103 protein-coding genes and 7 pseudogenes (1 of these 110 only partly in view) are annotated in these 112,927 nt (G+C 70.7%); 63 read left to right on the top strand and 47 right to left on the bottom strand.

From position 1 onward, the window contains the following. A protein-coding gene (locus tag ACIGA3_RS12365) for an amino acid adenylation domain-containing protein (RefSeq protein WP_399713639.1) crosses the window boundary here: on the top strand, nt 1-5,638 show its 3' portion. Its footprint begins 1,868 nt before the window's first position; only the last 5,638 of its 7,506 coding nucleotides appear in the window; its start codon lies off the left edge, out of view; its stop codon occupies nt 5,636-5,638. On the opposite strand, the gene ACIGA3_RS12360 is transcribed toward ACIGA3_RS12365, so the two are convergent. Together ACIGA3_RS12360 and ACIGA3_RS12355 are read right to left on the bottom strand one after the other, a co-directional pair. After that, on the bottom strand, nt 5,635-6,048 hold the full coding sequence (locus ACIGA3_RS12360; protein WP_399713637.1) for an SRPBCC family protein: 414 nt from the start codon (nt 6,046-6,048) through the stop codon (nt 5,635-5,637). The two genes, ACIGA3_RS12365 and ACIGA3_RS12360, sit on opposite strands and share 4 nt — an antisense overlap. 98 nt (nt 6,049-6,146) lie before the next feature. Further along, entirely contained in the window at nt 6,147-6,821 is a 675-nt protein-coding gene (locus tag ACIGA3_RS12355) for a GntR family transcriptional regulator (RefSeq protein ID WP_399713635.1), read from the bottom strand. A 143-nt stretch (nt 6,822-6,964) separates the two neighbouring features. On the opposite strand from ACIGA3_RS12355, the gene ACIGA3_RS12350 reads away from it, so the two are divergent. From ACIGA3_RS12350 to ACIGA3_RS12335, 4 genes are all read left to right on the top strand, one after another. Beyond that, nucleotides 6,965-8,413, top strand: coding sequence for an NCS1 family nucleobase:cation symporter-1 (locus tag ACIGA3_RS12350; protein WP_399714020.1), 1,449 nt, complete (start codon nt 6,965-6,967; stop codon nt 8,411-8,413). Between the two features lie 5 nt (nt 8,414-8,418). Beyond that, nucleotides 8,419-9,141 carry an aspartate/glutamate racemase family protein gene (locus ACIGA3_RS12345; RefSeq protein ID WP_399713632.1) on the top strand — a complete coding sequence of 241 codons (723 nt, stop codon included), beginning with the start codon at nt 8,419-8,421 and terminating at the stop codon, nt 9,139-9,141. A 32-nt stretch (nt 9,142-9,173) separates the two neighbouring features. Next, complete coding sequence (locus ACIGA3_RS12340) at nt 9,174-9,725, top strand: DUF4334 domain-containing protein (RefSeq protein WP_399713629.1); 552 nt, start codon at nt 9,174-9,176, stop codon at nt 9,723-9,725. Nucleotides 9,726-9,799: 74 nt separating this feature from the next. Beyond that, nucleotides 9,800-10,789: an NAD-dependent epimerase/dehydratase family protein gene (locus ACIGA3_RS12335; RefSeq protein WP_399713626.1), complete on the top strand. Its 990-nt coding sequence runs from the start codon at nt 9,800-9,802 to the stop codon at nt 10,787-10,789. A gap of 1 nt (nt 10,790) precedes the next feature. Here the strand turns inward: ACIGA3_RS12335 and ACIGA3_RS12330 are convergent, their stop codons facing one another. Both ACIGA3_RS12330 and ACIGA3_RS12325 read right to left on the bottom strand, forming a co-directional pair. Beyond that, nucleotides 10,791-11,903 carry a sensor histidine kinase gene (locus ACIGA3_RS12330; protein WP_399713623.1) on the bottom strand — a complete coding sequence of 371 codons (1,113 nt, stop codon included), beginning with the start codon at nt 11,901-11,903 and terminating at the stop codon, nt 10,791-10,793. Beyond that, on the bottom strand, nt 11,896-12,651 hold the full coding sequence (locus ACIGA3_RS12325) for a response regulator transcription factor (RefSeq protein WP_399713620.1): 756 nt from the start codon (nt 12,649-12,651) through the stop codon (nt 11,896-11,898). The genes ACIGA3_RS12330 and ACIGA3_RS12325 overlap by 8 nt, the downstream gene beginning before the upstream one ends. 105 nt (nt 12,652-12,756) lie before the next feature. Between ACIGA3_RS12325 and ACIGA3_RS12320 the strand changes: the two genes are divergently transcribed. From ACIGA3_RS12320 to ACIGA3_RS12310, 3 genes and pseudogenes are all read left to right on the top strand, one after another. Beyond that, on the top strand, nt 12,757-13,488 hold the full coding sequence (locus ACIGA3_RS12320) for a glycosyltransferase family 2 protein (protein ID WP_399713618.1): 732 nt from the start codon (nt 12,757-12,759) through the stop codon (nt 13,486-13,488). Between the two features lie 82 nt (nt 13,489-13,570). Then, nucleotides 13,571-14,188 (top strand): DUF2064 domain-containing protein, encoded by a 618-nt coding sequence (locus tag ACIGA3_RS12315; RefSeq protein ID WP_399713615.1) that lies wholly within the window; start codon nt 13,571-13,573, stop codon nt 14,186-14,188. Then, nucleotides 14,185-14,604: pseudogene (locus ACIGA3_RS12310) on the top strand (methyltransferase domain-containing protein); the annotation flags it as partial. The gene ACIGA3_RS12315 and the pseudogene ACIGA3_RS12310, both read left to right, overlap by 4 nt. Before the next feature lie 197 nt (nt 14,605-14,801). Here the strand turns inward: ACIGA3_RS12310 and ACIGA3_RS12305 are convergent. Beyond that, entirely contained in the window at nt 14,802-15,272 is a 471-nt protein-coding gene (locus tag ACIGA3_RS12305; RefSeq protein ID WP_399713612.1) for a hypothetical protein, read from the bottom strand. Further along, a complete protein-coding gene (locus tag ACIGA3_RS12300) occupies nt 15,272-16,504 on the bottom strand; it encodes a molybdopterin-dependent oxidoreductase (protein ID WP_399713609.1) in 1,233 nt (410 codons plus the stop codon). The genes ACIGA3_RS12305 and ACIGA3_RS12300 overlap by 1 nt, the downstream gene beginning before the upstream one ends. Before the next feature lie 113 nt (nt 16,505-16,617). Between ACIGA3_RS12300 and ACIGA3_RS12295 the strand changes: the two genes are divergently transcribed. After that, nucleotides 16,618-17,955, top strand: coding sequence for a hypothetical protein (locus ACIGA3_RS12295; protein ID WP_399713607.1), 1,338 nt, complete (start codon nt 16,618-16,620; stop codon nt 17,953-17,955). A gap of 11 nt (nt 17,956-17,966) precedes the next feature. On the opposite strand, the gene ACIGA3_RS12290 is transcribed toward ACIGA3_RS12295, so the two are convergent. After that, nucleotides 17,967-18,506 (bottom strand): GNAT family N-acetyltransferase, encoded by a 540-nt coding sequence (locus ACIGA3_RS12290; RefSeq protein ID WP_399713605.1) that lies wholly within the window; start codon nt 18,504-18,506, stop codon nt 17,967-17,969. Next, nucleotides 18,493-19,320 (bottom strand): alpha/beta fold hydrolase, encoded by an 828-nt coding sequence (locus ACIGA3_RS12285; protein WP_399713602.1) that lies wholly within the window; start codon nt 19,318-19,320, stop codon nt 18,493-18,495. The genes ACIGA3_RS12290 and ACIGA3_RS12285 overlap by 14 nt, the downstream gene beginning before the upstream one ends. A 206-nt stretch (nt 19,321-19,526) precedes the next feature. Here ACIGA3_RS12285 and ACIGA3_RS12280 point away from each other — a divergent pair, with 206 nt between their 5' ends. The 3 genes from ACIGA3_RS12280 (at nt 19,527) to ACIGA3_RS12270 (ending at nt 22,748) form a co-directional block, all read left to right on the top strand. After that, on the top strand, nt 19,527-19,946 hold the full coding sequence (locus ACIGA3_RS12280; RefSeq protein ID WP_399713599.1) for a molybdopterin-binding protein: 420 nt from the start codon (nt 19,527-19,529) through the stop codon (nt 19,944-19,946). A gap of 332 nt (nt 19,947-20,278) precedes the next feature. Then, nucleotides 20,279-21,634, top strand: coding sequence for an MFS transporter (locus tag ACIGA3_RS12275; protein WP_399713596.1), 1,356 nt, complete (start codon nt 20,279-20,281; stop codon nt 21,632-21,634). Beyond that, nucleotides 21,588-22,748: an anhydro-N-acetylmuramic acid kinase gene (locus ACIGA3_RS12270; RefSeq protein WP_399713594.1), complete on the top strand. Its 1,161-nt coding sequence runs from the start codon at nt 21,588-21,590 to the stop codon at nt 22,746-22,748. The genes ACIGA3_RS12275 and ACIGA3_RS12270 overlap by 47 nt, the downstream gene beginning before the upstream one ends. Nucleotides 22,749-22,769: 21 nt before the next feature. Here the strand turns inward: ACIGA3_RS12270 and ACIGA3_RS12265 are convergent, their stop codons facing one another. Both ACIGA3_RS12265 and ACIGA3_RS12260 read right to left on the bottom strand, forming a co-directional pair. Further along, complete coding sequence (locus tag ACIGA3_RS12265; RefSeq protein WP_399714018.1) at nt 22,770-23,873, bottom strand: spore photoproduct lyase family protein; 1,104 nt, start codon at nt 23,871-23,873, stop codon at nt 22,770-22,772. 158 nt (nt 23,874-24,031) lie between these two features. Then, nucleotides 24,032-24,514 (bottom strand): MarR family winged helix-turn-helix transcriptional regulator, encoded by a 483-nt coding sequence (locus tag ACIGA3_RS12260; RefSeq protein ID WP_399713591.1) that lies wholly within the window; start codon nt 24,512-24,514, stop codon nt 24,032-24,034. A 150-nt stretch (nt 24,515-24,664) separates the two neighbouring features. Between ACIGA3_RS12260 and ACIGA3_RS12255 the strand changes: the two genes are divergently transcribed. Further along, nucleotides 24,665-25,408: an SDR family NAD(P)-dependent oxidoreductase gene (locus tag ACIGA3_RS12255; protein WP_399713588.1), complete on the top strand. Its 744-nt coding sequence runs from the start codon at nt 24,665-24,667 to the stop codon at nt 25,406-25,408. A 4-nt stretch (nt 25,409-25,412) separates the two neighbouring features. Here the strand turns inward: ACIGA3_RS12255 and ACIGA3_RS12250 are convergent, their stop codons facing one another. Further along, nucleotides 25,413-26,246, bottom strand: a complete 834-nt coding sequence (locus tag ACIGA3_RS12250; protein WP_399713585.1) for a LysR family transcriptional regulator — start codon at nt 26,244-26,246, stop codon at nt 25,413-25,415. Nucleotides 26,247-26,343: 97 nt separating this feature from the next. On the opposite strand from ACIGA3_RS12250, the gene ACIGA3_RS12245 reads away from it, so the two are divergent. After that, a complete protein-coding gene (locus ACIGA3_RS12245; protein ID WP_399713583.1) occupies nt 26,344-27,270 on the top strand; it encodes a DMT family transporter in 927 nt (308 codons plus the stop codon). Between the two features lie 237 nt (nt 27,271-27,507). On the opposite strand, the gene ACIGA3_RS12240 is transcribed toward ACIGA3_RS12245, so the two are convergent. The 5 genes from ACIGA3_RS12240 to ACIGA3_RS12220 are packed head-to-tail and all read right to left on the bottom strand — an operon-like array spanning nt 27,508 to nt 35,093. Next, a complete protein-coding gene (locus ACIGA3_RS12240) occupies nt 27,508-28,842 on the bottom strand; it encodes an MFS transporter (protein ID WP_399713580.1) in 1,335 nt (444 codons plus the stop codon). After that, nucleotides 28,833-29,207 (bottom strand): nitrite reductase (NAD(P)H) small subunit family protein, encoded by a 375-nt coding sequence (locus tag ACIGA3_RS12235; protein WP_399713578.1) that lies wholly within the window; start codon nt 29,205-29,207, stop codon nt 28,833-28,835. Before ACIGA3_RS12235 ends, ACIGA3_RS12240 begins: the two co-directional genes overlap by 10 nt. Then, nucleotides 29,204-31,780 carry a nitrite reductase large subunit NirB gene (gene nirB / locus ACIGA3_RS12230; protein WP_399713576.1) on the bottom strand — a complete coding sequence of 859 codons (2,577 nt, stop codon included), beginning with the start codon at nt 31,778-31,780 and terminating at the stop codon, nt 29,204-29,206. The genes ACIGA3_RS12235 and nirB overlap by 4 nt, the downstream gene beginning before the upstream one ends. Next, nucleotides 31,777-32,985 (bottom strand): NAD(P)/FAD-dependent oxidoreductase, encoded by a 1,209-nt coding sequence (locus tag ACIGA3_RS12225; RefSeq protein WP_399713573.1) that lies wholly within the window; start codon nt 32,983-32,985, stop codon nt 31,777-31,779. The genes nirB and ACIGA3_RS12225 overlap by 4 nt, the downstream gene beginning before the upstream one ends. Next, complete coding sequence (locus ACIGA3_RS12220; protein ID WP_399713570.1) at nt 32,982-35,093, bottom strand: molybdopterin oxidoreductase family protein; 2,112 nt, start codon at nt 35,091-35,093, stop codon at nt 32,982-32,984. Before ACIGA3_RS12220 ends, ACIGA3_RS12225 begins: the two co-directional genes overlap by 4 nt. 191 nt (nt 35,094-35,284) lie before the next feature. Here ACIGA3_RS12220 and ACIGA3_RS12215 point away from each other — a divergent pair, with 191 nt between their 5' ends. Together ACIGA3_RS12215 and ACIGA3_RS12210 are read left to right on the top strand one after the other, a co-directional pair. After that, nucleotides 35,285-36,442, top strand: coding sequence for a uroporphyrinogen-III synthase (locus ACIGA3_RS12215; protein WP_399713567.1), 1,158 nt, complete (start codon nt 35,285-35,287; stop codon nt 36,440-36,442). Further along, nucleotides 36,439-37,152, top strand: a complete 714-nt coding sequence (locus tag ACIGA3_RS12210) for a sirohydrochlorin chelatase (protein ID WP_399713565.1) — start codon at nt 36,439-36,441, stop codon at nt 37,150-37,152. The genes ACIGA3_RS12215 and ACIGA3_RS12210 overlap by 4 nt, the downstream gene beginning before the upstream one ends. A 156-nt stretch (nt 37,153-37,308) precedes the next feature. Here ACIGA3_RS12210 and ACIGA3_RS12205 read toward each other — a convergent pair whose 3' ends face one another. Continuing rightward, on the bottom strand, nt 37,309-38,427 hold the full coding sequence (locus ACIGA3_RS12205) for a saccharopine dehydrogenase family protein (protein ID WP_399713563.1): 1,119 nt from the start codon (nt 38,425-38,427) through the stop codon (nt 37,309-37,311). A gap of 3 nt (nt 38,428-38,430) precedes the next feature. Further along, nucleotides 38,431-39,135, bottom strand: coding sequence for a type 1 glutamine amidotransferase domain-containing protein (locus ACIGA3_RS12200; protein WP_399713561.1), 705 nt, complete (start codon nt 39,133-39,135; stop codon nt 38,431-38,433). Between the two features lie 98 nt (nt 39,136-39,233). Here ACIGA3_RS12200 and ACIGA3_RS12195 point away from each other — a divergent pair, with 98 nt between their 5' ends. The 4 genes from ACIGA3_RS12195 (at nt 39,234) to ACIGA3_RS12180 (ending at nt 43,627) form a co-directional block, all read left to right on the top strand. Then, complete coding sequence (locus ACIGA3_RS12195) at nt 39,234-39,836, top strand: TetR family transcriptional regulator (protein ID WP_399713560.1); 603 nt, start codon at nt 39,234-39,236, stop codon at nt 39,834-39,836. A gap of 189 nt (nt 39,837-40,025) precedes the next feature. Continuing rightward, nucleotides 40,026-41,003, top strand: coding sequence for an alpha/beta hydrolase (locus ACIGA3_RS12190; RefSeq protein ID WP_399713557.1), 978 nt, complete (start codon nt 40,026-40,028; stop codon nt 41,001-41,003). 89 nt (nt 41,004-41,092) lie between these two features. Continuing rightward, entirely contained in the window at nt 41,093-42,019 is a 927-nt protein-coding gene (locus ACIGA3_RS12185; protein ID WP_399713554.1) for an acetoacetate decarboxylase family protein, read from the top strand. Between the two features lie 15 nt (nt 42,020-42,034). Continuing rightward, nucleotides 42,035-43,627 (top strand): succinic semialdehyde dehydrogenase, encoded by a 1,593-nt coding sequence (locus ACIGA3_RS12180; protein WP_399713551.1) that lies wholly within the window; start codon nt 42,035-42,037, stop codon nt 43,625-43,627. 120 nt (nt 43,628-43,747) lie between these two features. Here the strand turns inward: ACIGA3_RS12180 and ACIGA3_RS12175 are convergent, their stop codons facing one another. Beyond that, nucleotides 43,748-44,992 carry an NADH:flavin oxidoreductase/NADH oxidase family protein gene (locus ACIGA3_RS12175; RefSeq protein ID WP_399713550.1) on the bottom strand — a complete coding sequence of 415 codons (1,245 nt, stop codon included), beginning with the start codon at nt 44,990-44,992 and terminating at the stop codon, nt 43,748-43,750. Nucleotides 44,993-45,088: 96 nt separating this feature from the next. Between ACIGA3_RS12175 and ACIGA3_RS12170 the strand changes: the two genes are divergently transcribed. The 5 genes from ACIGA3_RS12170 to ACIGA3_RS12150 all read left to right on the top strand — a co-directional run bounded on the left by ACIGA3_RS12170 (nt 45,089) and on the right by ACIGA3_RS12150 (nt 48,258). After that, nucleotides 45,089-45,673: a TetR/AcrR family transcriptional regulator gene (locus tag ACIGA3_RS12170; protein ID WP_399713547.1), complete on the top strand. Its 585-nt coding sequence runs from the start codon at nt 45,089-45,091 to the stop codon at nt 45,671-45,673. Between the two features lie 106 nt (nt 45,674-45,779). Continuing rightward, on the top strand, nt 45,780-46,739 hold the full coding sequence (locus tag ACIGA3_RS12165; RefSeq protein ID WP_399713545.1) for an NAD(P)H-quinone oxidoreductase: 960 nt from the start codon (nt 45,780-45,782) through the stop codon (nt 46,737-46,739). Nucleotides 46,740-46,755: 16 nt separating this feature from the next. Then, entirely contained in the window at nt 46,756-46,917 is a 162-nt protein-coding gene (locus ACIGA3_RS12160) for a hypothetical protein (RefSeq protein ID WP_399713543.1), read from the top strand. A gap of 227 nt (nt 46,918-47,144) precedes the next feature. After that, the gene (locus ACIGA3_RS12155) at nt 47,145-47,960 is read left to right on the top strand and encodes a maleylpyruvate isomerase family mycothiol-dependent enzyme (RefSeq protein WP_399713540.1); all 816 of its coding nucleotides are present in this window, start codon (nt 47,145-47,147) and stop codon (nt 47,958-47,960) included. Nucleotides 47,961-48,027: 67 nt separating this feature from the next. Further along, the gene (locus ACIGA3_RS12150) at nt 48,028-48,258 is read left to right on the top strand and encodes an antitoxin (RefSeq protein WP_399713539.1); all 231 of its coding nucleotides are present in this window, start codon (nt 48,028-48,030) and stop codon (nt 48,256-48,258) included. An 81-nt stretch (nt 48,259-48,339) separates the two neighbouring features. Here the strand turns inward: ACIGA3_RS12150 and ACIGA3_RS12145 are convergent, their stop codons facing one another. After that, nucleotides 48,340-49,065, bottom strand: coding sequence for a precorrin-8X methylmutase (locus ACIGA3_RS12145; RefSeq protein WP_399713536.1), 726 nt, complete (start codon nt 49,063-49,065; stop codon nt 48,340-48,342). Nucleotides 49,066-49,172: 107 nt separating this feature from the next. On the opposite strand from ACIGA3_RS12145, the gene ACIGA3_RS12140 reads away from it, so the two are divergent. From ACIGA3_RS12140 to ACIGA3_RS12120, 5 genes are all read left to right on the top strand, one after another. Then, nucleotides 49,173-49,817: a superoxide dismutase gene (locus ACIGA3_RS12140; protein ID WP_399713534.1), complete on the top strand. Its 645-nt coding sequence runs from the start codon at nt 49,173-49,175 to the stop codon at nt 49,815-49,817. A gap of 103 nt (nt 49,818-49,920) precedes the next feature. After that, nucleotides 49,921-50,097, top strand: coding sequence for a hypothetical protein (locus ACIGA3_RS12135; protein ID WP_399713531.1), 177 nt, complete (start codon nt 49,921-49,923; stop codon nt 50,095-50,097). A gap of 133 nt (nt 50,098-50,230) precedes the next feature. Then, the gene (locus ACIGA3_RS12130) at nt 50,231-51,817 is read left to right on the top strand and encodes an FMN-binding glutamate synthase family protein (protein WP_399713528.1); all 1,587 of its coding nucleotides are present in this window, start codon (nt 50,231-50,233) and stop codon (nt 51,815-51,817) included. 88 nt (nt 51,818-51,905) lie between these two features. Continuing rightward, complete coding sequence (locus ACIGA3_RS12125; RefSeq protein ID WP_399713526.1) at nt 51,906-53,633, top strand: thiamine pyrophosphate-dependent enzyme; 1,728 nt, start codon at nt 51,906-51,908, stop codon at nt 53,631-53,633. Between the two features lie 182 nt (nt 53,634-53,815). Then, nucleotides 53,816-56,779: an ABC transporter substrate-binding protein gene (locus ACIGA3_RS12120; RefSeq protein WP_399713524.1), complete on the top strand. Its 2,964-nt coding sequence runs from the start codon at nt 53,816-53,818 to the stop codon at nt 56,777-56,779. Between the two features lie 30 nt (nt 56,780-56,809). Here ACIGA3_RS12120 and ACIGA3_RS12115 read toward each other — a convergent pair whose 3' ends face one another. Beyond that, nucleotides 56,810-57,769 carry a MerR family transcriptional regulator gene (locus ACIGA3_RS12115; RefSeq protein WP_399713523.1) on the bottom strand — a complete coding sequence of 320 codons (960 nt, stop codon included), beginning with the start codon at nt 57,767-57,769 and terminating at the stop codon, nt 56,810-56,812. Between the two features lie 89 nt (nt 57,770-57,858). Between ACIGA3_RS12115 and ACIGA3_RS12110 the strand changes: the two genes are divergently transcribed. Both ACIGA3_RS12110 and ACIGA3_RS12105 read left to right on the top strand, forming a co-directional pair. Next, on the top strand, nt 57,859-59,373 hold the full coding sequence (locus ACIGA3_RS12110; protein ID WP_399713520.1) for a dienelactone hydrolase family protein: 1,515 nt from the start codon (nt 57,859-57,861) through the stop codon (nt 59,371-59,373). Between the two features lie 68 nt (nt 59,374-59,441). Next, nucleotides 59,442-59,543: pseudogene (locus tag ACIGA3_RS12105) on the top strand (glycoside hydrolase); the annotation flags it as partial. 70 nt (nt 59,544-59,613) lie between these two features. Here ACIGA3_RS12105 and ACIGA3_RS12100 read toward each other — a convergent pair. Genes ACIGA3_RS12100 through ACIGA3_RS12090 form a run of 3 tightly spaced genes read right to left on the bottom strand, consistent with a single transcriptional unit; the run spans nt 59,614 to nt 62,898 of the window. Beyond that, nucleotides 59,614-61,101 carry a CoA transferase gene (locus ACIGA3_RS12100; RefSeq protein WP_399713518.1) on the bottom strand — a complete coding sequence of 496 codons (1,488 nt, stop codon included), beginning with the start codon at nt 61,099-61,101 and terminating at the stop codon, nt 59,614-59,616. Between the two features lie 33 nt (nt 61,102-61,134). Continuing rightward, nucleotides 61,135-62,112, bottom strand: coding sequence for a 3-hydroxyacyl-CoA dehydrogenase NAD-binding domain-containing protein (locus ACIGA3_RS12095; protein WP_399713515.1), 978 nt, complete (start codon nt 62,110-62,112; stop codon nt 61,135-61,137). A gap of 48 nt (nt 62,113-62,160) precedes the next feature. Then, nucleotides 62,161-62,898 carry an acetoacetate decarboxylase gene (locus ACIGA3_RS12090; RefSeq protein ID WP_399713512.1) on the bottom strand — a complete coding sequence of 246 codons (738 nt, stop codon included), beginning with the start codon at nt 62,896-62,898 and terminating at the stop codon, nt 62,161-62,163. Nucleotides 62,899-63,013: 115 nt separating this feature from the next. Here ACIGA3_RS12090 and ACIGA3_RS12085 point away from each other — a divergent pair, with 115 nt between their 5' ends. Together ACIGA3_RS12085 and ACIGA3_RS12080 are read left to right on the top strand one after the other, a co-directional pair. Then, nucleotides 63,014-63,931: a LysR family transcriptional regulator gene (locus ACIGA3_RS12085; protein WP_399713510.1), complete on the top strand. Its 918-nt coding sequence runs from the start codon at nt 63,014-63,016 to the stop codon at nt 63,929-63,931. A gap of 71 nt (nt 63,932-64,002) precedes the next feature. Beyond that, on the top strand, nt 64,003-64,815 hold the full coding sequence (locus tag ACIGA3_RS12080) for an ATP-grasp domain-containing protein (protein WP_399714015.1): 813 nt from the start codon (nt 64,003-64,005) through the stop codon (nt 64,813-64,815). A gap of 22 nt (nt 64,816-64,837) precedes the next feature. Here ACIGA3_RS12080 and ACIGA3_RS12075 read toward each other — a convergent pair whose 3' ends face one another. Further along, entirely contained in the window at nt 64,838-65,398 is a 561-nt protein-coding gene (locus ACIGA3_RS12075; RefSeq protein ID WP_399713508.1) for a cysteine hydrolase family protein, read from the bottom strand. A 189-nt stretch (nt 65,399-65,587) separates the two neighbouring features. Continuing rightward, nucleotides 65,588-66,463, bottom strand: a complete 876-nt coding sequence (locus ACIGA3_RS12070; RefSeq protein WP_399713507.1) for a helix-turn-helix domain-containing protein — start codon at nt 66,461-66,463, stop codon at nt 65,588-65,590. A gap of 211 nt (nt 66,464-66,674) precedes the next feature. Between ACIGA3_RS12070 and ACIGA3_RS12065 the strand changes: the two genes are divergently transcribed. The 3 genes from ACIGA3_RS12065 to ACIGA3_RS12055 all read left to right on the top strand — a co-directional run bounded on the left by ACIGA3_RS12065 (nt 66,675) and on the right by ACIGA3_RS12055 (nt 69,780). Beyond that, nucleotides 66,675-67,589 (top strand): alpha/beta hydrolase, encoded by a 915-nt coding sequence (locus ACIGA3_RS12065; protein WP_399713504.1) that lies wholly within the window; start codon nt 66,675-66,677, stop codon nt 67,587-67,589. A 248-nt stretch (nt 67,590-67,837) separates the two neighbouring features. Beyond that, a complete protein-coding gene (locus ACIGA3_RS12060) occupies nt 67,838-68,704 on the top strand; it encodes a low temperature requirement protein A (RefSeq protein ID WP_399713501.1) in 867 nt (288 codons plus the stop codon). A 602-nt stretch (nt 68,705-69,306) separates the two neighbouring features. Next, complete coding sequence (locus ACIGA3_RS12055) at nt 69,307-69,780, top strand: GNAT family N-acetyltransferase (protein WP_399713498.1); 474 nt, start codon at nt 69,307-69,309, stop codon at nt 69,778-69,780. Nucleotides 69,781-69,982: 202 nt separating this feature from the next. On the opposite strand, the gene ACIGA3_RS12050 is transcribed toward ACIGA3_RS12055, so the two are convergent. Together ACIGA3_RS12050 and ACIGA3_RS12045 are read right to left on the bottom strand one after the other, a co-directional pair. Further along, nucleotides 69,983-70,525 (bottom strand): GNAT family N-acetyltransferase, encoded by a 543-nt coding sequence (locus ACIGA3_RS12050; protein ID WP_399713495.1) that lies wholly within the window; start codon nt 70,523-70,525, stop codon nt 69,983-69,985. A 325-nt stretch (nt 70,526-70,850) separates the two neighbouring features. Next, entirely contained in the window at nt 70,851-71,786 is a 936-nt protein-coding gene (locus tag ACIGA3_RS12045; protein ID WP_399713492.1) for an alpha/beta fold hydrolase, read from the bottom strand. Nucleotides 71,787-71,847: 61 nt separating this feature from the next. Between ACIGA3_RS12045 and ACIGA3_RS12040 the strand changes: the two genes are divergently transcribed. Beyond that, the gene (locus tag ACIGA3_RS12040) at nt 71,848-72,300 is read left to right on the top strand and encodes a MarR family winged helix-turn-helix transcriptional regulator (RefSeq protein ID WP_399713489.1); all 453 of its coding nucleotides are present in this window, start codon (nt 71,848-71,850) and stop codon (nt 72,298-72,300) included. 128 nt (nt 72,301-72,428) lie between these two features. On the opposite strand, the pseudogene ACIGA3_RS12035 reads toward ACIGA3_RS12040, so the two are convergent. Continuing rightward, nucleotides 72,429-73,114 (bottom strand): annotated as a pseudogene (locus tag ACIGA3_RS12035) (hypothetical protein). Between the two features lie 147 nt (nt 73,115-73,261). Between ACIGA3_RS12035 and uvrA the strand changes: the two are divergent. The 3 genes from uvrA (at nt 73,262) to ACIGA3_RS12020 (ending at nt 78,159) form a co-directional block, all read left to right on the top strand. Further along, complete coding sequence (gene uvrA, locus ACIGA3_RS12030) at nt 73,262-75,748, top strand: excinuclease ABC subunit UvrA (RefSeq protein WP_399713486.1); 2,487 nt, start codon at nt 73,262-73,264, stop codon at nt 75,746-75,748. Nucleotides 75,749-76,105: 357 nt separating this feature from the next. Beyond that, nucleotides 76,106-76,369 (top strand): UBP-type zinc finger domain-containing protein, encoded by a 264-nt coding sequence (locus ACIGA3_RS12025; RefSeq protein WP_399713484.1) that lies wholly within the window; start codon nt 76,106-76,108, stop codon nt 76,367-76,369. Then, on the top strand, nt 76,369-78,159 hold the full coding sequence (locus ACIGA3_RS12020) for an FAD-dependent oxidoreductase (RefSeq protein ID WP_399713483.1): 1,791 nt from the start codon (nt 76,369-76,371) through the stop codon (nt 78,157-78,159). Before ACIGA3_RS12025 ends, ACIGA3_RS12020 begins: the two co-directional genes overlap by 1 nt. Nucleotides 78,160-78,855: 696 nt before the next feature. Here ACIGA3_RS12020 and ACIGA3_RS12015 read toward each other — a convergent pair. Next, nucleotides 78,856-79,377, bottom strand: coding sequence for a hypothetical protein (locus ACIGA3_RS12015; RefSeq protein ID WP_399713481.1), 522 nt, complete (start codon nt 79,375-79,377; stop codon nt 78,856-78,858). A gap of 207 nt (nt 79,378-79,584) precedes the next feature. Between ACIGA3_RS12015 and ACIGA3_RS12010 the strand changes: the two genes are divergently transcribed. Further along, a complete protein-coding gene (locus tag ACIGA3_RS12010) occupies nt 79,585-82,029 on the top strand; it encodes a hypothetical protein (RefSeq protein WP_399713478.1) in 2,445 nt (814 codons plus the stop codon). A 128-nt stretch (nt 82,030-82,157) separates the two neighbouring features. Here the strand turns inward: ACIGA3_RS12010 and ACIGA3_RS12005 are convergent, their stop codons facing one another. From ACIGA3_RS12005 to ACIGA3_RS11985, 5 genes are all read right to left on the bottom strand, one after another. Further along, nucleotides 82,158-82,298, bottom strand: a complete 141-nt coding sequence (locus ACIGA3_RS12005) for a hypothetical protein (protein ID WP_399713476.1) — start codon at nt 82,296-82,298, stop codon at nt 82,158-82,160. Between the two features lie 106 nt (nt 82,299-82,404). After that, a complete protein-coding gene (locus tag ACIGA3_RS12000; RefSeq protein WP_399713474.1) occupies nt 82,405-82,557 on the bottom strand; it encodes a hypothetical protein in 153 nt (50 codons plus the stop codon). After that, nucleotides 82,557-82,982, bottom strand: coding sequence for a nuclear transport factor 2 family protein (locus ACIGA3_RS11995; protein WP_399713472.1), 426 nt, complete (start codon nt 82,980-82,982; stop codon nt 82,557-82,559). Before ACIGA3_RS11995 ends, ACIGA3_RS12000 begins: the two co-directional genes overlap by 1 nt. A 49-nt stretch (nt 82,983-83,031) precedes the next feature. After that, the gene (locus tag ACIGA3_RS11990; protein ID WP_399713470.1) at nt 83,032-83,967 is read right to left on the bottom strand and encodes an SDR family oxidoreductase; all 936 of its coding nucleotides are present in this window, start codon (nt 83,965-83,967) and stop codon (nt 83,032-83,034) included. 94 nt (nt 83,968-84,061) lie between these two features. Next, nucleotides 84,062-84,694 (bottom strand): NADPH-dependent F420 reductase, encoded by a 633-nt coding sequence (locus tag ACIGA3_RS11985; RefSeq protein WP_399713469.1) that lies wholly within the window; start codon nt 84,692-84,694, stop codon nt 84,062-84,064. Nucleotides 84,695-84,888: 194 nt separating this feature from the next. Here ACIGA3_RS11985 and ACIGA3_RS11980 point away from each other — a divergent pair, with 194 nt between their 5' ends. Continuing rightward, nucleotides 84,889-85,797: a LysR family transcriptional regulator gene (locus ACIGA3_RS11980; protein WP_399713467.1), complete on the top strand. Its 909-nt coding sequence runs from the start codon at nt 84,889-84,891 to the stop codon at nt 85,795-85,797. Between the two features lie 212 nt (nt 85,798-86,009). On the opposite strand, the gene ACIGA3_RS11975 is transcribed toward ACIGA3_RS11980, so the two are convergent. Continuing rightward, the gene (locus tag ACIGA3_RS11975) at nt 86,010-86,606 is read right to left on the bottom strand and encodes a TetR/AcrR family transcriptional regulator (RefSeq protein WP_399713464.1); all 597 of its coding nucleotides are present in this window, start codon (nt 86,604-86,606) and stop codon (nt 86,010-86,012) included. 134 nt (nt 86,607-86,740) lie between these two features. Here ACIGA3_RS11975 and ACIGA3_RS11970 point away from each other — a divergent pair, with 134 nt between their 5' ends. From ACIGA3_RS11970 to ACIGA3_RS11940, 7 genes and pseudogenes are all read left to right on the top strand, one after another. After that, entirely contained in the window at nt 86,741-87,475 is a 735-nt protein-coding gene (locus ACIGA3_RS11970; RefSeq protein WP_399713460.1) for an SDR family NAD(P)-dependent oxidoreductase, read from the top strand. A gap of 105 nt (nt 87,476-87,580) precedes the next feature. Continuing rightward, nucleotides 87,581-88,006 carry a nuclear transport factor 2 family protein gene (locus ACIGA3_RS11965; RefSeq protein WP_399713458.1) on the top strand — a complete coding sequence of 142 codons (426 nt, stop codon included), beginning with the start codon at nt 87,581-87,583 and terminating at the stop codon, nt 88,004-88,006. Nucleotides 88,007-88,142: 136 nt separating this feature from the next. Beyond that, nucleotides 88,143-88,766 carry an NADPH-dependent F420 reductase gene (locus ACIGA3_RS11960; protein WP_399713455.1) on the top strand — a complete coding sequence of 208 codons (624 nt, stop codon included), beginning with the start codon at nt 88,143-88,145 and terminating at the stop codon, nt 88,764-88,766. Between the two features lie 200 nt (nt 88,767-88,966). After that, the gene (locus ACIGA3_RS11955) at nt 88,967-89,179 is read left to right on the top strand and encodes a hypothetical protein (RefSeq protein WP_399713452.1); all 213 of its coding nucleotides are present in this window, start codon (nt 88,967-88,969) and stop codon (nt 89,177-89,179) included. Between the two features lie 43 nt (nt 89,180-89,222). After that, nucleotides 89,223-89,672, top strand: a pseudogene (locus ACIGA3_RS11950) (transposase family protein); the annotation flags it as partial. 506 nt (nt 89,673-90,178) lie between these two features. After that, a pseudogene (locus tag ACIGA3_RS11945) lies at nt 90,179-90,418 on the top strand (transposase); the annotation flags it as partial. 217 nt (nt 90,419-90,635) lie between these two features. Continuing rightward, a complete protein-coding gene (locus ACIGA3_RS11940; protein WP_399713449.1) occupies nt 90,636-92,027 on the top strand; it encodes an MFS transporter in 1,392 nt (463 codons plus the stop codon). Nucleotides 92,028-93,474: 1,447 nt separating this feature from the next. Here the strand turns inward: ACIGA3_RS11940 and ACIGA3_RS11935 are convergent. Next, nucleotides 93,475-94,464 carry a hypothetical protein gene (locus ACIGA3_RS11935; protein WP_399713446.1) on the bottom strand — a complete coding sequence of 330 codons (990 nt, stop codon included), beginning with the start codon at nt 94,462-94,464 and terminating at the stop codon, nt 93,475-93,477. Between the two features lie 145 nt (nt 94,465-94,609). Here ACIGA3_RS11935 and ACIGA3_RS11930 point away from each other — a divergent pair. Then, nucleotides 94,610-95,234: pseudogene (locus tag ACIGA3_RS11930) on the top strand (IS5 family transposase); the annotation flags it as partial. 137 nt (nt 95,235-95,371) lie between these two features. Here ACIGA3_RS11930 and ACIGA3_RS11925 read toward each other — a convergent pair. After that, on the bottom strand, nt 95,372-95,749 hold the full coding sequence (locus tag ACIGA3_RS11925; RefSeq protein WP_399713444.1) for a hypothetical protein: 378 nt from the start codon (nt 95,747-95,749) through the stop codon (nt 95,372-95,374). Next, nucleotides 95,746-96,636 carry a hypothetical protein gene (locus tag ACIGA3_RS11920; protein WP_399713441.1) on the bottom strand — a complete coding sequence of 297 codons (891 nt, stop codon included), beginning with the start codon at nt 96,634-96,636 and terminating at the stop codon, nt 95,746-95,748. Before ACIGA3_RS11920 ends, ACIGA3_RS11925 begins: the two co-directional genes overlap by 4 nt. A gap of 165 nt (nt 96,637-96,801) precedes the next feature. On the opposite strand from ACIGA3_RS11920, the gene ACIGA3_RS11915 reads away from it, so the two are divergent. The 4 genes from ACIGA3_RS11915 (at nt 96,802) to dnaB (ending at nt 99,975) form a co-directional block, all read left to right on the top strand. Further along, nucleotides 96,802-97,245, top strand: a complete 444-nt coding sequence (locus ACIGA3_RS11915) for a hypothetical protein (RefSeq protein ID WP_399713438.1) — start codon at nt 96,802-96,804, stop codon at nt 97,243-97,245. A 54-nt stretch (nt 97,246-97,299) separates the two neighbouring features. Beyond that, a complete protein-coding gene (locus ACIGA3_RS11910) occupies nt 97,300-97,875 on the top strand; it encodes a hypothetical protein (RefSeq protein WP_399713436.1) in 576 nt (191 codons plus the stop codon). A gap of 122 nt (nt 97,876-97,997) precedes the next feature. After that, nucleotides 97,998-98,585, top strand: a complete 588-nt coding sequence (locus ACIGA3_RS11905) for a DciA family protein (protein ID WP_399713434.1) — start codon at nt 97,998-98,000, stop codon at nt 98,583-98,585. 43 nt (nt 98,586-98,628) lie between these two features. After that, complete coding sequence (dnaB, locus tag ACIGA3_RS11900) at nt 98,629-99,975, top strand: replicative DNA helicase (RefSeq protein WP_399713432.1); 1,347 nt, start codon at nt 98,629-98,631, stop codon at nt 99,973-99,975. Nucleotides 99,976-100,166: 191 nt separating this feature from the next. Here dnaB and ACIGA3_RS11895 read toward each other — a convergent pair whose 3' ends face one another. Then, a complete protein-coding gene (locus ACIGA3_RS11895; protein WP_399713430.1) occupies nt 100,167-101,408 on the bottom strand; it encodes a hypothetical protein in 1,242 nt (413 codons plus the stop codon). Nucleotides 101,409-102,084: 676 nt separating this feature from the next. Between ACIGA3_RS11895 and ACIGA3_RS11890 the strand changes: the two genes are divergently transcribed. Then, entirely contained in the window at nt 102,085-102,471 is a 387-nt protein-coding gene (locus ACIGA3_RS11890) for a hypothetical protein (protein ID WP_399713428.1), read from the top strand. Nucleotides 102,472-102,487: 16 nt separating this feature from the next. On the opposite strand, the pseudogene ACIGA3_RS11885 reads toward ACIGA3_RS11890, so the two are convergent. Next, a pseudogene (locus ACIGA3_RS11885) lies at nt 102,488-103,608 on the bottom strand (IS630 family transposase). A 184-nt stretch (nt 103,609-103,792) separates the two neighbouring features. Here ACIGA3_RS11885 and ACIGA3_RS11880 point away from each other — a divergent pair. From ACIGA3_RS11880 to ACIGA3_RS11865, 4 genes are all read left to right on the top strand, one after another. Then, nucleotides 103,793-104,017, top strand: coding sequence for a hypothetical protein (locus tag ACIGA3_RS11880; protein WP_399713426.1), 225 nt, complete (start codon nt 103,793-103,795; stop codon nt 104,015-104,017). Nucleotides 104,018-104,604: 587 nt separating this feature from the next. Then, on the top strand, nt 104,605-104,811 hold the full coding sequence (locus ACIGA3_RS11875) for a hypothetical protein (RefSeq protein WP_399713423.1): 207 nt from the start codon (nt 104,605-104,607) through the stop codon (nt 104,809-104,811). Then, on the top strand, nt 104,808-104,930 hold the full coding sequence (locus ACIGA3_RS11870; RefSeq protein WP_399713420.1) for a hypothetical protein: 123 nt from the start codon (nt 104,808-104,810) through the stop codon (nt 104,928-104,930). Before ACIGA3_RS11875 ends, ACIGA3_RS11870 begins: the two co-directional genes overlap by 4 nt. 315 nt (nt 104,931-105,245) lie before the next feature. After that, a complete protein-coding gene (locus ACIGA3_RS11865) occupies nt 105,246-105,782 on the top strand; it encodes a hypothetical protein (RefSeq protein ID WP_399713417.1) in 537 nt (178 codons plus the stop codon). A 128-nt stretch (nt 105,783-105,910) separates the two neighbouring features. On the opposite strand, the gene ACIGA3_RS11860 is transcribed toward ACIGA3_RS11865, so the two are convergent. Together ACIGA3_RS11860 and ACIGA3_RS11855 are read right to left on the bottom strand one after the other, a co-directional pair. Continuing rightward, nucleotides 105,911-106,816 (bottom strand): DUF4231 domain-containing protein, encoded by a 906-nt coding sequence (locus ACIGA3_RS11860; protein WP_399713415.1) that lies wholly within the window; start codon nt 106,814-106,816, stop codon nt 105,911-105,913. A 145-nt stretch (nt 106,817-106,961) separates the two neighbouring features. After that, nucleotides 106,962-107,381: a hypothetical protein gene (locus ACIGA3_RS11855; protein WP_399713412.1), complete on the bottom strand. Its 420-nt coding sequence runs from the start codon at nt 107,379-107,381 to the stop codon at nt 106,962-106,964. Between the two features lie 373 nt (nt 107,382-107,754). Here ACIGA3_RS11855 and ACIGA3_RS11850 point away from each other — a divergent pair, with 373 nt between their 5' ends. Genes ACIGA3_RS11850 through ACIGA3_RS11840 form a run of 3 tightly spaced genes read left to right on the top strand, consistent with a single transcriptional unit; the run spans nt 107,755 to nt 109,342 of the window. Next, nucleotides 107,755-108,345 (top strand): hypothetical protein, encoded by a 591-nt coding sequence (locus ACIGA3_RS11850; RefSeq protein WP_399713410.1) that lies wholly within the window; start codon nt 107,755-107,757, stop codon nt 108,343-108,345. Then, nucleotides 108,285-109,148 (top strand): hypothetical protein, encoded by an 864-nt coding sequence (locus ACIGA3_RS11845; protein ID WP_399713408.1) that lies wholly within the window; start codon nt 108,285-108,287, stop codon nt 109,146-109,148. The genes ACIGA3_RS11850 and ACIGA3_RS11845 overlap by 61 nt, the downstream gene beginning before the upstream one ends. Next, the gene (locus ACIGA3_RS11840; protein WP_399713406.1) at nt 109,145-109,342 is read left to right on the top strand and encodes a hypothetical protein; all 198 of its coding nucleotides are present in this window, start codon (nt 109,145-109,147) and stop codon (nt 109,340-109,342) included. The genes ACIGA3_RS11845 and ACIGA3_RS11840 overlap by 4 nt, the downstream gene beginning before the upstream one ends. A 121-nt stretch (nt 109,343-109,463) precedes the next feature. On the opposite strand, the gene ACIGA3_RS11835 is transcribed toward ACIGA3_RS11840, so the two are convergent. The 4 genes from ACIGA3_RS11835 to ACIGA3_RS11820 form a co-directional block, all read right to left on the bottom strand. Further along, a complete protein-coding gene (locus ACIGA3_RS11835) occupies nt 109,464-109,685 on the bottom strand; it encodes a hypothetical protein (protein WP_399713403.1) in 222 nt (73 codons plus the stop codon). Then, on the bottom strand, nt 109,652-110,401 hold the full coding sequence (locus ACIGA3_RS11830) for a hypothetical protein (RefSeq protein ID WP_399713401.1): 750 nt from the start codon (nt 110,399-110,401) through the stop codon (nt 109,652-109,654). The genes ACIGA3_RS11835 and ACIGA3_RS11830 overlap by 34 nt, the downstream gene beginning before the upstream one ends. Nucleotides 110,402-110,437: 36 nt before the next feature. Next, nucleotides 110,438-110,692, bottom strand: coding sequence for a hypothetical protein (locus tag ACIGA3_RS11825; protein ID WP_399713399.1), 255 nt, complete (start codon nt 110,690-110,692; stop codon nt 110,438-110,440). Between the two features lie 200 nt (nt 110,693-110,892). Next, the gene (locus ACIGA3_RS11820; RefSeq protein ID WP_399713396.1) at nt 110,893-112,497 is read right to left on the bottom strand and encodes a hypothetical protein; all 1,605 of its coding nucleotides are present in this window, start codon (nt 112,495-112,497) and stop codon (nt 110,893-110,895) included. Nucleotides 112,498-112,927 lie beyond the last annotated feature (430 nt).

The following is a 112,927-nucleotide window of genomic DNA, read 5'->3' as shown; positions in this document are numbered from 1 at the left end:
CGGCCTGCCCAAGGCCGTCGGCGTCACCCACGCCGACATCGCCGCCCTCGCCGCCGACCGCACCTGGGCCGACGGGGTGGCGGAGGCGGTGCTGATGCACTCGGCGTACGTCTTCGACGCGGCCACCTTCGAGATCTGGGCGCCCCTGCTGAGCGGCGGCCGGGTCGTCGTGGCCCCCGAGGGCACGCTCCAGCCCGCCACGCTCCGGGACCTCGTCGCCCGGCACGGGGTGACCGCGGCCTTCCTGACGACCGCCCTGTTCAACGTCATCGCCGAGACCGACCCCGGCGCCCTCGGCCTGCTCCGGCTGGCCGCCGCCGGCGGCGAGGCCGCCACGCCCGGCGTGCTCCAGCAGCTGGCCACGGCCCACCCCGGCACGACGGTCCTGAACGCCTACGGCCCCACCGAGACCACGACCTTCGCCACCCTCCACCACGTCCCGGCCGACACCCCGCCCGGCATGCCACCGATCGGCCGCCCGCTGGACGGCATGCGGGCCTACGTCCTGGACGCGGCCCTGCGCCCGGTACCGCCCGGCGCCGAGGGCGAGCTGTACATCGCGGGCCCCGGCGTCGCGCGCGGCTACCTCGGGCGGCCCGGCCTGACCGCCACCCGGTTCGTCGCCGACCCGTTCGAGGGCGGCGGCGCGCGGATGTACCGCACGGGCGACGTGGTGCGCTGGGACAACGAGGGCCTGATCCATTACGTCAGCCGCGCCGACCAGCAGGTCAAGCTGCGCGGCCATCGCATCGAGCCCGCCGAGATCGAGGCCGTGCTCCGCACCGACCCGTCCGTGCGCGCCGCCTGCGTCCTGGTCCGCGAGGACCTCCCCGGCGACCGCACCCTCACCGCGTACGTCGTCCCCGCCCCCGGCCACACCGCGGACCCCGGCCGGCTGGCCGCGCACATCGGCCGCCACCTGCCCTCCTACATGGTGCCGTCCGCCATCCAGTCACTGGACGCCCTGCCGCTGACCGTCAACGGCAAGCTCGACCGGGCCGCCTTGCCTGCGCCTGTGAGTTCGGGACCGGGAGCCGCGGGGAGGGCGCCGCGCGGGGCGCACGAGGAGATCGTCGCCGGACTGTTCGCCGACGTGCTGGGCGTGGCCCAAGTCGGCGTCGACGACGACTTCTTCGCCCTGGGCGGCCATTCCCTGCTCGCCACCCGGCTCGTCGGCCGCGTCCGTACCGCGCTGGGCACCGAGACCGAGATCCGCACCCTCTTCGAGCACCCGACCGTCGCGTCCTTCGCGGCCGTCCTCGCCGACGGGGACCGTCCGGCCCGCCCCGCCCTCGTCCCGCAGCCGCGCCCCGCCGTACTGCCGCTGTCCTACGCACAGCGCCGCCTGTGGTTCCTGCACCGGCTCGACGGCCCCTCCGCCACCTACAACATCCCCTTCGCCGTACGCCTCGACGGCCCGCTCGACCAGGAAGCCCTGCGCGCCGCGCTCGACGACGTGGTGGCCCGGCACTCCGCGCTGCGCACCGTCTTCCCCGCCGACGGGGACGGGCCGCGCCAGCACATCACCGAACCCGGCGCGGCGACCGTGCCGTTCGTCGTCCGGAGCGCCGACGAGGGCCGGCTCGACGCGGCCGTAGCCGGGATCGCCGCCGAGGCCATCGACATCGAGCGCGAACTCCCGCTCCGGGCGACCCTGTTGCGGCTCTCCGACGACTCCCACGTGCTGGTGCTCGTCGTCCACCACATCGCCGCCGACGGCTCCTCGCTCGCACCCCTCACCCGAGACCTCGGCACCGCCTACCGGGCCCGCGTCGGCGGGCAGGCCCCGGCGTGGACCGCACCGCCGGTCGACCACGTGGACCACGCCCTCTGGCAGCGGGCCCTCCTCGGTGACGAGGACGACCCGTCGAGCGTGCTGTCCGGGCAACTGGACCACTGGAAGCAGGCGTTGGGCGGGCTGCCCGAGCTGATCGACCTGCCGTGGGACCGGCCCCGCCCCGCCGTCCCCCAACACAGCGGCGCCACACACGACTTCACCCTGGACGCCACCACCGCCCGACGGATCGCGGACCTCGCCCGCACCAGCGGATGCAGTGTCTTCATGGTGCTCCAGGCCGCCCTGTCCCTGCTGCTCTCCCGGCACGGCGCGGGCGAGGACATCCCGCTCGGCACGGCAGTCGCCGGACGCACCGACGAGGCCGCCGCCGATCTGGTCGGCTTCTTCGTCAACACCCTCGTCCTGCGCACCGACCTCTCCGGTGACCCCACCTTCCGCGAACTCCTGGACCGGGTGAAGGAGTTCGACCTCTCCGCCTACACCCACCAGGACCTCCCCTTCGAGCGCCTGGTCGAACTCCTCAACCCCGCCCGCTCGCAGAGCCACCACCCGCTCTTCCAGACCATGCTGGTCCTCCAGAACCACAGCCCGGCCGCCCCCGTCGAGCTGCCGGACCTCACCGTGAGCCCGGTGCCGGTCGAGCTGGACGTGGCCAAGTTCGACCTGTCCTTCACCTTCGCCGAGACCCACGACGACCAGGGCGCGCCGGGCGCCATGCGGGCCGCCGTGGACTACGCGACGGAACTCTTCGACGCGGCCACCGTCCACGCCCTCGGCGAACGCCTCGTCCGGCTGCTCACCGCCGTCACCGCCGACCCCGACCGCCCGCTGCGCGCCTACGACGTGCTCACCGACGCCGACCGCGCCCGCGTCACCGCCTGGGGCACCGGCCCCGAGGCCGGCCGGCCCGAGAGCGTCCCCGCCCTCTTCCGGCGCTGGGTACGGAGCACCCCGGACGCCCCGGCGGTCCGCGACGCCACCACCACGCTCACCTACCGCGAGCTGGACGCCCGCGCCGACTCCGTCGCCGCCGGCCTCGCCGCACGCGGTATCGGCCCCGAGGACCGGGTCGCCGTCGCGCTGCCCCGTACCCGCGAGCTGCTCGTCACCCTGCTCGGCGTCCTCAAGGCCGGGGCCGCGTACGTACCGCTCGACCCGGACTATCCGGCCCGCCGCCTCACCCACATGGTCGAGGACTCCCGGCCGCGCCTGCTGCTGACCACCCCCGAGGTGCGCGAGCGGCTGCCCGAGCTGCCGGTGCCGTACGTCCACGTCGGGGACCTCACGCAGAGCGCGGCGCCCGCTTCGGGTGACCCCGACCCGGCGCACCCGGCGTACGTCATCTACACTTCCGGCTCCACCGGCCTGCCCAAGGGTGTGGTGGTCACCCACCAGGGTGTCGGCGCGCTGGCCCGGACCCATGCCGAGCGGCTGCGGGTCGGCCCCGGCGACCGGGTGCTGCACCTGGCGTCCGTCAGCTTCGACGCGGCGTTCTGGGAGATGTGCATGGGCCTGCTCACCGGGGCCTGCCTGGAGATCGACGAACGCGACGCCCTGCTGCCCGGCCCCGCCCTCGCCGGCACCGTCCGGGAACGCGGCGTCACCCACCTCACCCTGCCCCCTGCCGCGCTCGCCGTGATGCCGCCCGGCTCGCTGCCCGAGGGCACCACCATCGCCCTCGCCGGTGAGGCGTGCCCGCCCCACCTCGTGCACACCTGGGCGCGCGACCGGCACCTCGTCAACGCCTACGGCCCCACCGAGACCACCGTCTGCGCGACCATGAGCGCCTTCCAGCACGCCGACGGCCCCCTCGCCCCCGACCGCACCGTGCCCATCGGCGTCCCCGTCGACGGCACCCGCGTCCACGTCCTGGACGACCGGCTGGCCCCCGTACCGCCCGGCGTGGTCGGTGAGTTGTACGTCTCCGGCGCCAGCCTGGCCCGCGGCTACCACGAGCGGGCCGCCCTGACCGCGACCCGATTCGTGGCCGACCCGTTCGACCGCGCGGGCGGCCGGATGTACCGCACCGGCGACCTGGCGCGCTGGACCACCGACGGTGAACTCGTCTACGTCTCCCGCGTGGACGACCAGGTCAAACTGCGCGGCTTCCGCATCGAGTTGGGCGAGATCGAGGCCGCGCTCACCGCGCTGCCCGGCATCGCCTCGGCCTGCGCCACGGTCCGCGAGGACCGGCCCGGCGACCGTCGCCTGGTGGCGTACACCGTTCCCGAGGAGGGACAACAGGTGCCGGACGCGACCGAGTTGCGCGCCCGCCTCGCCGAGACCCTGCCCGACCACATGGTCCCGGCCGCCTACGTCACGCTCGACGCCCTGCCCCTCACCCCCAACGGCAAGACCGACCGGCAGGCCCTCCCCGCGCCCGAGCAGACGGCACCCGGCGAGGGCACGGCCCCGCGCACCGACCTCGAACGCGAGCTGTGCACGGCGTTCGCCGAGACCCTCGGTGTGCCCCAAGTCGGCGTCCAGGACGACTTCTTCGCCCTCGGCGGCCACTCCCTGCTCGCCGTCACCCTCGCCCAGCGGATCGAGGAACGCTGCGGCCGGCGCCTGTCCCTGCGGGACCTGTTCGCCGCGCCGACGGTGGAGGGCATCGCCCGCCTGCTGGACCGCATACCGGGAGAGCAGGGGTACGGCAGCGGGCCCGACCTCGCCGCCGAGGTCCGCCTCGCACCGGACATCACCGCTACCGCCCGCAGGAGCGCCCGCCCCACGGCCCGTCCACTGCTCACCGGTGCCTCCGGGTTCCTGGGCGCGTTCCTCCTGCGGGACCTCATCGACAGCACCGACGGCCCCGTCGACTGCCTCGTCCGCGCCGAGGACCCCCGCCGGGCAGCCGAGCGGCTGCGCGCAAACCTGGAGCACTACGGCCTCTGGCAGCCCCGCTACGAGACCCTGATCAACGCGGTGCCGGGCGACCTCGCCGCCCCCGGCCTGGGCCTGACCCCGCAGGACCGCAGCGCACTGGTCCGCCGTCTCGGGCCCGTCCTGCACAACGGCGCCCGCGTCAACTTCGCCGCCGGGTACGGGGATCTGCGCGCCCCCAATGTCGCGGGCACCGAGGAACTGCTGCGGCTGCTCGCCGACTCGGCGTCACCGGGCATGCACTACATCTCGACCACCAGCGTGTTCGCCCCGGCCACCGGGCCCGACCCCGTCACCATCACCGAGGCCACCCCGACCGGTCCGCCGTCCGCCCTGCCCGACGGCTACGCCCGCAGCAAGTGGGTCGCGGAGGGCCTGGTCGGACTCGCCCGCGAACGCGGCTTGCCGGTCACCGTGCACCGCCCCGGCCGGATCAGCGGCGACACCGCCACCGGCGCCTGCCAGGACCGTGACCTGCTGTGGCAGCTCATCAAGGGCTGCCTCCAGGCGGGGGCCGTACCCGACCTGCCGTACGGCTCCACCGACTGGGTGCCGGTGGACCACGTCAGCAGGGCCGTCGTGGCGCTCGCCGGGTCGGTGCAGACGGGCGGGGAGGTCCATCACTTCACCAACCCGGACGCCCCGGACCTGGGGCGCGTCTTCCAGGCGGCCGCCCGGCTCGGCCACGAGCTGAGCACCGTCCCGGTCGAGGAGTGGCAGGCCCGCGTCGCCGCCGACCCCGGCAACGCGGCCCAGCTCTTCCTGGGCGACGAGCCGCAGACCCGGCACGAGGCGATGGACCAGCGCCGCTTCGACTCCCACCAGACGGCCAAGGCCGTGGGCGTCCTCGGTGTTCACCAGCCCCCGCTGACCGACGAGGTCCTCGCCCGCTACCTCACCTGGTTCCACCGCACGGGCTTCCTGCCGGAGCCGGGGAAGGGAGGGACCGCGCGCTAGCGGGCGGACTGCTCGGCGGCGCGCTTGATGCCGTGCAGGGCCTCCTCCAGGCCGCGGGTGACGTGCTCGCCCTCGACGTTGTCGGTGTGCAGCTCGACGGTCAGCCGCGAGCTGCCCGCCTCGTCGCCCGCGGCCACATGCAGCCGGCCGTGGTAGTCGTCGGGGCCCGGCGCGCCCCACTCCAGGCTCTTGCCCTCTTCCAGCACATGGACCCACGCCTGGCTGGTGACGTCCTGCTCGGGCTCGCCGGGCGGGTCGATGTGCGCGGTGACGGTGACCCGGTCCCCGCCCTCCGGCTCGACCGAGGTCAGCCGGGGGAGGTAGGCCGGGAGGTTCTCCACGTCCGCGAGGTAGGCGAAGAGGCGGTCCACCGGGACGGCCACGTTGATCGAGTTGTCGTAGTTACCCATGGTCCGGCTGTGCCCCGGCCTGGGGGCCGGTAACGGAACGGCGGGGCCGATTGATCCACATGGGTGAACCGAAGCAGACGGGTGGCGCAGTACCGGGTTCAGGCCCTCGACTCCGCCTCCTCGCCGAAGAGATGGCGCGTCGTCGAGCGGTAGTTGGCGCGGACGTGGCCCAGGGCGTGGGCGCGGGCGCGGTCCGGGTCGCCGGAGGCGATGGCCGCGTACAGCTCGTGGTGCTCGGCGAGGAGCTGGGGCCACTCGGCGTTGCGCCGGGTGAGCCAGCGCAGGCGGCCGTCGACCGGCTCCATGACCGAGATGAGCAGGCCGTTGCCCGCCATGGCCAGGATGCGGTCGTGGAAACGGGTGTTGACGTCCGTGATCGCCTCCGCCTCGCCCGCCTCCGTGGCCGTCGCGGCCTCCGCCAGCAGCTCCCGCAGCCGCTCCAGCGCTTCGGGGGTCGCCCGAACGGCGGCCAGCCCGGCCGCGTACACCTCCAACGCCTCCCGCAGCTCGAAGAGTTCACGTACGTCGTCCGGGGTCAGCCGGCGCACCACCGTGCGGCGGGCCGACTCGAACAGGACGAAGCCCTCGCCGACCAGCGCGCGGATGGCCTCGCGCACCGGGACCCGTGAGACGCCGTACCGCTCGGCCAACTCCCGTTCCACCAGCCGGTCGCCGGGGCCGAGGCGCCCCGCGATGATGTCCTGCCGCAGCGCCGCCAGGACGCGCTCGCGCACCGAGCCGAGCGGTTCGGTCTTCGCCGTAGTGGGGCTCATGGGCTCATCCTCGCTGCCGGGCGGTGCTTTTACGGAGCCGTAACGGCGACGACATCGGTCCGGACGGTTGACGGCGGAACCATGACGGCAGTTTGGTATACCAAATGACCGCCGCCCTCCGCCCCCTCGCCCCTGGAGGTCCCGTGTCCCTCGCCGACCGCGCCGAAGCAGCGGGCGCACCCGCGTTCACCCCCGACCCACGCCTGACCAACGAGGACCTCGCCCCCGCCCAGCGGCGCAACTGGAAGGTCTTCGACCTGTTCGCGCTGTGGATGTCGGACGTCCACAACCTGGGCAACTACACCTTCGCAGCTGGTCTGTTGGTGCTCGGCATGAACGTCTGGCAGGTGTTCACGTCCCTCCTCGTCGGCTTCGTGCTGATCTTCATCGGGATGAACTGGATGGGCCGCATCGGCCAGCGCCACGGCGTGCCCTTTCCCGTGGTCAGCCGCATCGCCTTCGGCGTCTGGGGCGCCAACATCCCCGCTCTGATACGGGCGTTGATCGCCATCATGTGGTACGGCATCCAGACCTACCTGGCCTCCGTCGCCGTCAATGTGATGCTGCTGGCCGCCTGGCCGGGCCTTGCGTCGCTGACCCACCACTCCTTCCTCGGCCTGGATGCCCTGGGCTGGATCTCCTTCCTGACCCTGTGGCTGGTCCAGGCGCTGATCATCAGCCGGGGGATGGAGTCCGTACGCCGGTTCCAGGACTTCTGCGGGCCCGCGATCTGGCTGGTGATGATCGCGCTCGCCCTGTGGGTGCTGGCCAAGGCCCACTGGACCATCTCGCTCACCGCCACCCCGCACCCGGTCTCCACGGGGGAGCAGTGGCGGCAGTGGTTCGGCGCGATCGGGCTGATCCTGGCCACCTACGGGACGCTGATGCTCAACTTCTGCGACTTCTCCCGCTTCGCGCCCGACTACCGGACCGTGCGGCGCGGCAACTTCTGGGGCCTGCCCGTCAATTCGACCGCGTTCGTCGTCCTCTCGGTCATCGTCACCGCCGGTTCGCTGGAGGTGTTCGGCGAGGCCGTCACCGACCCGGCGGAACTGGTCGCGCGGGTCGGCAACACCTGGGTACTGGCGATCGCCGCGCTGACCTTCGCCATCGCCACGATGGGCGTCAACATCGTCGCCAACTTCGTCTCCCCGGCCTACGACCTCGCCAACGTCTGGCCGCAGAAGATCACCTTCAAGGTCGGCGGCATGATCAGCACGGTCGCCGCCCTGGTCGTCACCCCCTGGAACCTCTTCTCCAACCCGACCGTCGTCAACTACTTCCTCGGCGGCCTCGGCGCCTTCCTGGGCCCCCTGTTCGGCGTGATCATGGTCGACTACTACGCGGTCAAGCGCGGCCGGGTGAACGTGGACGAACTCTTCGACGCCACCCCCGGCTCCCGCTACCACTACCGCCGGGGCTTCAACCCGAAGGCCCTCGGCGCGTTCCTCCCCTCGGCCGCCGTCGCCGCCACGCTGGCCCTGGTGAAGGACTTCAGTGACGTCGCGCCGTACTCCTGGTTCATCGGCACGGCGCTCGCGGCGGGCCTGTACTGGCTGCTGAACCGGAGCAGGACCGGAGCGGAGGCGTGAGGGCCATGCGGATCGTCGTCACCAACTGCAACACCACGCCCGAGATGACCGAGGAGATCGTCCACGGCGCCCGAGCCGCCGCCGCACCAGGCACCACCGTGACCGGCCTGACCCCGACGTGGGGCCCCGAGTCCGCCGAGGGCTGGCTCGACAGCCATCTCTCGGCCGCCGCCGTCCTCGACACCCTGCGCACCTACGACGGACCGCCGTACGACGCCGTGGTCATGGCCGGGTTCGGGGAGCACGGGCGTGAAGGCGTACGGGAGTTGGTCGACGTACCCGTGGTCGACATCACCGAGGCCGCCGCCCACCTCGCCTGTCTCCTCGGCCGCCGCTACGGCGTCGTCACCACGCTGGACCGCTCGCGCGGTCAGATCGAGGACAGCCTGGAGACCGCCGGAGTCGCCCGCAACTGCGCCGCCGTCGTCGGCACCGGCCTCGGCGTCCTCGACCTGGCCGCCGACCCCGCCCGCACCGAGTCCGCCTTCCTCACCGCCGCCGAACGAGCCCACACCGCCGGAGCCGAAGTCCTCGTCCTCGGCTGCGCCGGAATGACCGGCCTCCAGCGAAGCCTCTCCGAAAAGCTCGGCCTCCCGGTCGTCGACGGCGTGGCGGCGGCGGTGAAACTCGCGGAATCCCTCGTCACCCTGAACCTCACCACGAGCCGCGCGGGCACCTACGCCAAGCCGCTGCCGAAACGCCGGGTGTGGGGGCGCCCGGCATACTGACCGGGCCGACGGCGCCGGACGAGGGAGAACGCATGCTGAAGGACTTGTTCGAAGCGGTGCCGGGTACGACCGCCGAGGCTCTGGACGTGTTCGACGCCTCCGGGACGGTCGAGCCGGACTTCATGTTCGGGACCTGGCACGGTGCCGAACTCCCCACCGGGCACCCGATGGACGGGCTTCTCGGCGGCAGTGGATGGTGGGGCAAGCAGTTCGTCGACGCCGAGACCGTGCACCCGCTGCTCTTCCCGTCCCCGGACGGGAAGTCGCTGTGGGCGTTCGACCCGGCCAAGGCGTTCCTCGGGCTCGGACTCACCCAGAAGCTGCCGGTGTTGAGGAACCGTTCGCTGGTCGCCCCGATCAGCAGCCTGCGGCCCGTGCTACGGACTCGGTCCCCCAAGGCCCGTCTGCGCACCACCCGTCACCGTGGCAGGGACACCGCGACGATGATCTACGACCAGGTTCCCGTCAACGACGTCTTCCGCCGCCTCTTTGACGACGCGGTGATCGGCCTGATGGACATGCGTGGCCTGCGCAGCCCGTACTTCTTCGTACTGCGCCGCGACGACTCGCTCCAGGTGGCGTAGGCGGGTCCTTACCGAGTGATGACGTCGGGCCGGTGTGCCGGGGGAGCGGGCGCCCGGGGGCCTAGTTTGGGGCCATGCGTGTATTGGTCACCGGCGGTGCCGGGTTCATCGGGTCGCATGTCGTCGACGCGCTCCGGGTGTCCGGGCACGAGGCCGTGGTCTTCGACGTCCGCGACGACCCCGCCGCGGACGTCCGCGACCACGCGGCCGTGGCCCGCGCCCTCGCCGGCGTGGACGCCGTCTGCCACCAGGCGGCCATGGTCGGCCTCGGCGATGGTGTCACCGACGCGGCCGAGTACGTCTCCCGCAACGACCTCGGCACCGCCGTCCTGCTGGCCGCGATGGCGGAGGCGGGCATGCGGCGGCTGGTGCTGGCCGGGTCGATGGTGGTGTACGGCGAGGGCCGCTACGAGTGCCCGGCCCACGGCGTCGTACGGCCCGGCCCGCGCGCCGAAGCCGACCTGGCGGCGGGCCGCTTCGAGCCGCCCTGCCCCCTCTGCGGCACCGCGCTCGTCCCCGGCCTGGTGGGCGAGGACGCCCCGGCCGACCCGCGCAACGTCTACGCCGCCACCAAGCTGGCCCAGGAGCACCTGGCCGCCGCATGGGCGCGCGCCACCGGCGGCACGGCGCTCTCCCTGCGCTACCACAACGTGTACGGCCCCCGGATGCCCCGCGACACCCCGTACGCCGGAGTCGCCGCGTTCTTCCGCTCGGCGCTGCGACGAGGCGAGGCGCCAAAGGTGTTCGAGGACGGACGTCAGCGGCGCGACTTCGTCCATGTACGGGACGTGGCCGCGGCGAACCTGGCCGCGCTACGGGCACCGGACCGGCCCGGCACACTCACCGCGTACAACACCGGCAGCGGCGAGCCCCGTACGGTCGGCGAACTGGCGCACGCGCTGTCCGCCGCGCACGGCGGCCCGGAGCCGGTGGTCACCGGCGAGTACCGGCTCGGCGACGTACGGCACATCACCGCCGACTCCGCCCGGCTGCGCGCCGAGCTGGACTGGCGGCCGCGGGTCGGCTTCGCCGAGGGGATGGCGGAGTTCGCGGGGTCCGGCTGAGTCAGGCGGCCGGGGCGGGCAGCGTCACCTCGAAGCGGCAGCCGCCCGGGATGTTCCGCACGCTAGCCCGCCCCTGATGCGCCTCCACGATCCCCCGCACGATCGCCAGGCCGAGCCCCGCCCCCGCCGGTGGCGTCCGCGCGTCCGTGCCGCGCCAGCCGGTGTCGAAGACGCGCGGCAGATCCTCTTCGGGGATGCCTCCGCAGCCGTCCGTGACCGACAGCACCACGCCCTCCGGCGCCCGCCGGGCCGCGACGGCGACCGTGCCGTCGGCCGGGGTCCGGCGGATGGCGTTGACCAGCAGGTTGGCGATGACCCGGCTCATCTCCTTGCCGTCCACCTCGACCGGCACCGGCCGCACCCCGTCGCCCACCAGCCGTACGCCGTGCTCGCGGGCGAGGGGGCCGACCCCGGCGAGGGCGTCGCCCACCAGGTCGTACAGCGAGATCCGGGAGGGGCTGAGCGGGAGCGTGCCGGCGTGGATGCGGGAGAGTTCGAAGAGGTCGCCGACCATGCCGTCGAGGCGTTCCACCTCGGTGCGGATCTGCCGGAGATAGCGAACCGGATCGGCGGCCACCCCGTCCTCCAGCGCCTCCGACATGGCGCGCAGACCGGCCAGCGGGGTACGCAGATCGTGCGAGATCCAGGCGACGAGTTCCCGCCGGGACGCCTCCAGGGCCCGTTCGCGTTCACGGGAGGCGGCCAGCCGGACACTGGTCGCGGCCAGTTCCCGGCTCAGGGCGTCCAGTTCGGCGGTGGCCGGTGCGGCAGGCGCGGCGAAGGCGCCGGCGTCGCCGAAACTCCGTGCCGCGTCGGTCAGTTCCCGGCTGCGGGCGACCACCCGGCGGCCCAGCAGCAGCGCGGTGGGCAGGGAGACGACGGCCGCCATGGCGACGACCGTGGTGACCACCCGCAGGTCGTGCGGGGACAGGAACATCGCCCACGCCACCGCCATGGTGCCCGCCAGCATGGCGAACACGCCGACACCCGCCACCACGGTGAGCGAGGTGGTCAGCGAGCGGCGCCGGACCAGCCTCAGCACGGCGGCGCCCAGCAGACCGGAGGTGGCGGCACCGAGGAAGGCGTAGAGGGCGATGAGGAGGTTGTCACGCACGTCGGTCCTCCACCTCCTCGGCGGACGCGTCCGGTTCGAACCGGTAGCCGACCCCCCAGACGGTGCGGATCAGCCGGGGCCGGGCCGGGTCGTCCTCGATCTTGCCGCGCAGCCGGCGGACATGGACGGTGACGGTGGACAGATCACCGAACTCCCAGCCCCACACCTCCCGCATCAGCTCCTCGCGGCCGAAGGCGCGGCCCGGATGCCGCAGAAGGAACGCCAGCAGATCGAACTCCCGCAGGGTCAGCGAGAGTTCGGTGCCGTTCTTGGTGGCACGACGGGCGCCCGGATCAATGGTCAGGCCCGCCGCCGCGAGCGGGCCGGAGGCGGCCGGCGCCCGGTCGGCGGGGCGGGTGCGGCGTAGCACCGACTCCACGCGCAGCACCAGTTCGCGTGGGCTGAACGGCTTCGTCACATAGTCGTCCGCGCCGACCTCCAGGCCGAGCACGCGGTCGTCCTCGTCGCCGCGCGCGGTGAGCATGATGACCGGTACCGGGCCGCGCTCGCGCAGCCGCGCGCACACCTCCAGGCCGTCCATGCCGGGCAGCATCAGGTCGAGCACCACCAGGTCGGGCCGGTGTCCGGCGGCGCGCGCGAGGGCGGAGGGTCCGTCGGCGGCGCGGTCCACCACATGTCCGGCACGGGACAGGTACCCGGCGACGACCTCCGCGACGGTCGGGTCGTCGTCCACGACCAGGACACGTCCGGCGGCCTGGGAAGGCGGGGCTGTGTACGGCTGCTGCATGCCTCCCAGCCTGGCACCACGCCTGGGTCCGGGCTGCCCCAGGGCTCCGACGTCCGCGTTTCGTAAGGAGCGGAAGTCCGGTTTGCGGCGATTCGGGTTCGTAGGGTGAAAGACGTGACCACCTCACCCCCACCCCCCGGTCCCGACGTGGACGTCGTGCTGCCCTGCCTGGACGAGGCCGAGGCCCTGCCCTGGGTGCTGGCCCGCATCCCGGCGGGCTGGCACGCGCTCGTCGTGGACAACGGTTCCACCGACGGCTCCGCCGAGGTCGCGCGCGCCCTGGGCGCGACCGTCGTACGCGAGGAACGGCGCGGGTTCGGCGCCGCCTGCCACGCCGGGCTGCTCGCCGCCACCGCCGACGTGGTGTGCTTCTGCGACTGCGACGCGTCCCTCGACCCACGCCTGTTGCTGCCCTTCGTCGAGGAGGTGCGCGCGGGTGGGGCCGACCTGGTGCTCGGGCGCCGTCGGCCGCAGGGGCGGGGGAGCTGGCCCGCGCACGCCCGCGCGGGCAACCTCGCGCTCTCCCTGCTGCTGCGCCGCCGTACCGGCCTCACCCTGCGCGACCTCGGCCCGCTGCGCGCCGCCCGCCGCGAGCCGCTGCTCTCCCTCGGCCTCACCGACCGGCGCAGCGGCTACCCACTGGAGATGGTGGTCCGCGCGGCCGACGCGGGCTGGCGGGTCACCGAGCACGACGTGCCGTACCTGCCGCGCTCCGGCGCCTCCAAGGTGACCGGCACCTGGCGCGGCACCTGGCAGGCGGTACGCGACATGAGCCGGGTCCTGCGCGACACGCCCCCGGCGGAGCGGGAGCGGACGGCACCGGGGGGTACCCGGTGACGGCGGGGCCTCCCACCGGCGGCGACGGCGAGCGAATCGCACCTGACCGCGCCCCCCTCGTCCCGGCCCCAGGAGACAGTCCATGACCACTCTCCTCGTGATCGCCAAGGAACCCCGGCCGGGCAGGGTCAAGACCCGGCTCACTCCGCCGTTCTCGCCGGCGCAGGCCGCCGCGCTCGCCGAGGCCGCGCTCGCGGACACGCTGCGCGCGGTGGCCGCCACCCCGGCCCGGCGGCGAGTGCTGGTGCTGGACGGGCGGCCGGGACCCTGGCTGCCGGACGGGTTCGAGGTCGTACCGCAGTGCGCGGGCGGCCTCGACGAACGGCTCGCGGACGCTTTCGCCCACTGCACCGGCCCCGCCCTGCTGGTCGGCATGGACACCCCCCAGATCACCCCGGACCTGCTGACCGCCGACTTCACGGACTGCGACGCCCGCTTCGGCCCGGCGGAGGACGGTGGTTTCTGGGCTCTCGGCCTCGCGCGCCCCGAACCAGAGCTGCTGCGGGGCGTCCCGATGTCCGTGCCCGAGACGGGGACGGTGCAGCGGGAGCGGCTGGTGGCGGCCGGGCTGCGGGTGCGGGATCTGCCCCGGCTCCGGGACGTCGACACCGCCACCGACGCCCGCGCCGTCGCCGCCCTCGCACCGGACACCGCATTCGCCGCGCGACTGGCGGCCTTCACCCACCACGGAGCGTCATGAGCACCTCGACCACAGCACCCGCGTGGGAAGCATCCGACCCGTACGCCACCGCGCTGCGCACCGGCCGGGGACCGCTGTTCCTGCGCCGTGGCGACGGCTGGCTGCTGCCGCTGGACGTCGAGCGCTGGTGCGCGCGCGCCGACGCCGTGGACCGGGCGGTGCTGGAGCGCTGCGAAGGGCCCGTGCTCGACGTGGGCTGCGGACCCGGCCGGCTGATCGCGGAACTCGCCGGGCGCGGCCGCAGCGCCCTCGGCGTCGATGTGAGCGAGGCGGCGGTGGCCCGTACCCACACGCTCGGCGGCCGGGCGCTGCACCGCTCGGTCTTCGACCCGCTGCCCGGCGAGGGTGACTGGGGCACGGTGCTGCTCATGGACGGCAATGTGGGCATCGGCGGCGACGTACGCGTCCTGCTGCACCGGATGAGTGAACTCCTCTGCCCAGGCGGTCTGTTGATCGCCGAGACCGTGCCCGGTGAGATCGACGAGCGGGCCCGCGTGCAGGTGGTGGACGTGGCCCACGGCGGGGAAGCGGTGGGCGAGCCCTTCCCCTGGGCGCGGGTCGGCAGCCCGGCGCTGCTGAAGCGCGCACGGCGGGCCGGCTGGCGGGCGGTCGCTCAGTGGGCCGCGGGCGACCGGTGCTTCGTCGCCCTGCGCAGCCGCAGGGCGAGCAGCAGCGCGGAGCCGCCGAACAGGGCGGCGGTGATCAGCAGCCAGCGGGGCAGGAACAGATTCGGGTCGAGTCCGGTGGCCGACCGGTAGCGGTCGGCCGAGGCACCGAGGATCAGCGGCCACCACACCAGCAGCGCCAGCCCGGACAGCACGGCCGGCACCCGCACGTACAGCATCCAGGAGCGCCGCCCGGCTGCGACGGACCCCGCCGCCAGCGCGCGGTCGAGCGCGGAGTACAGCGGCAGCAGCACCAGGTCGTGCAGCAGTGCCGCCCCCGCGAACCAGAGGGCCACCGCGAGCCAGTCGTCGGCGAGCAGACGGACGCCCGCGTAGGCGGCGAGCGCGAACGAGCCGGCCAGCAGCAGCAGTTGCAGCGGGCTGCCGAACGGAACACGGGTCGGCCTCGGCAGTCGCATCACAGTTCTCCGAAGGTCAGCCGGGCCACCCACTTGGTGTTGAGGACGCCGGGTGCGGCGGGCACGATGATCCGCGCCGGAAAGCCGTGGTCGGGTGAGAGAGCCTCGCCGTTGACGTACAGGGCGAGCAGGGAGCGCGGGTCGGACACCTGGTTGGCACGCAGCGCCGCACGGCGGAAGGCGCCGTGCCGCTGGAGGGACTCCACGAACACGTCGGGCGGGTCGCCGCCGTACCCGGCGAGCGCGGCGAGGTCGCGCAGCCGCACCCCGCGCCACCACTGGTCGCTCGTGGACCAGCCCTCCACGCACGCGATCGGCAGCGACGAGCTGTGCTGGGGCAGGCGGAGCAGGTCGGCGCGGCCGAGCCGCACGGTCCCGGCCGGTCCGGTGACGACCAGCCGCCAGGCGTCCGGATGCGTGTCCGCGTCGGTGATCCCCGCGTAGCGGGCCGTCTTGTTGATCTGGAAGCCGTTCGGGCCGCCACCGGGATCGGAGCCGCCGTGCGGCGCGAGCAGCGCGGTACGCCGCAGCGGGCCGCCGAGACTCTGCCCCACGGTCGTCACGAACAACAGCAGCGAACCACCGCCGACCAGCCACAGCGCGCCACGCCGGGACACGGTGGGCGGGGCGGGGTCCGGTGCCGTCAGCCCAGCCTCGTCCCGCCGCCACCCCCGTACGGTCCGCACGGCCATCGGTGTCCTCAAGGCCGCGTGGACGACGAACGCGGCGATGAACACCCAGGCGCCGTAGAAGTGCAGGGGGTAGAACGAACCGGGGAAGACGTACTCCAGTTGGATGTTGAGCAGCCCGGTGACGAACTGGAACAGGGCACCCCCGACCAGGAGCAGCAGGGAAACGCGCTCCAGCGCGTGCGCCACCGAACGGGCCGGCGGCAGCGTGAACAGCTTCGGCACCACCGACCAGAGCTTGGCCAGCAGCACCGGGACCAGGGTGACGCCCAGCGTGACGTGGACGCCCTGGGTCAGCCGGTACAGCCAGGACGGCCCGGCCGGCCAGTCGAACAGGTAGAAGCCGAGAAGACCCTTGTCCGGGGTCGTGTCGTTCACCGGTGAGAGGTCCGGGTTGTAGGCGGCGTAGGACACCAGACCGGTCACGAACAGCACGCTGATGCCGCCGAGCAGCACCAGCCCGAGCACCGCGGTGAACCAGGTGCCGCGCACTGGACTGCGCCAGAAGCCGGGAGAGGTGGGAAGCCGTGGATCGTCGCGCATGCCCCGACCGTAGGCCCGGGAACACCCCGGAACGGCGGTGCGACCCATGACGAAACGCTGACGTCCGGCCCGGAAGGCGGACCCGGCCCGCCCCTACGGCCTAGCGTGCCGGTGTGATCCACCGCCAGCCCCACACCCCACGCCGCGACCTGTACGCCGCCGCGGCGGCCGTACTGCTGGTGACGGCCGCCGTCCTGGTCGGCCGTCACATCCAGGACGCCCACCACACGCTGTTCGTGCACTGGCCCCCGCTCTTCGCCGACTGGGACCCGCACCTCGGCCCCGGCACCCCGGCCGCGCTGGTCCTCGCGGCAGCCGGAGTGGCGTACGGGCCCACGCTCGCCGCCCGGCTGCCCTGGCGGGCACTGCCCTGGGTGACCTGGGCGGGGTCGGCCGCCTGGATCGTCTCCCTGGCCCTGATCGACGGCTGGCACGACGGCATCGCCACCCGGCTCACCACCGCGAACGAATACCTCCAGGTCATCGGCCGGTTCCACGACATCCCGGCCACCCTGCGCGGCTTCGACGACCACATCCTCGCCGGCGTCCCCGGCAATTGGCCCGCCCATGTCGCCGGCCATCCCCCCGCCGCCACGCTCACCTTCGTCCTGCTGGACCGGATCGGGCTGGGCGGTGGCGGCTGGGCCGGGATGTGGTGCGTGGTGCTCGGCGCGTCCGCCTCCGCCGCGGTCCTGGTCACCGTGCGAGCGCTGGCCGGCGAGAGCCTCGCCCGGCGGGCGGCGCCCTTCCTGGTCCTCGCACCGGCCGCGGTCTGGATGGGTGCCTCGGCCGACGCCTACTTCGCGGCGGTGGCCGCCTGGGCACTGGCCTGCCTCGCGCTCGCGCTCACCCGGCGCTCCCTGCCCTGGGCGGGTGCTTCCGGCCTGCTCGCCGGCCTGACCTGCTACCTCTCCTACGGCCTCACCCTGATCGCCCTCATCGGACTCGCGGTGGTCGTCCTCGCCCGCGCGGATCTCCGGGCCCGCCCCGTGATCGTGCTGCCCTTCCTCGCCGGACTGGCCGTCACCCCCGTCGTGTTCGGCCTGCTCGGATTCAACTGGTGGACGGCCTACCACCTCCTCGTGACGCGCTACTACCAGGGCGTCGGCGGTACCCGCCCGTACAGCTACTGGATCTGGGCCAACCTCGCCTGCGCCGCGATCATCACCGGCCCGGCGACGGCAGCGGCCCTCCCGCGCACCGCCGGCTCCCTCACCCACCGGGACGACCGCCCCGCCACCCACCTCGCCCTGATCGTCGGGGCCGCCCTGGCCGCTCTGCTGATCGCGGACCTGTCCGGCATGAGCAAGGCGGAGACGGAACGCATCTGGCTGCCCTTCGCGGTGTGGCTGCTGCCCGCCGGCGCCCTTCTCCCACACTCCCGAGCGTGGCTGGCCGCCCAGGTGATCCTGGCACTGCTGCTCAACCACCTTCTGCTGACGGGGTGGTGAGTCACCCTGGGTCAGCTGGAGGTCCCGCGCTGATGCGTCAGGCCGAGCTGGTACCAGCTCCCGGACCTGCCCCCGAGGTCGGCCGGGCCCGCCGGGCCGGTCCGCATGAACCCGGCCTTGACCAGGACCCGTTGGGACGCGGTGTTCTCGTGCGCGGTGGCCGCCCGGAGGGTGTGCAGGGCGTGCCGCGTGATCGCGAGGTCGCACAACCTCCTTACGGCCGCTGTCGCCACACCCTGTCCGGTGGCGTGCTCCGCGACCCGGTAGCCGAGTTCGGCGGTGCCGTCCAGGAGGTCGTAGAGGTTGAAGCGGCCCAGGACCGTGCCGTCCTCGGTGACGAGCACATAGAAGGCACAAGCGCCGGTGGCCTGTTCGGCGAGCAGGGCGTCGTACCGGTCGGTGAAGCGGGCGAAGTACTCGTCGCCACGGTCGGGGACGGCGGCGGCGAAGTAGTCCCGGTTGGTCAGCTCGAACGCCAGGACCGACGGGGCCAGTTCGTCGCTCAGCTGCTTCAGTTCGGCCGCCGCCCGGCCCCGCTCAGCGGCGGACATCCACCGAGGCCAGGAAGTCGCCGATCAACGCCGTGAGAGCTGCGGGCTGTTCGAGCGTGCTGCTGTGCCCCGCCCCAGGCACCACTTCCAGCCGGGCCCCCTCGATGGCGGCCGCCACCCGCTCCGCGTCGGCGAGGGGAGTGGCCACGTCGTCGGCGCCGACGGCGACCAGCGTGGGTACGGAGACTCGGCCCAACTCAGCCTGCACGGACGCCCGGTCGATGACGCCGAGTACCGCCTTGCGTATGCCTGCCCGCTCGCAGCGCCGCAGGCGTCGTACCCACTCGTCGATCACGGGCCGGCTTGCCGGGGCGGTGAGGAAGCCGGGGCCGAACATCGCGGCCTTCACCTTCCCCAGGACCGGCCCGACCCCCGTGAAGCGGTAGACGCGCGCCAGCAGCCGGTACTCGGCGGCCTTTTGCGCGTGCTCGCCGTCCGCGCTCGTGTCCAACAGCGTGAGTGAGCGCAGGAGTTCGCCGTGGCGTGCCGCGATGCGCTGACCGACGAAGCCGCCCATGGAGAGGCCGACGTAGTGCACGGGCCCGAGGCTGAGATGGCCGATCAGGGCGACGGCGTCGGCGGTGAGGGTGTCCATGTCGTACCCGGACGCCGTCGCGGGGGTGTCGCCCTGGCCCCGCCAGTCCACGGTCACACAGCGGTAGTGCTCCCGGAGCACCTCGATCTGCGGATGGAACATCCAGCCGCTGAAGAGCAGCCCGTGACCGAAGACGACGGCGGGCGCGTCAGGCTTTCCGGGAGGTGCCCCGGTGTCGGTGTACGCGATCGCTGCGCCATTGACCTCGACAGTGGGCACGTGCGGCTCCTTCGCTTCGCAAGCGTCTGCGGGTGGGAGCCGAGCATAGGGACGTACCGAGCCAATGGCACAGCGGCGTGGGCGAGTTGGATCTACTTCATCGCCTTGGGTTGGCGGAGGTCGTCTGATTTGGCCCGTCAGGAGCTGACGCTGCGGCTACTTTGAACGCGCACAGCCCACAGACGTCTCGTCCCGCGAGGAGCGCCATGAGCCTGAGCATCCGCAACCAGATCCCCGGCACCGTCACCGACATCGCCCACGGCGAGGTGATGGCGACCGTGAAGGTGCGCCTCGACGGCGGCCACGACCTCACCGCCGCGATCACCCTGGAGTCCGTCAAGGACCTCGGCCTCGCCGAGGGCTCCGCCGTCCGCGCCCTGATGAAGGCCACCGAGGTGGCGCTCGCCACCGAGCGGGTGCGGGGGCTGTCCATCCGCAACCAGCTGCCCGGCACGGTCAGCTCCGTCGCCCTCGGCGGCGCGATGGCGACGGTGACCGTCACCGTCGACGGCGGCGCGCTCACGGCGGCCGTCACCAGGGACGCGGTGACCGACCTCGGCCTGGCGGCCGGCTCACCGGTCGTCGTGCTGATCAAGTCGACCGAGGTGTCGCTGGCGACTGCGTAGGGACCGGTGACCGGCTAGGCGGGCGGGTGCGTGCCGACCTCGGCCCGTGCCCGTCCTCGCGGGGGCACACCGCCCCAAATGGCTCCGCGCCATCGACTACCTCACCGAGGACCGCCGCGGCTTCTGGGAGAACGCGGCCACCACAACATCGGCGCCCCTTGGCGGGAACAGCGCTACTCGCATCAGGAGTGACCAGGGAGCCTTCGTCCGCCTGGGTAAGCGTGTGCCCGGCTGGGCACGCATTGCCCTGACGGGTGGCCGGAGGTGCGGGCGGGTCGGGTGGTCCGGCCGTGTGCCGGGCGCGAGGGAGTGACGACGTCGAAGGCGCTGCCATGGAGCTGAATCACGAGGACCGGGCGACCGCGGGCCGCAGGCCGTCGGTGCGGGCGCTCGCCGCCGGGTCGGTGGGCAACTTCATCGAGTGGTACGAGTTCGGTGTCTACGGCTACTTCGCCACGGTCATCGCGGAACGCTTCTTCACACCGGCCGGCGGCGGCACGGTCGAGGGCCTGGTCAAGACGTACGCCGCCTTCGCGCTCGCGTTCTTCTTCCGCCCGGTCGGCGCGGCCCTGTTCGGGCGGCTCGGGGACCGGATCGGGCGGCGGCCGGTGCTGATCCTGGTGATCTCGCTGATGACGGTGACGACGGCACTGATCGGCACGCTGCCGACCTACGCCACGGTGGGCGTCCTGGCGCCGTGGCTGCTGACACTGCTCCGCGTGCTCCAAGGGCTTTCCGCAGGAGGGGAGTTCGGGGGCGCGGTAGCGATGATGACCGAGTTCGCGCCGCCGGGCAGGCGGGGACTGTACGGGGCGTGGCAGTCGTTCACCGTGGCGCTCGGGCTGCTGGGCGGGGCGGGTGTCGCGGCGGGGCTGGCGAGCGCGCTGAACGAGGCCCAACTGAGCCAGTGGGGCTGGCGGTTGCCCTTCCTGCTGGCGCTGCCGATGGGGCTGGGAGCGCTGTGGCTCCGGTTGCGGCTGGACGAGACGCCGTCCTTCCGGGAGCAGGGACGGCAGGACGCGGCCGAGTCCCTCCCCGCGCGGGACGTGGTGTGGGCCGTCGCGCTGGGCGCCGGACGGGTGATGGGCTGGGCGGCCGCCGGCTATGCCTTCCTCGTCGTGCTGCCGTCGTACCTCCAGACGGCCCTGCATGCCACCTTCCGGGAAGCGCTGACCGCGACCGTGCTCGCCAACCTCGGCTTCGCCGCCACGATCATCCCGGCGGGCCTGCTGAGTGACCGGATCGGGCGCCGGCCGGTGATGCTGACAGGGGCGGGCCTGGTCGTGGTGCTGGCGGTTCCCTTGCTCAACCTCCTTCAGAGTCAGAGCACTTCGACCCTCCTCAAGGGGCTGGCCGTGCTGCTCGCGGGCGCGATCGTCGGGCTGATGGCCGGGCCGGGCCCCGCGCTGCTCGCGGAGATGTTCCCGACACAGGTGCGCTGTACGGGGCTCGGACTCGCCTACGCCCTGTCCAATGCCGTGTTCTCGGGCTGTGCGGGGCTCATCATCACGGAGGCCGTGAAGCGGACCGGGAACGTGGACGTACCGGCCTACTACGCGGCGGTGGCCTGCGCGGTGAGCATGCTCGCCCTCTTCAAGAGCACCACTTTCAACGGCACTGCGGGAAAGGCGGGTTGGACGGATGCTGGTGATCGGCCTGATGTCGGGAACGTCGTTCGACGGCATTGACGCGGCGGCGGCCGAGCTGCGCCTCGCCGGGGACACGCTCCTCCTGAAGCCGCTCGGGATGGTGAGCGAGCCGTACGACGCCGGCCTGCGGGAGCTGCTCGCCGGAGCGCTGCCACCGGCGGCCGTACCGCTGGCCGACGTGTGCCGGCTCGACACCCTGATCGGGCAGGCGTTCGCGGCGGCGGCCGCTCGGGTGAACTCCGAAGTATGTGGCGGAAGAGCTGAGTTGATCGCCTCGCACGGGCAGACGGTGTACCACTGGGTGGACGGTGACCGGGTGCGCGGCACCCTGCAGCTCGGGCAGCCCGCCTGGATCGCCGAGGCGACCGGGCTGCCCGTCGTCGCCGACTTCCGGCCCCGTGACGTGGCCGCGGGCGGCCAGGGCGCGCCGCTGGTCAGCCTAGTCGACCTGCTGTGGCTGCGGAGCAGGCCGGGAACGCCGGTCGCGCTGAACATCGGCGGCATCGCCAACCTGACCGCGCCCGACGGGACGGCCTTCGACACCGGTCCGGGATGCGCGTTGACGGACGCGGCGGCCCGCGAGTCCAGCGGGGGCCGGCTGGCGTACGACGCCGACGGTGCGCTGGCCGCTCGCGGCCGGGTCCACCGCCCGCTGCTGGAAAGGCTGTTGGCGGACCCGTACTACGCGCGTCCCGCGCCCAAGACGACCGGCAAGGAGCTGTTCCACCCCGGCTATCTGCGGGCCACGGCCGACCCCGGGACCCTGTCCGGTCTGTCCGCCGAGGACATCCTCGCCACGCTCACCGAGCTGACGGCCCGCACGATCGCGGACGCCGTACGGTCGGTCTCCGCCACGGAGGTCATCGCCTCCGGCGGCGGCACCCGGAACCCTGTGCTGATGCGCTGCCTTAGCGCCATGGTCCCCGGCATCCCGGTACGCGTCTCGGACGACCTGGGCCTCCCCTCGGCCGCCAAGGAGGCGTACGCCTTCGCCGTCCTGGGCTTCCTCACCCTGCACGGCCTCGCCGGGACGGACCCCGTCAGCACGGGCGCCCGCCATCCGAGCATCCTGGGCTCCGTGACCCCCGGCCGCGACGGACTGAGGCTGCCCGCACGGGTGGAACAGGGGCCCGCGCGGCTGGAGTTGGAGTGAGCCGGCTTGGAGCTAGCGGCCTCAGAACGCGTACCGCACCCGCAGCCAGGGCGCGTGCGCCGCGACCAGCTCCGTCAGCCGCCGTACGCCCTCGCGCTTGACGTCGTCGCGGTAGCGCACGTTCAGGGCGCCGTTCTCCGAGCGCTTGGCCTGCTGGATCTCCGGGCGCCACAGCACTTCCTCGGCGCGCGGGTGCCAGCGCAGGTTCACGTCGTGCAGCTGCCGGTTGTGCGTCAGCATGATCATCTCGGCCGCCGCCTGCGCCTTCACGCGCGCGGGCAGTACGTCGTCCAAGTGCCGCAGCAGCTCCGCCCAGTCCTGCTCCCAGCCGGGGCGCAGCACGACGGGGGAGAGGTTGAAGTGCACCTCGTAGCCCGCGTCCAGGAAGTCACCGGCGGCGGCGATCCGCTCGGCAACCGGACTGGTCCGCACGTCCAGGAGCCGGGAGTCGCCGGGCGGCATCAGCGAGAAACGGATGCGGGTCGAGCCGCGCGGGTCCAGGCCGAGCAGGTCCCGGTTGACGTACTTGGTGGCGAAGGAGGCCATCGCGGTGGGCCACCGCCGGAAGGCGGCGACGAGGTCGGCGGTGTTGTCGCTGATCAGCGCGTCCACCGAGCAGTCCCCGTTCTCACCCGTGTCGTACACCCAGCGCTCCTCGTCGCACTGCGTGGGCTCCTGCTCCGGGCCGAGGGAGGTGATGTGCCGGTCCAGGGCGTCGATGACGTCCCCGATGTTGGTGAAGACGGTGATCGGGTTGGCGTACCCCTTGCGGCGCGGCACGTAGCAGTACGCGCAGGACATGGCGCAGCCGTTGGACGCGCCGGGCGCGATCCAGTCCGCGGAGCGCCCGTTGGGCCGTACGGTCAGCGACTTGCGCACCCCGAGGACCAGCGTCTGCCGCTTGACCCGCACCCAACGGTCGGCGTTGCCCTCGTTTCCGTGCAGGTGCGGGATGTTCCAGTGCGAGCCGACCTCCACGAGCCTCGCGCGGGGGAAACGGGCGATCACTTGCCGGCCGCGCGGTGAGAGGGCGGCGGCCGGCTCCGCGTAGATCTCCCGCACATCGAGCAACCGGGACGCCGGCTCCGGCGCACCGCTCGGCTCCGCCTCTTCGGCACCCAACATCTCGGCCAGCCCGAACAGGGCATCCGGGTCGCCGGAGGCGGAGGAGTAGGGCGAGGACACGGCAGCTCCAGGCGTACGGGAAACGAGGACTGGCGGCTCGGTCCCCTCCCGGCATCCCGCTCCGGTGGGGCTGTCCCATCCGCCTGCGGGGGCGAGGATCAGCAGTCGCCGGTGGAACCGGGTGAGTCGTCGCGCTGGGTGGTCTGGGCGACGCGCGTCAGCAGGCGGCGGAGCTGGCCCGCGTCGTTCTCGTCGAGATCGGCCAGGAGGCGGGCCTCGGCGGTGGAGAGCTGGCGGCGGCTGCGCTCCAGCTCGACACGGCCCTCGTCGGTTATGAGGACCTGCCGGGCGCGACGGTCGCGGGGGTCGGGACGACGGGTGATCAGTCCGCGCTTCTCGAGATCGTCCAGCAGGTACGTCATCACCGTGCGGTCCAGGCTCACCTGCTGCGCCAGGGCGAGCTGGGACGGCGGCTCGCCCGTCGCCAGGGCGACCAGGACCAGGTAGCCGCGCGGACCTCCGGGCAGGTCGGCGACCGAGCTGGTGGCGATCCTGCGGAACGCCGAGGAGACCTGGCGGATGGCCCAGCCCAGGTCGGTCTCGAGCCCGGAGCCGTCGGCGGCGGTGTCTGAAGCGGTCACCGCACCAATGTAGCGCACATTCCTGTGAGTGGACAGATAGTCTTGCGGGCAGAACATCTGTGGTGCATAGTTTTTGTGGGGCCCCGGAGACGGGACCCGAGACCGACCGCTCGCGGAGAGCAGGGATGAGACAGGAATGAGAACCGCGCCATGACGAAGAACAGCAACGGCTTGCAAGGCAGCACCGCACTGGTCACCGGCGCCACCTCCGGTATCGGCCGCGCCGTGGCGGAGAGCCTGGCCGCCCAGGGCGCGAAGGTGATCCTGCACGGCCGGGACCGAGCCCGAGGCGAAGCCCTGGCCCAGGACATAGGCGCCGCCCGCTTCATCGCGGCGGACCTCACCGACGCCGAGGAGGTCCTCCGCCTGGCGGCCGAGGCGGGCGAGGTGGACATCCTCGTCAACAGCGCGGGCGTCTACGACTTCGCGCCCACCGCGTCGACCGGCGCGGCCGCCTTCGACCGCCACATCGCGGTCAACACCCGTGCCCCCTTCCTGCTGGTCGGCGCCCTCGCTCCCGCGATGGCCGAGCGCGGCCACGGTTCGATCGTCACGATCGGCTCCAGTGCCGCCCGTATGCCGGCACCCATCGGCGCCGCCTACGGCGCGTCCAAGGCCGGCGTCGAAATCCTCACCCGCTACTGGGCCACCGAGTACGGCTCCCACGGAGTCCGCGTCAACACCGTCTCCCCGGGCCCCGTCCGCACCGAGGGCGTCACCGCCATATTCGGCGACCGGACCGCCGTCCTGGACCAGGTGAACGCCCGCGGCCGGGCGGGCGAGCCGAGCGAGATCGCCGAGATAGTGACATTCCTGGTCAGCCCGGCGAGCAGCTACATGAACGGCGCGATCCTCTACGCGGACGGAGGAGAACTCAGCACCCTGCCCGGCTGACCGCTCACCCGCCGGGCGCCCGCACGGTCGCGAGGAGGGCGCTGATGATGCCGTCTCTGGTCCTGACGGCAAGACGATTGCTGGTGACCAGGGTCAGGGGGATGGAGGGGAGGGGCGGAAGGGAGCCGATCCTCATCAGGCCCGGCTCGCTCATCCGGGCTTGCGGGAGAGCCGTAATGCCCCCCGTGGCTTTGACGGCGGAGAGGAGACCGACCAGGTCGGCACATTCCCGGACCAGCGATCCGCCTGCCGCCGCTGCGGACGCCAGAATGTGGTCCCGGACGGTGCAGGGGGCGGTGAAGGTGACCAGCGCGCCCGTGTTCGGAGCGCGGTCCGTCGGGCCGACCCAGGTCAGGGGCAGGTCGGTGATGTGACGGGTGCCGTGGCCGAGGTCACCGATGCCCAGCGCCACGTCCGCCGAGTGGTCGTGCACGAACTCGCGCACGCGGGCGCTGCGGTGGAACCGGAAGCGGACGGCCCGGTCCGGGTGGTCGCGGGAGAGAACGCGCGCGACCGCGCGCAGCAGCGCCTCGGTGGCGTGCTCGGTGGAGACGACCAACAGCTCCCCGCTTCGGGGGCCCAGCAACCGGTGCAGCGCGTCGTCGTGCTCGCCGAGCAGCCGGTACGCCTCCCGCAGTACGTCCTCGCCTCGGGACGTGAAGGCGATGTTCCGGCCCTGCCGTGTCACGACGGGGAAACCCAGCTCCGCTTCCAGACGGCGCAGATGACCGCTGACACCCGCCTGCGACAGATGCAGGGCCTCGGCGGCCCTGCGGACTCCGCCGAAGGAAGCCACGCTGACCAGGCTGCGCAGGCAGGTGATGTCGAGGGTTGCCATGGCTCATTGTCACCGGTGAACGACGTACGGAGGGGGGACTGTTCACGAATCCCGATCGGTCACGCACGCCGTCCGGTATCGGTGCTGAGGTCGAAGCATGTTCCAGCGACTTCTCCCGGCCCTGACCGTCCTGTTGTACGCCCTGGGCTACCCCCTGGGCGCGCTCACCCTCGGCCATGTCACGCCGTTCCTCCTGATCCTGCTGCGCTTCCTGCTCAGCGCCGTGCTGATGTGGACCGTCGTGGCCGTGCGGCGGACTCCGCTGCCGCGCGGACGTGTGCTCGCCTGGACGGTCACCGGCGGGCTGCTGGTGCAGGGAGTGCAGTTCCTCGGTCTCTACTGGGGCATGGCCCACGGGGTGGGGCCGGGTGTCGCGGCCCTGGTGATCGCCATGAACCCGGTCACCACCGCGGTCCTCGCCCGGCTGGTGCTGCATCGGCGCGAGAACCCCTGGGGACTCGTCGCGCTCGCCCTCGGCACGGTGGGCGTGGTCACGGCCTGCCTGCCACGGCTGCTGTCCGATCCGTCGGTCGGACCGGGACTGATCACCGTCCTGGTCGCTCTCGGTGGCTTGTCAGGCGGCTCTCTCCTCCAGGAGAGGAAGCTGCGAGCGGTGGACCCCGTCGTATTCACCGCGATCGGGGTCACCGGTTCCATCCCGGCGGCCGCCGCGCTCGCCCTCACCACCCCGCAGCACTTCACCGACCCCCTGCCCGCCGTCGCCCTGCTCCTTCTGCTCGTACTCGCCAGCGCGCTGGGCATGGTCTGCTACGCGGCCTGCGTGCGGAACAGGGGAGCGCGGGGAGCGTCGATCCTGTTCGCCCTCATCCCCGCGGTCTCCGTGATCGCTGCCTGGAGCCTGCAAGGCACGCCCCTCGACCTCACCACAGCCGTCGCCCTCACCTGTGGCGCAGCCGCCTGTGCCGCCCAGAGCCGGTCGACGCGGCCCACGCCCGACACTCCGGGCCGGAGCGGGCAGGGCAACACGTACGACGCGGCCACCGTCCCGGAACGAGTTCGCTGAAAACGGAGGCCGGCCACCGCACACCGGGCCCCGCCCGCGTCACCTACGCCAACAGCACCAGCCCCCACCTGCGGCACGCCCGCGACAGCGACGAAGGCGGCCGTGGCCTCTACATCGTCCTGCGCCTCAGCACCCGCTGGGGCGTCCGGCACAGCCACCAGGACAAGACGATCTGGTCCGAGCAGCGGCTCGACGGGGAACCTGCAGACATCGCGGAATTCCTGTGAGCGGCCGCACTCAGACCGACCGGCGGACGTACGCCGTCCAGGTCACCCCCGCGCACACCACGTACGCGGCGATGAACGCGACGTACGCCGCGTCGCCGTTGCCGACCGCCAGGAACGACTGGCGGAAGGCGATGTTGACCAGGACGCCGCCGAAGGCGCCGACCGCGCCGGCGAAGCCGATGAGGGCCGAGGTGCGGGCCTCACTGTCGTGGGTGGTGCGGCACAGGGCCGGGATCATCTTGTAGGTCGAGCCGTTGCCCAGGCCGCTGAGGACGAAGAGGGCGGTGAACGCCGTCATGAACAGGGGGAGCGAGTGGGCCCGGGAGGCGGCCAGCGCCAGCAGGGCGCCGCCCGCCATCGCCACGAAGGTCGCCAGACTCACCCGTGCCCCGCCGAAGCGGTCGGCGAGGCGGCCGCCCACCGGGCGCACGAGGGAACCGAGCAGCGGGCCGAGGAAGGTCAGGTACGCGGCGCTGACCGGAGTGGCGAACCTGTCCGCGAACTGCACCTGAAGCACCTGCCCGAAGGCGAACGAGAAGCCGATGAACGAGCCGAAGGTGCCCACGTACAGGAGCGAGATCAGCCAGGTGTGCCGCCACTTGAGCAGGACGCCCAAGTGACCGGGCGTCCGGGGCAGGCGCAGGTCGTCCATCCGGAGGAAGGCACACACCGCGGCGGCGACGATGAGCGGCACGTAGAGCAGCACCAGCAGGCGGGGATGCCCGGCGCCGACCGTGGCGAGGACGGCGAGGCCCGCCAACTGCACCGCCGGGACACCGAGATTGCCGCCGCCCGCGTTGACGCCGAGGGCCCAGCCCTTGAGGGCCTGCGGGTAGTACGCGTTGATGTTCGCCATGGAGGAGGCGAAGTTGCCGCCCCCCACCCCCGCGAGGCAGGCCGTGAGCAGCAGGGTGCCGTACGAGGCACCGGGCTTGAGCACGACGGCGGTCGTCACCGTGGGGACGAGCAGGAGCAGCGCGCTGACCACCGTCCAGGTGCGCCCGCCGAAGACGCCCACGGCGCGGGCGTACGGCACGCGCAGCAGCGCGCCGAGCGCGGTCGGCAGGGCGGTGAGGAGGAACTTGCCGGCCGGGTCGATGCCGTACTCGGGGCCGAGGAAGAGAACGAGGACGGACCACAGGCTCCAGACGGAGAAGCCGACGTGTTCGGCGAGGACGGACCACAGCAGGTTGCGGCGGGCGGTCCCGGCGCCGCCCGTCTGCCAGAAGGCGGGGTCCTCGGGGCGCCAGTCGGTGAGTTCGCGGCGTCGGCCGGGGAGCAGCCGGCGCAGGGCGGGCGCGGCTTCACGGACGTCAGGAGAGCTGGTGGGGTGAGTCACGGGCATGCGGGACCGCCTTCGGGGTGAGTGGTGCGCACCGGCCACACGGGCAGCCGGGCGGGAGTGCCGTCGGGTGCGGTCGGCTCGTCGAGACAGGTGCCGGTGCTGAGGTCGAAGACCTGCTTGTACATGGGGGAGGAGACGACACGGGTGGCTCCCCGGCTGCCGAGCAGGCCGCGGGACATGACCTGGGCGCCGCTGAACGGGTCGCGGTTGCCCACGGCGTGGAGATGCCCGTCCCGGCCACGGAAGAGGGCGACCTGATCGTCGCCGAGGAGTACGGCCACACCACGGCCGGGGACGAGATCGGCGTACCGCAGGACGGGGACCCAGCGGGCACCGTGCCGCACCTCGACCAGGACATCCGTCATCGCCCGGCCTCCTGGGCGGAGGTGAGGACGAGGTCCCGGAGCGGGCGCCCGTGCTCGCCCGGCCGGGCGGGGCGTATCTGGTCGCGTTCGGGCACGAAGGTGACCGTGGGGTCGGGCACGTCCGGGGCGTTGGCGAAGGAGGTGAAGCGGCGCAGCCGGTCGGGGTCGTCCAGGACGGCGGCCCACTCGTCCGCGTAACCGGAGACATGCCGGGCCATCTGGTCGTCCAGGTCGGCCGCGATGCCCAGCGAGTCGTCCAGCACGACGGCACGCAGATGGTCCAGGCCGCCCTCCAGCCGTTCCAGCCAGGGCGCGGTGCGCTCCAGGCGGTCGGCGGTGCGGATGTAGAACATCAGGAACCGGTCGATGGTGCGGACGAGCGTCGCCTGGTCCAGGTCGGTGGCGAGCAGGTCCGCGTGGCGCGGGGTGGTGCCGCCGTTGCCGCCGACGTAGAGATTCCAGCCGGTGGAGGTGGCGATGATCCCGAAGTCCTTGGACTGCGCCTCCGCGCACTCGCGGGCGCAGCCGGAGACGGCGGACTTCAGCTTGTGCGGGGCGCGCAACCCCCGGTAGCGCAGCTCCAGTTCGATGGCGAGTGAGGTGGAGTCCTGTACGCCGTAGCGGCACCAGGTCCGCCCGACGCAGGACTTCACGGTGCGCAGCGCCTTGCCGTAGGCGTGGCCGGACTCGAAGCCGGCGTCGACCAGGCGACGCCAGACGGCGGGAAGTTGGTCGACGCGGGCGCCGAAGAGGTCGATGCGCTGGCCGCCCGTGATCTTGGTGTACAGGCCGAAGTCGCGGGCCACCTCCCCGATGACGATGAGCTTCTCCGGGGTGATCTCACCGCCCGGCACCCGTGGCACGACCGAATAGGAGCCGTTGCGCTGGATGTTGGCGAGGTGGTGGTCGTTGGTGTCCTGGAGGGCGGCCTGTTCGCCGTCCAGGACATGGCCGTTGCCCAGGCTCGCCAGGATCGAGGCGACCACGGGCTTGCAGACGTCACAGCCCTCGCCGATGCCGTGGTGGTCGAGGAGCGTGGTGAAGTCGGTGATGCCCCGGACCCGGACGATCTCGTACAGCTCGGCGCGGGTGTGGGCGAAGTGCTCGCACAGGTCACGGGACAACTCGGCACCAGAAGTGGCGAGTTCGTCCCGGACCACGGTGGTGAGCGCCTTCAGACAGCTGCCGCACCCGGTACCGGCCCTGGTGCACTTCTTGACCTCGGCGACGTCGGTGAGCCCCCGCTCCCGCACGGCGGCGCGGACGGCACCCCCAGTGACGTTGTGGCAGGAGCAGAGCACCGCCTCGTCGGGCAACTCCGGTGCGGAGAAGCTGCCCTGCGTGGAGGGCAGTACCAATTGCTCCGGCGGTACGGTCAGCGGCCTCCCGGCGAGCGCGAGGGGCCGCAGCAGGCCGTGCGCCTCGGTGTCGCCCACCAGGACGCCGCCGAGGAGGGTGTCGTCGGCGCCGATGACGAGCTTCTTGTAGACGCCGGAGCGGCTGTCGGTGAAGGTGACGTCGAGGGCGCCGTCGGCGGTGCCGTGCGGGTCGCCGAAGCTGGCCACGTCGACGCCGAGCAGCTTCAGCTTGGTGGAGAGGTCGGCGCCGGTGAACTCGCCCTTTTGGTCGCACAGTTGGCGAGCAGCTGCCTCGGCCATCGCGTAGCCGGGAGCGACGAGGCCGTAGACCCGGCCGTCGGCCGCCTGGGCGCACTCGCCGATCGCCCAGACGTGCGGGTCGGCGGTACGGCAGGAGGCGTCGACGGTGATGCCGCCCCGCTCTCCCACCGGCAGGCCGCAGTCACGGGCCAGTTGGTCGCGGGCGCGGACACCGGCCGAGAACACCACCATTTCGGCGGGGAGTTCGGTGCCGTCGGACAGCCGTGCGGCGCGGACACGTCCGTCGGCGCCGGAGTCGACGGCGGAGGTACCGGCGCCGGTGTGCACGCGCACGCCCAGCTCCTCGATCTTGCGGCGCAGCACCGCTCCGCCGCCCTCGTCGACCTGGAGAGCCATCAGCCGCGGGGCGAACTCCACCACGTGCGTGTCCAGCCCGAGGGCGCGCAGGGCGCCGGCCGCCTCCAGGCCGAGCAGTCCGCCGCCTACGACGATCCCGGTACGGGCGCGCACGGCGTCCTCGCGGATGGCGCGTACGTCTTCGAGCGTGCGGTACACATGGCAGCCGGGGGTGTCGTGGCCGGGCACGGGCGGCACGAAGGGGTACGAGCCGGTGGCCAGCACCAGCGCGTCGTAGCGCAGGACGCGGCCGGAGGTGCTGGTGACGGTGCGGGCGGCGCGGTCGACGGCGGTCACGGGATCGCCCAGGTGGAGGGTGATGCCGTGCTGAACCATGAACCCCGCGGGCACCAGGCTCAGTTCCTCGGCGGTGGTGCCGGAGAACCAGCTGGTCAGGTGGACGCGGTCGTAGGCGGGCCGGGGCTCCTCGGCGAGGACGGTGACGTGCCAGGCGTCGGCGCCGGGCTGCTCGTACAGCGCCTCCAGGAAGCGCTGGCCGACCATGCCGTGGCCGACGAGCACCAGCTCCTTCGGAGGCCGGGGGGTGGGGGCGGTCATGGGCGGGACTCCTCGGTCGCTCGGACGGACAGCGGGGCGGTGAGCAGGGACAGCGGGTCGGGCCCGACGGGCCGGCCGGTGAGACAGGCGCGGGTGAGGGTGCCCGCCGTGGTGAGATCGCCGACGAGGACCGCGCCGACGATCCGGTCACCGCGCAGCACGAGCTTCTTGTAGGCGCCGCGAGTGGCGTCCCCGATGCGCAGCACGTCGGCGCCCTCCTCGGCGGCGTCGTCACACGCGCCGAACGCGGCGTACTCCACGGGGCCCGCGGTGAGCCGGATCATCGGCCGGGAGCCGGTGTAGCGCGCCTCGGGGCCGGCGCCGGAGAGCCGGGCGGCGAGCACGTCGGCCTGCTCCCAGGCGGTCGTGGCCAGGCCGTACGGCGCACCACGGTGTTCGGCGCAGTCCCCGATGGCGTAGGTGTGCGGGGCGCAGGCGAGGGTGTCGTCGACGATGACGCCACGCCGTACGGGCAGTCCGGCGGCGCGGGCGAGGCCGGTGCGGGGGCTCACCCCGCAGGTGAGGACCACGAGGTCGGCGTCGAGGCGGTGGCCGCTCGTCAGGGTGACGCCGGGGCCGCCGTCCAGGGCAGGGGCGTGTTCGCCGGGGTGGACCCTGACGCCGAGGCGGGCCAGCGCGGTGCGCAGGGCGGCGCCGGCCAGGCTGTCGAGATGACGTTCGACCAGGTGGGGGCCTTGGTGGACGATGTGCACGGGCAGACCTCGGGCCGCGAGGGCGTGGGCGGCACCGACGCCCAGTACGCCGCCGCCGATCACCACGGCGCGGGTGGCGGTGCCCGCGTCACGGGAGAGGCGGGCGCAGTCGGTGAGGGAGCGCAGCGTGTGCACGCCCTTCGCGTCCGAGAGGCCGGGCAGCGGCGGCAGCACGGGTTCGGCGCCGGTGGCGAGGACCAGGTCGTCGTAGGTCTCGCGGCTGCCGTCGGCGAGGGTGAGGGCGCGGCCCCGGACGTCGACGGCGACCACCTCGGTCCCGGTGTGGACCTTTGCGTCCCCGGTGGGCAGCGCGAGCGTGTCGGCACGGTGGCGCCCTGCCAGGACGTCGGCCAACAGGGCGCGGTTGTAAGGGGATTCGGGTTCGGCCCCGTAGAGGGTCGTCTCCGTGGGTCCGGCGTGGGCATGGAGCTGCTGGGCTAGGCGTGCGGCGGCCATCCCGGCGCCGACCACGGCGATCCGGCGGGACTTCACGCGGTGACCGCCACCGGCGCGGCGGGCGCACAGGCCCGAGGGAGTACCGCCTTCTCGACCCGCACCGCGCACACCTTGAACTCCGGCATCCGCGACACGGGATCGAGCGCCGGGTTGGTGAGCAGGTTGGCGCGGCCCTCGCCGGGCCAGTGGAACGGCATGAAGACCGTGTCGGACCGGATGGCGGGGGTGGGACGGGCCGGGGCGGTGACGGTGCCCCGGCGGCTGGTGACGGTGAGCAGGTCCCCGTCCCGGACGCCGAGTCCGGTGGCGAGATCGGGGTGCAGCTCGACGTACGGTCCGGGCGCGGCGGCCGCCAGGTCCGGCACCCGCCGGGTCTGGGCGCCGCTCTGGTAGTGGGTGACGGTGCGCCCGGTCGTCAGGTACAGCGGATAGGCGTCGTCGGGTTCCTCGGCGGCGGGCCGGTGGGACGGCGCGGTGAAGCGGGCCCGGCCGTCGGGGTGGGCGAAGCGGTCGAGGAAGAGACGCGGGGTGCCGGGGTGGCCGGGAGCCGGGCAGGGCCAGAAGACGCCGTCCTCGGCCGTGATGCGGTCGTAGGTGATGCCGGAGTAGTCGGCGGGCGCCCCGGCGGTGGCCCGGCGCAGTTCGGCGAAGACCTCCTCGGGGGCGTCGGGGAACCCCGTCGTGTGGCCGAGGCGTTGGGCGAGCCCGTGCAGTACGGCCAGGTCGCTGCGGACGCCGGGCGGCGGGGCGACTGCGGCTCGGCGCAGCAGGACGCGGCCCTCCAGGTTGGTGAGGGTCCCGCTCTCCTCGGCCCACTGGGTCACCGGCAGCACGACATCGGCCAGCAGCGCCGTCTCGGACAGCACCACGTCACACACCGCGAGGTGGTCCAGTGCGGCCAGCCGCCCTGTGATGCGGGCGGCGTCCGGGGCGGAGACGACCGGATTGGACCCCATGACGAGCAGCGCGCGGACCCCGCCGGGCCGGCCGAGGGAGTCCAGCAGCTCGTACGCCGACGGCCCGGAGTGCGGCAGGGCGCCGGGTTCGACGCCCCAGACGGCGGCGACATGTGCCCGCGCCTCGGGGTCCTCCAGGGAGCGGTAGCCGGGCAGTTGGTCCGCCTTCTGCCCGTGTTCGCGACCGCCCTGCCCGTTGCCCTGCCCGGTGAGGCATCCATAGCCGCTCAGCGGCCGTCCGGCCCGGCCGGTGGCCAGACACAGGTCGATCCAGGCGCCGACGGTCGCCGTGCCCTTGCTCTGCTGCTCGGGTCCGCGCGCGGTGAGCACCATGGAGTGCGGGGTGCGGGTGAACAGGGCTATGGCTTGGCGCAGTTGAGGCACGGAAACGCCGGTCAGCGCCTCCACGCGTTCGGGCCAGTGGGCCATGGCGGCGGCGCGGGCCTCGGCCCAGCCGGTGGTGCGGGCCGCGATGAACTCCTCGTCCAAGTGGCCCTCGGCAATCGCGAGATGGAGCAGACCGAGCGCCAGGGCCAGATCGGTGCCGGGCAGGGGCTGGAGGTGGAGGTCGGCCAGTTCGGCGGTACGGGTCCGGCGCGGGTCGACCACCACCAAAGTGCCGCCGTTGTCCCGCAGTTCCCGTAGGTAGCGCACGGCGGGCGGCATTGTCTCGGCCGGGTTGGCGCCGACCAGGATCACGCAGCCGGTGCGGGCCACGTCCGCGAGGGGGAAGGGCAGACCACGGTCCAGACCGAAGGCGGCGCGCGAGGCGGCGGCCGCGGAGGACATGCAGAAGCGGCCGTTGTAGTCGATCGAGCCGGTACGCAGCGCCACCCGGGCGAACTTGCCTAGCAGGTAAGCCTTTTCGTTGGTGAGCCCACCACCGCCGAACACCCCCACCGCGTCCGGCCCGTGAGCGTCGTCGGTGGCGACCATCGCCGCGGCGACCCGGTCCAGTGCCTCCGCCCACGACGCCTCACGCAGGCCGTCCGCGTCGCGCACCAGCGGCGCGGTGAGCCGGACACCAGGCGCCAGGAGCGCGGCCGAGGTCTGCCCCTTCCCGCACAGCGCCCCCCGGTTCACCGGGAACTCGTCGCGCCCGGTGACCTCGGGCACCCCTCCGGCGGGGCTCCGATGGAGCCGCATGCCGCACTGGAGGGAGCAGTACGGGCAGTGAGTGTCGGTCATGACAACGAGGCTGGCCCGCCACCGTTTCCGCCGGCGCTCGGCCGCGTTGCCCGTGCGGAACGGGACGCGCACAGGCCCGCCGGAGCGATGTGCGGGAGAGGACATCTTCCGTAACGCGCCAGCCCGTTGAGGTAACCGCGACGTGACCGGCGGGCAACGGCCGTGAAATCACGCCCCCGCAGCCTCGGTGCATGAAGACCGGTACCAGGGAGACGGCCGCCGAACTCACCGGTTTCACGGTGGGCGTCACGGCGACACGCAGGCGTGAGGAGCTGACGGCGCTGTTGCGCCGGCGCGGAGCGCGGGTGATGGAGGCGCCCGCGCTGCGCATCGTGCCGCTGGAGGACGACGCGGCATTGCGCGCGGCCACCGAGCGGTGTCTTGCCGCCCCGCTGGACTACGTGGTGGCGACCACCGGCGTCGGCTGGCGGGGCTGGATGAGCGCCGCCGAGGGCTGGGGGTACGGCGCCGCCCTCACCGCCGCCTGCCGCGAGGCCGCGGTGCTCTCGCGGGGCCCGAAGGCGACGGGCGCGGTACGGGCCTGCGGCACGACGGAGACGTATTCGCCCGCCTCGGAGGCGGTGGACGAGCTGCGCACCTGGCTGCTCGCACGGGATCTGCGGGGGCGGCGGGTCGCGGTCCAGGAGCACGGGGCGCCGTTGCCGGGGCTGGCGGCGGCGCTGCGGGAGCGCGGCGCGGAGGTGGTGGAGGTCCCGGTGTACCGGTGGGCGCCACCGCAGGACCCCGAGCCGGTGCGACGGCTCGCGGAGGCCACCGCGCGCGGCGAGGTGCACGCCCTGCTGTTCACCTCCGCGCCCGCCATCACCTCCTTCCTGGAACACGCGGAGGCGGCGGGCCGGTACGACACCGTTCTGGAGCGGCTGCGGCAGGACGTGCTGGCCCTGTGCGTGGGCGCGGTGTGCGCCCGGCCGCTGCTGGAGGTGGGCGCGGAGCCGGTCTGGCCCGAGCGAGGCAGACTGGGAGCGATGGTCCACCTCCTCACCGCCACGCTCCCCGACCGCAACCGCCACCTGGTCCCGGCCGGCGACCGCACGCTGATCCTCCAGGGCAACGCGCTGCTCCTGGGCGATGACGCTCAGGCGGAGGCGGTCTGGCTGACGCCGGGCTCGGCACGGGTACTCCGGGCCCTCGCCGAACGTCCCGGCTGGGTGGTCGGCCGCCCCGAACTGCTGCGCCGGGTATGGCCGGGCCGCGCCGCGGACGAACACGCGGTGGAGGCCGCGGTGACGCGCCTACGGGCGGCGCTGGGCCCCTACGCGAGCCTGATCCGCACGGTGCCCAAGCGGGGCTACCGCCTGGCGACGGAGCCGGACGGAGGCACCCGGTGAACGCCACGCTGCTGGCGGTCGCCCACGGCACCCGCGACCCGGAGGGCGTGCGCACGGTACGCGCCCTGCTGGACGAGGTCCGTCGCCTGCGCCCCGGCCTACGAGTGCGGCTCGCCTGGCTGGGCCTGGTGGAACCCTCGGTGCCGCAGGTACTGGCATCGCTGTCCGGCCCGGTCGTGGCCGTCCCGCTCCTCCTGGCCAGCGGCTACCACGTACGGTCCGACCTCCCGGCCCTGCTCGCGGACGCGGACCCCGGCACGGTACGCGTGACCCCGGCTCTGGGCCCGTCCCCCTTGCTCGCCGACGCCCTGGCGTCCCGCTTGGCGGAAGCAGGCCGCCCACCGAACGAGTCCCCCGTCGTCCTCGCCGCCACCGGCTCCTCCGACCCCCGCGCGCGGGCGGACACGGCGGAGTCGGCCCGCCTGCTGGCGACCCGCCTGAACGCCCCGGTGACGGTGTCCTTCGCCTCCGGAGAAGGCCCGACACCCGCCGAAGCGATAGCCGCCTGGCACAGGGCGGCCCACCCGGACGTGTCCCTGGCCACCCACCTCCTGGCCCCCGGCCACTTCGCCCACACCCTGACCGACACCGCCGCCCGCTGGACCTCGGCCCCTCTGGGCACGCATCCGTCGGTCGCGGAACTGGTGCTGCGGCGGTACGACGAGGCGGCGGTGCATACAGAGGTGAACGGTCCGGCCTGGGCCCACTAGGAAGCCCTATTCGTCACCAACAGCCCTGCGAAGGTCGTGCCACGCGACCGTCCAGCGCCCTGGCGATCTCGCCGTCGAAGGCGGTCGGCACATCGCCCACGGCAAGGCTCGCCTCAAGGAGCCCCGCGTCACGCGGGCGGCGCTGGAGAATAGGCGTCACACAACCGCCAACCCCATCCCCGCACAAGCCTCTTGCAGCGTCTCCAGCCCGAAAGCCTCGACCGGCCCCATCACCCCCGCCGTACCCCCGGACCGCCCGACGAGCGACTCCGCGGCCCACGCCATCAGCTCCCCGGTCAGGCTGTACGCGCTCGGTCCCTCCAAGTGGACCTCGGCCAGCGGTGGGTGGCCCGGAGTGTCGGTTGACGCGACGGCCACGACGTAGGACCGGGTGCGGGCCCGTTCCGTGGTGTCCGGGCCGCCTGCCGGGCCCCACGTCAGGGGGCGGGTGAGGGCGTCGGCCAGACGGCGGCCGCCGGGGAGATGTACCAGGGTGTTCGCCACCGCCGAGATCAGGGAGAGCGGTCGGCTCAGGGCGGGGAACCAGCCGTTGTACACGGTGAGGTCGGTCAGGGACGGGAAGTCCGGGGGGAGGAAGAGGACTTCGGTGCCGGAGACCAGGAAGGCGGACTTCCGGTGGCCGCGCAGGTCGAAACCGCGCACGCGGGACGCGGTGCGTTCGTCCACCAGGCGGTGCCCGCGCCGGGTGGCGGACGGCAGGGTGAGGCCGTCGCGCATGGTCGTACGCGTGCCTTGGCTGATGCCGCGCCACAGCGGCCCGGTGGCGAAGTAGCCGATGTCCAGGGCGCGTACGGCGTCACCGGCGCGGCGGGCGGCGAGCGTTCCGGCGAGGATGCCGGGGACGTAGTCGTAGCCGAAGGCCGGGAGCATGACGGCGCCGGTCTCCCGGGCGCGCTCGTCGTACCGGTCGCGCACGGTGCGGACGAAGCCGACCTCGCCGGTGGAGTCGATGTAGTGGGCGCCCACCTCGGCGGCGGCCTCGGCGACCGGGTACCCGAGGCGCTCGAAGGGGCCGACGGTGGTGACGAGTACGTCCCCGCGTCTCAAGTGCCGCCGGAGGGATGCGGGTTGGGTGGCGTCCACCAGCACGTGGTCGAGGCCGCCGTGCCGTTCGGCGAGGGCTGTCAACGCGGCGGCGTTGCGGCCGGCCAGGACCGGGCGGGCGCCCCGGCGCAGGAGGGCGGCGAGGACGAGACCGCCCGTGTAGCCGGTGGCACCCAGGAGGAGGATGCGGTTGTTCTGCTCAGGAGTCATGGCTCAGCTCCCGCTCAGGTCGGACACCAGCCGCTTGGCCAGGCGTTCGGAGGAGACGGGGTTCTGGCCGGTGTACAGATTGCGGTCGACGACCACGTACGGCAGCAGGGGCAGCCGGGCCTTGCTGTAGTCCGCGCCGAGCTCGCGCAGACGGTCCTCCAGCAGCCAAGGTGCCTTGCGGCCGAAGCTGTTGAGCTTCTCCTCGGTGTTGGACAGGCCCGTCATCCGGTACCCGGCGAACGGCCACGAGCCGTCCGCGTTCCGGGAGGCCAGGGTGGCGGCCGGGGCGTGGCACAGCAGGGCCAGCGGCCTGCCGGAGCGCAGGACGCGGGTGAGCAGCGCGCCCGAGACCTCGTCGTAGGCCAGGTCCTCCATCGGGCCGTGCCCGCCGGGGTAGAAGACCAGGTCGTACTCGGCCGGGTCGACGCCGTCCAGCGGGCGCGGGCTGTCCAGTTCGGGCTGGATCGACTCCAGATATCGGCCGACCTCGCGGAGCTTGCCGGGCAGGCCCGCCGTGCGGGACATGCTCAGTCGGTCGAGCGTCGGGGGCTTGCCGCCCGGTGTGGCGATCGTGATCTCCCAGCCCGCCTCGCTGAAGATCTTGTGCGGCATCGCCAGCTCCTCACCCCAGTAGCCCGAGGGGTGATTGGTTCCGTCGTCCAGCGTCCAGTGATCGGCCGCCGACACGACGAAGAGGACCTTGGTCATGGCTGTTTCTCCCTTCATCGCCAACCTTCATCGCCAACGTAACACCGTACGCCATTTCTGGCACAGTGTGACAGCTATGACACTGCTAGCCTCTCGGTATGAAGGAGACCACCACGCCGGGGCTGCGACTGAGGACCCGCCGACTCGTCACGGAGGCGCTGGCCGACACGGCCCTGGAGCTGTTCGACGCGTCCGGCTTCGACCAGGTGACCGTCGCCGACATCGCGCGGGCGGCAGGCATCTCCCCGCGCAGTTTCTTCCGCTACTTCGGCAACAAGGAGGACGTGGTCTTCGGCGACCGCGTCCCCACCGCCGAGGAGGTCCGCGACGAGCTGTGCCGCCATCTCGCCGGGCGCACGCCCTGGGACGCCCTGCGTGACACCTTCGTCGTCGCGGCCGAGCAGATGGACGCCGACGCGGGGCGCTGGAAGCGGGCGACCCGCGTCATCTGCCGGACCCCGGCCCTGCGCGCCCGGTACCTGGAGAAGCACCTGGCGTGGACCGGGATGCTCGTGCCGGAGATCGCCGCCCGGACGGAGCCCGGCGACGCGGTCGCCCGGCTGAAGGCGCAGACCATGGTCAACACCGCCCTCGCCTGCTTCGACGTCGCCCTGGAGAACTGGGCCGAGGACGACGAGGGCCGGTCGCTCGCCGAGCTCGTCGGGGAGATCTTCGGTTTCGTGCACATCCCGCACGCCTGAGCCGGGCGGGGCCCGTGGTGGCCGGTTGCGCGCCATGGCCGGGCCCCCAAGCATGGACGAGGGGACCTCCGGCGCGGACGCACGCGTGGGTGATCTCCGACTCGGGGTAGCCGTCACCGTCAGCGGCCGGACGCGCCGCGCGACGAGGCACTCGCGTGCCCAGCCCACGGAACAGCCCAAGGAGTGGCCATGACCGAAATCCCGCCGCCCGTCACCCCGTACCTCGAACCCGCCGCCAAGGAGCTGGCCGAGGCGACCGATCCGCACCCCCGGATCTACGAGGTCCCCCCGGAGCAGGGCCGGGCCATCCTCGCCGACCTGCAGAGCGACACCAGCGTGCCGCGTCCCGAGGTCGACGAGGAGTGGGTCGACGTGGACGCCGGCGAGTGGGGCACGGTCCGCACCCGCATCATCCGCCCCAAGGGCGTTACCGGCCCGCTGCCCGTGCTGATCTACATCCACGGCGCGGGCTGGGTCTTCGGCGACGACAAGACCCATGACCGCCTCTTCCGTGAACTCACCGTCGGCGCGGGCGCGGCGGGCGTCTTCCCGGTCTACGACCGCGCGCCCGAGGCGAAGTACCCCACCCAGGTGGAGCAGAACTACGCCGTGGGCCAGTGGGTCCTCGAGCACGGCGCGGAGCACGGCCTCGACACCTCGAGCATCGCCGTCACCGGCGAGTCCGTCGGCGGCTGCATGTCGGCGGTGTTCGCGCTGATGAACAAGGACCGCGGCGGCATCGACCTCAAGGCCCAGTGCCTTCTCTACCCGGTGACCGACGCCGGCTTCGACACGCCGTCCTACCACCAGTTCGCCGAGGGCTACTACCTCACCCGCGACGCCATGAAGTGGTTCTGGGACGCCTACACCTCCGACCCGTCCCAGCGCACCGAGAAGTACGCCGCCCCGCTCCAGGCGTCGCTGGAGGAGCTGAAGGGCCTGCCGCCCACGCTGGTCATCACCGACGAGGCGGACGTGCTGCGCGACGAGGGCGAGGAGTACGCCAACAAGCTCCGCGAGGCGGGCAACGACGTCACCTCGGTCCGGGTCGCGGGCATGGTCCACGACTTCCTGCTCCTGGACAGCCTGCGCGATACCCGGGCGGCCAACATCGCCCGCAAGATCGCCATCGACTTCCTGGGATCGGCGCTGCACCAGGACGACTGAGGCAGCCCGCGCGGCTATGTGTTGACGGTGCTTACATTGGTGGCTACGCTGATGTAATCACCGTCAACATGCGACTCAGGAGCCGCGTCATGTCCTCGTCCCCGCAGGAAACGCAGCAGGGAACAGTCAAGGTCGACCTCGGCGGCCGTACGGTCCCGGTCCCCAAGGGCGGTCTGTACGACCGGTACCGGATGGAGACCGACCTCGACGAGATCGCCCGCGATCCCCGCGTCAGCGGCGTGGAATTCTTCCGCAAGCTGCCGAAGACCCGGGTCGACTCCCCGATCGGCCCCACGCTGACCCCGAACTTCTACTACCGCATCTCCACCGCCCGGCTCACGATGCTCGCGCCCACCCGTGCCATCCGCTCCCGGCTGCCCCGCGAGCTGGCCCCGCTGGAGGTCGCGCCCGGACTCGGCCTAATCTCGGCGATGTTCTTCCGGTACGACGTGTGTGACATCGACTTCTACACCGAGGCCGCCATCGGCATCGCGGTGAAGCCCGCCCGGCACGGCAGGCTCGGCCTCTTCGACCTCGTCGCCGCCCTCAAGAACGAGCACCTCGACACCTACGTGCTCTCCCTGCCGGTGAGCACGGAGATCGCCCAGGTGCGCGGCCACGACGGCTATGGCTTCCCCAAGTGGGTGACCGGGCTGGAGGTCGACATCGACGCGCGGCGCACCACCGCGCGCGTGGCCAACGACTCCGGTGGCACGGACCTCGCGCTCTCGGCGCTCACCCCGGCCCAGACCGTCTACCCGAGCGGCAAGCGCGTCGCGTCCCTCACCTCGTACACCACGATCGGCGACGCGTGGCACTCCACCCTGAGCCAGACCAACGTGCTGGCGTCCGGCACCGCGCTCGTCCCGCGTGATGTCGAACTCGAGGTCGGACAGGGCCGGATGGCCGACGACCTGCGCTCCCTCAAGCCGATCCGGCCCGTCCAGTTCGACGTCGTGACCGAGGGCCAGCTCGCCCTGCACATGCCGGTCCCGACCTCGGTCCGCAGCCGGTAGGAGAGGAGCACCGCCATGGCCGTCGACCACGCCACCCCCGCCACCCGCTCCTCCGGACTGCCAGCGTCCCTGACGCCTGCCCGGACCGAGCGGCTCGCCACCCTGGTCAGCGCGTCGCCCGGCGCGGCGCGCGTGACCACCAACGCCCCCTACACCGGCGTACCCCTGGCCGACCTCCCGGTCTCCACGCCCGCCGACGTCGAGGACGCCTTCGCCCGGGCCCGCGTCGCTCAGCGGGGCTGGGCCGCCACGCCGCTGAGCGAGCGGAAGAAGATCCTGCTGCGCTTCCACGACCTGGTCCTCGCCCGCCAGGAAGAGGCGCTGGACCTGATGCAGGCCGAGAACGGCAAGACCCGCCGGGACGCGTTCCTCGAAGTCGTGGACATCGCCATCGTGTCCCGGTACTACGCCCGCAACGGCGCCCGGTACCTCGCGCCCAAGCGGCGCCGGGGCGCGATCCCGCTGCTCACCCACACCACCGAACTGCGGCACCCCAAGGGCGTGGTGTCGGTCATCTCGCCCTGGAACTACCCGCTGAGCATGGCCGCAAGCGACGCGATCGCGGCGCTGATGGCGGGCAACGCCGTCGTCCAGAAGCCGGACACCCAGACCGCGCTCACCGCGCTGTGGTCGCTGGAGCTGATGCGGGAGGCCGGACTGCCCTCCGGTGTCTGGCAGATGGTGATCGGGCGGGGCAGTTCCATCGGCGGCGCGCTGATGGCGGGCGCCGACTACATGATGTTCACCGGCTCCACCGCCAGCGGCCGGAAGATCGCGCGGGACGCGGGGGAGCGGCTCATCGGCGCCTCCCTCGAACTCGGCGGCAAGAACGCCATGCTGGTCCTGGACGACGCCGACATCGAGAAGGCCGCGGACGGCGCCGTCGCCGCGTGCTTCCCCTCGGCGGGCCAGCTCTGCGTCTCCATCGAGCGGCTGTACGTGGCCGAGTCGGTCCACGACGCGTTCGTGGCCGCGTTCGTCGCGCGGGCCAGGAACCTCGTGGTGGGCGCCGCGTACGACTTCAGCGTGGACGTCGGCAGCCTCACCACCGAGGCCCAGCTGAAGACCGTCACCGAGCACGTCGACGACGCCGTGGCCAAGGGGGCGCGGGTCCTCGCGGGCGGCAAGGCGCGTCCGGATCTCGGACCGCTGTTCTACGAGCCGACGATCCTCGCCGACGTCACCCCGGACATGACGCTGTGCGAGCACGAGACGTTCGGCCCCGTGGTCTCGATCTACCCCGTACGCGACGACGACGAGGCGGTCGCGCGGGCCAACGCCACGCCGTACGGCCTCAACGCCAGCGTCTGGTCCCGCAGTTCCTCGCGGGGCCGTGCCGTGGCGGCCCGGCTGCACGCGGGCACCGTCAACGTCAACGAGGCGTTCGCCGCCGCGTGGGGCAGTGTCGACGCGCCGATGGGCGGCATGGGCGACTCCGGGCTCGGCCGCCGCCACGGAGCCGAGGGCATCCTCAAGTACACCGAGGCCCAGAACGTCGCCCACCAGCGCGTCCAGGGGTTCACCCCGCCGAAGAGCATCCCGCCCGAGACCTGGGCGGCCCTGCTGACCGGCGCGCTGAAGGTGCTCAAGGCGGTCGGTTCCCGCTGAGACACCCGAAAACAGGCGGCGCGGCTCCCGACGGAGCCGCGCCGCCCGCGTTGCGGGAGACGGGCAACCGAAGAGGCGCCCCAGGTACCCGAGTACCCGGGGCGCCCCTTCCGCGCCGTGTTACGCGGCGCCCCTCGTCGTGCCCAGCCACGCGCGATAGCGGCGCAGCGCCCTGCGCTGCTTGCCGCGCTCGGCCAGGAGGGCGACCGCCGGGTGGGTGCCGGGCGTGGGGCGGCTGCCGCGGGCTATCCGGCGCATCTGGTGGCGGACCTGCGCCATGCTCGCCGCCGAGGCGAGCGCCTTGTCCGACCAGGTCACCGGCCGGAGCTGCCGCTCGGCCTCGCCACCGGAGCGCCAGCGCTCCGGCAGATCCGGGGTGACCGCGAGGGCGGTGCCCATCCCGATGACCGCCACGCCGCTGTCGAGGACGCGCTCGGCGGTCTCGCGCCGGGTGATGCCACCGGTCAGCATCAGCGGCAGCGGGCTGGACCCGACCAGGTCCTTCGCCAGGTCGAGGAAGTACGCCTCGCGGGCCTGAGTGCGCGCGTCGGCCGCCCGGCCGGACATCGCCGGGCTCTCGTAGCTGCCGCCGGACAGCTCGACCAGGTCGACCCCGAGCGGCGCGAGCATCTCGATCACCTGGCGCGCGTCGTTCGCGTCGAAGCCACCGCGCTGGAAGTCGGCGGAGTTGAGCTTGACCGCGACCGCGAAGGAGGGCGAGACGGCGACCCGTACGGCGCGGACCACGTCCAGCAGCATCCGGGCCCGGTTCTCCAGCGATCCGCCCCACTGGTCGGTGCGCTTGTTGACCAGGGGGGAGAGGAACTGCGAGAGCAGATAGCCGTGCGCCGCGTGCACCTCGACCCCGTCGAAGCCCGCCCGCTCCGCGCGCTGGGCGGTCACCGCGTACCGGGTGACCGTCTCCTCGATCTGCTGGGCGGTCATGGCGACCGGGCGGCCGAAGCGGCTGCTGTGCTTGCCCAGGTCGACGCCGACCGCGGAGGGGCCCCAGACGACGCCGGGCATGTCGGAGCCGATCTGGCGGCCGGGGTGGTTGATCTGCATCCAGATCGCCCCGCCTCCCGCCTTGCCGGCCTTCGCCCACTCGGCGAACGGCTCCAGCGGCGCGGCCTCGTCGAGGACGACACCGGCCGGACCGGTCAGCGCCTCGGCGTGGACCATGACGTTGCCCGTGATCAGCAGTCCGGCACCGCCCTCGGCCCAGCGCCGGTACAGGCCGGACAACTCGGCTCCGGGCAATTGGCCGTCTGCGGCCATGTTCTCCTCCATGGCCGCCTTGGCGATCCGGTTGCGCAGTACCTGCCCGGAGCGCAGGGACAACGGCGAGAACAGTTCGCTGGTCATCCTGCTTTCCCCTCTCGATCTCCATCGCTTACAATGTGTACAGCGTTCACATTAAGCCAGAAATGTAAGCGCCGTAAACTTCAAGGAGTGTGACCTATGCCGCAAGCGAGCAGCTCGTATCACCACGGCGATCTGCGCGCGGCCTGCCTGCGTGCCGCGCGGGAGTTGCTGGAGGAGGACGGCAGTGCCGGGCTGTCGCTGCGCGCGGTGGCGCGGCGGGCGGGCGTGTCGGCCACGGCCCCCTACCGCCACTACGCGGACCGCGACGCCCTGGTCTCCGCGGTCGCCGCCGAGGGGTATCGCGAACTCGCCGAATACCTGGGCGCCGCCCACCCCGAGCCCCGGACCCCGGACGAGCTCGCCTCGGTCGCCGTCGCGTACGTGCGGTTCGCGCTCGACCGGCCCGCGATGTTCCGGGTGATGTTCGCCGAGCCGTGCGATCCGAACAGCGAGGAGCGGGTCGCGGCGACCGCTGCCATCTCCGAGTACGTCCGCGGCATCGTGCACGCCGTCTTCCCCGGCGTCGACCCGGACGCGTTGTCCACCACGGTGTGGGCACTCGTCCACGGCCTGGCCTTCCTGCACCTGGACGGCAAGCTCGACTCCTCGACGCCGGAGGTGGTGGACGCCCAGGTCCGCGCGGCGGTGCAGGCGCTGTTCAGCGCGTCGGCGGCGCGGTAGGAGCTGCACTACGCCGGGCCATGTTGACAGTGCACACACTCGATGCCTAATGTGTGTGCTGTAAACATGCGGGCGGGAGAGCCCGCACTTCTCTGAGCGGAGCGTCATGAAGGCAGTGTCGATCAAGGAGCCCGGCGGTCCCGAGGTCCTGGAGTGGGTGGACGTCGAGGACCCGACGCCCGCCGCCGGTGAAGTCGTCGTCGACGTCGTCGCCAGCGCCCTCAACCGGGCGGACGTCATGCAGCGTTACGGTCTGTACCCCCTCCAGCCGGGCACCTCGCCGTACCCCGGTCTCGAGGTCTCGGGCCGTATCAGCGCCCTCGGTGAGGGCGTGACCGGCCGGCAGGTGGGCGACGAGGTGTGCGCGCTGCTCACGGGAGGCGGCTACGCGCAGAAGGTCGCCGTCCCGGAGGGGCAGCTGCTCCCTGTGCCCGAGGGCATCGGCCTGGTCGAGGCGGCCGGTCTGCCCGAAGCGGTGGCCACCGTCTGGTCCAACATCGTCATGACCGCCCACCTCGAGAAGGGCGAGACCCTCCTTGTGCACGGCGGCGCCGGCGGCGTCGGCACCTTCGCCATCCAGATCGCCAAGGCGCTGGGAGCCCGGGTCGTCACCACGGCAGGCGGCCCCGAGAAGGCCGCCCGCGCACGGGAGCTGGGCGCCGACGTCACGATCGACTACCGCACCGAGGACTTCGCCGAACACGGCCCCTACGACGTGATCCTGGACGTCGTCGGTGGCAGCTACCTCGAGCGCAACGTGCGCTCCCTCGCCCCCGACGGACGCCTGGTGCTCATCGGCCTCCAGGACGGCCTGGAGGCCAACCTCAACCTGGCGGAGCTGGTCTTCAAGCGCCTGTCCGTGCACGGCACGACCCTTCGCACGCGGTCGAAGGAGCAGAAGGCCGAGATCATCGCCCAGGTACAGGACGCGGTCTGGCCGATGATCGAGAGCGGCGCCGTACGCCTCGTGATCGACCAGCGCCTGCCCATGTCCGAGGCCGCCGAGGCACACCGGCTGATGGAGGTGGGCGGCCACGTCGGCAAGATCCTCCTGGTGAACGAGTAGCGCGAGGGAGCACCCCATGGACACCCACGTCGATCTCGGTGACCTGCCCGTCGACACGAGCGCCCCGGTGCTGGTCACCGGTGCCACGGGCTACGTCGCGGGCTGGATCGTGCAGGCCCTGCTCGACGCGGGGGTCACCGTGCACGCCGCCCTCGACTCCCCACCCGGCGTCGCGTGACGACGTCCTGCGCCGGATCGCCGCCACACGCCAAGTCAGGGCGAGGCGGGGTCTGTTCGGCAGGATTCCCGGAAGGTGCTGAGCCGGCGATCGGCGGGACCGGCCCAGGAGCGAGGGCCGGTCCCACGGCTCCTGCCAACGCCACGCCTCTTGTCCTGAGCAGGCCGGTCTGGTTTCGTACCGCGCGACGAGTACATGATCACGCGGACATGAGGAGAGCGAGCGGCGTGGAGCGGGGAACGGAGACCGGCACCAGGGATTCCCTGCCCGAGGGGCTCGGCCGGGCGATACGGGAGACCGCCGAGGCCATCGCCGCGCTCCTGGACGGCGCGACGGACACGACCGCTCCCGTACCCGGGCTGGAGTGGACCGTCGGTGAGACGGCCGCCCATCTGGCCCTGGCCAACGGGCTGATGGCCGAACTCGCGGCCGGACAGGAACGCCCCTACGGCGACGGCACACCGCAGAGCCTCGCGGCGGCCAACGCGCGGAGCCTCACGGAGTTCCCCGAGCGCGCGGCGGAACCGCTGGCCGCGATGATCGTGGAGCAGGCCGAAGCGTTCCTGGACGCGGTGGACCGAGCCGAGCCGGACCGGACGCTGCTGACCCCGCTGGGCCCCATGGGCAAGGACGTGCTCGCCTCGTACCTGCTGACCCACATGCTGGGCCACGGCTGGGACCTCGCACGCGGGGTGGGCCGTCCGCACATGATCGACCCGACGCGGGTGCGGTTGTGCCTGCCGTTCCTGAAGGCGGCGATGCCGCGCGTCGCCGTCGCGCCCTCCACGCTGACGGCCCGTTACACCCTGCGCGTCCGGGGCGGTGAGTCATTCGGCGTCACCTTCACCGACGGCACGGTCGAGGTGCTCCCCGGCCCGCCGGAGCGCGCGGACTGCACCGTCCTCACCGAGCCGGTGACCTTCCTCCTCATCGCGCTGGGACGCCTCGGCCCGTGGCAGGCCATGGCACGCGGAGGCGTGCTCGCCTGGGGCCGCAAACCCTGGCTCGCGCCCCGCTTCCCCACGCTGTTCAAAGCGCCCTGATTCAGGGGGTAATCGGCGGGTAGGCGTAGCCGGGAACGACGTACGCACTGAACGCAGGAGGCTTCCCATGAGCAAGTTCGGGGATCTGGCGAACAAGGCCAAGGACCTGGCCAAGGGCCACCCTGACCAGGCCGACAAGGGCGTGGAGAGCGTCGAACGACTGATCGACGAGCGTACGGGCAACAAGTACGACTCCCAGACCGACAAGGCCGCCGACGCCATCCGCCGTTCCTACGGGAGCGAGGGCACGGCCGGGAGCCACGGCGCGACCGGAGGCGACGGCACCCCCGAACGCTGACCGGCCTGCGAACGGTACGGGAACACCGAGGGCGGGAGACGCCGCGCGCGTCTCCCGCCCTTCGCTGTCCGTGCCCGCTGCTCACTCCTCCTCGCTGGCGATCGCGTTGAGCGCGGCGGCGGCCATGGCGCTGCCTCCGCGCCGGCCGCGGACGATCAGGTGCTCCAGTCCCGCCGGATGCCCGGCCAGGGCGTCCTTCGACTCGGCGGCGCCCACGAAGCCGACGGGGACACCGATGACGGCGGCGGGGCGGGGAGCGCCCTCCTCGATCATCTCCAGCAGCCGGAAGAGAGCGGTGGGCGCGTTGCCGACGGCGACGACCGCGCCTTCGAGCCGGTCGCGCCACAGCTCCACCGCGGCGGCGCTGCGCGTGGTGCCGAGCTTCGCGGCCAGCTCCGGAACGGCCGGGTCCGACAGGGTGCAGAGCACCTCGTTGTCGGCCGGCAGCCGCTTGCGTGTCACACCGCTGGCCACCATCCGCACATCGCACAGGATCGGCGCACCGGCGCGCAGGGCCTCGCGGGCGCGGGCCACCACCTGAGGCGTGTACGCCAAGTCCCGCACGAGGTCGGTCATTCCGCAGGCGTGGATCATGCGGACCGCGACCTGGCCGATGTCGTCCGGAAGACCCGTGAGGTCCGCTTCCGCGCGGATGGTGGCGAAGGACCGGCGGTAGATGGCCGCCCCGTCCTTCTCGTAGGCGTGGGGACTCACCGTGCTGCCCTTCTCGCTGCTCTTGTCCGGCTGGTGACTCAAGAGGTCGTCTCCGCCCGGCGTCCGGATGCGGTCGGAGGCAGCCACGGACATGGCGGTGAGCATACAAGTCCTAGGGCTGATGCCGGATCAGCGGGGCACCTTGTCGCTGATAGCGTGCAACTGCACATCACTCGCAATTATGTCGGAGGACGTTGACCATGGCGGTGTACACGCTCCCTGAGCTCCCGTACGACTATGCGGCGCTCGCCCCGGTGATCAGCCCCGAGATCATCGAGCTGCATCACGACAAGCACCACGCCGCGTACGTCAAGGGCGCGAACGACACTCTGGAGCAGCTGGCGGAGGCGCGGGACAAGGAGTCCTGGGGCTCGATCAACGGCCTGGAGAAGAACCTGGCCTTCCATCTGTCGGGCCACATCCTGCACTCGATCTACTGGCACAACATGACGGGCCAGGGCGGCGGCGAGCCGCTCGGCAAGGACGGCGTCGGTGAACTCGCGGACGCGATCACCGAGTCCTTCGGCTCGTTCCAGAACTTCAAGACCCAGCTCACCAAGGCGTCCGCGACGACGCAGGGTTCCGGCTGGGGCGTCCTCGCCTACGAGCCGCTCAGCGGCCGCCTGATCGTCGAGCAGATCTACGACCACCAGGGCAACGTCGGTCAGGGATCGACGCCGGTCCTGGTCTTCGACGCCTGGGAGCATGCCTTCTACCTGCAGTACAAGAACCAGAAGGTGGACTTCATCGAGGCCATGTGGCAGGTCGTCAACTGGCAGGACGTCGCCAAGCGGTACGCCGCCGCCAAGGAGCGCGGCGACGCCATGCTGCTGCCGCAGCACTGACGGCACAAGCCCTTCGACGGGCGTCCGAGGTGACTGACGCACCCCTTCCCGGGCATCCGGACTGTGTTCCGGAAGACCTCACTCATCCGAAGGGGAGCACATCGTGCTGGCCATCATCTCGGCGGTCCTGTTCTTCATCGCCTTCCTGATCAACGCGGCGGACATCTCCACCAACGACACCTTCAGCTCGACCAACGTCATGCTGATCGGGCTCGCACTGCTGGCGCTGCACGTCGCGGGCATAGGCGCCGGCTGGAAGACCCGCGGCCGCAGACGCTGAAGCCTCCGCGCCGAGCGGCCGACCGTCCGCTCGGCGCGGCCGGGAAGCGGCGGCGGGACCCACGCCTCGAACTCACATGCGTTCCTTACCCAACGGCGGCATGAGAGCCGCGACAGGGGTTATCGGGGAGGGCATGGTGCGTTTCGGGGCCGTGGGTCTCCTTCTGATCGGTGCCGCGGCCGCGGCGTCCGCCGCTGTTCTCGTGTCGCCGTGGTGGTGGTTCGCCGCGGGCGTCCTCGCCGCCGTGGGCCTGCTGGGCACCTACGACCTGCTCCAGCGCCGCCACACGGTGCTGCGGAACTACCCCGTGATCGGCCATGCCCGCTATCTCCTCGAAGCGATCCGCCCGGAGCTCCAGCAGTACTTCGTCGAGCGCAGCTTCGACGGCCGCCCCTACGACCGCGACACCCGCGACATCGTGTACGAGCGGGCGAAGGGCATCGACGCCGAGGAGCCCTTCGGCAGCGAACGCGACATGTACCAGCAGGGCTACGAGTTCCTGGTCCCGTCGATGGCCCCCGTCGACACCCCGGACACGCCGCCCAGGGTCAGGATCGGCGGCCCCGACTGCGCCCAGCCCTACGACATGGCACTGCTCAACGTCTCCGCCATGAGCTTCGGCTCCCTCTCCGCCAACGCGGTCCTCGCCCTCAACACCGGTGCCGCGCGCGGCGGTTTCGCCCAGGACACCGGCGAGGGCGGTCTTTCGGAGTACCACCTGCGCCCCGGCGGCGACCTCGTGTGGGAGATCGGCACGGGCTACTTCGGCTGCCGTACCAAGGACGGCGGCTTCGACGCCGAGCAGTTCGCCGAGAAGGCGGCCCACCCCTCGGTCAGGTGCGTCTCGCTCAAGCTGTCCCAGGGCGCCAAGCCCGGCATCGGCGGTGTCCTCCCCGGCAGCAAGGTCAACGCCGAGATAGCCGAGGTGCGCGGCGTCCCGCAGGGGGAGACGGTGATCTCACCGCCGTACCACCGGGAGTTCCACACCCCGCGCGAGCTGGTCGGCTTCCTGGCCAGGATGCGGGAACTGGCAGGTGGCAAGCCGGTCGAGTTCAAGCTCTGTCCCGGCTCGCGCACCCAGTTCCTCGCCGTATGCAAGGCGATGCTGGCCGAGGGCGTCACCCCCGACTTCATCGTGGTCGACGGTGCGGAGGGCGGTACGGGCGCCGCGCCGCTGGAGTTCGCCGACCACCTCGGGATGCCCCTCACGGAGGGGCTGATCACCGTCCACAACGCGCTGACCGGCGCCGGACTGCGCGACCATATCCGGGTCGGCGCGAGCGGCAAGGTCGCCACCGGCGCGGACCTCGTCAAGCGGCTGCTCATGGGCGCCGACTACACCAACGCCGCCCGCAGCATGATGTTCGCCGTCGGCTGCATCCAGGCCCAGCGCTGCCACACCAACCGCTGCCCCACCGGCGTCACCACCCAGGACCCGCGCCGCGCCCGGGCCCTCGACGTCCCCGACAAGTCCGACCGGGTCCGCCGCTACCAGGAGGCGACCGTCCGCAGCGCCCAGCAGATCATGGCCGCGATGGGTGTGACCGACCCGAAGGATCTGCGCCCGGAGATGCTGCGCCGCCGCGACACCCCCACCGGCGACTTCCGCTCCTACGCCGGGCTCTACGACTGGCTGGCCCCCGGCGAGCTGATCTGCCGGCCCCCGGCCGCCTGGGCGGCCGACTGGAAAGCCGCCGACCCCGACCGTTTCGCCGGCTGAACCGCAGGCACCCGTACCTGTACGGCGGCACACCGCCCGCCGTACGGACACCAGCGGGCCGTGAGGGCCCGCGGAGAGGACGATCCCCATGGCCCGCACCGTCGCCCGTCTTGTCGTCGACACGCTGGAGGAACTCGGCGTACGCCAGGTGTTCGGCGTCGTCGGCGACGCGCTCAACCCGTTCACCGACGCCATCCGCGCCTCCGAGGCCGTGTCCTGGGTGGGCTGCCGCCACGAGGAGGTGGCGGCGTTCGCGGCCGGTGCCCAGTCCCAGCTGACCGACACGCTCGGGGTCTGCATGGGCACGGTCGGTCCCGGCTCGGTCCACCTGCTGAACGGTCTCTACGACGCCGCGAAGAGCGGCACGCCGGTCCTGGCCATCGCGGGGCAGGTCCCGCAGGCGGAGATCGGCACCGACTGCTTCCAGGAGGTCGACAACGACCTTCTCTTCAAGGACGTCGCCGTCTTCCGCGCCACCGTCACCTCGCCCGCGCAGCTTCCCGCGCTGCTGGAGGTCGCGGTGCGCACCGCCGTCGGCCGACGCGGTGTCGCCGTGCTCACCGTGCCCGGCGACGTCGGCGACCAGGAGCTGCCCGACGACCGGCCCGTCCGGCTGTCGCTGACCGGCTCCGCCAACCGGCCCGACGACCCCGCGCTCGACGAGGCCGCCTCGGTGATCGACGACGGCGGCAAGGTCACGCTCCTCGTCGGCAGGGGAGCGCGCGGCTGCCGCGAGGAGGTCCTCGCCCTGGCCGAGCGGCTGGCCGCGCCGATCGTGCTCACCCTCAAGGCCAAGGAGGGCTTCGAGGGCGACAACCCCTACCAGGTCGGCCAGACCGGGCTCATCGGCAACCCGGCCGCCGCCCGTGCGATGGACCAGGCCGACACCCTGGTCCTGCTCGGCACCGACTTCCCCTACCGCGACTGGTATCCGGAGGGGAAGAAGGTGATCCAGATCGACCGGGTCGCCGAGCACATCGGGCGCCGGGTACCGGTGGACGTCGGACTCGCCGCGGACGTCGGCCCGACCCTGCGTGGTCTGCTGGAGCGCGTCCAGCCGCGTACGGACCGAGGTCATCTCGACTCGGCGCGCGAGAAGTTCAGCAAGTGGCAGGACGGCCAGCGCGACCTCGCCTCGCCCGGCCACGACCGGGGACTGCTCGGCAAGGTCCGCTCCAAGTTCGACAACCGCTCCCACCTCGTACGGCCCGAGGCCCTGGCCGCGGCCGTGGACGCCGTCGCGGACGAGGACGCCGTCTTCACCTCCGACACCGGCATGGCCACGGTGTGGCTCTCCCGGTTCGTGGAGATGCGCGGCGACCGCCGCCTGCTCGGCTCCTACAACCTCGGCTCGATGGCCAACGCCATGCCGCAGGCGATCGGCGCCCAACTGCTCGACCGGAACCGGCAGGTCGTCGCCTTCTGCGGCGACGGCGGCCTGTCCATGCTGCTGGGCGACCTGATGACCATCCGCACCGAGCGGCTGCCGGTCAAGCTCGTCGTCTTCGACAACCAGCGCCTCGGCATGGTCAAGCTGGAACAGGAGCAGGCCGGACTGCCGGAGTTCGGCACGGTCCTCGACAACCCCGACTTCGCGGCCGTCGCCCAGGCCCTCGGCATCACCGGCATCCGGGTCACCCGCGCCGAGGAGCTGTCCGACGCGGTGAAGCGCGCGTTCGCCGAACCGGGACCCGTCCTGCTGGACGTGCTCACCAACCCCGACGAGATCGCCGTACCCGGCAAGACGACCGTCCAGCAGGGCTGGGGGTTCGCCATCGCCAAGGTCCGGGAGAACCTGTCGAGTTCGAGCCGGTAGGCACTCCTCGCGCGGCGGCGCGCCCGGTGCGCACACCGGGCGCCGCTTCCGTCCTCCGATGCCCGTCCCGTCGCGAGCTGGTCACATTTGAGCCACTCTCCCTCGCACGGCGCACCGGCTGGGCAGACTTCACAGCACTCCTTGTCCGAACGGAGTACGAAGTCGACCCTGAGGAGCACGAGTTGGTGACCCGCCCGGGCAGCGCAGACAGCCGACGGCACTACGCGACCACCCCGCATCTCATCGAGATGCTGGACGCGATCTTCCAGGCGTTCCGGCGCCGCAGCCCCATGGCGCTGCCGGAATTCGTGCTGTACGCGGAGGGCGGTTCGCGCGAGGGCGACGAGGCCGCTCGCGGCAGCCTCGCCGAGCTGCGGCAGGAACTGCGGGCCCGTGGCGTGCCGTTCGCCTCGGTGCGGCAGTCCGCGCTCGTCGACCCCACCGACGGCGGCAGCCCCATGGTGCGCGCCCTGCGGGTCGTACAGGCGCTCGGCGGTAGACCGGCCGACTCCGGGAGCGAGCCGTACGTGGAGCCCCACGCCTGGCGTGGCAGCAGGCGCCAGTACGGCCAGTACATATTCCCGCGCAGCGAGTTGCTCCTGGCGATCGAGAGCGTGGTGCGGGAACTCGGCCCCGACGCCGAACCGGACGAGCTGCTGCACGGACTGAACCGGACCGGCTGGCGGCCCGGCGGCGTCCAGTGGACGGCCCGGCTGCGCGACGCCGCCACCGACGCCTCCAAGACGGTGCCCGCACTCCTCATCGCGGTCGTCGCGGTACTGATCACCGACAAACCCTGGTACGTCACGCTGCTGTTCCTCGCGGTGATGATGGCCGCGCTGCTGGCCCTGAGCATCCTGCCGGGCCGGGCGCCGGTGTTCCTCGGGCTGCGCCGCGAGGTCCGCTGGTTCCTCAGCACCACCTATCTCAACCAGGGACCACGCGCCGACCGCGGCGAGGGCCTGACCTGGCGCCTGCTGCGGCTGTGGCCGCCCGGCCCGGTGCGCCAGCGGGTCGCCGCCGTCGCACGGGACATCCAGGACGGTGCCCTCCTCGACGAGCACCGCGCCGGCAGCGGCGACGAGGACGCCCAGCGCCGCCACCTCCAGCTGCGCGTACACGCGCTGCGCGAGGACCTGCGCGACGCGCACCGCGCCTGGTCGCGGGACCTCCGCGGGCGCAAGCGCCCCACTCCGCCGGTGCTCGTCCTGCCGGACGCCACCGCGGACAACGGCCTGATCGAACTCCTGCGCGCCATCAGCGACATCCGCAGCATCCGCAGCGAACTCGACCCTCTGCTCGTCGTCGCCGCGGTGCGGCACGAGGACATCGGCCTGCTCGAGCGCAGTTACGCGGCCGAGCCCGCCGCGAACCACCTGGCCGGCCCCGGCGCCGGCCTGCCCGCCTGGTACGCGAACTGGAACCGGGCCCGCCGTGTCAGCCAGTCGCCCAGCCTGGAGGGCCGCACCCTGCCGTGGGTGCTGCGCGTGCCGCTGCCGGAGGGGCTGCTGCTCCACCCCGACCTCGGCGTCAGCACCGTGCGCCGCTCCCGGCTGTCCACCGGACGCCCCCGCTGGACCTGGCTGTGGTCGCTGCCCGCGCTGGCTCTCGTCCTCGCCGCGAGCGGGCTCGGCCTCGGCGTCCGCGACCAGCGGCTGCGCAGCGAGTACTGCTCCAGTGACCTCCGCGGCGCCAACCAGGACACCCGCCGCGTCGAGTCGCTGAGCGGCAAGGGCTCGGAGTGCGTGGGCGTGGCGACCGGCGGAGTCACCTTCCCCGTGGCCCGGCAGCTCCAGGAGCTGATCCACAAGGAGAACGAGGCGATCAACGGCAGCGATCACGTCACGCTGGTCTACGCGGGTCCACTGAGCGGACCGGACGCCGAGGGCAAGAACGGCCAACTGGTCAAGGGCATGGAGGAGTTGCGCGGCGCCTACATAGCCCAGCATGCCAACAACCGCTCCCAGCCGGTGAAGCTGCGCCTGCTGGTGGCCAACGGCGGCTCGGACATGGGAAGTCAGGTCGAAATGGCGAAGCGGATCGTGGAGGTGGCGCGCCGGGACCGTACGGTCGTGGGCGTGGTCGGTGTCGGCCGCGACATGACCGACACCAATCAGGTGCTGGAGAAACTGCGTGAGGCCGAACTCCCGGTCGTCTCGGGCACCAACTCCGGCACCTGGCTCCTGGACAAGCCCAACTTCTTCAACCTGGCCGCCACGGATCAGTGGCAGGTACGGCAACTCAAGCTGATCGCCCAGCAGTTGCGTGCTCCCGGCAGCCATGGCTACGGCACCGCGGGCCGCGCCGTGGTACTCGGCCGCAACCCCGAAACCCACGACCGCTACACCCGCGAGCAGATGGACCACGGCGGCCGGATGCTCACCGAGGTGGGCTACCGCGTGGACCGGCTGCCCCAGTACGGACTGAGTAACGGCCGCCCGGTCCTCGGCCGCCAGGTCAGCCAGATCTGCCAGGAGGGCGAGGTACCTCGGGTCGTCTACTTCGCGGGCCGCACCGAGGACATCAACGCCCTGATGGACGGCATCACCTCCGAGCCCGGCTGCAACGGCAAACGCATCGCCCTCCTCGCCGGGGACGACCTCTCGCAGGCGGGCTTCGACTCCGAACGCAGCAGCGTCGCCGCCAACGTCACCCTCTACCACCTGGTCCTCACCGCCCCCGGCACCAAGAACCAGGGCACCATCTTCGTCAACAACCTGCGCAAACTCGGTCCCGAGCAGGAGAAGATACTCGGCCTGAGCGCGGACACCCCGCAGACGGACAGCGTGTTCAACGACGGCCAGACCATGCTGATGCACGACGCCACCGAGGTGCTCTACCGGGCGGCGACGGGCGACGGCCGGCCACGCGGCCGCGCGGAGGCATGGTCCGGCCTCCTGCGCACCAACATCGACAACCTGGCCACCGGCCGCATCGACTTCACCGCCGCCACCCACGACAACGCCCATGACCAGGGCCTGGAACCGGGCACCCGCGACAACTACGCCATCTCACTGGTCCGCGTCGCCAACACGGGCGGCGCCCACTACGACCGCACGGTCCTCTGCTCCCGCCGCGCCGGCGACCGGCGCCCACTGACCGAGCGGGAGTGCGACGCGGACCGCCGGACCGCACCCTCCCCATAGTCGCGCCGCTGGGCGGACTGCCGTACGGCGTCAGGGGTGCTGCCGGGTCATGCCGGCGAGTGCTTCGCGCAGCCACGCCTCGGCCGCGCCCGGCGTCGGCTCCGGTGGGGCGCCGGGCGGGGTCGCCAGCTCCGAGACCAGGTCCCAGTAGTGGTCGAGGCGGGGCTCGTCGGCGAGGACAACGGTGAGTTGCCGCCGGAACGCCGCGTTGTCACGGGCGGCTCCGGCTTCCGCCCAGGCCGCGACGAAGCGGTCCAGGGCCGCACCGCCCGCCGGGGCACGCCGGGCCCGCAGCTCCGGGGCGGCGAGGTCGTACGCCTCCCGGAGCCCGGAGTAGAGGACGGCTGGGCGGAAGCCGTCGCCGAAGCGTCGGGGCGCGGGCGGGCGGTCCACGCGGCCCGGCGGGCATGGCGCCGTGACGATCGCCTGGAGCCGTCCGAAGGCCAGTACCTGTGCCGGGGTGGGGTCGTGGGGCGGTGCGGGTACCGCGGTGTCGACGATCCCGGCCAGCAGGGGTGCCGGCAGCCGGGCCGGGAAGAGCCACCGGCGCCAGAAACGTGCGAGGACATCGGTGTCGGGTGGGAGGCCCATGGCGCCGATGAGGTCCAGCCGCCGGGCACGCTCGTCGTGCGAGCAGTCCGTGAGGAGGTGGAGCGCCGCTTCCCGCCAGCGCAGCGCGGTGAGTTGGGGGCGCAGTTCCCGCAGGCGTCCCGCTACCAGTTCTTCCAGCGCGTCGTCCCGCTCCAGCGCCCGGCCCACGTCCGGTACCGGCAGGTCGAGGGTGCGCAGGGAGCGGATCAGCCGCAGTCGCCCCAGTGCCTCCGGGCCGTAGCGGCGGTGGCCTCCGGAACTGCGCCCGGCCTCGGGAAGCAGTCCCTGGTCGGAGTAGAAGCGGACGGTCTTCACGGTGACGCCCGCCCTCGCGGCGAGTTCCCCGATGCTCCAGGACACGTCGCCCGCTGTACCGCTCGACGAAGCACTGCCGGTCACGCCTTGAACCTCCTCCAGGGGGAGTTCCTACGGTAGCGGCGCGCGCGGCCGGTGACCGGGCCGCGCCGAACCAGCGGGAGGAGACGGGGATGACAGAACTGACAGGGGCCGAGGCCGCGTTCGTCCTGGTGCCGGAGGCGCACACGGGTGACTGGGTGTGGGAGCGGGTGGCGGCCGCGCTGCGGCGCTCGGGGGCGCGCGTCCACTGCGCGACACTCTCCGGCGGCAGTCCGGCAGCGGGAGAGGATGCCGACAGCCCCTCGAACTCGGCCGACCTGGAGACGCACATCGCCGAGGTGATCCGGCAGGTGGACGCCGCGGGGGAGTGCGTGGTGCTCGTCGGGCACGGTTACGGGCTGATTCCGGCGCTGGGCGCCGCCGACCGGCGCCGGGACCGGGTGGTACGGGTCGTCCACCTGGACGCGGCCGGGCTGCCCGAGGACGGTGACACCGCCCTCGACGTACTCCCCGCACTGCCGCGACCCGGGAGAGCCGAGACCGAGGTGCCGCCGCCGACGCGCGAGGAATGGCACCGGCTGGGCAGCACCGACGGGCTCGCCCCCGCCGCACTCGACCGCCTGGCCGCGCGGGCCCTGCCGCAGCCCGCCGCCACCCTCACCCAGCCGCTACGACTCTCCAAGGGGGCTGCCCGCATACCGAGGACCGGTGTCCTGTGCACGGCGGACGGCTCGACCATCGTCCGGCTGCGCTGGCTGGTCTCTCTGGGTGACCCGCGTCTGAGCCCGCTCACCGAGCCGGGCAACACCTTCCTCGAACTGCCCACCGGGCACTGGCCGATGCTGTCCGAGCCGGAACTTCTGGCCCAGGCCCTGCGGTGGGCGGCGGCCGGCGAGGGGGAGAGCCTCGCGGCGTCCCCGGACCAAGTACCGGGCCACCTAAGGCCGTTCGTACTGGAGGTGCCGGACCGGCCGCGCGAGCGAATGGAGCACATCGACCTGTATCCGCCGGACGACCAAGTGGCTTGCCCCGCAGTGGTGTTCGTGCACGGCGGCCCGCTGCCGGCCGGTATCCGGCCGACGCCGCGAGACTGGCCGTTCTTCACCGCGTACGCCCGGCACGCCGCACAACTGGGCACCGTGGGAGTCACGCTGGACCACCGGCTGCACGCACCGGGCGACCTCGCACGCGCTGCCGAGGACGTGTCCGCGGCCGTCGAACTCGTCCGGGCGCATCCCCGGGTCGACGGTGACCGGGTGGCCCTCTGGTTCTTCTCCGGCGGCGGCCCGCTGGCAGCGCCCTGGCTGTCCGCGCCGCCGCCGTGGCTGCGGTGCCTGGCGGTCAACTACCCGATGCTGGAACCGCTTCCGGGTCACGGCACGGACGGCGACCGGTTCCGTCCGGCGGCCGCGGTGCGAGGTGCCGGCGATCTGCCGGTCATCCTCACGCGCGCCGGACTGGAGGACCCGGCCCTCGACGCGACGGTGGAACGCTTCCTGGACGCCGCTGCTGAGTGCGGGGCGTCGGTGGAGGTGGTCGCCGCTCCGCATTGCCATCACGGCTTCGAGACGCTGGACCACACGACCGAGGCGCGTGCGGCCGTACGGGAGGCCATGCGTCGGGTGCTCGGCCACCTCGGAGCCTGATCCCGTCCTCCACGGACACCGGCCACGGACACCAGCGCGGTCGGAAGCGTTTGGTTTCTGGTTGCCCCGCCACCCCGGACTGGTATCTCACCAGCGTCCAGGCGGGATTCGAACCCTGGGAGAACGGAGCGGGGTTGGCGGTCACGGGGTTCTCGGTGGGCGTCAACTGACCCACGTCCAAAGGCCGCGCCGGGTGGCCGTGACCGCCCCGGCGCGGCGCGGTCCGTCAGGCGTGGTCCGTCAGGCGGCCGGGAGCCATTCCGGGCGTTGGGAGCCGCGGGGGACGAGGATCTGGCGGTAGGCGCCGGGGGTGTCCGACATCCGTACCTGGTCGGTGATGCCCTGGTAGTGGCCGAGGGGGGTCTCGGCGCTGAAGAGGTCGGGGTCCGGGTAGGCGTGCAGCTCGCCGGTGCCCGCGACCTGCTTCGCGTAGTCCTGGTCGAAGATGCCCATGGAGAGGATCCACAGGGCCACGCGGGACAGCGAGACATGGACGCGGTAGCTGCCGCCGTCCACGGCACGACGTCGCAGCGCCTCGGCGATACCGGCGGTCATGAACCAGGAGACCAGGTAGTCGTTGACCACGGTGATGGGAGGCAGCGCGGGCTTGTCGCCGTCGCCCTCCAGATGCAGCAGGCCGGTGAGCGCGCCCGCCGTCTGGTCGAAGCCGAGGTAGTCCTTCCACGGCCCGGTACGCCCGTTCAGCGACACCGTCGCGTAGATCAGTCCGGGGCGGCGGGCGATGGCCTCCTCCTCGGACAGACCGATGCGGTCCAGGAAGCCGGGGCGCCGGTTGGCGTAGAAGACGTCGGCCTCGGACTGGAGCCGGTGGATGAGGGCGAGGCCCTCCTCGGTGTACGGACTCACCGTGGCGGAACGCACGCCGACACCCGTCGAGTTGTACGTGACGTCGTGCTCCAGCTCGGTGGGCCGCCACAGGTTGAGTACGTCCGCGCCGTGCAGGGCCATGGCGCGGCCGGCGCCGGCACCGGCGATGATGTGGCCCATGCCGAGCGCGCGCACCCCGTCGAACGGGGCGACGGGATCGGCGGGCAGCGGCTCGGGATCGCTGTCGCCGATGCGGGTGATCTCCACCAGCGGCAGCGTGGACAGCACCTGCCGGTACTGCTCCTCGTCCAGGATCTCCTGGGGCGTGCGCACCATCGGCATGACGCACCCCGCCTCGGCACCGGCCCGCTCCAGGTCCCGCGCGTCCCACTTCGAGATCGCGGTCTCGACGTGCTCGGGCACGTCACCGACGCCCAGCAGGCGCTGCGCGGCGACCTTGATGTTGGGGTAGATGTTGAACGGCATCATCCAACGGCCGTCCGCACTGCGGTAGAAGTTGTTGACGAAGGCCATGTTGATCAGCGACGGGGTCCCGCCGGGATAGCCGTTGAGAAGCTCCCACTTCCTCTCGTAGAAGGGGCACAGGCGGTGCGGACCCTTGCGCAGGTCCATGTGGATGTCCTGGCCGCGGCCGGTGCGGTCCTTCCACAGGGCGGCGATGGCGGCCGACTTGGCGACCAGCGCGATCCCGGAGGCCGCGCCGAGGCGCAGGGTGCTGGGTACGACAGGGTCGGCACCCTCGAAGGTGATGTCGCCGCCGGTGTCGCCCGGCGTCAGGCCGATGCCCGCGAGTACCTGCTCGGTCTCGGCGTGGACGTCGAACGCGTCGTCGGTGGCCGGGGCGACGATGGCCTTCTTGATCTTCTCGGTGAGGTCCATGTCTCTTCGCCTCTTGTGTACGTGATCGGTGGATCAGGCGTGCGTGCTGCCGGAGCCGGGCGTCTCGCCGAGGGCGCGCATCAGCGTGATCTGCGCCCGGTCGCGCTCGGCGGCCAGCTCCTCGGCCGAGTCCCCGCCGAAAGCCTCGTCGGCCTGGCCGATGAGCGTGGTGACGGTGGCGTCGTCGAAGGTGGGGTTGCCCAGGGCCGGCCACATGGTGTCCTCCATCGCGCGGCCCAGGTGCTCGATGAAGTGGGGGAGACCGCCGGGGCCACCGCCCAGGTGGAAGGTGCGGAACGGGCCGGCGACCGCCCAGCGCAGCCCGATGGAGGAGGTGACGATCTCGTCCAGCTCCGCCTCGGTCACCACGCCCTCGGCGACGAGGTGCACACACTCGCGGAACAGCGCGGACTGGAGACGGTTGGCGACGAAGCCGGGGATCTCCTTGCGCAGCACCTGAGGCTTCTTGCCGACAGCGGCGTAGAACGCCCTGGCCCGCTCGACCGTCTCCGCGGACGTCTTCGCGCCCGGCACGATCTCCACCAGCGGCACCAGGTGCGGCGGGTTGAAGGGGTGCCCGACGACGAGACGCTCGGGCTGCCGCAGCGCGGCGGCGATGGCGCTCGCCGGGATGCCGGAGGTCGAGGTGGCCAGCAGCGCGTGCGCGGGAGCCGCGTCCTCGATGGTCCGCCAGATCTCCCGCTTGAGCTCCAGGCGCTCGGGGCCGTTTTCCTGGACGACGTCCGCGTCCGCCACGGCGGTGGCGAGGTCGGCCTCGAAGGAGAGCCCCTCGGTGAGGTTCCCGGTCGGCAGGCCCAGCTCGGCCAGGGCCGGGGTGATCTCGGCGAGGCCGGTACGGACGAGGTCCTCGATGTCCTCGCGCGGATCGCTGATCACCACGTCGATGCCGTGGGCCAGGAAGAGACCGGCCCAGGAAACCCCGATCACGCCGCCGCCGATGATCGCGGCACGCCGGTAGGAGTTCGGGAGGGGCTCGGTGGGAGGGGTCATGGTTCTGTGCTTTCTCGATCAGGTGCGATCAGGTGCGATCAGGTGCGCTCAGGCGGCGAGGTAGTCGAAGACCGGCTCGACGGGGGCGAGGGTCAGGTCGGCGACGATGTGGCTGGCCCGGACGATCTCCAGCACCGGCAGGTCGGCGAGCGGCGCCATGACATGGGCGAACAGCTGGAGCCGGGCCGGGGCGGTGGAGGCGCTCTTGACGGTGACGTCGGTGATCCGGGTGCGGACCAGCTCGCAGATGCGCGGGGTGCCGTCGTAGTTCGGGACCGTCTTGACCATGAAGTTGGGGGTACTGATCTCCGCTCGGGCCTCGTCGAGGTCCAGCGCGTGGTGCTTGTAGCCCATGGTGGCGGTCGCCACGCGCAGGGTGCCGTAGTCGAGCGTGCCGACCAGCGTGTCGGAGTCGACGTAGAGGCTGGGGGAGCCGCCCTTCTTCGGGTACGCGCTGTACTCACGGCCGCTGGAGATCGCCGGCACGCTGTCCACGTACATGGCGAGGTTGAATTCACCCCGCTCGCCCTCGTGCTCGACGGCAATGAGCTGGCCGGCCTCGGTGTAGTCGCCGAGACCGGTGGTGTCGGGCATCCGCATCATCTCGAAGCGGACGACCGGGTCGGTGACCGTCAGCGGCTCGGGCACCAGCCGGCGCAGCGCCTCGGGGTCGGTGCGGTAGTAGATGTTGAGGTACTCGCGGTCGGTGAAGCGGTACCGGGTGGGGGCGTAGGCGGGGGAGTCCACCGGGGTGGTGAAGAGCCGGGCGACGTCCTGCTTGCGCATGAGGGCCTCCAGGGAGAGGGCCGTGTGTGGGGGGAGGTGCGACACGCTGTTCCGGTGACGCTCACGTTCCAGTGGACACCTCTTCACCCCTGTCCGTCCAATATATGATGTGGTCATGAGCGATATGCTTGAGGATATTCAGCTCACCAAGAGGCTGCTGGAACAGTTTCTGGTGGTGGCCGACGAGCGGCACTTCGGGCACGCGGCCGAGCGCCTCGGCATGAGCCAGCCGCCACTCAGCCAGTCGATCCAGCGGCTTGAACGCGGACTGGGGGTGCGCCTGTTCGACCGTGGCCCCGGCGGAGTGGCGCTGACCGCGGCGGGCGAGGTCTTCGCCGTGGACGCGCAGCGCCTCCTCGACTCCCAGTCCGCGGCCATCGAACGCGCCAGACGCGTCGCCGCCGGCCTGGAGGGCGATGTCCGGGTGGGCTACGTGAGCATCCTCAGCCACCACTACCTGCCGGGGCTGCTCCGGGCGGCGGCGGAGGAACTCCCCGGCCTCCGCGTCCACCTGCACCAGGACTCGGCCGCGGCCCTGGCCGAGATGATCCGCAACGGCACGCTCGACCTGGCCTTCCTGCGCGACCCCGCGCCCCTGTCGGCCGATCTCGTCAGTCTCGACTTCGCGGTGGAGCGCATCGCGGCGGCGGTGCCGCGCCGCCATCCGCTGGCGGACGCGGGGGAGATCGGGCTGGGCGACCTGCGCGACGAGGACTTCGTCCTCCCGGACCCCACCGCGCTGCCCACCCTGGCCCATCAGGTCCAACTCGCCTGCCGTGAGGCGGGTTTCACCCCTCGCAGCCGCGCCGTCTCGGACGACCTGACCGGCCTGTTCAGCTACGTCGCCTCCGGGCTGTGCGTCAGTCTCCTGCCCGAGCGCCTCCGCGACTTCCACGTCTCCGAGGTCGCCTTCGTCCCCCTCACGGAGATGTCGCCGTACCTGGAGACCACCCTGGTCGCCGTCCGCCGCCCGGACGCCGACGCGGCCGTCATGCGGCTGCTGGAGCTGATCACGCGCCGTATGACCGTGTGATCAGCGCATCCTGGTCATCGTCCCGTACGAATGCCGTGGACTGTCCGGCCGGGTAGATGGCATCGTCAGTGATCGTGACGAAGCACGGTTTTCTGGCGTTGGCGCCGCAGTACACCACGACATCCGAGCTGCTCTCGACGTCGGCGCGGCGGCGGGGGATGGATGTGGAAGTACTCGCGGGCACCGCCGTGAGGAGGCGGGGCGGCCACTACTACGGCGGCCCCGCCTTCGCGGCACGCGTCGCGGACGACCTCGAGGTCGCGCTCTTGGAGCCGTCCGACGACTGGCTGGCCACGTTGCCCCACGAGTACACCGGACGGCACATCGCCATGGCGACCCTGGGCGAGGCGCGCAGCCTGTCGCGGCCCGCGTTCGTCAAGCCCCCGAGCGACAAGAGCTTCCCGGCCGCCGTCTACGCCGACGGCAGCCACCTCCCGGCGGGGCCGGAGCCGTCACCGGACGTGCCGGTACTGATCAGCGACGTGGTGACCTGGGCGGCGGAGTTCCGCCTGCACATCCTGGACGGCGAGGTCCGTACGGGTTCGCAGTACACCACCTTCGGCCGTCTCGACGCCGAGCCGCTGCACGGGCACCGGTACGAAGGCGCTGCCCTGGAGTTCGCGGACGGTCTCCTGACCACGTGCGGCGACGGCCTGCCCAGCGCGGTGGTACTGGACATCGGGCTCCTCACCGCGCCCGAGCACGGCGCCGCCGGCCAATGGGCGGTGGTGGAGGCGAACATGGCATGGTTCAGCAACTGCTACGCCGCCGACCCTGACCGCGTCCTGGACGTCGTCCTGCGCTCAGCCGGTCCGCGGACGCAGTTGGCCGAGCGAGACCGCCGGTTCTGCCGGACCATCGAGGATGCTCACCTGGCCGGCTGAAATACCGGCGCCCCAGCTCCGATTACGGTGCGATGGCTTCGAGCCAGTCCTGGACGGTGACGACGTCTGCCCACTGAGGGAACAGTTTCCCGATGAGCATCGTGTGTACCTCGGGGTCGGTGTCGAGGCAGGCATCCGCCAGGACGGTGAGCCCGAAGTCCAGGTCGATGGCGTGCCACAGGGTGGACAGGACGACAGCGCTGGTGGCGATGCCGGTGAGAATCAGGGTGTCGATATCGCGAGCCCTGAGTATCAAGTCGAGGTCGGAGCCCGAGAACGCGCTGCCTCGTCTCTTGGTGACCACCACGTCGCCCTGCCGGGGCGCAACGTCCTGATGAATTTCGGTGCCAGGCGCCCCCTCAGTGAACAGGCCGGCCCGCACGACGTTTGCCATCACCTTGTTGCGAGGGCTGGCTTCCGGATCGCCCGGCCGCAATGTCATCACCACGTAGATGACGGGGATACCGGCAGTCCGGGCACCGTCGATCGCACTGCGCAAACGCGGCAGATACCCGGAGCCGTCGTCAGCGATGGCCACGACGTCCCGTTGGACATCCATGACCAGAAGCGCGCTGTTCGCCATGTTCACCGTCCCCTCTCCGTCGGGAAGCACGAGCAAGTCTGGTGGATCAATCGAGCCGAGGTGGCGGTTTCGGAGATCCTCACCGAGGAGCGATCGCACTCGCGGCCTGACACCCAGAGGGTCCAGCCGAGCTTCTGCTGCTGAGCCCAGGCATGTACGTCCGAGCGTTCGAGGTCCCGTGGTGACGGGTCAGCGCCTGTTGGTGGGGGCTGTCTTGGAGTCGGTGGTCTTCGTCCAGGAAGTGAGGAAGCTCAGGGCCTGATGGGAGGGGGTACCTTGGGCGGCGGTCATGACCATGAGCTGCTGGTCGGGGTCGCCGGTGCTGGCGAGCATTTCCCAGTCCAGGGTGAGGTCACCGGCGACGGGGTGGTGCAGGAGCTTGGTGCCGCTGTTCCTGCTGGCCACGTCATGGGAGGCCCACCAGCGTCGGAAGTCCTCATCCTGCACGGAGAGTTCGCCGACCAGGGAGGCCAGACGGGAGTCGGTGGATGACTGGGCGGCTTCCATGCGCAAGAACGCGACGCAGGTCCGGGCGGTGGTCTCCCAGTCGTCGAAGAGATTCCGTACCGCGGGGTCGAGGAAGGCGAGACGGACGTAATTGCGCTGGGACGCGGGAATTGCCGAGAAATCGGTGATCAACGCGGCCGCCAGGGAATTCCACGCGAGAATATCCATATACCGGCCCAGGACCATGGCCGGTGATTCGGTGAGCTGGTCCAGCAGCAGCTGCCACTGGGGCCGCACGCGCTGCGCGGTACGGCGCCGGGGGCGCGCGGCGTCCTTCCCGGCCAGGCCGTACACATAGGTCCGCTGATCCTCGTCCAGACGCAGCGCGCGGGCGACGGCGGCCAGCACGTGGGCGGATGCCGGAAGGCTGCCCTGTTCGAGGCGGGTGTAGTAGTCGGTGCTGATCGACGCGAGCTGTGCGACCTCCTCCCGGCGCAAACCCGGTACCCGGCGGGGCCGGTCCCCGTCGGGCAGCCCGACCGCGTGGGGACGCAGCTCGGCGCGTCTGGCCTTCAGGAAATCGCCCAGTTCATTGCGTCGCGCATTGTTGCCGCTCATGAAACCAGTGTCGCAGCCGAGTCCGTCGGCATGGGACGGAAGGATTCTTCCTACGAAGACATCCTCCGCTTTTCGCAGGCACACGGGCGTGTGAGTCTGGATATGCGCCCGGCGGAGAGCTCTTCTCCGACGGCCGGGAAAGAGAGCGGTGGTTCCGTCGCCCCGCCCCGGACAGGTGCAATGCGATAACGCTGCACAGAAGAGAGACATCATGAAGACGAACGTCACGTTCCCCAGCAACGGCCTGGAACTCGCCGGGCAGCTGTACCTGCCCGATGACTACACCGGCGACCGGCGCCCGGCTGTCGTGGTGTCCCACCCCTTCGGCGGGGTGAAGGAGCAGACAGCGGGTCTGTACGCCGAGCGGCTGGCCGGTGAGGGCTTCGTCGCTCTGGCCTTCGACGCCTCGTACCAGGGCGAGAGCGAGGGAGAGCCGCGCTTCCTGGAGAACCCCTTCGCCCGCGCCGAGGACATCAAGAGCGCCGTCACCTTCCTGACCACGCGCGACGAGGTCGACCCCGAGCGCATCGGCGCCCTGGGCATCTGCGCCTCGGGTGGCTACGTCCCCTACGCCGCGCAGACCGACCACCGCATCAAGGCCGTGGCCACGGTCAGCGCGGCCGACATGGGCGCCCTCTTCCGCGAGGGCCTCGGCGGCGGCCAGAGCGAGGACGTCGTCCGCGCCATGCTGGACCAGGCCGGCGAGGACCGTACCGCCGAAGCCCGCGGTGAGAAGCCTCGCCTGGAGCACATCGTCCCCGAGACCGCACAGGACGCGGAGGGGTGGCCCACCCTCTACCAGCAGGGAAGCGACTACTACCGCACCCCCCGCGCCCAGCACCCCAACTCGCCCAACTGGTACGTCGCCCGCAGCGTCGACCAGATCGCCCAGTACTCCTCCTACGACCTCATCCACCTCATCTCGCCGCGCCCCCTGCTGATGATCGCCGGCACCGCGGCGGACACCGCGTACTTCAGCCGCGAGGCGATCGAGAAGGCGAACGAGCCCAAGGAACTGTTCTGGATCGACGGCGCCACCCACATCGACCTCTACGACAAGGAGGAGTACGTGCCCACCGCCCTGACCAAGCTGACCGGCTTCTTCAGCGAGCACCTCACCGTCTGACGCCCACCGCCGCACGTGATGCGTGCGGCGGGGCAGGTGGTCTCGTTGCGGCCGCACTGCCGATCTTGGGCGGCGGGCGGGACATGCCAGTGGTCCCACTCTTCACGCCGCTGTCAGCCCTTGGGGGCCGGGACGGTACGTGCCGACCGATCCGGCCCCACCCTGCCGAGCGACGAAAGAGGCGCAGATGAGTCAGCCCAGCCACGGCCCGAGCAATGGTCGGCCGGTGACCCGACTGCACCGTGGCCGTGATCGGCTATCTGATCATGCGCGTCGCCCTCACGTGCCAGTGGCTGCGCGCCGCCCACGGCGAGACAGGCACTGCCCGCACCGTTGCCCTGCGCTACGCCGCAGGACTCGTCCTGGTGCAGGCCGGCTGGGTGGTCCTGTTGCTGCTGCCGGACTCGTGGTGGTGGTGGGGCTTCGCCCCCCTGGTCGTCCTCGACCTGGCCGTCCCGGCCATCGCCGAACGCGACGCTACAACCCCCTGGCACCCCCACCACATCGCGGAACGGTACGGCCTGTTCACGATCATCGTGCTCGGCGAGAGCGTCCTTGCCGCCACTCTCGCCATCCAGGCCGCCCTGGACGAGCGTCCGCACTTCGCGGAATTGCTGCCGATCGCCGCAGGCGGGCTCGTCATCGTCTTCGCCGCGTTCTGGACCTACTTCGCCGTCCCCGCGCACGAATACCTGCAGACCATCCGCCGCCCCTGGTGGTGGGGCTACGGCCACTACGTGATCTTCGGATCGGCCGCCGCGATCGGCGCGGGTGTCGAAATCGTCGTCGAGCAGATCACCGGTCACGCCCACCTCTCCGCCGTCGCGGCCGCACTCGCGGTCACCGGCCCTACCGCACTGTTCATGATCGCGGTGTGCCTCATCCACGCCCACCGCTTCAAGCAAGGGCCGGCCCAGCAGCTTGTCCTCCCGGCCGGCGCACTCCTGATCCTGTCAGCGACCTTCGCCGGTCAATGGGCCGTCCCGCTCGCCGCTCTCGTAGCAGCCGCCACCGTCGCCGCCGGGATCATCATGGCCAACCATCCCGGCGCACTCGCCAAGACAGGCCGGCGGAACGAGAACACGCTCACTGAGCCAGGTCGTCCCCATGAGTGACCTCGGCGACGGACGGGCGCTGGCAGTCGCCCAAGACTTGTCCCGTAAGTCACGGCCGAGGGGGGCAGGGCAAGGTGCGGTGGCAAGATGACGGCTCCGTCACGCTGGTACGCGGCCAGCCCCGGGGCGATCGCCTCGTACGCTGCCGCCAGGCGTCGTTGTCCACGCAGGAGTGTCCGATGGCCCGGTACTCCTCGGCGGAGACGGCACGCAGCTGGGTCAGCGCCCGGTACTGGGCGTCGATCCCGGTCTGTACCGGCTCGGCGTCGGCCCCGTGGCCCGAGGCCATGAGTTCAGCCCGATCTCCGACAGGCCGACGCCCAGCGCCCGCAGCACGAGGATCTGTTGCAACAGCTGGAGCTGGTGCTCCTCGTAATTGCGACCCTACCCAGGACGCCGGTGCCTCCCGAATCCCCGTAGAAACGCTGTCGTCTCACGACGGCTCACCTCTGAACGTGGCATGTCCGACGACCAGCTCAGAACTCCTGTCCAACGACTTCAGGCGTCTCCGACAGATCAGTGCGCATCCGAGGGTGAGGAAGGCATCGTCCCGCTCGCCGGGTCTTCGTCCGGTCTTGACTCCCCCTTGTAAGGCGCCTGGGATGATCGCCATCATGGACATACGCATCGCACCGGCCGGGGTGGCCGACTTCCACCGGGTCCTGACTGATCACCCCCGTTACTGGGGCGAACGCGATCTCCGGTCGCTGCACCTTCTTGCACTGGTGCAGGAGTTCGGTTCCACCTGCCTGGTCGCCCGTGCCGAGGACGGAATCCGTGGGTACATCTTCGGGTTCGTCACCCCGGACGGCACCGGGTACGTGCATCTGATCGCCACACGGGACGACGTCCGTGGCACCGGTCTCGGGCGTCGTCTGTATAAGGCGTTCGCTGAAGCAGCGGAACGCCATGGTGCACAGCAGTTGAAGGCGATCACATCGATCGCGAACACCGGCTCAATCGCCTTCCATCGCAGCCTCGGCTTCGATGCGAAGATCGTCGACGACTACAACGGCCCTGGCCTGGCCATGGCCGTCTTCCACCGAGCTCTGCCGCTCGACGTCGCGTGGCCCTGACCAACCTTCCGCCGCCGGCAATCGCTCCCCAGCCAGGCCGCGCGTCCAGTGGTGGCCGGCCACCGAAGTTCGGCCCAGAGGACTACAAGGCCCGGCACGCGGTCGAGTGCGGCATCAGATCGCCTCAAGAGACATCGAGCCGTGGCCACCAGGTAAGACGAACTCGTGGTCCGCTACGAGGCCACCGTCCTCGTTGCCGCCATCAACGAGTGGTTGCGGCGTACTGGTCCGACGACAACTCGAACACCCGTACTCGCCGGCCGCCGGTGGGGTTGACGGTCTCACGGACCGGACGCATCCCCAGTTTGGTCATGATCCGTTCGGAGGCGTCGTTGCCCACTTGAGTGATGCTGACGATCCGCTCCAGCCCTCGCTCTTGGAACCCGAACCGGACAGCGGCCGCAGCGGCCTCGGTGGCCAAGCCCTGCCCCCAGTGGGCACGTCCCAGCCGCCAGCCGACCTCAACCGCCGGCAGTACCTCCGGCAAGAAGTGGGGCACCGAAAGGCCGGTGAACCCGGCCAGCTCGCCAGTGGACCGGATCTCCACGGCGAACAGGCCGAAGCCCTGTGACTCCCACTCGCTCTCCCATGCCTGGACCCCGCAGCGAGTCTGCTGTTCGTCACGGACGCTGCCGTCACGGATCCACCGCATGACCTCGGGGTCGGCATTGACGGCAGCCATGGGCGCAACGTCTTCCTCGCGCCAGCGACGCAGGATCAAACGGGGAGTCTCAAGCGTGACCATCCAATCATTCTGGATCACAAACGGGCTCACCACCATCCTCACCAGGCACTTTCAAACCCGCTCTGCATCTGGGCAGAGGAACTCCGCAGCCGCTGACTGTGCGTCCCGTCCGGACTTCCGTGCTGGCTGAATCCGGTTCTGCGGGCAGCCATGCGCGTTCGGCGCTCGACAGGAGCCCGAGCAGGTAAGCGCGCGTTGCTGTCCGGGTGCTCAACTTGCCTGAATTTTCCCGCGCTTTCCGGACCATGCTGGAAGATCCTTCGAGACTGCCGACTCAGAGGCGACGGCGTTCACCACGCCATGCACGGGACATCCCTTAGGTCTGCTACAAGCTCGTGGTGTCCACGTTGGTCGCCTTTTGAGGACCGGTCGAATATGAACTGCCTGCGACCCGCTCATCCGGCTGCGGCGCCTCTGCCTCGGCGGTCACGGCCAGGAAGTCCAGCAGCCGGTCGTTCAGCTGCTTCGGTGCGGTGAGTGGCAGGGAGTGGTGGGTGGCTCCGGGGAGCAGTGCCACCTCGCCCTGCGAGAGCGTCCGGCGGGCCCTCTCGGCGACCTTGCGGACGCGGTGGGCGCGGCTGTGCTCCGCGAGCAGGACCAGCACCGGCATGCGGAGGTCGGCGGTCCGGGGGCGGCCACCGACGACGAGCTTGCGGCCGGGGATGGTGGTGGCCAGCGCGTAGAGGCGCTGCCAGGTCTCGTCCAGGTCGATATCCGCTGTCTCCCAGGCCAGGAAGGCGCGGGCGCGGGCCTCGCTCGGGCGGATCAGGTGGGGCAGCGCGCGCAGCAGATAGCCGGGGCGGAACCCCGCGAAGACCTGGGTGGGATCGACAAGGGCGAGGCGGTCGACCCGCTGCGGTGCGTGCATTGCGTATCTGGCGGCCAGCCAGGCGCCGTACGAGTGGCCGCACAGGTGCGCGCGGGCGAGTCCGAGCCCGTCCAGCAGCGCATCCAGCCAGGCCGTGAGGTCGTCGGCGCTCTTCAGTGGTGTGCCCCGGCGTTCGGTGCGGCCGGCGTCGCCCAGCAGGTCGACCGCGTGGACCCGGTATCGCTCGCCGAGAGCTGGTGCGTTGGCGAACCATGCCAGGCCGGTGGCGGAGCCGCCGGGCAGCAGCACCAGCGGGGTGCCGTCCGCCGGGCCGTACACATGGACGCGGGTGCGCCCGTACGGCGTGGCGACGTCGCGCTCCTCGGTGGACTCGGGCCAGCGGGCGCGAAGCTCGTCGTAGGCAAGGTCGAAGCCGGACAGTGACACGGGCATCCCTCTCGATGAGCGATAATCTCGATGAGCGAGACATTACTGGGGTGCGAGGGAGCGTGCAATGGACGATCAGGGCCCGGCGATGCGGTTGGTTCACCTGCTGCGCGCGGTCACGGTGGAGTTCGACCAGCTCGGGGCAGAGTTCGCCGCGCGCAACGGGCTGCATCCCACCGACGTGCGCGCGCTGATCCACTTGCTGGACGCGGCACGAGTCGGTACCCGTGCCACGCCCGGGTGGCTCGGCGAGCAACTGCGCCTGAACTCCGCCGGGACCACCGCTCTCGTGGACCGGCTGGAGCGACTCGGACTGGTCCGGCGCAGCAGGGACACGGCCGACCGGCGGCGCGTGCTTCTGGAGGTGCAGGAGAAGGCCACGGAACTCGGGTGGACCTTCTTCGGGCCGGTGATCGGCGAGGTGGTGGCAGCCGCGGAGGGTTTCGAGGCGGGCGAGTTGGAGACAGTACGTCGCTTTCTGACCGCAGTCCTGGAGTCCGCCGAGCGGGCGGCGCTGTGACGCGAGGTCAGGGGGGCGAGGACGGCCCTTGACGATGATGTTGCAGGGGTGTTCGCACCAACGGGTCAGCGGAATCTTTGGACTTGACGCCCACGAAACGACGACACATCTCCGACTCAGGTCACCGACTACTCACCCTCGTCCTCCTGCAGCACGTTGCGGCGTTCCTGCTCGCGCTTGGAGAAGGCAGCCGCCCGGACCGCCTCGTCGCTCTCCCAGCCCGATCCCAGCGCGCCGCCCACCGTGGCGACCGAAGCGACGAACCAGGAACCCACGGTCACGATCGTCGAGGCGTTGTAGAGGGTCGTCCTCTTCCTCTCCTCCGGCGAGGCGTCTGTCGACCGGTGCCACAGGTGCGCGTCCACGATCAGCCAGCCGATCATGAGTGCGACAGACCCGACCATGGCGATCACGAGGCGCGGCGCGCTCAGGGACTCGGCCAGATAACCGCGCGGCCCGCTGACGACGTACCGCCCAGCGGAGGAAGGGACAGCAGCGCCAGGCCGTGCTCGTGATCCAGATTCACGACGAGCTTGCGCCCGTGTGAGTGCAGCGGAAGGTCGGTGAGGGCCACGACGATGTCCCAATTCTCCGCTCTTCCGCGGTCCATGATCCGGCGCATCAAGGTGGGCGGGTCCTCGGTCCCTGCGGTGACGGGCTCACTGACCACCTGCACGTCGAACCGTCGCCCCTGACCCGACTTTTCGGCGAGCCGAGCGGGAAGCACGCGGGCCATGCGCTGCGCGATCTCCGTCGGCGCATCCGGATCCGCCAGGAGAGCCACGACCGTAACGCCCTGAGACGACACCCGCATGACTCCTTCACGTCGGCTGCCCTCCCCGCGATCGCACGTGCCCACAGGATGCCTCCGAGGCAACGCCGCCGCGTGACACGCTGGCCCCCGCCAGTCAGTGAAGGCGCCTGCCGCGCGGTTCCCGGCGCGATCAGGTAGTCAGGAAGAGTGGACAAGGACGCGACCGACCCCTTCGTGCATGTCCGGGGCGCCAGTGAGAACAACCTGCGGAACGTCGATGTCGACGTTCCCCGGGACGCGATGGTCGCCTTCACCGGCGTCTCCGGTTCGGGCAAGTCCTCGCTCGCGTTCGGCACGCTCTACGCGGAGGCCCAGCGGCGCTACTTCGAGTCCGTGGCACCGTACGCCCGAAGGCTGTTGCAACAGGTCGGCGCACCGCACGTGCAGGAAATCACCGGACTGCCACCGGCCGTGGCCCTTCAGCAGCGACGCGGGTCGCCCAGCTCTCGCTCGACGGTCGGCACCATCACCACGCTGTCCAATCTGCTGCGCATTCTGTACTCCCGCGCCGGCACCTATCCGCCCCGGGCGGCCCGGCTGGAGGCCGAGTCGTTCTCACCCAACACCGCGACCGGCGCCTGCCCGGAGTGCCACGGACTGGGCGTCGTGCACGACGTCGCCGAGGACCTGCTCGTCCCGGACCCCTCGCTGAGCATCCGCGAGGGGGCGATCGCCGCGTGGCCGGGCGCCTGGCAGGGCGCCAACCTGCGCAGTGTCGTGAACGGCCTGGGGATCGACATCGACCGACCGTGGCGCAGGCTCAGGAAGAAGGACCGGGACTGGCTGCTGTACACGGACGAGCAGCCCTCCGTGTACATCGAGCCGGAGGAGGACCGCGTCGACTACGGCTACCAGGGCAAGTTCTGGAGCGCCCGCAAACACGTCATGCACGTCCTCGCCGACTCCAAGAGCGAGAAGACGCGCGAACGGGCGCTCCGGTTCGTCAGGAGTGTGCCCTGCCCCGAGTGCCACGGCAGCGGACTACGGCCCGAGGCGCTCGCCGTGACCTTCGCCGGACGTTCCATCGCCGAGATCAACGCGATGCCGCTCACCGAGGTCGTGGCGCTGCTGCGGCCCGTCGCGGGGCGGTCCGAGGCCGACGCCACCACGTCGACCGCCCGATCCGGGGAGACGACCGAGGTCGCGGTCCGGATCTGCGGCGATCTGGTCACGCGGATCGACGTACTGCTCGACCTGGGCCTCGGATATCTCAGCCCCGGGCGCCGCTCGACGACCCTGTCGCCCGGCGAGGCGCAGCGCCTGCGGATCGCCACCCAGCTGCGCTCGGGGCTGTTCGGCGTCGTCTACGTCCTCGACGAACCCTCCGCGGGCCTGCACCCGGCTGACGCGGAACCGCTGCTGGACGTGCTGGACCGCCTCAAGGCGGCGGGCAACTCGCTGTTCGTCGTGGAGCACGACATGGACGTCGTACGGCGGGCGGACTGGGTGGTCGACATCGGCCCCGGCGCGGGCGAGGGCGGCGGACGCGTGCTGTACAGCGGCCCGGTAGCCGGTCTTGAGCGGGTCGGGGAGTCGGCCACGAGCCAGTACCTGTTCGGGCGCGCCCAGCCGCTCGATCACCGCCCGCGCACACCGCACGGCTGGCTGCACCTGAGCGGCGTCTCCCGCCACAATCTGCACGACGTTTCCGTCGACGTACCGCTCTGCGTACTGACGGCGGTGACGGGCGTGTCCGGTTCCGGAAAGTCGACGCTGGTGACGCAGGTGCTCGCCGAGGTCGTCCGTAGCCACCTCGGACTCGTACCCGACGAGCCCGGCGAGGCGCGGCTGGAGGTCGACGTCCAGGACGCGTCGGGGGTCGAGTCGTTCGACCGGCTGGTCCGGGTCGACCAACGGCCCATCGGCCGGACTCCCCGGTCCAACCTGGCCACGTACACGGGGCTGTTCGACGCGGTGCGCAGGCTGTACGCCGCGACGGACGAGGCCCGGGCACGCGGCTACTCGGCCGGTCGGTTCTCCTTCAACGTGCCCGAAGGGCGGTGCGAGACCTGCCAGGGCGAAGGGTTCGTCGCGGTGGAGTTGCTGTTCCTGCCCGGCACCTACGCGCCGTGCCCGACCTGCGAGGGCGCCCGGTACAACGCCGAAACGCTGGAAGTCACCTATCGCGGCAAGAACATCGCGGACGTGCTGGCGCTGTCCGTCGACGCCGCCGCCGAGTTCCTGTCCGCCGTCCCGGCCGCCTCTCGCAGTCTGGAGACGTTGCGCGAGGTGGGACTGGGGTATCTGCGGCTGGGCCAGCCTGCGACGGAACTCAGCGGTGGTGAGGCGCAGCGCATCAAACTGGCCACCGAACTGCAGCGAGCCCGCCGCGGGCACGCGCTCTACCTGCTCGACGAGCCGACGGCGGGGCTGCACCCCTCGGACATCGCGCTGCTGCTGCGACAGCTGCACCGGCTCGTCGACGCCGGCAACACGGTCGTCCTCGTCGAGCACGACCTCGACACGATCGCCACCGCCGACTGGGTCGTCGACCTCGGGCCGGGCGGCGGCGACGCGGGCGGGCGGGTGGTCGCGGCGGGCCCGCCGGGCAAGGTGGCGAGGGCCCGCCGCAGCGCCACCGCGCCCCATCTCGCGGCCCGGCTCGCGCGCTGCCACCGGCGGAGCAGCTCGTAGGCCCTGCCCACGGAACACCGGCGTCATAGTCGACGGCCGAAACGGGCTTCACCTCCTTCGATACAATGGTGGACGAGGCCAACCGGCTCCCCGAGGACACACCGAGGAGGCCAACGGCTGGCCCTGGGAGCGCCGTAGAACAGTCGTACGCCGCGCTGCGCCCCCTCCCGCCCCGGCTACGTGACCGGCTGCCCGTCGATGGAGCCGCTACGCGGTCGACGGCAGTAACGAGCGAGTCCTCGAATCCGGTCTGCCGAACTCGCTGCCTCCGTACTGCCGTGACTCCTCGGGGTACGCCGACCGCCGACCAGGAAGAGAGCGCGGTCGAGCGGTCCCCTCCACGGAAGGTGAAGCCTCATGGTCACGATTCCCGACCCGCACCTGGCGATGGTGCGTCCGGTGACGCCGCGTACCCCGCGGGGCTGCGAGGAGTGCCTCGTGGAGGGGTCCCCGTGGGTGCATCTGCGGCTCTGCCTCACCTGCGGGCACGTCGGCTGCTGCGACTCCTCGCCCATGAAACACGCGAGGCGGCACGCGGGCAGTGCCGACCACCCCGTCGTGCAGTCCTTCGAACCGGGCGAGGACTGGCGCTGGTGCTTCGTCCACGAGGCGCTGGTCTGATGAGCACGGCCGAGCACGACCATGGCGCGGTCCGCGAGACACCGGACCGATACGGGGCGTTTCCGCGCCTGACACCGGAGCAGCTCCAGGACCTGGCCGCGTACGGTGAGCGCCGCACGACCACCGCGGGCGAGGTGCTGTACCGCGAGGGCGAGCCGTTCCGGGAGTTCCTCGTGATCCTCAGCGGGACCGTCGAGGTCCTCGAAGATCACGGCGGCCCCGGGGAGCGCACGGTGGCGGTGCACGGACCCGGCAGGTTCCTGGGTGAACTCGGGTTGCTTGAGGGCCAGGCGGCGTTCGAGACCGCCGTGGTGCGCGAGGCGGGCGAGATCCTGGCCGTACCGGTGGAGCGGCAACGCGCTCTTGTCGCCCGCGACCCCGTCCTCGGCGACCTGATCCTCCGCGCTTACCTGGGTCGCAGGTATCTGCTCATCGGCCTCGGCGCCGGCTTCAGGATCCTGGGATCATGTTATTCACAGGACACGCTGCGGCTGCGTGAGTTCGCCGCTCGTAACCGCCTGCCCCACCGCTGGGTGGACCTGGAGAAGGACAAGGAGGCGGAGGCGCTGCTGCGCCGGTTCGCCATCCGTCCCGAGGAGACTCCGGTGGTCATCTGGAAGGGCGAGCAGGTGCTGCGCAACCCGAGCAACGCCGAACTCGCCCGACTCATCGGGCTGCCGGCCCCGGCGCCGGAGGCCGGGCGGTGCGAGGTGATGGTGGTGGGTGCGGGGCCCGCGGGACTCGCCGCCTCCGTGTACGGCGCCTCCGACGGCCTCACCACGGTCACCGTCGACGCCGTGGCCACCGGAGGGCAGGCCGGTACCTCGTCCCGCATCGAGAACTACCTTGGCTTCCCGTCGGGCATCTCCGGGGGCGAGCTGATCGAACGCGCGGTGCTCCAGGCCCACAAGTTCGGGGCTCGCCTGATGGTGCCGGCCCAGGTCAGCGGGCTCACACCACAGGACGACGAGTACATCGTCACCTTCACGGACGGGTCCCAGACCCGGGCGGGCGCCGTGGTGCTCGCGTCGGGTGTGCGGTACCGCAGGCTCGACGTGCCCGGCATCGACCGTCTGGAGGGCACCAGCGTCTACTACGCGGCGACCGTCCACGAGGCGAGCCTCTGTCAGGCGGACCCGGTCGCCGTGGTCGGCGGCGGGAACTCCGCCGGGCAGGCGGCGCTGTTCCTCGCCAACCACGCGTCCAGGGTCCACCTCCTCGTCCGGGGCGGTGACCTCAACGCGGACATGTCGCGCTACCTCGTGGACCAGGTGGAACGGCACCCGAAGATCGACGTGCTGCTCCATACCGAAGTCCGGGGCGTCTCCGGGGAGGAACGACTGGAGTCGCTGATCGTGGAGGACAACGCAACCGGCGAGCGTCGGGAGGTGCGGGCCGTGGCGCTGTTCGTGTTCATCGGGGCCCGGCCGCGCACGGACTGGCTCAGCGGCGTGCTGGCCCTGGATGAAAAGGGCTTCGTCCTCACCGGCGCTGACGCCCAGGCGGCGGCCGACGCCACCCGGTGGGACTCGCTCGGCCGTGGGCCATTGCTGCTGGAGACCACTCTTCCCGGAGTCTTCGCCGCCGGCGACGTCAGGAGCGGCTCGGTCAAGCGGGTGGCCTCGGCGGCCGGTGAGGGTGCCATCGCGATCCGCCTCGTGCACGAGCACCGGGAAAGGACGGGCAACCTGGTCCGCACCGCGGGACCCGAAGGGCCTCGGCAGTGGCAGGCCGATCCGTGTCCTGGCGATGACCGAGAGGCAGTAGAGACAGGCGATGCCGACAGGTGACCCCAACACCGCTCCGCTCCAGCTCGTCGACGGACTCGCCCCGGCAGAAGGGCAAGACCACCGCACCGGCCGTCGGCGGCACAGCGCCGGACTGGGACCGCAGCGTCTCCTCGGGGAGGGCTCGACCGTTCTGGGCTTCGGCGAGGTAGGCGGCGGCGCCGAAACCCCGGTTGGCGCCGTGAACGTGAGGATGGAGCCAGGGCGTGCCCGCCGGCGGGCACGTCGTCTCGTACAGCGCGAGGTGCGGCGCGGCCAACGGTGAGGAAAGGGGAAGGGTCACGGGGCCCATGACGGCATGCCGGCCTTCCCGCGCGCGGGCCGGCTGGTGGGCGAGCCATCCGGCCGGGACGACGCTGTCGGCGTCGGTCGTGGTGAGCGAGGCATCGTTCGAGCGCGTGCTGGACGCCGGCCGCGCGGGCCCGGCGGGGGCCGGGCCGACGTGGGGAAGGCTCGGGACCATCCGGCCCAGGTCGCGGCCGTCCAGCGCCGCGGTATAGCGGGCGATCAGCCGGGGGGCGTCGAGCTGCCCGCGTCCGGGCGGGGACCGCAAGGCGAAACGGGCCCATCCGAGCGGTGAGTGGACGAGTCCGTTGGAGGGGTGGCCCCTCCGCCCCGGCCACGCTGCTGCGCCATCGCCACGGCGTCCGGACGCGGCCCCCATCACGCGGTGCCCCCGCTGTGCCGGCCCCAGAGGAATCAGCCGGACACCCCGCCTCGCCAGTGTTCGAACGCCGTGAAGTGCTCCAGCATCGTGGAGAGATGGTGCTCCCCCTCGGCGTACAGGGAGCCGACGTGGGAGAGGGGGACGACGGTGGGGAGTGGGTCTTCGCCCGCTTCCTCGTCGGTGGCGAGCGCGTCGGTCTCGGGGGCGGTCAGCCGGTCGCGCGGGTAGGTGAGGCGGGGGCAGCCGGGCCAGTATTCGCCGGGGTGCGGGCCCTCGGGGGCCCATGCCCAGACGGCACCGTGATGACGGACGGCGATCTCGCCCATGTACCAGGCAGCCGCCATCAGGACGGGGTCGTCCGGATGCTGATAGACGTCTTCCCAGGTGTCGTAGCGGGAGAGCAGAAGCCGTTCGAGGCGATCGAGCGACGCGGGGGAGTAGTCCCAGTCGCCTCCTGTCCCGCAGTCCAGGGAAACGAAGGCGGTGCGCGCCGCTTCCAGCCATGCGTTCAGGCGCGGGTTGTGGTGCCAGGCGGGGTCGTCGATGCTGCGCATGACTGCGACTCTACGACCCGCGCCGACGGGGGTTCGCGGTGCCGCCACTCGCGGACGCCAGGATGTAACGATCCTGTGCGCGGAGGGAGTTGACGCAGACATGCAAGACGACGCGATGGCAGAGTGAGGATCTCGGCGCCACAGTCACGGGGGCCCTGGCGCCGACCGTGAACCCGTATTCGCAGGGCTCCCGTTCGGAGAACCCTCGTGACTCAAGTGATAGCGGCGTCGCGCCGCCGGGTGTGGACGCGTGCCGCGCTCGCGTTAACCGCGGCGGGCGTTCTGACGTTGACCGGCCTGCCAGGTCTGCACGATGACATCGCGTACGCGGCCAAGGGAAAGCGCTGCGACAGCCTCCCGGGCGTCACCGGTACCCGGCCGGGCACGAACAACCTGCCGTGGGACCGCGGCCTCCAGGTCCGTTCCCCGAGTGACCGGGACTCCTACACCTACGACGCGCCCCGGCAGAGCTTCGACGGACTCTCGCTGCCCGGAGACGTCGAGAACCCCACCGACGAGCAGGCGGCGCAGCGCGCGAAATTCCTCGCGAAGTTCGACAAGCCCTACACCTCCTACCCGGAGAACAGCGAGGAGCGTGTCTTCGCCCGCTACAAGAGCTACTTGAACAACGCGAACCCGAAGTACAAGACGTTCGCGGACTGGCTCGAGGGCGGCTACATCATGCCGCACAACAACAACAAGCGCGGCGCGGCCTTCGAGACGAAGGTCATCAACGATCTCGGCCTGGTCGGCGAGGACTGGCTGTGCCAGGAAGAGATCGTCATCAAGGACAAGAACGGCAAGACCATCATGGTCAGTGATGGCAAGGGCGGCCAGAAGCCGCTCGTCCGCAAGTTCGACGCCGTGAACTACAAGACCGGACAGTTCCTGGAGTTCAAGGCCGGACCCGGCCGCGACACCGGCCAGGACCTGGCGAACAGGAGATTCCTGGAGGACCCGCGCTTCCAGAACGGCGAACTGGCCAGGAACAGCCGCATCTCCTACGTCAACGGCCAGTCCAAGGACTCGGCGACCACCAAGTACCTGGGCAGAATGGCCGAGCAGTACAAGGGGACCGACGGTCAGCCCCGGGTACGCGCCTACGAGCACCTCTCCACGGACGTCCCCAAGTACAAGTCCGTCAGCTACAAGAACGTGTCCGGCTCCACCAGGCCGGACCCGAACTTCGCCGCGAACGGCAACAACCGTCTCGGCGGGGCGGCCTCACGCACCATCGGCCAGTCCCCGGAGACACCGAAGGAGATGGCCGAACGCATCCGCCGCCTCGGCGGCAGCGGCCCCGCGCGCTTCGGCGTCCGCGGCCCCGGCGGTGTGGACTTCTCCACCCTCGACCTCGCCTACGTCGGCAAGCCCGTCAAGGGCAAGGGACTGCCCTACGCCTTCTCCGCGGACAAGGTGCGGGACGAGACCGAGGACAAGGGCTGGGGCGGCAAGGCCAAGGCCCAGCTCATCTCCGACTCCTTCTTCACCTGGCTCGCGCTCACGCCGGACAAGTTCTGGGTCAACCTGAACCCCGACCAGCCCGACAAGATCATGGACAAGACCTTCGGCAGGACCGACGCCGGCCGGGTCCTGCTCCAGGCCGACCTCCAGATGAAGCACGACTACGCCAAGGACGTCGACTACCGCAAGGACCCGGGCAAGCAGTACGCCGAGGCCATGCGGGCTGCCAACATCCCCTGCGGCGACACCATCCGGCTGTGGATCACCCCGAAGACGGCCAAGGTCCGCGCCGACGACGGCGGTCTCTACATCCTCGACACACCGCTGAAGGTCAACGTCGACCACATCGACCGTGAGACCCCCGACCCCAACGGCAACGACTGCAAGCTGACCGAGGCCCAGCGCGACACCGCTAACGGCCTGCTCAAGCAGTACATCATCCCGAGCGTCGAGAAGAAGGTGAACACCTCCGCCGACTACGCCGACCTGCGCCGTGTCTACAGCGCCCGCGTGGCCGCCGAGTACGTCCGCCAGAGCGACGCGGAGCAGGCGGGCGACTACCACTCGGTCATCAACAGCGGTGACATCTCCCGCTGGCCCGTACGTTCGCCCAACCGGGCGTGGACGCCCAAGCAGACCTGGGACGACTACATGAAGTCCTTCACCAAGGGCGACTACTCCCTGCCGTGCGAGGTGGGCGGCCAGCAGAAGATGTGCGTCATGGGAGGCGTCGACTTCGGCAAGGCGCCCAGGCAGAACATCAGCCGGGTGGAGTTCAAGGCCCAGCATCCGAACCTGGAGAAGACGACGAAGATCGCCACCGAGGGCCAGACGGAAAGCGCCGACAACCCCGCGCTGGCCCTCCTCGGCGGCGGCAGCGCGTCCGCCAGTGGCGGAGGCGGGTCGACACCGACTCCGACGCGTTCGTCCGAGCCGACCCATCGGCCCACCACGCCTCCGGCGGACCACAGCAGCACGCCTCCGGCGAACCACACCCCGTCGCCGAGTCCCTCCACCCCGGCCGGCGGTCTCACGCCACCGGCCACCCCGCCCTCGGACGGCAGCGGGGGCGGCGGCCTCGCCGCCACCGGCACCCAGGTGCTCACCATCGCCGGACTCGCCGCCGCGCTCCTCGCGGCCGGACTCGGCCTGATCTGGGCCAAGCGCCGCAGGACCGGCCGGCAGTAGCCGCAGCCGGCGCATGAGGAGATCCCGGCCCCGCATCCACAGCACCTCGGATGCGGGGCCGGGACGTGTCCCGACAGCCTGGGCGTGGCGTGCCAGGCGGGGTTCGGAACACAGTGCTGCCGTGAGTATCAGCCGTCGCTGAGAGCACCGCGCCAGGCGAGCAGGTGGAGCGCGGCACCGATGCCGACGGGGTCGTCGGCGAGGCGGCGCGGCAGGATCTCGTCGCAGCACCCGTCGGCCTCGGCGACACCGTGACTGAGCAGGGCCACCAGTTACGCGCGTTCCCGCACCCATCCGCGCTGGGCAGTTCCAGGGGATCCGGGACCCCCTTTCGGCGCCCCGCCCGACGATGTCGACTCCGTGGATTCAGCGGGCTCAGCGCGCGGTGAGAGCTCCCGGGGGGCCATGCTCGACGAACACCAGAACGTGCAACCGCTTGAGCAACACGATTTCCGCCGCCAGGAAGTCGTGGTGAACGCTTACCGTACGGAACCGGGCCGTGCGGGCGCAGGGCACGGCCTTCGTCATCACTCCCCGTCCGTGTGCAGCTCCCAGGGCTGCATGCCGAGAACCTTCGCAAGGACCCGCTGCAGCTCGACGCCGGCCGGCAGCGGGCGCCACCAGATGGTCACCTCGGCGATCTTGCCGTCCGCGTTGAGCAGGACCTGGTATACCCCGTCGATCGCGGCGTCCTCGACTTGCAGCCGGAAACGTGCGGCGTGGTGGGTCGGGCCGCTGAAGACCTCCTTGTAGCTGTCTTCGACCGCCAGTTTGTTGACAGTCTGTGTGACGTCCACGACGGCCTCGCGGCCGGTGACTGGCTCATCACCGAGCGGGCTGTACAGCACCACGTCCTCGGCGAACAAGCGGGTGAGGGCGTCTTTGTCCGCGCCACCGTGGATGCAGTCGACGAAGGACTCCATGGTGGCGCGGTGCGGGGCGATTCTGGGCATAGTCACTCCTCGTTGAGCGTGATGGAACTTGGCCGGCGCGCCCAGGCCGTCAGGTGGCGGGGAAGTAGTGGCCGTTGTCCAAGTCGGCGAGCAGGCTGGGCTGTGTGGGTTCCCAGCCGAGGGTCTGGCGTGTGATGAGGCTGGTCGCCGGGCAGTTGAGGGCGACCAGATTTGCGAGGAATCCAAAGAATCCGGGGAGCATCAGTACGTCCGCGGGAATGCTCACGGCGGGCAGGCCCAGGCGGCTGCCAACGGCCTCGGCGATCTCGCGGAACGGGATGTCCCCGTCCTCGACCGCGTGCCAGTACTTGCCGGCCGGACCCTTCTCCAGCGCCAGGCGGAACACGGCGGCGGCATCGCGCATGTGCACGGCGCCCCACAGGTTCTCGCCGTCTCCGGGGTATCCGACGACGCCCTTCTCCTTGGCGAGCGCGATCAGCAGCGGGAGGAAGCCCTCACGGTCGGTCGCGCTGTGCGCGATGTTGGGAAGCCGCACGACCGAAGACCGCACTCCCCGCTCGGCGAGGCCGATCACGGTGGTCTCCACGACGTTGCGGACCCGCAGGGTGCCCTTGTACTCGTCGCCGCCGGGAAGCGCCGGGTCCTCCTCGGTGGCGGGCCGGCCCAGGTAACCGGGCGAGGCCATGGTCCCGGCCCAGACCAGCGGCTTTCCGGTTCCCTCCAGTGCGTTGCCGTACGCGAGTACGGACGAGAGCTCCGATGCGGCCAGGGCGTCGATCCCGCCGGTCATGAGCACATCACGCCTGTAGGCGACGTGGATGACGCCGTCGGAGTCCGCGGCCGCCTCCTTGAGCCCGTCGAAATCCTCGAGGTCGCCGCGACGCACCTTCGCGCCGAGCTCGGACACCGCCGCCGCAGCAGTGTCCGACCGGGCCAGGCCGGTGACCTCGTGCCCGGCGGCGACAAGATCTTGGATGACGTACGAACCGGCATGGCCGGTCCCGCCAACGACCAAAACGCGCATTTCGCCGTCCTGTTCAGGTAGATGCAGGGGTGTTCTTCTCGTGCCGAAAATCGCCTGGAGCGATGTGGCGTGAGAAGGGGTGGTGCGGGTGGGCTCAGCTGAGATCGGTGACGCCGAGGAAGAAGTTGGCGTGCTTGAAGGTGTGGGTGGCGAGGCCCAGTTGCAGCAGGCCGACGTTCTCCAGTGTCCGCGCCATTGGCAGCTGCCCGATGTCCAGCGGGCGCAGTCCCAGGCTCTCGATGAACTCCGACACGCGTGCCTTTGCCTGCGCGTCGTCGCCGGCGATGAACACGTCCAATGCGCGCCCCTTGGTCGAGTCGGCCGTCAGAACATGGGAGAACAGGGTGTTGAACGCCTTGACGACATGCGCGCCAGCGGTGGCGGCCTTGGCGATCTCCTGCGCGCCGGAACTGCCGTCGGGGGTGTCAAAGCCCTTGAGATCGGGGCTGACGGGGTTGGTGATGTCGACAATGACCTTGCCGTGCAGTGCGTCCCCGTACTCGCTCACCACCGCCGCCGCGCCGGAATACGGCACGGCGAGGATAACGATGTCCCCGGTCGGAGCGGCACCGGCCGTCCCGACAGTGGCGCCGGGGAGCTTGGCGGCCGCTTCCTCGGCCTTGGCCGGGTCGCGGCCGATGATCTCGACCGTGTTGCCGCCGGCGAGAGCCCGGGCGGCCAGGGCGCTGGCCATATTCCCCAGGCCGACAATGCTGATGCTGCTCATGGAATGCCTGCTTTCTGAAGCTGGATAGAACGCCACATCCACCCCGTCGTTGTAACGGATGTGTCGTCGATGGCGTCGAAAGACGCGACGGTCAGCGCTCAATTCGACGGTGCCATTTGGAGTGAGCGGGTGTCCAAGACCCTTTTTGACCGTGGCGATACCCTGGAGGCATCGCCGGACAGACCGGAGGCACCATGGATCTGGACCTGCGCAAGTTGCGCTACTTCGTCGCCGTCGCCGACAAGCTGCACTTCGGCCGCGCCGCCGATGAGCTTCACATCGCGCAGCCGGCGCTCAGTCGGGCGATCCGCGCGCTGGAACAGGATCTCGGCACCCCGCTGCTGACGAGGGACAGCCACGGCGTGGCGCTGACCGACGCCGGCAGGCAGCTGCTGACCGACGCCGGCCCGCTGCTGGCCTCCGCGCACGCGGTCCGCGGCCGGGTGACCGTGGCCGCGCGCGGCGGCCGGCGGCTAATGGTCGGCTTCCGGGCAGGCATCGCGGTCAACCCGGCGGTACGGCTGTTCAACGCCCGGCACCCGGACGTGATCGTGGACGTGCAGCGGATCGAACGGCACGACCAGGCCACGATGCTGCTCGACGGCAGCGTCGACGTGGGCTATGTGCGGCTACCCATCGACGAGGCCGGCCTGCGCGTCACCCCGCTGTACACCGAGCCGACGGTGGCGGTGCTGCCCGCCGGCCACCGGCTGGCCGGCAAGGATCAGGTCACCGAGGCCGACCTGGCCGGCGAGCCGCTGGTCTGGCATGGCGACGCGAGCACGCAGCCCACCAGGCGCCCGCACCCCAATGCCGGGTACCTGGTGCGCGGGGTGGACGAGACGCTCGAGCATGTCGCGGCCGGCCGGGGCATCTCGTTCCTGGCCCGTTCGGCGACCGTGTTCTACTCACATCCGAACGTCAGCTTTGTGCCCATCCCGGATCTGGCGCCCGACCAGGTGTGCCTCGCGGTGCCCGCATCTCGCACCTCGCCGGTGGTCGACGACTTCCTCACCGCAGCTCAGGAGACGGCCGAGATCACGGCAGAATGCGGGAACTATGAAATGTGGCTGCTTGGAAGCAGTGACGTTTCAAAGGGATAGGGCCAGGTGGCAGCGCATGTGCTCGGTGAGTCGTCGTTACTGTGCAGTGCTCGGAGTGTGAGGACTGCTTCGGCGCCGGGCAGTCCCCAGCAAGCTCTGGCGATGTCGCGTTGCAGGTCAGCAGCACTCTCCACTCTTTTGATCAAGACCCCGGACAAGCCCGCTCGTGAAAGCGCGAGGCCAGACACTCCCCCGCAGACGCGCTTCCGCGGTCATCGCTGGGCGGCCGTGGGGATGGCGTTGTCGACGAGGACGGCGGCGATGGCTGCGGCGGTGGGGAAGGAATCGGTGTTGAGGACCCGGGTGCGGGCCGCGGCGCCGTCGAGGAGCAGCGCGAGTTGTTCGCCGAGCCGTTCGGGGTCGGTGGCGCCGGCTTCGCGGGCGGTGTCGGCCAGGCGCGCGGCGACGGTTTTCTTGTAGTCGCGTGCGTATTGGGACGCGGGGTGTTCGGAGTCGTGCAGTTCGACGGACGCCGCGATGTAGGGGCACAGAGGGGTGAGGCCCTGTTCTCCCGTGGGCGGCTCGAAGGCGGCGATCAGTCGTTCGCGGGGGGTCAGGTCGGTGCGGTCGAACACCCCGGCCGTGACGTTGGGATCGAATCGGCGCAGGTATTCGGCGACGAGTTCGTCCTTGCTGGTGAAGTGCTGGTATGCCGTGCGCTTCGAGACCTGTGCGACCGCGCACAGTTGGTCCATGCCGGTGCGGTTGATGCCTTGATCGCGGAACAGTTGCTGCGCCGCGCCGACGATGCGCTCGCGTGCGCCCCTGCCGCGACGCAGGCCCTGGGGGCCCTTCTCCAACTCCGTCATGCTTCCAGTTTAGCCCAGTCGGGTACCGACCGGTGTGCATAAGTTGCGCCCCAGCCGACCCTTCGATACGCTACGTATACAATTCAGTGTACTTAAGGTGCCGTTCGGAATAACCTCAGCTCAATGGAGTGATCGTGGGAAAGCTCGATGGCAAGGTAGCGGTGATCACCGGCGGATCAACCGGCATGGCACTGGCCGGCGCCCAGCTGTTCGTTGACGAGGGAGCTCACGTCTTCATCCAGGGCCGGCGGCAGGAAGCGCTGAATGAAGCCGTCAAGCTGATCGGCCGGAACGTGACCGCTGTGCAGGGCGACGCGGCCGACCTGGCCGACCTGGACCGCCTGTACGGCACGGTCAAGAAGGAAAAGGGCTCGATCGACGTGCTGTGGGCCAGCGCCGGGATGGGTGAACCGGGCAAGCTCGGCGAAATCACCGAGGAGCAGTTCGACCGCGCCTTCTGGCTCAACGCGCGCGGCACCCTGTTCACCGTGCAAAAGGCACTGCCGCTGCTCAACGACGGCGCCTCAGTCTTCATGACCGGATCGAACGCATCCCTCAGGGGCTTTCCCGGGTGGAGCGTCTACGCGGGCAGCAAGGCCGTACAGCAGGCCTGGGCCCGCGTATGGCTCAACGAACTCAAGGACAGGCGGATCCGGGTCAACGTGCTCACCCCCGGCCAGGTCGCCACCGCCAAGCAGGCAGAACTGTTCGACGAGGCCACCAAGAAAGCCTTCGAGTCCCTGATCCCACGCGGAGAGATGGGCCGCCCCGAAGAGATCGCGAGCGTGGCACTCTTCCTCGCCTCGGACGACTCCAGCTACGTCAACGGCCTCGAACTCGTCACCGACGGCGGCGCCACCGTCATCTGACCCGGAGCCGACCGGAAGAAACCGGTGTACGCGGCATACCCGCACATACTGGTGACGTCACGTCTCACACACCACGACAGGCCTCACGCACAACGAGGGGTAGCGATGACCACATCAGCCTCGAACCGCTCCTCCATTGAGTCCTTCATCGAGTGCATGCACAGCGGCGCCGACAAAGACGCCCTTGCCCGTGTACTGGCCGAGGACGTGGTACTGGTCGGTCCGCTCGGCGATGAGCCGCTCACCGGCCGCGAGGCCGTCACGGCAGCGATACAGACCGTCAGCAAGGTGGCGGCTGACCTCACCTACAAGGAGGTCCTCAGCGGCGAGACCCACCACGCCGCATTCTTCCGACTGCAGATCGCGGACACCGTGGTCAACGGCATGGACTACATCCTGCTCAACGAGGACGGCGAGATCGCCGAGGTGACCATTTTCTGGCGCCCGCTGCCGTCCGCCGTCGAGATGCAGGGGCATCTTGCGCAACTTCTGGGCACGCGGTCCTGGGAGCTGCGTACGGACGGGGAGTAACGATCGTGGATGCCCTCGCTCCACGTCTATGACCTCATCCCCTTGGAAGGCGCAGCTCAGCGACGCGCTGAGTGAGCCTGACCCGGCACGAACAAGACAAAGCGAAGGCTCGAGAACGAGGAAAAGGGCACACCGTATGAGCAGCGTCAGCATCATCGGCACCGGGGACATGGCCCGTACCATCGGCGCGCGGGCGGTGGCGGGCGGCAACACTGTCGAGGTCATGGGTCGCGATCGGTCCAAGGCCGCTGGCCTGGCCAAGGCTCTCGGCGGCGGCGCCACGATGGGAGAGTGGGGCGCGGTCCCGGCCGGGGACATCGTCATCGTGGCCCTGTTGTTCGACGGTGTCGTTCCGGCCGTAGCCCGGTACGGAGACGCCCTCGCGGGCAAGGTCATCGTCGACATCAGCAACCCCTTCAATCCCACGTTCGACGGGCTGGCCCACCGCGAGGAGACCTCGATCGCGCAAGAGGTCGCCAAGGTGGCCCCGGCCAGCGCCAGCGTGGTGAAGGCATTCAACACCGTCTTCCGTCAAGTCCTGGAGAAGGGCCGGCCCGACGTCTTCATCGCCGGCGATGACGCGCAGGCCAAGGCGGGCGTAGAGACATTCGTCAAGAGCCTCGGGCTGCGCCCGCTGGACGTCGGCGGCCTGAAGATGGCGCACTGGCTGGAAGGAGCGGGCCTGGTCGCGGTGGGCCTCGCCCAGCACGGGGTGGGGCACTGGGATTTCGCCCTCGGCGCCACTGAATTCCGCGACTGAGCCGCTCCGAGCCGTCGACGGAAAGGGGCGTGCGCCCTGACCATGGTTGACGGATCACCGAAATGACTCGCCCCCGGACAACCCCGCTCATGAAAGCGCGAGGCTAGAACCTGACAGGGCGGGAGCGGCACCCGCGACAATATCAGTTGGGGCGAACGCCCCTCCAGTCCACAGCCTGTCTGGCCCGGTCGAGTCTGTGCGTGAATAGCAGTCTGCCGATGCTCAACCGCGTGGACCCGTACCGCACCCAGATCCTTACGTCGACGGACATGCCACAGTTCATCTCCGAGGTCGACGCCACCTGCGACATGGTGAAGGGGCAGCGGGAGCGGGAAATTCTGGAGAGGATCCGCAAGCTGGCAGAGCGTTGCGCGGAAGCTGCGAGCCTGGAACTACACCTCCAGGGCGACTAGGGGTTGCCTCATCGCCGTCGGCCATGGAGGAAATGATCTTGGTGTGGCTGGTGTGATCACGGCGTCCGAGCCGTCCTGGATAGCCCCGTTCACCGGGCTGAGCCCGCGCTGCTTCGGCAAGTTGATGACCATGGTCCGCCGCGAGGTCGGCGACAAGCCCCGGCGCGGGCGGCCGTGGAGTCCGCCGCTGGAGGACCGGGTGCTGCTCGTCGCGGCCTACTGGCGCACGAACTTGACGATGCGCCAGCTCGCCCCGCTCCTCGGTGTCTCCAAGTCGGCCGCCGACCGGATCATCGATCACCTCGGCCCCAAGCTCGCACTCCAGCCGCGCAAGAACTACCGCTACTCCACCAACCACCAGGTCGTCATCGACGCCGACACCCGCCTGGTCGTGGTCATCGGCCGGCCGCTTTCCGGCAACCGTAATGACTGCAAGGTCTGGGCGGAATCCGGCGCGAAGGACGCCGTCGGTACGACGATGACCATCGCGGAAAATCGGCAGCGGTCGTCGCCGTAGCACCGTGATGGTTATCGGTGTGGGTTGCCGGGTCTTCGATGGGGGTGCCGATGTTGGACGTTGTGAGGCCACTTCGGTGACAGCTCTCCGTGAGGACTGATGGGTACTCAGACATCTCTGACGCATCACCGACCATGCAAGATCATCTCGCAGTGGCGTTGCGCAAGGTGCTGAAAAACAACAGTGATCAGTGGAGGGTCGTGAAGGTAGATATCTGCAGGTCAACTGGCTTGCTGAGGTGTTGTGCCCCTTGCCTCCTAGGGGCACAACACCGCCGCTCAGATGTCCCGGAACATCTCTACCGAGAACAGCACGCTCCGATGCTCAGTCAGGAACGCGAACACACTGCCTGCCAGCCTTCTAGCCTGACGCGTTCACCGGGCAAGTCCGGATCTTGATACCGGAACGCAGAAGTGCGCCCTGAGCCGCGATGATCCGACTTGTCGAGGATCAAAGCGCCGCAGCCGGAGCATTCACGTGAGCTCTACAACGCCGCCCGGCTGGAACTCGCCCTGGCTGGCATCGACCTCATCGCCTGGACCCAGATCCTGCTCCTTGACGGCGAACTGGCCGAGGCCGAGCCCAAACGACTGCGCTACCGACTGTTGCACACCGCCGCCCGCATTACCCGCGGCGGCAGACGGACCTGGATCGCCGAACACTGGCCCTGGGCCCGGGGCCTCGTCACCGCATTCGCCCGCCTGGCCGCGCTGCCCCGTCCGGCCATCTGCTGGCCGGCCGCTTCGCGATGCCGCCCGCCCACGACCCCGGCGAGCCGGGACGGGCCGGTAGTTCCTCGGGCGCGTCCTGGCCCGGGGCCCGCGATCCCCTTGGCATGATGGCCGCCCGGGTTCCCGAGGACAGAACGGAGCCGGTGTCGTGCCCTTCGCGGAGTCGACCGGTGGTGGTGCGTCCGGGCCCCCTGGAGCTCCGCCGGCCGTGCGGCGGTCCGTGGCGCCGCTGCTGGCCGTGTGCACGGGATACTTCATGGTCATCCTGGACGTCACGGTCATCAACGTCGCCGTGCCCGTGGTGGGCCGGGAGCTGCCGGCCTCGCTCACCGGCATCCAGTGGATCACGGACGGGTACACCCTGGTCTTCGCCGGATTCCTGATGACCGGTGGCGCGCTGGGCGACCGCCTGGGCAACCGGCGCGTCTTCAGGGCGGGCGTCTCGGTGTTCACGGTGGCCTCGGCCGCCTGCGCGTTCGCGCCGGGCGCCGCCTTCCTCGTCGCGGCCCGGCTGGTGGAAGGGCTCGGTGCGGCGCTGATCGTCCCCGGCTCGCTCGCCCTGCTCCAGGAGGCGTACCCGCTGCCCGCCGCACGTTCGCGGGCTTTCGGGCTGTGGGGGTCGATGGCGGGTGTCGCGGCCTCCGCCGGGCCGCTGCTGGGCGGGCTGCTGGTGTCCACCGTGGGCTGGCGCTGGGTCTTCCTGATCAATCTGCCCGTCGGTGTGGCCTGCCTGTTTCTGACGTGGCGGCACGTGGCGCCCTCGCCGCGTCACGCCGGCCGGTCCCTGGACTGGCCGGCGCAGTGTGCCGTGGTGGCGGCGGTGGCCCTGCTGACCGGCGCGCTGAACGAGGCCGGCCGGCGCGGCTGGTCCGATCCCCTCGTGCTCGCCGGGCTGGGCCTGGTCGTGCCCGCCGTCGCGGCGTTCGTGTGGCGCGAGCGGGTCGCCCGTTCGCCCGGCCTTCCGCCGCGCCTGCTCGGCTCCCGCACGATGGTCGGCGGGGCCGTCGTCGGCCTGCTGTTCAACTTCGGCTTCTACGGCATGGTGTTCACCGCCAGCCTGGACTTCCAGCACCAGCGCGGCTTCGGCGCCCTCAGGACCGGACTGGCGCTGTTCCCGGCCGTGGCGATGACGATGTTCGCCTCCATCTTGTCCGGACGGCTCGCCCGCCGCACCGGTCACCGTCCACTGGTGGTCTCCGGCATGTCCCTCGGCGCACTGGGGCTGGCCGGCTGGGCCGCGGCGGGTACCGATCCGGCCTACCCCCTGCTGGTGGCACCGATGATGGCCGTCGGGTTCGGTACGTCCTTCGCGCTCACCGGCTCGACCGCCACGGTGATGGGTGCCGCGCCCCATGAGTACGCGGGGGCCGCCTCCGCACTGTTCAACACCGCCCGCCAGATCGGCAGCGCGACCGGCGTGGCCCTCGGCGGCAGCCTGCTGGCCACCGGCGCCGACTACGGCACCGGGCTTCGCACCAGCATGGCCATCGGAGCCCTCGCCTATCTGGCCGCGGCGGTCGTCGCGTGGGTATGCGTCCCGGGCGGGCCGAAGGCACCGCCCGAACGCCCCACTTCCCCCGCTGCCCGCACGTCCCGCTGATGGAACGTCCCGCCTCCCGCCCCCACTGGCCGGGCAACCATCGCCTTCCCAGGTGCGGTGGGCGGCTCAGGTGGTGAGCCGGTGAGGGTCGCTCGGCGCGGGCCTGAGGGCGAGCCGGGTGAAGCGCTCGAAGCGGATGATCTCGTCGCGTTCTGCTTCGGGCAGGCGTGCGGGCAAGCCGGGCGACAGAGGCCGCTCGCGGGCGGCCTGACTGGATCGCCTGCTTCCTGGACTGCGGGCGGTGGCCGGTTCGGGCGGGTTCCAGGAGTCCCACCTTGAACTCGGATTCGTGACAGGCTTCTGACCTGCAGGTTTAAACATCCCCGCCCTTGCGGCGGGGTCTTGAGTGGGAGATCGGCCTCCTGCGGGGGCGTAGCGAGAGGAGGAGCGGCCCAGGCGCTGGTGATGACGTGGTGGGGTGTCAGAGGCTGATGAGGGTGCCCAGTGCCGCCTTGCCGCCCCTCGGCGGCTCCCGGGCGATACCGATGTCCTGGCGTGGCTCGCCATGCCCGCCTCAGGACCCCGTGGACCAGCTCGCCGACGTCACCAGGTGACGGGCAGACGATGCACTCGGACCGCCGCTCAGCGTGTGACGGACACAACGGATACCTCACCGCGAATCGGGTGGTCGGCGAGTTCGAGCCCGGTCGCTGATATGGGGGCTGACGTGGCTGACGTGACTCCACGGCAGCCCCCTCCCGTAGGGACACCGCCTCGTGCGCGTCTCGGAGGGCTGACTCCTGCTTCCCGGAGAGCCCCCGATTGTGTCGGTCCAGGAACGCGACGGGTCCGCGAAGCTTGATGATCCGATCCTGCGGGTCGTTCCCTCGCGGAGCTGCTTCTTCCCTGCCTTCACGTGGAACGGGGGCACTGAGCTCCCAATACATGCCGTTGGCTGCCTTGTTGATGCGCCGCTGGTCGGTAGTGACGGGGACCTGGAAGTAGGCGGCAACCGGGTAAAGGCCGTCGAAGAACTCCATGCCGGTCTCGCCGGCACCGTCGTTGCCGATCCGCGTGCGAATCTCTCGGTACGTTCCGTTGGCGAAGGTGATTTCCCCGTTGGGAGTGACGGGGGCGTACCGCATCGGTTCTTCGTTCGAGTTGTCCTCGCCGTACTGCTTCATGTAATCGACGGCGGTCCTGGGCTGCGGCAGGTGGACGTCCTCGTCCTGACTGTCCTTCTCCTTACCCGGAGACTCGGCCGTACCCGCGCCATCGAAGCCGTCGCCGGAACGGACGATTTCGCCGCCGACCTCGCCGAACGCTACGGCTGGATCAACCGGGCCCTGCCCGACGCCGAACTGGACGGCTTCGTCGAACGCCTGGCCAAACGCATCGCAGGCTTCCCGCCCAAGGGAGTCCAGGGCCGCCAAGCGCTTGATCAACGACCTCACGCTTGCGGAGCCCGCGCACATCCGCTCCGACGCCGCCACCTTTCAGGCACTGATCACCCTGGCCGAAACCCGCGAGCGGCTGGACCACCCGCGGCCGACATGTACTTGGGCCCCTTCCCGCCCGGCCTCGAGTCCACAGTGGTGGTCTCTGGCTGCGCCGGGGCGGAGACTGGACGCATCTCCAGGTCTCCGGTCCCGAGATGTCCGATGCCGCGCATGTCCCGCGTGAAGCCCTCCTCCAACGCCACCGAGTCCGGGTCGACTCTGAGGTAGACCAGGATGGCCCCGTGCTTCGGACGGAAGATCACCGATGCCACGTTCACCAGCCGCCGGTAGGCGATGTAATGCCGCAGTGTCGCGACCTCGACCTCGCCCCACGCCGTGAGCGCCTCGTTCAACTCCCCGTACAGGTCTTGCAGGCACTCGGGAACGAGGCCGGCGTCCGTCGGCGAAGAAGCCCCCGGCGACGTCGTCGCACTGTCGACCACCGCGTCCCGCGCCCGATTCCGGCGGGACGACGCCGCGCTCGGGGAGCCGGGCGTGGACTCGACGAGGAGCAGGCTCAACAGGCCGCCCTCGAAGACCCGGTAACGCACCAGGTCGATCCGCTCGGGCAGCCACTGCACGGCCACCCGGTCGTGGTGGGAGAAGCCGGCCGCGATGCAGACCACCCGCGGGCGGCGCCAGTCGATCGACTCGGCAGCCTCCGACCCCAGCACCTTCCGGACGAGCGCCCCGAACTCGTGCTGAGCCGAGCGCAGCCAGGACAGGTACGAGACGGCCTGGGACAGCACCCCGCTGTCGGAACCCTTCTTGAACTCGATCACCACCGGGCTGCCGTTCTTGTCCAGCCCCAGGGTGTCGATCCGCCCTCGGTGCCGCGGCCCGGTCGCGTACTCCGACGCCAGGAACCGGATGCCGAGCATCTGCTCCAGACCGGCCTCGACCCGACACTGCAGCTCCACCTCCAGCGCCACCGTCGAACCGGACAGCTCGACATCGCGCCCGTCCCCGTCTCGCCGGAACAACATCAGCTCGGCCACCAGCGCCTCCTCCCGCGATCTTGCAAGAAGCCCAATCGATGGCGAGCTCGGGATAGTCCGCCGACGCCGAGACAGTCGGTAGGGGTAACACCCGGGTGCGGGTACTACCCCGCTGTCCGGCACCACGACCTCGCGGCTGTTGGAGCGGGTGCTCACCGCGCTGATGGCCCAGGCCGACGCCGACGAGGATCACAACTGGGCGGTCTCGGTGGACTCCACGATCGTGCGGGCGCACCAACACGCGGCCGGGGCCCGCAAAAAGGGGCCCCGGCCGGCGAACCGGACAACCATGCAATCGGCCGGTCCCGCGGCGGACTGACCACAAAGATCCGCCTCGCCGCTGACGGCCGCTGCCGTCCGCTGGCCTTCGTCCTTACCGCCGGGCAGGCCGGAGACGCGCCCGCATTCACGGACGTCATGGACCGCCTGCGCGTTCCCCGGCCGCGAGGCCGGCCCCGCACCCGGCCGGACGTGGTCCTGGCCGACAAGGCGTACTCATCCCGCGCGATCCGCGCCCACCTGCGCAAGCGTGGCATCCGCGCGGTGATCCCCGTCCCGGCAGACCAGCGCGGCCATCGACTACGTCGCGGAGCCGAGGTGGCAGGCCGCCCGCCTTCGACCGTGAGGCGTACAAGCAGCGCAACACCGTCGAGCGGTGCATCAACCGCCTCAAGCAGTGGCGCGGCATCGCCACCCGCTACGAGAAGACCGCCACCATCTACCTGGCCGGACTCCACATCGCAGGCATCTTCCTCTGGTCCGCCCGATGATCTAAACGAAACTGCCTAGCCGCCCTGCGCTCGGCGCGCACAAGCCCCGGGGTGGCGACGCAGGTGCTACTGGTGTCCTGAGCGTGAACGGAGAGGAGGCGGAGTGCGGGGTCTTTCGAACCAGGCGTCCGGGAGGGTCATCGTGCGCGGCGCCTGCAGTCAGGGCAGGCATGGGCCGCCCTCGGACCGTGGCGGTGGATCGGTTTGCCGCATCTGGCGCACGGGCCGATCTGCCAGATGGGGCAGCCGAACTCCTGTGCTGCGGCTTCCCGTTCGGCCTGGGTGACGGTCAGCCGCTGGGGCTGGGTAGGGATGCGGAACAGCCGCTCGGGCACCTCGGGGAAGGTGTGCAGTCCGCGAGCGTCGGAGAGATCACGGCGCGGCCTGCGGTCGTTGTAGACGTGGGCCTGCTCGCCGTAACGGCAGGTGGCGTCCAAGGGCTGCTCAGTGAAGGTGAGCTCGCTGTCGGGATCCGCGTCGGGCTCCGGGAGCAGGTCCTCCTCTTCACCGATCATGGTGCGCCACCGAGCCCGGTCGGTTTCGGGGACCCGCGCGTCGATGACCTGGGGTTGTACTGGGAGGGGATCTTCATCGGCACGTACTGGCCCTCGGCATTCAGGGCGACGAGGTCGTCGACAGCCGTGGCCGGACGCGGGGGAAGGCAGAGCCCCGGCAGGTCCCACACCGCGCGGAGGTTGCCGCAGGAACTGACGTTCACGGGGCACGGTCGCTCCGAGCTCGGCATGCACTTCCAGTCCTGCAGGTGCCGCACGCCACCGCGGACCAGCATGGCCGGCCTGTTCAGGATCTCTCGCCATGACCAGTCGTCCACGCGCACCCACGAAGTGCGGTCGATCAGCGCGGAGCGGTCGTCGTTGGTCACCCACAGCGGCTGGATCTCTCTCTCCGCCGCAGCCGCCGAACGCCGCAGTACCGTCGGAGCGGTGACCGGCGAGTACTGGGCCTCCCAGCCGATCTGCTCCGCGCTGCCGGTCACCAGAACGTCGGTGCGGACCTTGCCGTCGCCTGTCCGCACCTCCTGCTCCACGTTCAGGCCATGCCGATGAGCCGCTCGCTCGATGCGTTCCTTGAACGCCTTGTGCCTGTCGCTCTCCTCCGGAGTCGACTTGCCGCGCACAGGGAGGTGAGCGGCGACCAGCGTCGTGACACCGGAGACGGTTCGCCGGCGGATCGTCATCCACGGGGAACGGCCCTCGTCCTCGGCCGGGCAATAGCCGGTCTCGTGGTGCTGCAGACACTGCAGAAGCTCCCGATCGCGGTGCTGGATCGGTGTCGTGATCTCTTTCAGGAGCCCGGACCACTCCGGGCCGGGATGGCCGAGGTCCGCGTGCGTCAGCTCAATCGTGATGTCATATCCGGTGTGCCGTACGCCGTTTGCCATAACTCGCAGGTTAAGGACAACCGCTGACAATGCACCCCCGACGATGCGAACATCCTTTGCGTGACTGGCACAGATCTTCGCCCTGACGTTTCGCCAGCCATCTTTTGGTCTCTAGGGTGTGGCCCACTGAAGGCGTCCGCAGATCACGAAACCGAGGTGGAAGACTTGTCGTTTGAAGCGACGCTGCCGCGCTGGGGAAAGCGGCTGACGATCCCCTGCGAGCGCTGCGGGATCGTCACACACCGGCACCGCACGCTCGACTACGACGGAGTCAATACCTACCGCCCTCAGGCCGGCCCCGACCCCGAGCCGCTAGTGGCCGACGGCAGTGGGGTGGCATGTTCCGAAGAGCCGCCAGTGGAACGGGCGTGGATTGCGCTGGTGCCAGGTGTCTTCCCCTGCTGGCCCTTCGCGATCACCGAGGTGTTCCACCTGGCCGGAGGTATCGTCTATCCGGGCCCTCACCACCGCGACTACGGCCACGCGAAGATCGCGCACGATCCCTGCTGCCCCGGTCTCCACCAGTACACTCCGACCACGAGCCGTGGAGCAGCAGAACTCTGGCGCGCCATGAGGATGCGTCAGTTTCGCATGCAGAAGAGCACCTGACTCCAGCACAGCTACCCCCTCGCACCGATACGGTGACGGCCAGGAGGAAGCCAGGTGGATCAGACCCAGGTCAAACATATGGGACGGGCGCTGCGCGTACTCGGCGAACATGCCGACCGCATCGAAGCAGGCGACTCCGATGGCTTCGAGACCGAGCTGCGCCTTGATCTTGAGCGCGCTCTGGAACTACTGGAAGAAGCGATCACCACACCTCCCGCCACAACCCGATGCAACGAGCATCCGCGCGGCCCTGTTGACATGGAAGCCCGCGACCTGTGCCTGCTATGCGAGATGCGCCGCCGCTTCCGTATCCGCTCCACGCCCCGTCCGCGTCCGGCCGATGAACTCGATGACGAGAACAAGGACAGACGTATGCAATCCGCCTACCGCACACGGGCAAACAACCCCGAAGCCGTCGCACGCTGGATCACCGAAATGTGGGACGGCACCGTTTGGCACGCTTGCGGCGCCCCGCGCACGAGCAGGGAGGACGGTATGCGATACACCGCAGACCAAGCCGCAGCCCGACCAAAGGACGCGTTCCGCCTCGTGCACGCCTTCACCGACCACGACATCGTGCGGACCTGGGGAGACACCAGAAACGTCGCCCCCGAGCCCCCGGTCTTCTGATGGGCGCATCCGAGCAGTGGGCCATGGCCTCCGACCTACTGGCCTGGGCTCGGGCCGACGCACGCTGGCGGCGAGCCTGGCTACGGCGCGCCGCAGGGCCAAAGCGGCACCGCATGCGGGGCATGGACATCGGCGTCCCGGTCACCCTCGCCGAGGCTCTCCTCGATTTACTCAAGGAGCGCGGCTGGGAGACCACCGAGATCCATCCAACCCACACCGTCTGGGCTCGGATCGTCGGCGCGGACATGGTCAAGCACGTCCAGCCCCACAAATTCGACTCAGCTACGGGCGTTTTGACGCTCACCGCCGATTCCAGAGCCTGGGCCACCCAAGCGCGTCTGCTTGCCCCCCAGCTCCTGCGGCTCCTCAACGACGAGGCCCCCGCAGCACCGATCCATGGCATCAACATCATCGCCCGAATCTCCGACGGCTCCCTGCCAGCGATTCCGCTCCCGGCGCCCCGTCAACCTGCCGCCGTCGTACCCAGGCCCCCACGTTCGGGTGATCCGGAGCTTGAGGCCATCCGCCGACTCCAGAATCAGATTCCAAGGCCTGACCCGCTTTCGCAACCATCACGACAGCGCGAGAAGCAGCGCAGCCGAGCAGTGCGCGCGCGTGCTCTGGCCCGGGCACTGGCTGACAAGGCGAACGACGGACGAACCTCACTGGATGCACCGAGGGTCGGCCGCCCCACCGGTGATCTAGGGTGATCGGGCAGTTTGGCGAGGACTTGATGCAGGAAACGGGGGGCCGGTGTACACCAGCGATCAGAGCAAGGACGCAGGCGACGCGATAGCTCACGACCTGCGCGCCGAGAAAGCAGTGCTGCGCGCGGTACTGAACTCCAGCGACGCGATCGCCGACATCGTCGAGATCCTCGCCCAGGACGACTTCTACCAACCCGAGCACGGCGCCCTGTACAGCGCCGTCCTCGAACTGTACGCGCGCGGCAAGAACACCGACATCACCGCGGTTATGGCCTTCCTGACCGAACAAAATCGCCTCGATGCAGCAGGCGGATCCACCTATCTCCATGAGCTAGCACAAGGCAAAGCACCCAAATCCAGCTGGACCAGGAACGCCGAACGCGTCTCCTCCACAGCCCTGCTCCGCCGGCTCCGTCAGGCCACCATCAGGATCGACAACCTTGCCTCAGAAATGGGCCCCGACTCCGCCAGCCGCATAGCAAATGCCGCCGAGAACGAGATCTTCGCCGCCACCTTTCGCAGCGGTCTTCCTCCCGCCCACACCATCGGCGAGATCATCGAGGGCACGCTCGATGATCTCGAAGCCGTGACGCGCCCCGGCGCCGCCCTCGGTCTCCTCACCGGCTTCACCAACCTCGACGCATTGACCGGCGGCTTGATGGGCGGCGCGTTGACGGTCATTGCCGGTCGCCCGGCGATGGGCAAGACCACCCTCGCACTCGACTTTCTACGCTCGGCCACGTTGAAGCACAACGTGCCAGCGGCCCTTTTCACCCGCGAGTCCGGACGTCGCGAGATCAGCATGCGGATCCTCTCCGCCGAGGCCCGCGTCGCGCTCCAACACATGCGCAGCGGCAGCATGACGGACGAAGACTGGACCCGCCTCGCACGCCGCCTACCCCAAGTCTCCGCAGCGCCCCTCTACATCCAGGACAGCGCCTACGCCACCTTCACCGACCTGCGTGCCCAAGCCCGCCGCCTGCACGCGCAGCGCGACGTCCGGCTCATAGTCGTCGATGCCATGCACATGCTCGATTACGGCACCCGGCCCTTCGCGTCCCGCTACGAGGAGATCTCCGAGATCGCCCGCTGCCTAAAACTCCTGGCCAAGGAACTGGAAGTCCCGGTAGTCGTTGTCTCCCAACTCAATCGAGGGCCGGAGCAGCGGGAGGACAAGAAGCCGATGCTCAGCGACCTCCGTGACTCAGGAGCCCTTGAGGACAACGCAGATCTCGTCATCCTCATCCACCGCGAAGACGCGTACGAAAAAGAAAGCCCACGGGCGGGCGAGGCCGACTTCATCGTGGCCAAGCACCGTGATGGCCCCACAGCCACGATCACCGTGGCCCACCAGGGGCACTACTCCCGCTTTGTCGATATGGCTCAGACCTGACCCTCACGTAGTGTAGGTTCTCAGATCCCGTGTCACTTTCTCAGTCGCATGGTCATGCGACTGGCCGAACTGACACGGGATTGAGAATCGCTGGCCACTGCCGTCATTCGTTCGGGTGGCCTTGCCTCAGGTCCGGCGTGGGCGCCTCACGCGGATGCGAACATAGCGCTCGTGGAGGAGGCTGCCCGCGTTCACTCGTTTGGGGACTCCGTTGTCAGCGGGATACCGCACCGCAGGCAGCCGTTCGCGTGGTCGTCCTGGCAGACGTAGCCGATGGCGCCATCCACGCACCATTCGGCGGCCTCCTCGGACAGCAGGTCGGGCCCCGCAAGGAGCAGCCGACGAAATTCCGTGGTGTCCGCAATGTCGGCCGGCCGGTTGGTGAACCACTCTTCGAACCAAGGCTTGTCCCGGTGTATGCGCCAGTGCGCATTCTCCCGGTCGTCGACAGCCGCAAGGAACCGATCGACGATGCGCCCCCAACTTGGTGCTCCGAACCAGCCGTTGTCGGACGCACAGAAGGATTCGATCAGGGTTCGCAGGCCGAACTCCTTCTCGCGAAGGCAGTACCTTCGCCCCCATGAGATCGCGACCTGTGCCATCTCCGCAAGTTCTTCTCGCGGATCAACCTCGTGCGCCGGGTCGTCAGGGTTGTGGCAGGCAAGCCCGAGCTCGAGCACGGACTGCCCTGTCGGTAGAACCCGGGACGGGTTGACGATCGCGAGACCGAGACCGATCCAGTCGACATGGTCGAACGACAGCATCGAGCGCACGAGTCGGGTGGTTGCCGTGTTGATCCTCATCATTGTGCCGTCATGGAGCGGACTCTTCCCGGCATGCCAGTTCTCGACGGGTGTGTTGCGCCACACGGCGAGCGTGATGCGGGTGGCAGCGAGCCACAGCAGGGCGTCGTCGTCGAGGTGCCCGAACCGCTTGGCACACTCCTGGGCGCCGTAGGTGATCAACTCTTCCGGTTTCGGCCACCTGTGGCTGTCGAGCCCTTCAGGCGCGTACTCATAGTCGTCGGCGTACTCGTCGAGGATCGCGCTCAACTCGGTTGCGCTGTAAGCCTCGCTGTAGTCGCAGCTGTCCGGCTCCTCGACGGTGTACATGTCGTGGTCCCAGGAGACGTACACGTCGCCCCAGAGCACGACGTCGTCGCACTCGCTAGCGTTGTCCGTCACAACCGGCCTGATGGTGATCGGGGCAGTACGCCCGTCGGTTCGCTCGCCGTCCTTCTTGGCCGCCCATGCGGTGATGACCCCGAGCGGCTTCGGAAGGAGAGGGCCGACCTTGGTGATGCTGAACGGCTCGTTGTCCTCATCGGTGTCGAACCGGCTGTTGACGAACGCGACCGCCTCGGAGGGCGTGCTGACGATGGACTGTGTACCACTCTCGTTGTCAACCACTCGCCACAACGCGCTGTTCTTCACGGTGCTCTCCGATCGCGGTGAGTGCACCCGGGGCGGGTGCGATGGGCCGGGTCGCTCGGCACTGACTCCAATTATGGGCTGATCAACCCGTCCGTAGTCCCGCAGGCGCTTGTCGGCGACGACGCTCGGGACGTTCGTGTGCAACCCGCTTTTCGCGACCGCAGCGACACAGCCGAGATCACGCAAAGTGCAACGGAGTGTCCGCGCAACCTGCGCTGCACGTCACCAGGAACTGATGGTTGCCGATGCAGGTTCGTGACGCCCCGGGCCGCGCTGCAGCCTGCTGGACAGCCTGAGGAAATGACACCGATCTGAGACAGCCGCCTGCCGACACATCGTGAGGCTCAAGGGAAACATCCAGGTCACAGGGTTGGCGCCTGAAACGGAAGTTGAGAACCTACAGCGCTGTACGTTCTCAAATTCTCTCAGGAAATGACACGGCTCGTGAGACTGAGCCCGCCTGACACGGCGTGAGGCAGTGGAAGAACGCCCAGCTCACAGCATCGCCGGATGACATCGAGATTGAGAACCTACACGTAGGTCCTCAGATCTCGTGTCGCTCCGTAGCCGCATGCCATCTGGTTGGCATTTGTGGCATCCACTGTGAGGCAGCGCAGGTCAGCGGCTAGTGCTGTGACCGGAAACGATCACCGGGGTGTCCTGCGATGATCGCTGAATGAACGAGCGTGAGTGGCAGGCGTTGACCAAGTCCGAGGAAGCGTTCATGGTCAATTCGTATGAGATCGACATCCTGGCCGGTGTCTGGGGAGATCTCGACGATGCCGATCAGTCCCGGCCCGTGAAGGAGCTGGCAGGGATCTTGCTGACTCTCATCGATCGTGGATGGATCGAGGTTCGTCGGGTCGCGCCGTGGACGTCCTCGTCAGGAGAGAAGGGCTTCCAGTCCGGAGAGCTGGTGCCTCGTGATCAGCTTCCGGCGGTCCTGGAGGACCCAGCCAACTGGGAGTACCCCAGTGGTGACTGGATCGGGGCGGTGACCCTGGTGGAGACCGAAGGGGGTAAGAAGATCACCCGTCGTTCTCCCGAGGAGATGGCCGAGTAGACCGCCGTGGCGATCCTCAGGCCGCTGCCGCCAGTGGTCGACCGCCCCACCGAATGCCCCTCTCGCTGCGGACACGGGCGCGTTCGCGCCGTTGGGCGGCCAGGACGGAGGGGTGGCGCGCGTTCTGGTTGCGCCAGCACAGGTACCGCTGCAACTCGCGTGTCTGCACGGTGTGGTTGGGGTGGTTCGAGTTGGCCAGGATGAACTGCCTCAGCGGCCCGAAGTGCGCCTCGACCGGGTTCGCCCAGGAGGCGTTGGTCGGTGTGAAGCACAGCTCGACCTTGTTCTTCCGGGCCCACTGGCGGATCTTGCTGCCCTTGTGGGCGGACAGGTTGTCCAGGATCACGTAGATCGGGGCGCCGTCCGGTCGGGCGGCCCGGATCGATTGCAGCGCGGCCAGGGACGGGGTAGTCCCTTTGTGGCGGCGATTGACACCCCAGAGGGTGTCGTCGCCGACCGAGTAGCAGCCGTGGAAGTAGGTGACTCCGTGGGTGCGGTGGAAGGTCGCCGGCAACCGGTTCGGCCTGCCCTCCTTTGCCCAGCAGGACCCGGCGGTGGGACGGATGCCGAGCGGCCCGAACTCGTCAAACGCGAAGGTGCGACCGGGGCGCTCGGTCAGCGCGTACTCGATCCGGTCCAGCTTGGCGTCGAAGTCCGGGTCGGTGGACTCCTTCCAGGTCTTGGTCCGCTGGAACGTCACGCCCTGGCGCGCGAGGAGGCAGCGCAGGGCCTCGCGCCCGATGCGTATCGGACGGGCGACGTTGCGCCGCAGATGGTCTGCGAGCTTGCGGATCGACCAGCGGCTGAAGGGATGCCGAGCTTGGTGGGGCGGGTGGTGGCCGTTTGGATGACGAAGTCCTCGTCGTCATCCGTGAGCAGGCGGGGACGGCCTCCCGCCCACCGAGGGTCCAGGCAGGCCAGCCCGATCTCGTTGAAGCGGTGGATCACACCCCGGACGGTGTCCTCGTCCGCTTGGACGAGATTCGCGATCACCGGCACGGCGTTCCCGCCAGCGGAGGCCAGCAGCATCATCGCCCTGCGATAGCGCACCGTACTGGTGCTTCCGCGCCGCACAATCCGCTGGAGCTTCTGCCCCTCTTGCTCGGTCAGCTTGCGGACCCTGACCGGCCCTGCCATCGCGCCTCCTCGTGCCAATCGGACGTGTTGTCACATCCAATCGGCGCAAGTCCAGTTGCCGCCACCCGGTGATCGTTTCCGGTCACAGCACTAGCCGCTACGGGCGGACAGCGGTAACCCCCGCATCCGTACCGGTAGGGCATGACACGCATAGGTGCCCAGTACAGAGGGGAATGCACCGTCCATGACAGCAGAGCCGGATGAACACTGGGATCGCCGAAGTGACTACGGCTACGGACTGGAGTATGAACCCTTCGCCGATACCCCCGCCAGCGACCCGCTCGAGCCGGAGCCCGTCGACGACCTCGTAGGCGACTCTATGGAGGCGTATTACGAGTCGGCGTACCGCGATGGCCTTATCACTCGTGAACAGTTCCAGGCCAAAGCGTGGCGGCGCTATCCGTCCTGAGCACCTCAGCGGGTTCCGTTGAACGCCTCGCTGCCGGAGCTGCGCAGCACCGGGTTTCTCGGCTCGAACGACGCGACCAACGCCTTCGGGCACGCAACGGCCTGGAGTGCTGGATGATCTCGATGTACCGGGCATAGCGGGCCGGCGACCAGCGGCACTCTTCGGCGCTGTCCTGCTCGGAGCTGGCGGTGCTGCTTAGCCGGTGCGAGGTGCTGTTTGGTCCGGGGCGGGCACCGAAGGAAAAGCACGTGGTCCTGGCTGGGCTGTTCGCCGATCGTACGGGTCGGGGTGCGGCGAGGGACTGGATCGGGCTGCTTTTGATGGTGCTGACGACGGGTTCAGCGGGCTGGCTCAGCTGTGCCTGAGGTCGGTGGAGACCGACCGTGGGCGTCTGGCGGCGGCCGGGGCGAAGGTGCTGGGGCGGCTCCACGCCCGGCAGGCCGCCGCAGCTCAGGCCGGTGCCGAAGCCGCGGCCGCGCAGCCCGAGGACCAGATCCCGGCCGCGCCGGTGGCCCCGGTCGTGCTGCCCCCCGCCCCGTCCCGCCGCGCCAGCCCCGGAGGTCGCGGACGTCGACGACGGCCAGGAGTTGGTCCTCGAGAACCTGACCCACGAGCAGGTGCGCGCCTGGCGGGTATGGGCGCTGAAGGACCACCAGGTGGTGTTCGACCACATCGACCGCTACGGCAAACCGTCGGCTAGGCGCCTGTTCAGCAACCAGGTGGTCGACCAGACGCAGCGCTTCTCCGGGCTCGGGCACTTGGACCTCGGCTACGTCTCGTGGGGGCAGGCGTGAGCGGCAGCGAGGTGCCCGACGCCGACCTGGCCCGGGTCGCGCTGCCGGCCGCGATGAGGGCGGCCAGGAAGAACGGCGGCGGCCCCGAACAGGACCGGCTCTTCCAGTTGACGCGGTAAAACGCTACGCTGCCGCGTTATGAGCGGGCCATGGGAACTTGCTGTGGCCCTTCGTCATGTCGGTGCTCAGAAACAGGGTTGAGGTTGCCCCTGAGCAGCATCGTGTGTCACGCTATCGGCGGCCCCGGCGTGCCCAAAGCCAGCCAGACCAACGTCAGTTAAGGCGGAGACCCTCACAGGTCTTCGCCTTTTTTGTTGCCCACATGTAGGCCGCCGACACCGGGGCGGTGTTTTCCCGGTCTTCTTCCCCTTCCCAGCCCCGTCCGGTGGACGGGGCTTTCGCATGCCCGGAAACGGGCCACCTGGAGGTTCCTCATGACTCCGTCATTCAACGACCCCGAACTGCAGGCCATCGCGAACTGGCTTACAAAAGCCGCAGTGCAACCGGCCGCCGACGCCCGCCCCACCCCCGCGAACATGCCGCGCCGCGCCCAGCGCCCGCTCGATCCCGCCGATGTAGCTCGCGCCGCAGGCCTCGACTTCGGGAATGCCCTGCGTCCACGGAAAAGCCCTGGCCCCCGCCCGGCTCGGCGCCGGCCGGCCAAAGTCTCCGTCTTCCGGGAGGTATTCGACTTCTTCCTGGCCCGTGGCCGCACGCGAGAGGAGGCCCACACCTTGACACGTTCGTGGCTGGAGGTTGAGCACTCCGCCGAAGGCGTGCGCTCCTGGGTGGAGGCGATCGGTATGCGACAGGCGGGAGTGGTCAAGGATCTCGTTGCCCACGGCTTCAGCATCGTTGATCTCGACACCGTCATCGACGGGTTCTCCGTACGACGGCTGCTGCGCGACGGCTCGGCAAGCGGCCAGGTTGTCGCAGCCCTGCTCAGCCGGCGCAACCCGGCGTCCTTGTAGTGCGCCCTCATCTGCACGAGTCCGGGACGACGGCCAGCGTCCCCGGGGTCCGGCCTCAGGGCGCCGTCGCACCGCCGGTGCACATACGGTCCGAGCACAATGGTGTCCAGCGACGGGGGTGAGGCGGGTCAGCCCGCCGGCGGCTGGCCGGAGGGCGCGGCTTGGTCGGCTGGTTGGTCCAGTTGCTGCTGGCGGCGCCGCTGTTCGTTGCGGTGATCCTCGACGCGCTGGGTGAACAGCTTCAGGGCCTCGTCCTCCCTGTCCTCGCCGAACTCGCGGTAAGGGCCGATGCCGAGCCGGACGGCGTTGGCCTCCTCCTCGATGGCGTCGGCGGTCTGCTGGAGGAAGTAGCTGCGCTCGCGGAACTTGTAGTAGCCGGTGAACATCGCGGCCACCGTGATGGCGAAGCTGATCCCGGTCAGGGTGACGCTCTGCCAGGTCAGTTCCTTGCCGGTGTCCAGGGCGGCGATCGTGGTTGTGGACGCGGAGCCGATCATGATGAGGGTCTGCAGGCTGTTGTGGATCCGTCGGTACTTGCGGCTGTCGGCCTGATATTGCTCGATCGCGGTGGTGACTTCCTCGCGGTAGAGGTCACGCCGGTCGCCCAGGGCGGGGCGCCGGTTGACCTTCTGCTGCCACATCTGCTCCCGGGCTGAGATGAGCAGGGCCTCGGCGCGCTGGAGGCTGGGCAGCCCCCGTCCCGCGAAGTGCACGCCGACCAGCGTCAACAGGGACATCAAGAGCAGGCCGCCGCAGATCAGGCAGCCCACGACGAACCGCGCCGGGGTGCCGGTGGTGAACCAGGCGATGCCCGTGCCGGTGGCGGCGGTGAGTAAGGACAGCCAGGCGGTGATTGCCCCGGCACGGCAGATGCGGTCCAGCCGCCGGCGCCGGGCGAGCTTCTCCTGGGCGTCGATGACGAGGTTGGTGGTCACCACGTAGATCCGTTCGTCGGCGTCCCGCTTGCGGGCGAGGACCAGTTCGTTCGCGTAGTGGAGGCGGCGGGGCGCGTCGTCGTCGAAGTCCCGGGTCACGGGCTCAGCGGGCCAACGCTTCGGTCAGGCTGATGAGGTAGCCGTCCTCTTCCATCAGCACGACAGTCACGCCAAACGGATCGGGGTGATCCAGCTCGATCGGACGAACGAGGAGTCCGCCACGGCCTGGATCGGCGGCACCAGCTCACCGCCAGGCTGCGGCGCGGGGTCCGGCCTCCAGTCCGGGGCGACCGACGCCCAGCCCTTGAGGCTGCGGGACAGGAGCTGCTTGCTGAAGGGGAACTGGTGCAGGACGTGCCCGTCCCCGGTGGCGAGCACCATGTTCAGGCACGGCGCCGGGGCCGACGATGGGCAGCTCGCAGGCGGTGGCGACGTCGTGCGTCTCCCACGCGAGGACAACACCGTCCGCGGCGACGTTCGCGAGCTCCGCGATCCCGGCGAGCGCGTCCTGGCCGACCTTCAGCGGGCGAACCCAGATCAGCCCGACCAGCTCGCCGCGCACCAGCGGCATCATCAGCGGGCGCGGAACGACCCCCTCGCCCAGTGAGGCGGTGTACGTCTCCTTCGCGACGCTGACCAGTCCGTCCCACATCCGCGCGTCCACGGAAGCCCCCTTATCTCAGCTGTTCGTGATCGCAGCCGACCCTGCCACGCGGAGTGAGGCGGTGTCAGGGTGATGATCGGCCAGCCCTTTTGAACGGAGGGGCTGGGCTGACGGAAAGGGAACACCGCTAGACAGTAGGGTGTGGCGTGAATCACAGCGGATGCCGGGAGAATGAGTGCCGGATCAGCTCTCTCCCGCCGCAGGTAGGTGAAGAGACTTACCCAAGCAACAAAGGAGGCCCGAGATGCCTGCGGCTTCAACGCCGGACTCGGCACCCGAGGACGCCGCTCAGCGGCCTGCTGCAGGACTGTCCGAAGCAGCGGAATCACTGCTCGCCCCCTCGCCGGAAGGATGCGGCGCGCCTGACACTAGGGTGCTCGACGAGCCGGGCGATGCCGGATTCGCAGCACCGATGGACACGCTCGACCTGGACCACGGTGTCTTCCCGCCGCTTGACGATGCCGTCCTGAACCCCGGCAGCCTGGCTGACGTCGCCGTCGTTGACACGGCTGCCTTTTGGTCCGGCATCGGCGACTCCCTCCAGCCACTGGCCGGTCTCAGCTCGATGCTCAGCGAGTTCACCAACCTGGCGCACTTCGGCCTGGCCCCGGCCATCGCCGACATCGAGCTGCCGGTCCCCCGGCTTCCCAACATCGCCGAGATCGTCGGCCAGTCGCTGCTGGACGGGCTGGAGACCCGCAATGCCGCGCTGTCGGCGCTGTCCAGCGTTCAGCCCCAGGTCCTCTCGCTGTCCGAGACCGTGAACTCGGTACTGCAGTCCTCCGCCGTGAACACGCTGGGGCTGCTGGACGGACTCAAACCGGCCAGGACGGCCTTGTCCGCGATCGAACCTCAGGTCAACAACCTGGCGAGCTGCTGGGACCGGTCACTCGTCTGTCGTCGATGGCTGACGCCTTCCAGCCGCTGGCCGGTCTCGGTGCACTCGTTCGTCGATCTCAGGTAGGCATGGCCCCGGCGTTCGAAAGCCGCCCGGCTCTGCTTCCGCCGCTGACCAGCCTCGCGAAGATTGCCGGGACGCTGGCACCGAACTGCTTCGCTATCCCGGTGGGACTGCCGCAGATGGTGCAGGAGATCCTCCGCACCCGTCCACCGCTGGCGGACCTCATCGGCAGCCACGTGGCCGACCTCTTCGCCGGAGTCCGGTCTGTCGCCGACTGGGCGAAGCGGCTGAAGCCGTCCGTCCTTGCCGAGGCCCGCTACGGCTTCGACGCCTACATGAAGGGCGACACGGAGCCGATGAAGGACTTCCTTCGCCGCTGCCTGCGCCTGTGGCCGGTGCTGGAGGACCACTGTCAGGCCCTGGCTGTTGCGATGGTCGAGCGCGCGTGGGAGCAGGAGGCCGACCTGACCGACGACCAGTCGGTGCGCAGGGTCCTGATCCGATACGCCCGGCAGGGCTGCGACTTTGAGCGCGATCACCAGATCCGCGGTGCCTCGGTCGGTTACATCCCGGACGGTTGGGAGCAGCGGGACACCGCGCCTGGGCCGGACGATCTGGTGATCCCCCGCCTCGTTCCATGGGCTCAGCAGTTCGAGAGCGCCCCCGTGCGGTACGTGGCCGGCCAGCTCAATGAGCAGGAACAGGCCGTAGTCCGGGCCTGGTCGGAAAACCACCCCCTGCCGTGGCCCAAGGCGTCGGATCTGGTGCAGCAGGATGAGGCGCAAGGAGAGCAGGCCCGCCGCAAGCTGATCCGCCTCGGCAAGGAGTGGCGCAGGCGCGAGAACAGTCGCCGGGAGCTTCCGTGAGCACGCCGTCCGACCGGTCGCAGGAGCCGCTGATGACGGTACGGGCCGCGGTCATCTTGATGATGGGCACGCAGATCGCCGTGGCCGCTGGCGTGCTGACCGTGCTGGCAGGAAACCCGTGGGCTATCGCAGCGCTGGCTGCCGGAGGCGCTTTCGCTGGCACCGTGGCCTTTGCCCGGTCCGTGATCGGATGAACCGGCCCAGGCGAGCAGGACGTCCGGGGCGACGCCGTGGTCACAGCGAAGTATGCAGGTCGTCGCGGCGGGTGGTGACCAGGCCTCGCCATCGCCGCCGGGTGTTCGGGGCGCCGTCGATCTAGCGTGCTGGTGAGGCTTCATCGAGGGGCAGGTCGGCCATGAAGGCGGCGAGGTCGCTGTAGTAGGCGTAGTCGCCGTCGAGGGTGTTCTCGCGCAGCCGGGCGATCGTCGCGGCCGCCTGGTCCTGGTCGTTGCGGATGGCGTGGTGGAAGGCGAGGGTGAGGTCAAGGGCGAGCTCGGCGTACGTTATGCCCGCTGTACGGATCTCAGTACGCAGCACCTGGGCGCGGTCGTCGATGTCGGCATCGGGGGGCCGGCGTCGCGTGCGAGCGTCGCGATATGGGTGATCAGGGTGGTGGCGCGCAGATCCACGCCGGCCAGAAGCTGCTCAGCGAGGGCGAGTTCGTCGTCGGCGACGGCCGGGTCGGTGAAGGCCAGGGCGAAGGCGCGGTGCGCCTGGCTGTTGCCGCGCTCACCGGTGACACCGTGGTGTTCGGCTTCGTCGCGTGCGGCGGCGTACGCGGCGGCGGCGCGGTCCATGTCGCAGCCCGCCGCCCCACCCGCGGCGGACAGCCCCTCATCAGGACGACCGGCACGACGCGTTTGCCCTCGGGGAGTCGGGCGAGCTCCTACGGCCAGCCGGGCGCATCCTGCCGGGGCCCGTACGGCCTGGCGGCGTTCACGCAGCGCACCGACCAGGGCGCCAGTGACCTGGCCGACGACCGAGCCGATGGTGCCGGGCAGCATGAGCGCCTGGGCGACGTCGGCGAGCGCGGACTGCATCTGCTGCGGCAGCACCTGCCCGAACCGGGAGCCGAGACCCCCGCGGCGCAGGTACTCCTCCAGGGGCTCGCCGGGGTGGTTGGCCTCCCAGTAGCGGCGCAGCGCCAGGTCGAAGGCGGGCAGGGGACGACCGATCCGGGTGAGGGCGGCCCGGATCGTCAGCACGATCTGCTCGAAGTCGGTGCCGACTGAGCGGGCGAGATCGATGCGCACGGGCAGGAGCCGGTCGGCCGTCCACCCGGGCTCGCCTCACTGGGAAGGCCGCCGTCCGGCGTCGGTGAGCGCCGCCTCCAGCATTCGGGACAGGGTCGTCTTGCCGATGCCGCCTACTCCGTGGAAGACGAGCACGTGGTTGCGAGGCGCCTCAAGGTCCTCTGCATCGAAGCCGGGTGCGCTGATGTGCTGGAGGTGCTCGGTGAGCGCAGCCGCGACCGTCTCAGCGGCCTGCGGGTGCGGCGGCGATCTGGTGACCACCGCCGGGACCGCCATCGTCAGCGCGGCCACCCTGGAGGTCCGCTACAGCAGGGGCAGGTCTTGAAGGCGCACGATCCCAAGGTCGACCGGCTGGTGGCTGTCAAAGTCCTGGAATCGTCCCTGGTAGCCATCGAAAGTGGGCAGGCCACCCCAGGTTTAGACCTGACGAAGGCCGCCCGGATGATGCGGGCGGTCTTCGTCCTGCATTGGCCTCCGTGGCGGTCGTGCTGCTATGGGGTGCGGTAGCGGTCGTGGAGGATCTTGACGGTGTCGGTCCAGGGGCTGTCGGCCTGCGGGGGTAGGTGGTGGCCAGCGTGGTCGGCGAGCTGCCGGTAGAGCGGGTGCATGGTCCCGTCCTCCGCGGTGATCAGGGCGGTGAGCACGGCGGGACGCTGGGGTTTGGCGCTGCGGGGGCGCGCGGTGGGCCTGACCAGGCGCAGCACCTGCAACTGATCGGATTCCGTCAGCTCGCCCAGGCCTTTGACCTGGTTGCACAGGTCGGTGAGGGGCACGGTCTTGCCCAGGCGGGCTGCGTGCTCCAGAACGTCGCGTACGGCGTCGGCGAGGTTGGCGCCGTTGAACGGTTTCGAGCGGGAGGCCGGGAAGCGCGGCGAGCGGCCACGCGGCGGCTGCGGGGCGCGCGGCGCGGGTGCTGGCTCCGGAGCGTTCTGCCATTCCTGCACCTTGGAGCGTTGTCGGTCGGTGAGCCAGGCTGAAGCTTGCTCTGCGGCCTGCGCGAGCTGGTTGCGCTGGCGGAGCGTGACCCCCAGGCTGTGCGCTTTGTGCTGTGCGAGAACGCTCAGCAGCCGCTCGACCTTCTGCAGGGCCTTGCGCTCCTGGAAGGTCGGTTCGCGCGGCGTCGGCACGCCGACACCGCGTTCCAGCCTCAGCAGCGCGTCGGCAGCTGTCCTGATCAGGTCGTTTTCTTCGGCGGTGGCTCCGCCGTGTGTGACCTCCTCCGCTCGGTTCAGCCAGCCGCGGATCTCGGTGCGGCTACGTCCGTCACTGACCGCCTCCTTGAGGGACACCATGACAGCCTCACGGTTCTGGGAGGGGATACCGTGCGCCTCGTCGCTGACGGCCGGCGCGGCCAGCCGGTTCTGTGGCGGCGGGGCCTTGGGCGCCCATACGCCGATGGGCCGCCGCGTGGTGCGCAGTCGGCGGATTTCTTTGACCGCCGGGGTGGTGAGCCCCGAGTCGGTGAGTTCTACCTCGTCCAGGTCGAACCAGTCGGTGGTACCGCCGTGGCGTTCGGTGCCGACCTGGATCCGGCGGCGGGTGCCGTCGGGGACGAGCTGGATACGGTTGACGTAGCCCTGCCGTAGCAGCATTTCCGGGTCCGGCGTCATCTCCGGGCCGAGCACCAGCCGGGCGGGGTCCTCTTCTCCCGGTGCGGAGGAGCTGGGCGGCTCGGAGAGAAGCACCCGGAGGGTGTCGTGTCCGGCGGGAGTGAAGAGCACGTCCCGGCCGATTGAGCCGTCGGTATCGCGCGCGATGGTAGCCGTGGCAGTGATGTCCTGGTCTGCCAGCCAGTCCAGCAGCCCGTGCTTGACGTACAGGTGGTCCGCGCTGGAAACGCCGGAGGCCTTGCGGGCGCAGATGGAGGTGTGTTCAGGATCGGGCCCGTGCGCGAAGTGGCAGGCTCGGTCGGTGTACAGCTTGGTGAAGAGCTGGTGGCCGCATCCGCCCAGCCACGTCCCGCACCAGTAGGTCTGGCCGACGTGACGGGCGCGGAAGTCGTCGAGCTCTATCGCTTCCATCGGAAGGACCACAGGGAGCTCGGAATCGGCGTTGCCGATCACTGCGGTCTGCACTCGGCGTTTGTCCAGGGCCATGCAACCTCCAGCCGTAGTGGAGACGAAATCCGCCTCTGCCAGCACCCGGCCACACTGCCGGGCGCCCAATTAACTGACGGTACCTCCCACGACTGACAACGCCGGAGCAACTGAGGCCTGACGAATGGCTGGTGGTGGTCGCCCACCCAGTTCGCCGTCACCGGCCTGCTCGACTCCGTGCGTGGCTGGTCTAGTCCGCGTGTTCCTTGCGACGCCAGCGGTTCCATAGCCGTGCGGCGCCCCAGGCGATGGTGGCCACGATGAGACCGGCGATGACGTTCTCGATGATGTTGTTCATGATCATGCCTCCTCGAGGCGTGGGCCCGGCCCCCCCCCGGGGGCCCCCCCAAGGGTTAGGGGGGTGGGGGGGGCGGGTTAAACCCCGGGCGGGCCCGGGGCCCCCCCCCCCGAAGCGCAATAGGTTGCGGGT

The organism is Streptomyces sp. NPDC085596 (assembly GCF_044541565.1).
In the GTDB taxonomy this organism is placed as follows: Bacteria; Actinomycetota; Actinomycetes; order Streptomycetales; family Streptomycetaceae; genus Streptomyces.
This window is presented reverse-complemented; position numbering and strand designations above follow the sequence as displayed.

Coding starts and splice junctions, on each gene's coding strand:
- ACIGA3_RS11880 (WP_399713426.1), top strand. CDS start 103,793: ATGACAGCAGAGCCGGATGAACACTGGGATCGCCGAAGTGACTACGGC.
- ACIGA3_RS12240 (WP_399713580.1), bottom strand. CDS start 28,842: ATGCCCGTGACTCACCCCACCAGCTCTCCTGACGTCCGTGAAGCCGCG.
- ACIGA3_RS12190 (WP_399713557.1), top strand. CDS start 40,026: ATGACCGAAATCCCGCCGCCCGTCACCCCGTACCTCGAACCCGCCGCC.
- ACIGA3_RS12180 (WP_399713551.1), top strand. CDS start 42,035: ATGGCCGTCGACCACGCCACCCCCGCCACCCGCTCCTCCGGACTGCCA.
- ACIGA3_RS12215 (WP_399713567.1), top strand. CDS start 35,285: ATGAAGACCGGTACCAGGGAGACGGCCGCCGAACTCACCGGTTTCACG.
- ACIGA3_RS12045 (WP_399713492.1), bottom strand. CDS start 71,786: ATGCCCGTGTCACTGTCCGGCTTCGACCTTGCCTACGACGAGCTTCGC.
- ACIGA3_RS12250 (WP_399713585.1), bottom strand. CDS start 26,246: ATGGCAACCCTCGACATCACCTGCCTGCGCAGCCTGGTCAGCGTGGCT.
- ACIGA3_RS11920 (WP_399713441.1), bottom strand. CDS start 96,636: ATGGCAAACGGCGTACGGCACACCGGATATGACATCACGATTGAGCTG.
- ACIGA3_RS12015 (WP_399713481.1), bottom strand. CDS start 79,377: ATGCGCAGCATCGACGACCCCGCCTGGCACCACAACCCGCGCCTGAAC.
- ACIGA3_RS12125 (WP_399713526.1), top strand. CDS start 51,906: ATGGCCCGCACCGTCGCCCGTCTTGTCGTCGACACGCTGGAGGAACTC.
- ACIGA3_RS12290 (WP_399713605.1), bottom strand. CDS start 18,506: ATGTCCGCCGCTGAGCGGGGCCGGGCGGCGGCCGAACTGAAGCAGCTG.
- ACIGA3_RS12160 (WP_399713543.1), top strand. CDS start 46,756: ATGGACACCCACGTCGATCTCGGTGACCTGCCCGTCGACACGAGCGCC.
- ACIGA3_RS12345 (WP_399713632.1), top strand. CDS start 8,419: ATGCGGATCGTCGTCACCAACTGCAACACCACGCCCGAGATGACCGAG.
- ACIGA3_RS11960 (WP_399713455.1), top strand. CDS start 88,143: ATGAGCAGCGTCAGCATCATCGGCACCGGGGACATGGCCCGTACCATC.
- ACIGA3_RS12095 (WP_399713515.1), bottom strand. CDS start 62,112: ATGACCCCTCCCACCGAGCCCCTCCCGAACTCCTACCGGCGTGCCGCG.
- ACIGA3_RS12090 (WP_399713512.1), bottom strand. CDS start 62,898: ATGCGCAAGCAGGACGTCGCCCGGCTCTTCACCACCCCGGTGGACTCC.
- ACIGA3_RS12305 (WP_399713612.1), bottom strand. CDS start 15,272: ATGCGACTGCCGAGGCCGACCCGTGTTCCGTTCGGCAGCCCGCTGCAA.
- ACIGA3_RS11990 (WP_399713470.1), bottom strand. CDS start 83,967: ATGCGCGTTTTGGTCGTTGGCGGGACCGGCCATGCCGGTTCGTACGTC.
- ACIGA3_RS12185 (WP_399713554.1), top strand. CDS start 41,093: ATGTCCTCGTCCCCGCAGGAAACGCAGCAGGGAACAGTCAAGGTCGAC.
- ACIGA3_RS12195 (WP_399713560.1), top strand. CDS start 39,234: ATGAAGGAGACCACCACGCCGGGGCTGCGACTGAGGACCCGCCGACTC.
- ACIGA3_RS12235 (WP_399713578.1), bottom strand. CDS start 29,207: ATGACGGATGTCCTGGTCGAGGTGCGGCACGGTGCCCGCTGGGTCCCC.
- ACIGA3_RS12315 (WP_399713615.1), top strand. CDS start 13,571: ATGACCACTCTCCTCGTGATCGCCAAGGAACCCCGGCCGGGCAGGGTC.
- ACIGA3_RS12360 (WP_399713637.1), bottom strand. CDS start 6,048: ATGGGTAACTACGACAACTCGATCAACGTGGCCGTCCCGGTGGACCGC.
- ACIGA3_RS12245 (WP_399713583.1), top strand. CDS start 26,344: ATGTTCCAGCGACTTCTCCCGGCCCTGACCGTCCTGTTGTACGCCCTG.
- ACIGA3_RS12145 (WP_399713536.1), bottom strand. CDS start 49,065: ATGTCCGTGGCTGCCTCCGACCGCATCCGGACGCCGGGCGGAGACGAC.
- ACIGA3_RS12070 (WP_399713507.1), bottom strand. CDS start 66,463: ATGAGCGGCAACAATGCGCGACGCAATGAACTGGGCGATTTCCTGAAG.
- ACIGA3_RS11845 (WP_399713408.1), top strand. CDS start 108,285: ATGGCTGACGCCTTCCAGCCGCTGGCCGGTCTCGGTGCACTCGTTCGT.
- ACIGA3_RS11980 (WP_399713467.1), top strand. CDS start 84,889: ATGGATCTGGACCTGCGCAAGTTGCGCTACTTCGTCGCCGTCGCCGAC.
- ACIGA3_RS12325 (WP_399713620.1), bottom strand. CDS start 12,651: ATGCAGCAGCCGTACACAGCCCCGCCTTCCCAGGCCGCCGGACGTGTC.
- ACIGA3_RS12130 (WP_399713528.1), top strand. CDS start 50,231: ATGGTGCGTTTCGGGGCCGTGGGTCTCCTTCTGATCGGTGCCGCGGCC.
- ACIGA3_RS11985 (WP_399713469.1), bottom strand. CDS start 84,694: ATGAGCAGCATCAGCATTGTCGGCCTGGGGAATATGGCCAGCGCCCTG.
- ACIGA3_RS12020 (WP_399713483.1), top strand. CDS start 76,369: ATGAGCACGGCCGAGCACGACCATGGCGCGGTCCGCGAGACACCGGAC.
- ACIGA3_RS12150 (WP_399713539.1), top strand. CDS start 48,028: ATGAGCAAGTTCGGGGATCTGGCGAACAAGGCCAAGGACCTGGCCAAG.
- ACIGA3_RS12205 (WP_399713563.1), bottom strand. CDS start 38,427: ATGACTCCTGAGCAGAACAACCGCATCCTCCTCCTGGGTGCCACCGGC.
- ACIGA3_RS12110 (WP_399713520.1), top strand. CDS start 57,859: ATGACAGAACTGACAGGGGCCGAGGCCGCGTTCGTCCTGGTGCCGGAG.
- ACIGA3_RS12300 (WP_399713609.1), bottom strand. CDS start 16,504: ATGCGCGACGATCCACGGCTTCCCACCTCTCCCGGCTTCTGGCGCAGT.
- ACIGA3_RS12355 (WP_399713635.1), bottom strand. CDS start 6,821: ATGAGCCCCACTACGGCGAAGACCGAACCGCTCGGCTCGGTGCGCGAG.
- ACIGA3_RS12025 (WP_399713484.1), top strand. CDS start 76,106: ATGGTCACGATTCCCGACCCGCACCTGGCGATGGTGCGTCCGGTGACG.
- ACIGA3_RS12165 (WP_399713545.1), top strand. CDS start 45,780: ATGAAGGCAGTGTCGATCAAGGAGCCCGGCGGTCCCGAGGTCCTGGAG.
- ACIGA3_RS12200 (WP_399713561.1), bottom strand. CDS start 39,135: ATGACCAAGGTCCTCTTCGTCGTGTCGGCGGCCGATCACTGGACGCTG.
- ACIGA3_RS12170 (WP_399713547.1), top strand. CDS start 45,089: ATGCCGCAAGCGAGCAGCTCGTATCACCACGGCGATCTGCGCGCGGCC.
- ACIGA3_RS12335 (WP_399713626.1), top strand. CDS start 9,800: ATGCGTGTATTGGTCACCGGCGGTGCCGGGTTCATCGGGTCGCATGTC.
- ACIGA3_RS12050 (WP_399713495.1), bottom strand. CDS start 70,525: ATGGTCACGCTTGAGACTCCCCGTTTGATCCTGCGTCGCTGGCGCGAG.
- ACIGA3_RS12270 (WP_399713594.1), top strand. CDS start 21,588: ATGCTGGTGATCGGCCTGATGTCGGGAACGTCGTTCGACGGCATTGAC.
- ACIGA3_RS12085 (WP_399713510.1), top strand. CDS start 63,014: ATGAGCGATATGCTTGAGGATATTCAGCTCACCAAGAGGCTGCTGGAA.
- ACIGA3_RS12055 (WP_399713498.1), top strand. CDS start 69,307: ATGATCGCCATCATGGACATACGCATCGCACCGGCCGGGGTGGCCGAC.
- ACIGA3_RS12340 (WP_399713629.1), top strand. CDS start 9,174: ATGCTGAAGGACTTGTTCGAAGCGGTGCCGGGTACGACCGCCGAGGCT.
- ACIGA3_RS11995 (WP_399713472.1), bottom strand. CDS start 82,982: ATGCCCAGAATCGCCCCGCACCGCGCCACCATGGAGTCCTTCGTCGAC.
- ACIGA3_RS11975 (WP_399713464.1), bottom strand. CDS start 86,606: ATGACGGAGTTGGAGAAGGGCCCCCAGGGCCTGCGTCGCGGCAGGGGC.
- nirB (WP_399713576.1), bottom strand. CDS start 31,780: ATGACCGCCCCCACCCCCCGGCCTCCGAAGGAGCTGGTGCTCGTCGGC.
- ACIGA3_RS12220 (WP_399713570.1), bottom strand. CDS start 35,093: ATGACCGACACTCACTGCCCGTACTGCTCCCTCCAGTGCGGCATGCGG.
- ACIGA3_RS12140 (WP_399713534.1), top strand. CDS start 49,173: ATGGCGGTGTACACGCTCCCTGAGCTCCCGTACGACTATGCGGCGCTC.
- ACIGA3_RS12280 (WP_399713599.1), top strand. CDS start 19,527: ATGAGCCTGAGCATCCGCAACCAGATCCCCGGCACCGTCACCGACATC.
- ACIGA3_RS11965 (WP_399713458.1), top strand. CDS start 87,581: ATGACCACATCAGCCTCGAACCGCTCCTCCATTGAGTCCTTCATCGAG.
- ACIGA3_RS12065 (WP_399713504.1), top strand. CDS start 66,675: ATGAAGACGAACGTCACGTTCCCCAGCAACGGCCTGGAACTCGCCGGG.
- ACIGA3_RS12040 (WP_399713489.1), top strand. CDS start 71,848: ATGGACGATCAGGGCCCGGCGATGCGGTTGGTTCACCTGCTGCGCGCG.
- ACIGA3_RS12255 (WP_399713588.1), top strand. CDS start 24,665: ATGACGAAGAACAGCAACGGCTTGCAAGGCAGCACCGCACTGGTCACC.
- ACIGA3_RS12175 (WP_399713550.1), bottom strand. CDS start 44,992: ATGACCAGCGAACTGTTCTCGCCGTTGTCCCTGCGCTCCGGGCAGGTA.
- ACIGA3_RS12000 (WP_399713474.1), bottom strand. CDS start 82,557: ATGACGAAGGCCGTGCCCTGCGCCCGCACGGCCCGGTTCCGTACGGTA.
- ACIGA3_RS12275 (WP_399713596.1), top strand. CDS start 20,279: ATGGAGCTGAATCACGAGGACCGGGCGACCGCGGGCCGCAGGCCGTCG.
- ACIGA3_RS11905 (WP_399713434.1), top strand. CDS start 97,998: ATGGACATCGGCGTCCCGGTCACCCTCGCCGAGGCTCTCCTCGATTTA.
- ACIGA3_RS12100 (WP_399713518.1), bottom strand. CDS start 61,101: ATGGACCTCACCGAGAAGATCAAGAAGGCCATCGTCGCCCCGGCCACC.
- ACIGA3_RS12265 (WP_399714018.1), bottom strand. CDS start 23,873: ATGTTGGGTGCCGAAGAGGCGGAGCCGAGCGGTGCGCCGGAGCCGGCG.
- ACIGA3_RS11820 (WP_399713396.1), bottom strand. CDS start 112,497: ATGGCCCTGGACAAACGCCGAGTGCAGACCGCAGTGATCGGCAACGCC.
- ACIGA3_RS11865 (WP_399713417.1), top strand. CDS start 105,246: ATGACTCCGTCATTCAACGACCCCGAACTGCAGGCCATCGCGAACTGG.
- ACIGA3_RS11925 (WP_399713444.1), bottom strand. CDS start 95,749: ATGATCGGTGAAGAGGAGGACCTGCTCCCGGAGCCCGACGCGGATCCC.
- ACIGA3_RS11890 (WP_399713428.1), top strand. CDS start 102,085: ATGAACGAGCGTGAGTGGCAGGCGTTGACCAAGTCCGAGGAAGCGTTC.
- ACIGA3_RS12075 (WP_399713508.1), bottom strand. CDS start 65,398: ATGGCGAACAGCGCGCTTCTGGTCATGGATGTCCAACGGGACGTCGTG.